The sequence below is a fragment of the Pseudorhodobacter sp. W20_MBD10_FR17 genome (assembly GCF_052119765.1).
Lineage (GTDB): Bacteria > Pseudomonadota > Alphaproteobacteria > Rhodobacterales > Rhodobacteraceae > Pseudorhodobacter.
The window spans coordinates 57672-167276 of record NZ_JBGQOQ010000006.1 but is presented as its reverse complement, the minus strand read 5'-3'; the positions used below and the strand labels follow the sequence as shown (position 1 = coordinate 167276).

Below are 109605 nucleotides of genomic sequence, written 5' to 3'. Positions count from 1 at the left end.
CACAATAGGGTTTTCTGGAGCAAGACCAAATCTTGTGGGTGAATCAATTTGCCACACGACTTGTGGGTAACTTCAAGCCCATGCGCACCGCCACCTTGCAGCGCTAGGTTCACCCGAACCGTCGCCGCCCTGTTCAGCTGGTTCACAAGGCTGTCCAGCCACCATCAACTGAAATCGTCGTGCCAGTAATCTGATCGGCGGCGGGCGAACATAGGAACGCAACCGTCCCACCGATCTGTGCTGTCGTTGCAAACTGGCGGCTTGGCTGGCGCTCCAGCATCACCTCTTTTATGACCGTGTCCCGGTCCATTCCGTGCTTTTTCATTTGGTCGGGAATCTGTGCTTCGACCAATGGGGTCAGCACATAACCGGGGCAAACCGCGTTGCAGGTGATGCCTTCTCCCGCTGTTTCCAAGGCAGTGACTTTGGAAAAGCCAACGACCCCGTGTTTGGCCGCAACATAGGCCGACTTATAGGGGCTTGCCGTCAATCCATGCGCCGAGGCCACATTGACCACCCGGCCCCAGCCTTTGGCCCGCATCATGGGCAACGCGACCGCAGTCGTGTGAAATGCCGACGACAGGTTAATCGCCAAAATGGCATTCCACTTATCAATCGGAAATTCTTCAATCGCGGCGACATGTTGGATGCCCGCGTTATTTACCAAAATATCACAGGCGCCCGCCGCCGCAATCAGCGCCCGGCAAGCCGCAGCATCCGACATATCGGCCTGAATATAACGCACCTTAACCCCATGCTCTGCCGCAATCTCGGCTGCCAAAGCATGATCTTCGGGCCGGTCGGTGAATGAGTTGATCACTACATCCGCCCCCGCACGCGCCAGTTCATGGGCAACGCCCAACCCAATCCCCGAGTTCGACCCTGTAACAACGGCTGTTTTTCCGGCAAGTGACATTGGCTGTTCTCCATATATGCACCTGCAGCATTAGCGCAAACCAATCGCAAAATCGAGCCTTCTTCGCCTAGCACAAGGTAAAGTGACCCCACAAAAACCCGATCTTGGCCACCAAGGGCTGCGCGGCTTCATGTTGGGTGCGCCAACATATGGGCCCTTTGGCTAACGGCTGCTTTGTTAGCCATGGCCATTGAGGTTCCGGATATAAAACCGGGCAAGTCCGTCGCGCCAAACCAAAAAAAACGCCAGCGCGAAGCTGGCGTTAAGTTATTGAGGCAGGTTTCATACAGGCAAGAAACCTATCGAGCAGTGAATACTTTATACGCGTTAACTTGCTGGGGGCCAAGTAAAAAGTTTGAAAGTTAACAAAACCAGACGTAGTGTCGGCCGCAAGAAACATTGGGTCATTGGGAATAGCAACGGTATGAAACATCAAATTTTCGCGACATTTCGCACAGCAACAGCCGTGTTTTTACTGTGTGCAACAGCGATTCCCGCCTTTGCCAGCCCAAAACATGCCATAGCTATGTATGGTGAACCTGCACTTCCACCTGATTTTGTGTCGCTCCCTTACGCGAACCCCGATGCGCCTGCTGGCGGGCGCATTGTCTTTGGCGAATCGGGCAGCTTCGATTCGCTGAACCCTTTCATCTTGAAAGGGCGCGCGCCTTGGGGCCAAACCGGCCTGACCACCGAAACGCTTTTGGGCCGTTCTTATGACGAACCCTTCACACTTTACGGGCTGTTAGCCGAATCGGTTGATACCGATGAGGCCCGCACCTACGTCGAATTCACCCTGCGCGAGGAGGCCAAGTTTTCCGATGGCAGCCCCGTGACAGCCGAAGATGTGCTGTGGTCGTTTCAAACCCTCGGCACCAAAGGCCACCCGCGCTACCTGAATTCATGGACCAAGATCGCCAGCGCCGAAATTACCGGCCCGCGGTCGGTTAAGTTCACCTTTAACACACCAGACCGCGAACTGCCCCTGATCATGGGCCTGCGCCCCGTTTTGCAAAAGGCACAATGGGAGGGCAAGGATTTCACGGAATCGACTCTCGAGGCCCCCATCGGCAGCGGCCCCTATACCATCGGCAAATATGAAACCGGTCGTTTCATTTCCTTTGTCAAAAATCCGAACTGGTGGGGCCGCGATTTGCCCTTTAACAAAGGCCGCCAAAACCTTGATGAGGTGCGCTACGATTACTTTGGCGATGACGGCGTGGTGTTTGAGGCGTTCAAAGCCGGCGAGATCACCAGCTACCGCGAAACCAACGCCGCCAAATGGGATGCGCAATATGCTTTCCCCGCAGTTCTGTCGGGCGATATTGTGAAATCCGAAATCCCGCATTCCCGCCCTTCGGGCATCGACGGTTTTGTGATGAACACGCGGCGGGCGCAATTTGCCGATTGGCGGGTGCGTGAGGCGCTGATCCTTGCTTTCAACTTTGAACAGATCAACACCACCGTCACCGGCGGCACGGCCCCGCGTATTCAATCATATTTCTCAAACTCGGTTCTGGGTATGGCACCGGGCGTGCCTGCCACAGGACGCGAGCTTGAGCTGCTGCAACCCTTTGTTGCCGATCTGATCCCCGGCGTGATAGAGGGGTACGCCCTGCCCGTCGCAGATGGTGCCACCAACCGCAAAAACATCCGCGCCGCCAAAAAACTGCTAGAGGACGCGGGCTGGACTGCCGATGCCACCGGCACCTTGAAAAACGCCGACGGCAAAGCCTTTACCTTTGACATCCTGCTGACCAATGGCGCCGCCGAGGTTGTCACCATTGCCAATATGTATATCGAGGCGCTCAAACCCCTTGGCATCACCGCCACCCTAACCACCATCGACAGCGCCCAGATGACCGAGCGCACCAATGCCTATGATTTTGACATGACCCATATGATCCGCAACATGTCGCTATCACCCGGGAATGAGCAAACTTTCTATTGGGGCGCTGCAGGTGTGACCGAGCCGGGCAGCCGCAACCTGATGGGCATGAACGTGCCCGCCGCCGAAGCGATGATCGACACTCTGTTGAACGCCAAATCCCAAGAGGATTTTATCGCCGCCACCCATGCGCTGGACCGTATTTTAACCGCAGGCCGCTATGTCGTGCCGTTCTGGTATTCTAAATTCTCGCGGCTGGCCCATGTAAAAGGTTTGAAATACCCTTCAAATCTGCCAATTTACGGCGATTGGCCCGGCTTTCAACCTGATGTATGGTGGTTCGAACAGTAATGCTTTTGCCCCGCAGCTTACCCTGCGGGGCCAATTTAAGAAACACGGACAGGCACATGACAAAACGCTTTCCCTTGCGCACCTTGATAGCTCTAACTCTGTTGGCTGGCCTGACGGCTTGCGGCACGATTGATGGCATCGGGCGCGATATCTCTTCGGCCTCGAACCGCGCATCACAATTGTTTTAATAAAAGCGCGACTTTTTAAGCTAGGTGCGACTAAAGTGCGCTTGAGCAATCAGAGCGAACGCCATATGCCTCGCGTCTAATGGTACAAGCCCTGCTGAAAGGTCATATCCCGTGCTAAATTTCCTGCAAAAATTTCAGTCTTGGCGCCCCACACTGTCGCCCACAGTTCTAAACGTGCTGGTCGCCGCGTTTATCATGGCAGTGCATAATGATACGTTCTGGCAGCGCAGCATTTCAATATTTGAGATCCCGCTGACCGTGGCAGTCTTTGGCGGCGCGGTTTTTGCGCTGACGTTGCTTATAATTACGCTTTTTGCGGTGCGTTGGCTGCAAAAGCCGGTGCTGGCGTTTTTGCTGATACTCGGGGCGATCACATCCTATTACCAAGACGTGTTGGGCGCGACCATTGACCGTGAGATGATCCAGAACGCGATCACCACCACAGTGACGGAATCCAAACACCTGATCACTCCTGCCTTTATCATCCATGTGCTTTGGGCTGGCGTTTTACCTGCGATCTTGGTGTTTTGGGTCAAACTCCGTCGTGCCGCACCGCTGCGGGCTGCTATCAACTGGGGCGTCATGGCCGCCCTGTCTGTCGTTTTGTGCGTTGGCCTGCTGCTCTCGCATTTTGCCACGTTCTCGGTGGTTATTCGCGCCAAGAAAGAGCTGATGGCAAGCTATCAGCCCGGCGCGCCGCTGGCCGGCACCCTGCGCTATGCCCGTATGTTGCAAAAGGCCCAAGCGCTGCCACTGCAAGCTTTTGGCACCGACGCAAAACCCTCGGCAACGCTGGCCGCCCAAACCAAGCCGGTGCTGATTGTTGTCGTCCCTGGTGAAACGTCGCGCGCACAGAACTGGAGCTTGGGCGGCTATGAAAGGCTGACCAACCCCGAGCTGGCCAAGCGTGACATTACCTATTTCCCCAATGTCTCGTCTTGCGGCACGGCCACGGCCGTCTCCTTGCCGTGCATGTTTTCCACATATGGCCGCGCCGATTATAGCTATGACAAAGGTGTCAGCACCGAAAACATGCTCGATGTTTTGGCCCGCGCTGGGTATCATGTCGAATGGTGGGACAATAACACCGGCGACAAAGGCATCGCCAAGCGTCAAACCATGGAAAGCATCATCACCTCGACCGACCCACGCTATTGCGCTGATGGCGAGTGCAATGACGGGATTTTCCTTGATAAGCTGAAAGACTATGCCGACAGCATCACGCAAAATACTGTGTTGGTCCTGCATATGATCGGCAGCCACGGCCCGTCTTATTACCTGCGTTATCCCAAAGAGTATGAGCATTTCACCCCGACCTGCCAAACAGGCGAGCTGAAATCCTGCTCGATTGAGGAAATCACCAACGCCTATGATAACACGGTGGTTTATACCGACCATATTCTGGCCAGCTTTATCGATATTCTGGCAGCTCAGGATAAGGCCACAGCTGCGCTGTTCTATGTTTCGGATCACGGCGAGTCGCTGGGGGAAAATGGCCTCTATCTGCATGGCGCGCCCTATTTCATCGCACCCGAGTTTCAAACCCGCGTGCCGATGCTGACATGGATCCCGCAAAACTTTGCCGATGCTTTCCGCCTTCAGCGCGACTGCGTGGCGAACGAGGCGGATAAAGAGATCAGCCATGACAATATGTTCAGCAGCGTGCTAAGCCTTGCAGGCGTAGAGACCAGCGTGATCGACCCGAACCTTGACTTGATCGGACCTTGCCTCAATGCCAACTGAGCCCAAACCAAAACCGGACCGCATCACTGGCATTCGCCACCTTTTTGCCGCCGCCGGCTATTCTGTCGCAGGCATTCGCCGCCTGTGGGGCGAAACCGCTTTTCGGCATGAGGCACTGGGCCTGCCCGTGATAGCAGTGCTGTTTTGGGCCAGTGCGGCCCCGCTTTGGGCCTATGGCGTGTTCTTGATCTTGTGGTTTGTCCTGATCGCGGTTGAGGCGCTGAACACGGCGATTGAGGTGATGGTCGATCACATATCACCCCATTGGTCCGAGGCCGCGCGGGATGCCAAAGACCTCGGCTCGCTTGCGGTTATGGCGCTGCTTTGGGCCAATGGTGTGTTTGTGGCCTATGTTTTACTGTGTGCTTTTTACGGGTAACGCCGATGGTGCAGGCCCCGAATGCGGGCCTGCACATTTCCCGTGATCGCCAAGGGCGGCCAGCACCGAACAGGCACCCACCGCACCATCATCAGCATTGCATTCTGTCACAATCCGGCTCAACTCGGCCTCTAGTCGCTGCAACTGTGCAATCCGCGCCCGTGTAGCATTCAACTGGTCGCGCGCAATCTGGTTCATTGCATCACAAGGCTGCTCGGGATGCGCGCTCATCGCGATCAACGCGCGAATATCATCCAATGAGAACCCCAGCGCGCGCGCATGGTGGATAAACGCCAACCGCTCCAACGCCGCCGCGCCATAGCGCCGCTGGTTGCCCGCATTGCGTCCCGGTTCGTCCAACAGCCCGATACTTTCGTAATAGCGGATTGTTGGCACTTTAACGCCGGTTTGTTCGGCAAGTTTTCCGATCGAAAGCATGAAATACCCCTTGAACCTCTAGTGACTGGAGCAATTAGAAAGAGGACTAGGACGATTCTATAAGAAAGAAAAGAGGATACAATGTCGGGCTGCTGTGACCATGACGCCAAATTCGACGGGCTTTCACCCGATTACAAACGCCGCCTCTGGGCGGTCATCGCAATTAACGGGGGCATGTTCGGGGTCGAAATGATTGCGGGCCGGTTGGCCGCTTCCCAAGCACTGCAAGCCGACGCGCTGGATTTCTTTGCCGATGCTTTGACTTATGGTCTATCCCTTGCCGTGATTGGCGCGCCACTGGCCACGCGCAGCAAGGTGGCGATGCTAAAGGGGCTGTCACTGTTGGCGATGGGGCTTTGGGTGTTTGGCAGCACGGTTTATGCGGCGTTTGCAATGGGCCTGCCCGAGGCGCCGGTGATGGGGGCAATTGGGTTTATGGCATTGCTGGCGAACCTTGCGTCGGTAGCGCTGCTGATGGCCTATAAGGATGGCGATGCCAATGTGAGATCAGTCTGGCTGTGTTCACGCAATGATGCGATTGGCAATATCGCCGTAATGATTGCTGCGATGGCGGTTTGGGGCAGCAACACCGGTTGGCCGGATGTGATTGTGGCGGGAATTATGGCGGGGCTGTTCCTGACATCTGCCGCGCAAATCTTGCGGCAGGCCTGGGCTGAGCGTGGGGCCGAGGATCTGTGTGAAACAGATCTCGGCCATAATCATACGCATTGACGGGAAAATGGTTTGCGGGGGAACGGACGCGGGGGCGTTGCCCCCCTGGCCTGAAGGCCATTCCCCCCAGGATATTTGTGAACAGATGATGGAGGGCAAGCATTTCATATTGCCCTTGATGCGAGACGCCTCAGGTAAGGGAGGTTACCCAAAGCACGGTTGCGTCGTCTTCGGACAGGCTGACAAGATTGTGGCCCATGGATGCATCGTAATAGGCACTGTCGCCACGGCGCAGATCGACGGCCTCGTAGAATTCGGTAAACAGGCGCACGACGCCGGTGAGGACATAGAGGAACTCTTCGCCGTCATGGCGCACCCAGCCGTCAAAGTCATCAAAGCTGCGCGCACGGATCGTGGCGCGGTAGGGTAACATGGTCTTTTGCACCAGCCCTGCAGCGAGCAGTTCGTGCTCATAGGTGGTCGTGGGGTGCGCTTGGCCTTGGCCTTGCTTGGTCACGGCCATGCGGCCCATCACCTGATGGCGACTTGGCGGCGTAAAGAGCTGCGGCACCGAAATCGCCAAACCGCCTGCCAGCTTTTTCAGTGCCTCATAGGTGGGCGACATTTGCCCGTTTTCGATTTTGGAGAGGGTCGAGCGTGCAAGCCCCGCCTCTGTCGCCGCCTGTTCCAATGTCCAGCCACGCGCTTTGCGCAGCTCGCGGACCCGCGCGCCAAGGTCAAGCTGCGTAACAGGGGTGGCGTCGCGCTGGCCATCGCGGGCAATGCGGATCAGTTTTTCACCTTCGCTCATCTTTTTGTCCCTAAGACCTGATAAGTTTGCAATACGCGGGCAGGCCCGACCTTGCAACGCCGCCGGACGCGGTTTAGCAAGATCCTATGCTTTCGGAAACCATAGCCCCATCCTTTCCTGCCTTGCCCGCCAGTTTTAACATGGCGGCGCATGTCTTGGCGCAAGCCTCTGACCAACCGGACAAGCCCGCGTTAGAGCTGCTGCACGCAGATGATACCGAAGTTTGGACCTATGCCCAAATTGCCCGTGCAGTACGAGGCGTGGCAAGTGGGCTGCTGGCCCAAGGGTTGCACCCCGGCGACCGTGTCTTGATGCGGCTGGGCAATAGCGTCGAATTTCCAGTGCTGTTCTTGGCGTCCATAGCGGCGGGGCTGATCCCTGTGCCGACTTCGGCCATGCTGACAGGCCCAGAGGTGGCAAAGCTGTGCCAGTTGGTTACACCTGCGCTGATTGTGGCGGATGCAGATGTCCCTATCCCCACAGCGCCGCCCTGCCCTGTTTTGCCAGCCTCAAGGCTGGCCGATATGCACAGCCTGCCGCCAAAGCCCTTTGCGCTGGGCGATCCGAACCGGCTTGCCTATATCATCTTTACCTCAGGCACGGGCGGCCAGCCGCAGGCCGTGGCCCATGCCCACCGCGCCATTCTGGGCCGCGCGATGATGCTGCAAGGCTGGTACGGGCTGGTGCCCGATGACCGGCTGCTGCATGCGGGGGCGTTCAACTGGACCTATACTTTGGGCACTGGCCTGATGGACCCTTGGACCGTCGGCGCCACAGCCCTTATCCCTGCGCCCAACACTCAGGCCGCAGAATTGCCCGCCCTGCTGGCGCGCGCAAAGGCCACGATTTTTGCTGCGGCCCCCGGTGTCTACCGCCAAATGCTGCGCCAGTCTTTGCCCGCAATGCCCCACCTGCGCCACGGGCTTTCGGCGGGTGAGGCGCTGCCGAAAACCACCCGCGACAGATGGACTGCTGCCACCGGCACCCCGATATTTGAGGCGTTCGGCATGTCCGAAATCTCAACCTTCATTTCCGGCAGCCCCAGCCGCCCTGCGCCCACAGGCAGCACCGGCTATGCGCAACCGGGCCGCCACATCGCGCTGCTGGATGACATCGGCCAACCCACCCCCATCGGTACCCCCGGTATTTTGGCCGTAGACCGCCGAGACCCCGGCCTATTCTTGGGCTATTATGGCGACGAGGCCGCCACAAACGCGCGCTTTGCCGGTGATTGGTATCTGACCGGCGATACCGGACAGATGGCTGCGGATGGTGCGATTACCTATCTTGGCCGCAAGGATGATATGATGAACGCGGGCGGCTTTCGCGTGTCGCCCCTAGAGGTCGAGGCCGCAATGGCCAGCTTTCCCGGCATCACTGACTGTGCCGCGATTGAACTTGAGGTAAAGCAAGGCGCCACCATAATCGCGCTGGTCTATGCTGCGCCCACTGCTTTGTCCGACGCGGCGCTCGCCGCCCATGCCGCAACCAGTCTTGCCCGCTATAAACAACCCCGCGCGTTTTATCATCGCGCAACTTTGCCTCGCAATGCGAATGGCAAACTCAATCGCCGCGCTTTGCGCCTTCTCCTTTCCCAAACCTTGGATGTCCAATGATCCGCCTTGATATCTTTTCCGACCCGATCTGCCCGTGGTGCTATATCGGCAAAACCCTGCTTGACCGCGCGCTGGAAAGCCGCCCCGACCACCCGTTCAGCGTGGAATGGCACCCCTTTCAGCTGAACCCCGAGATGCCCGCACAAGGCATGGATCGCCGCGCCTATCTTGAGGGCAAATTCGGCGGCAAAAAGCAAGCGGTTGAGGTGTATGGCCGCATCGCCGAGGCCGCAATCGCCGCTGGCATTGATATCGACTTTGCCGCCATTCAGCGCACCCCCAACACCTTGAACGCACACCGCCTGATCCATTGGGCGGGGCTTGAAGGGCAGCAAAACGCTGTGATCGCCGCACTCTTTCGCGCCTATTTCAAAGATGGCCGCGATATTGGCAGCACGGATACGCTGGTCGATATAGCCCAAGCCTGCGGCATGGACGCCGGGGCCACCGAGCGTTTGCTTGCCACCGATGCCGACCGCGCCGAAATTATAGCCCGCGACAGTGATGCCCGCCAAAAAGGTGTTACCGGCGTGCCCGCCTTTCTGATTGCACAGCAATACATGATGGCCGGCGCGCAGCCGGTGAAAACATGGCAACAGGTCATCGACGAATTGCTGGAAACCATCGCGTCCGAGGCATGATCCTTGCCCATGTCCACTCGGGCTATTTGCTAGGCCAAGGGGACATGGCTGTGGCCTGTTGGGGGTTTTGTGGCTGCGGTGTTTTTGCACCTTGTCCTTGCTACCGTTGCGGGTGATATTCTGTGGGCGTGGCCTTGGCCTGACAGGTTCTTTCACCTGATCACCGTTCCGCCCGCGCACTCCCGCTGGGTTCTGACCTTTTTGCTGCACCCCGTGGCATGTCTTGAAATCGCGATTATCGCTGCCGCCGCCGTGCTCTGGCGCAAAAAAAAACAAAGGCTTACCCCCTCGTGAATACCCACCCCACCCAACGCATCGGCCAAGTCGAATTTATCGCAATGATCGCGATGCTCTTTGCCACCATCGCGTTTTCCATCGACAGCATGTTGCCCGCCTTGCCCGCAATCGCGGCCGAGTTAACACCAGATGTGCCGAACAATGCCCAACTTATCCTGACCAGCTTTGTGCTTGGCATGGGGGTTGGTACGCTGGTCGCGGGCCCGCTCTCCGACAGTTTTGGCCGCCGCCGCATCATCTTTCTGGGGGTTATGCTGTATTGTGTCGCCGCCGTAGCCGCCTATTTTGCGCCGACATTGGAAACCATGCTGCTGGCCCGCGTGGTCCAAGGGTTGGGTGTTGCCGCCCCGCGCGTCGTGTCGCTGGCGCTGGTGCGCGACCTTTATAAGGGGCGCGAAATGGCCCGCGTGGTCAGCTTTGCGATGATGATTTTCACCCTTGTCCCCGCTGTGGCCCCCTTGGCGGCCAGCGGTATTATCGCGGCCTTTGGCTGGCGTGCGATTTTTATCACCTTCATCTTGTTCGCAAGCCTCTCGTTGGCATGGCTGATGGTTCGCCAACCCGAAACCTTGACGCCCGAAAGCCGCCGTCCGTTCCGAGCCACCCCCTTAATTGCGGCCCTGCGCGAGGTGCTGTCGCACCGTACCATTGTCACCACAATCTTGGTGCAAACCCTTGTTCTGGGCGCACTTTTTGCTATGCTGTCCTCGGCACAACCCGTCATCGACGTGCAGTTCGGTCGCGCTGAAACCTTCCCGCTCTGGTTCGCGCTGGTCGCACTCTGTGCAGGGCTGGCAAGCCCCACCAATGCAGCCCTCGTCGGCAGGCTGGGGATGCGCTACCTTATCACCGCCACGCTGATTGGGCAGCTCGTCGTCTCAACGGCCATGCTGGCCCTTACGGTCACTGACCTGCTGCCACAGGCGCTTGCTTTTGCAGCGTTCATCATTTGGATGATCAGCGTTTTTGCAATGGCAGGCCTGACCTTGGGCAACCTGAACGCGCTGGCGCTTGAGCCGGTCGGCCATATCGCGGGCATGGCGGCATCGGTTGCGGGCTCTATTTCTACCGTGTTGGCAGTGTTGATCGCGGCACCGCTGGGCCTTGCCTTCAACGGCAGCTATGTGCCGCTGGTGTCTGGTATCGCGGTGATGGCGGTGCTTGCATTGGCGCTAATGCTATCCATCCCGCGTGACAAATCGTAATGAAAACGCGCCCATCCGAGGGCGCGTTATTTCTTTAGTTCCAACAGCTTCTCGGCCAAAGCTTTAGCAATCGCGAAGGCACCCTTGATCCGTTCGCCCTCGGTTTTCCAATCCTGCACAAGCACGATTTTATTGCCTGAAACCCGCGCCCCCGCCTGCGTTTTGATGAAATCCACCAGCCCCGCAGGGTTGGCGAATTTATCGTTGTGAAACTGCACCGTAGCGCCCTTTGGCCCTGCATCAAGCTTGGCAATACCTGCGCGTTTGCACATCGCCTTGATACGCACGACCAGCATCAACGTGTTCACTTCTTTGGGCAGCGGGCCAAACCGGTCGATCAGCTCGGCAGCAAAACCTTCCAGTTCGACCTTGGTCGCAAGGCCAGAAAGCCTCCGATACAGCCCCAAACGCAGGTCGAGGTCTGGCACGTAAACCTCTGGAATCAATACTGGAACGCCCAAATTGATATTCGGTGCCCATTGGTCATCAACCTCGGCCAGCCCCGAAATTTCACCAGATCGCAGCTTGGAAATCGTCTCTTCCAGCATGCTTTGGTACAGCTCATAGCCGACCTCTTTGATATGGCCGGATTGCTCCTCACCCAACAGGTTACCTGCGCCGCGTAAGTCCAAGTCATGGCTGGCTAAATTGAAGCCGGCACCCAGACTGTCCAAGCTGCCCAGCAACCGCAACCGTTTCATCGCCTGCGGCGTCAACGGCACGCGCGGCTTGGTGGTCAAATAGCAATAGGCCCGCGTTTTCGCGCGCCCAACACGGCCGCGGATTTGGTAGAGCTGGCTAAGCCCGAACATATCAGCACGGTGCACGATCATCGTGTTGGCCGTCGGAATATCCAAACCTGACTCTACGATTGAGGTAGCGACCAGAACATCTTGTTTTCCATCATAAAAATTGTTCATCCTCTGATCAAGATCACCAGCCGCCAACTGCCCGTGACCCACTATATAGGTCACCTCCGGTACATGGGTTTTCAGGAAATCTTCGACAAATGGCAGGTCAGAAATACGCGGCACGACAAAGAAAGACTGTCCCCCACGATAGCGTTCGCGCAGCAACGCTTCGCGGATCGTTACCGTATCAAATTCAGACACATAGGTCCGAATGGCCAAACGGTCCACCGGCGGCGTGGCGATGATCGACAGGTCGCGCACACCCGTCAGCGACAGCTGCAATGTGCGTGGAATAGGCGTCGCTGTTAACGTCAGCACATGCACATCTGACCGCATTTCCTTAAGCCGCTCTTTGTGTCCAACGCCGAAATGTTGTTCTTCATCAATGACTAACAAGCCGACGTTCTTAAACTTGATTGCTTTGGCAAGCACAGCATGTGTGCCCACGACGATATCCACTGTACCATCAGACAACCCTGCCCGCGTACCTGCTGCATCCTTTGCACTAACAAACCGCGACAATGGCTTGATGTTAATTGGAAATCCGCGAAACCGTTCCACAAAGCTGCGATAGTGTTGCCGTGCCAACAATGTTGTCGGTGCAATCACCGCAACCTGCATCCCCGACAGGGCCGCGACAAAGGCCGCCCGCATTGCAACTTCGGTTTTACCAAACCCGACATCTCCCACGACCAACCGGTCCATCGGACGGCCTGCCTCTAAATCCGCAATCACATCGCCAATCGCGGTCAGCTGATCCTCGGTTTCGGTATAGGGGAACCGCGCGGCAAAGGCCTCCCACATCGAATGTGGGGCATCTAGCACCGGCGCTTTGCGCAAATGCCGCTCTGCTGCGATCCGCATCAGGCGTTCCGCAATCTCACGGATACGCGCCTTCAGCTTTGCCTTCTTGGCCTGCCATGCGCCGCCGCCAAGCCGGTCGAGCAGCCCTTCTTCATGGCCATAGCGACTTAGAAGTTCAATGTTTTCAACAGGTAGGTAAAGCTTGGCATTCTCGGCATATTCAATGCTCAGGCATTCGTGCGGCGCGCCAAGGGCCGTGATCATTTCCAGCCCGTGATAGCGCCCGACGCCATGTTCAACATGCACAACCAAATCGCCGGGGCTAAGGGTGTCGGCGTTGCGCAGGAAGTTATCGGCTTTGCGCTTGTGTTTTGGCTTGGACACAAGGCGGTCGCCCAGCACGTCTTGCTCGGAAATCACCGCCAGATCTGGGGCCGTAAAGCCCGCCTCTAACGGCCAGATCATCAAGAACAAGCCGCCCTTGCCCTTTACCTCACGTATATCCGAAACCTCAACCGCGCCTTCGATGCCTTGATCGGTGATCAGCCCCCGCAACCGTTCGCGCGCCCCTTCGGACCATGACGCAATGACCACATTGCCCGCTATGCGCAACACTTTAACATGATCCGCCAAGGCATTAAAAAGACTGATATTTTCCTGCTGACGTTCTGGCGCAAAGCTGCGCCCCATCCGCCCGCCGGCATCCAAAACTCCCGGCCCCGGTGATTGCGCAAGGGGCGACAGTTGGACGACGCGCACCTCGGCCAAAGCAGCACCCCATGCCGCATCGTCCAGATAGAGCAACCCCGGCGCTGCTGGTTTGTAAACCGTATCCATCCTGCCCTTGGCGCGCATCGACTCGGCCCGTGCATCATATTGGTCGTCGATGCTTTCCCACCGCGCCAGCCGCATCGGCGTGACCTGATCGTCCAGCATCACGGCGGCATTGGGGATATAGTCAAACACCGTTTCCATCGCGGCATGGAAAAACGGCAGCCAATGCTCCATCCCTTGATGCTTGCGGCCTGCGCTTACCGCCTCATACAGCGGATCCTCGGACCCGCCTGCGCCAAATTCTACGCGGTAGTTCTGGCGAAACCGCGCAATCGCCGCCTCGTCCAAGATCACCTCGGACACGGGCGCAAATTCGACCGCTTTCAGTTTTTCCGTGGTGCGCTGGGTTTCAGGGTCAAACCGCCGCGCGCCGTCCAGCACATCGCCAAACAGATCAAGCCGCACAGGCCCCCCCAGACCCGGTGGATAAATATCAATAATCCCGCCGCGAATGGCATAGTCGCCCGGCTCGGCCACGGTTGGGCTGGGCGTGAACCCCATGCGCGTCAGGAAATTGCGCAGCGCCTCTTCGTTCATCCGGTGGCCGACGGTCGCCGAAAACGACGCATCGCGCAACACTTGGGCCGCGGGCATCCGCTGGGTCGCGGCATTCAGCGTGGTCAGCAGCACAAACGGCCCCGGCACCCCATGCGCCAGTGCGGCCAAAGTCGCCATCCGCCGCGAGATGATATCAGGGTTGGGCGATACCCGATCATAGGGCAAGCAATCCCACGCAGGCAGTTCCAACACTACAACGCCGGGTGCCATCACGGCCAGCGCCTCGCGCATCGCCTCTAGGCGTTTGTCATCTCGTGCGACATGGATTACCGGCACACCGCGCGCCAATTCCCGCGCCAGCAACTGTGCGTCAAAACCCTCGGGCGCGCCGCCCAGTATGATCGGTGGGTTTGCCATCAGATCACTGCGGCCAAATCGCGAAAACCTGCATGTTTTGCCACATGCCCCAAAGCGAGGTGATAAAGATTGATACCATCCCGATTGCCTGCACCTTCATCCGGTGCCGCGACAGCTTGCGGTACAAAGCATCGCCTTCCATCTGCTGCACCGAAACCTGCTGCGCTGTAGACAGGCTAAGCGCCCCGACAATCGCCATCGGCAACAGCAGTAAAAATAACGCTTGCGCAAACTCTATCCAATAGACAAAGCCCAGAACCACCAGCACCGTAAATACAAACGCGCCGATCGCAATAAGCCACAGCCCCGAAACGCGCGCGATATACAGCATGCGCCGGGTGTTGATTCCCACCAAATCGTGCAAGTCTTGTTCCGCCTGACCGCCGTTGCTGCGCGCCTTGGTCACCAAATCAAACGGCACCCCTAAAATCCAATGGCTGGTCGTCGACCATAAAACCGCCAACGCAATCCAATACCAAAGATTCGAAAACGACCTAATGTCGATCAGATCGAAAATCGTTTTATACCAATCCACTAGGTCAACCTTTTTCGTAATTTTCCGCGCAGCACAGGTATTGGCTTTGGCGTGATTGCGACATTCCTACTCTTGAGACGCGGGCTTTTCCATGGCAGGCAGAAGAAAACATGCGCCGCCTTGCAATCAGACCACAGCAAAAGGAAACCGATGATGCGTCCTACCACAGGCCAATACCCCGCCACACGCTTTCGCCGCTTGCGTAAATCTGATGGTTTGCGGCGGCTCGCGCAGGAAAATACACTCTCGGTGAATGATCTGATCTGGCCATTATTCGTCCGCGACGGCGTGAATATGCGCGAGCCTGTGGCCTCTATGTCCGGGGTCGAGCGGCTTTCGGTGGATCTGATTGTGCAAGCTGCAGAACAGGCCGCCGCCCTCGGCATTCCGGCCATTTGCCTCTTTCCCTATACCGACCCTGCCAAACGGACTGAGGATTGTGCCGAGGCGTGGAGCGCGGACAACCTTGCCAACACCGCCATTCGCGCCATTAAGGCCGCCGTGCCCGACATGATGGTGATGACCGATGTGGCCCTCGACCCTTATAATATCAACGGCCATGACGGGCTTGTGCGCGATGGCATCATCCTGAATGATGAAACGATTGAAGCGCTCGTGAAAATGAGCCTCGCGCAGGCCGAGGCTGGGGCCGATATTCTGGGGCCGTCGGATATGATGGATGGCCGTATCGGGGCCATGCGCCAAGCGCTTGAAATGTCAGGCTATAAGGATGTGGCAATTCTGTCTTATGCTGCCAAATACGCCAGCGCGTTTTACGGCCCGTTCCGCGATGCTGTGGGCGCAGGCAGCCGACTGGTGGGCGACAAAAAAACCTATCAGATGAACCCTGCCAACTCGGATGAGGCGATGCGCCTGATTGAGCGCGACCTGACCGAGGGGGCCGATATGGTCATGGTCAAACCAGGCATGCCGTATCTTGATATTTGTCGCCGCGCCAAGGAAACCTTTGGCGCGCCGACCTATGCCTACCAAGTGTCGGGCGAATACGCGATGATTATGGCCGCCGCGCAAAACGGCTGGATCGACGGGGACGCGGCGATGCTGGAAAGCTTGATGGCGTTTCGCCGTGCCGGATGTGACGGGGTGCTGACCTATTTTGCCCCGCGCGTGGCCGCTATGTTGCAAAACCAACCCTAGTGCGCATGGGGGCACATGGCGGGCCACACGGCAAAAATGCGCCCAACACATGCAAATTCCGGCCCAAACAGATGACAGCCGGTTTAAACCACGCTATCCTTTTGCCAGGCGGTCCAGTGCGGCCCAAGGATGATAAGCAATCAGCGACCAGAGAAAACTCTGGCGCGGAATATGAGGCGGCAGAAAATGACTCTTTTGAATAGACGCAGCTTTTTGGGAACCTCGGCGGCAGGTCTGGCACTTGGTGGTTGTTCCAATGGCATTGGCAATGACGGCGGCGCACGGCTCGACGGCCGGGTAGACGCCACCCGCGATTATTTGTTTGGCAGTTTTCCCGGCACGCGTGATCTGGCGCAACGGGCTTATGGCATCCTCTACATGCCTTTGATGACCGAGGCGGGGTTCGGTTTTGGCGCGGCTTACGGCCAAGGTGCCTTGCGCATCAATGACGTGACGGTTGATTTCTATTCCGCCACCCGCGCGACCTTTGGCCTGCAAATCGGCGCACAGCAATATGCCCATGCCCTGTTCTTTATGACCGAGGCATCTTTGGGCGATTTCCGGCGGTCGAACGGTTGGGCTGCAAGCGCCGATATCCGCTATGCCGTGCCGAATGAAGGGGCCAGCATTGGCAAGGAAACCACCGAGTATAACCCGGTGATCGCCTTTGTCTTTGGCCAATCCGGCCTGATTTTGGGTGCCACTCTGGCAGGCTCCAAATACAACCGCATCATTCCTTAAACGATTATTTTCCATCATTGGGTGCAAGGCGCGTCCTTGCACCCAATGGAAATATTCTGAATGTCGCTTGCCCCCCTTATCGCCTGTTATGTAAGGGATAAGGAGGGCAAAGCGGCGTTAGCCCCTATTTCAGGCGTTTGATAAGGCTAGAGGTATCCCAGCGTCCGCCGCCCATGTTTTGCACGTCTTTGTAAAACTGATCGACCAACGCGGTCACAGGCAGGCTTGCGCCAATCTCATTCGCGGTGGCCAAGCAAATTCCCAAATCCTTGCGCATCCAATCCACGGCAAAGCCATGCGTGAAATGTTCGTCTAGCATGGTCTGGTGCCGCGCGTTCATCTGCCAAGAGCCAGCAGCCCCGCCTGAAATTACCTCAACCACCGCACGCCCGTCCATGCCCGCCTTTTCTCCAAAGGCCAACGCCTCGGCCAAGCCCTGCACAAGGCCAGCAATGCAAATCTGGTTCATCATCTTTGCGATCTGCCCTGCGCCACTGTCACCCAGCCGTTTGCAAATCTTGGCATAGGCTTCGATCACCGGTTCGGCCTCGACATAATGGCTAACGTCGCCGCCACACATCACCGACAACACCCCGTTTTCCGCCCCAGCCTGCCCGCCAGACACCGGCGCATCGACAAAGCCTAAACCCAGCCCGCGTGCTAAAGCTTCCATCTCGCGCGTGACCTGCGCCGAAACGGTGGTATGATCGACAAATATCGCCCCCGGTTTCATCCCCGCGAATGCCCCGTCTTCGCCCGTGCAAACCCCTCGCAAATCGGCATCATTACCAACACAGGCAATCACAAAATCTTGCCCCACCGCCGCCTCACGCGGGGTTGCCGCCGCCTGCCCGCCGTGTTTGGCTACCCAAGCCTCGGCCTTGGCGGCCGTGCGGTTATACACTGTCACCTCATGCCCGTTGGCGGCCAAATGCCCCGCCATCGGAAATCCCATTACGCCCAAACCCAAAAATGCCACTTTTGCCATTGCCCAAACCCTTCCAATTGCCTCGCGCTACAGTTTCGCATAGGTAACCACCAAACCTCTGACGTCAAGAAAAGACCCAACATGCTCCTCGCGTTTCGCTGGCTTACCCGGATTTTTATCGCTCTGCTGGCCCTTGGCGCGGTGGGGCTGCTGATCGCCTATTTCTTTTTGTCGCGCTCGCTGCCCGATTATTCCGCCAGCTATCAGCTTGAGGGCGTGACAGGCGATGTCGAGATCGTGCGCAACAATGCCAACGTGCCGCATATCTTTGGCCCCACCGATGCAGATGTGTATTTCGCGCTTGGCTTTGCGCATGCCCAAGACCGGCTGTGGCAAATGACGATGCTGCGCCGCACCGCCCAAGGCCGGCTGTCCGAGGTGTTTGGCGAACGCACCCTGAAAATTGACGAGCTGTTGCGCCGCTATGACCTCTATACGCTCGCCAGCCAATCGGTTGCCGCCCAAGATGACGCAACCAAACAAGCGCTTGAGGCCTATTCGCGCGGTGTAAATGCTTGGATTACCGAGATCAACCTGAACGCCTTGGGCCGTGGCGCACCTGAATTCTTCTTTTTCACCAATGAAATCGCCACATGGCAACCTGCGGATTCTATCGCCATTCTAAAGCTTATGGCCTTGCAACTGTCGGGCCAGTTGGATGCCGAAGTTCTGCGCGCCCGCACCTCGATGCTGCTGCCCGATAACCGGTTGCGTGATATTCTGCCCGATGCCCCCGGCACAGCACTTGCCGCCCTGCCCGATTACGCCAGCCTGATGCCCGAGCCGCCCCCCGGTGGCTTTCCTCAGCGTGAGGCGTTTGACCCGTTGTCGCCGTTCAAACCTGCCCCTTTTGCGGGTGCGTCCAACGCTTGGGCCGCAGCGCCTGAACGCTCGGCGGCAGGTGGGTCGCTCTTGGCCAATGACCCGCATCTCGACTTTACGGCGCCCACCATTTGGTATTTGGCCCGTCTCCAATTTGCCAGCGGTGGCGTGATCGGGGCCACCATTCCGGGCGTGCCGGCTGTGCTATTGGGCCGCTCGGATGCTTTGGGCTGGGGCCTGACCTCATCTTATCTGGATGACCAAGACGTTGTTATGGAACGGGTGAACCCCGATAACACCGAGCAATATGACAGTGGCGCTGGCTGGAAAGACTTCACTTCGCGCCGCTCTATCATCACCGTCAAAGACCATGACCCTGTGACCATCACCCTGCGCTGGTCCGAGGCTGGGCCGATTTTGCCCGGCTCTCACTACAACCTTGCCACCGTCACCCCGCCTGGCCATGTGGCCGCGCTGGAATGGACGGCGCTTTCGGCCAATGATACCTCGATGACAGCAGCGATCCGCCTGATGAAATCGCATAACGTAGACGAAGCCATTGAGGCTGGTCGCCTGTTCATAGCCCCGTCGCAAAACCTGATGCTGGCCGATAAAGCCGGCATCGCGTTTCAGCTGATCGGCGCTGTGCCAAACCGTAACCCCGCGCATGAAACCCAAGGCCGGATGCCAAGCCTTGGCGAACACCTGCAAAACCGCTGGGACGGCGTAATGGATTACGACACAAACCTGCGTATCCTGAAACCGACCTCGGGGCTGCTGGGCAACACCAACAACAAAACCACCGACACGGCGTTTCCTAATAATATCAGCTTTGTCTGGGGTGATACCCACCGCATCCAACGCTGGCTAACCCTGATGAAAACGCGTGAGGTCCATACACGCGAAAGCTTTATCGAGGCGCAACTGGATACCGTTTCCCCTGTGGCCCGCGCCATTCTGCCATTGATTGGAGCCGATCTGTGGTTTACCGGCACGCCATCCCCCGCAGGCACGCCCACACGGCTGCGCGAGCAGGCGCTTGACCTGTTGGCCGCATGGAATGGTGAGATGAACGAGCATTTGCCCGAGCCGCTTATCTATGCCGCATGGCTGCGCGCGCTGCAAACACGACTGATCCATGATGAGCTCGGCCCCTTGGCCGACAGCTTTATCCACCCTGATCCGGTGTTCATCGAACGGGTTTACCGCAATACCGACGGCGCCGGAAAATGGTGCGATATTATCCAATCGGCCACGATTGAAACCTGCACCGATATTGCCCGCATCGCATTGGATGATGCGCTGCTGGAACTATCGGAACGCTATGGCCCGAGTATCGAGACATGGCGTTGGGGCGATGCGCATGAGGCCACGCATGACCACCCTGTTTTGGGCAACGTGCCCTTGCTGCGTTATTTCGTAAACATGCGCCAAAGCACTTCGGGCGGTGACAGCACGCTGATGCGAGGCCTGACCAAAGGCACCGGCCCCGACCCGTATGAAAACGTCCATGGTGCGGGCTATCGCGGTGTGTATGATTTCGCCGATCCTGACAGTTCGGTTTTCATCCTGTCCACCGGTCAATCTGGCCACCCGCTGTCACGCCATTACGATGATCTTGGCGTGTTGTGGCGGCGCGGTGAATATATCCCGATGTCACTCGACCCCGAGTTGGCGCGGGCTGCCGCTGTGGGCGTTACGCATCTGTCCCCTGTGCCGAAATAGCCATTGCCTATGAAAAAGCCTGTGAATCGCTTAATTCACAGGCTTTTCTGTTAATATATGTGGTGGCTCAGAGCGCGGCAAAGGCCTTTTCTTGGCGTTCCGTCCAGCTTACCGTCAGGTCCCAGCCGCTCTCGGTCAGCGTCTCATCCACAATCACGCCTTCCGAATGCAGCCACGCATGTTTGCGCCCTTCGGCAAAGCCAAGGCTAAACTTTGCCTCGGATTTCTTGGCCTCAAAGACGTGTGATACCGCCAAAAGCAGTCCGTCAATCCCGTATCCCGTCACCGCTGACAGTGCGAAAATCCGGTCCGATTTATCGGCTTGCTGTTCAAGCTGCGCCCTTACCGACTCTGACACCAGATCCAGTTTGTTCCAAACCTCAAACTGCGGCGTGTCAGATTTCACCCCAAGCGAGGTTAAAATATCGGCAACATCCGCGGCCTGTTCCGCCGATTCAGGGTGGCTGATATCGCGGACGTGCAAGATCAGGTCGGCCTCCAACACTTCCTCTAGCGTCGCGCGAAACGCGGCCACCAACTGGGTGGGAAGGTCGGAAATAAAGCCCACCGTATCGGATAGGATCACCTTGCTGCCATCGGGCAGCTCCATCCCGCGCATCGTTGGGTCTAGGGTGGCAAACAGCATATCCTTGGCCAGAACTTCGGCGCCGGTGATCTGATTGAACAGCGTCGATTTGCCCGCGTTGGTATAGCCGACCAAGGCCACCACCGGAAACGGCACTTTGCGCCGCGAGGCACGGTGCAATTCGCGGGTTTTGACAACCTTATCCAACTGCCGCTTGATCCGCACCACTTGGTCGTCAATCGCGCGGCGATCCGATTCGATCTGCGTCTCACCCGGACCGCCCACAAACCCCAGCCCGCCGCGTTGGCGTTCAAGGTGGGTCCAAGCCCGCACAAGCCGGGTGCGCTGATACGACAGCGCAGCCAGTTCAACCTGCAAAACACCTTCGCGGGTGCGTGCCCGATCGGCAAAAATTTCCAAAATCAATCCGGTCCGGTCCAGCAGCTTGACGCCCCATTCCTTTTCCAAATTGCGTTGCTGAACAGGCGTGACCGGTCCATCAACCAGCACCAACTCGGTGCCCAAGTCATGCATCCGCGCCTTCAGCTCGGCCACTTTTCCTGTGCCAAACAACGTGCCAGGCAGCAGCTTGGACAGGCGCACGACCTCGCCACCCACAACATCCAAACCCGGCAAAGCACTGGCAAGCGATGTCGCCTCGGCCAGCCCGTGTTCGGGCAAGCGCCGCGCGCGTGCGGTTTTCAAATCGGGGTGCAAAACATATGCGGGTGTTTGCTGGGCACGGGTATCATGCCCAGCCAAACGCCGCTCAACCGAGAAGCCTTCGTTCTCGTCGTGATCGTCGATTTCCAAGCTTATTCTTCGCCTTCATATAGGCTGATCGGTGCGCCAGGCATGATCGTCGAAATCGCGTGTTTGTAAACCAATTGCGACTGACCATCGCGGCGCAACAGCACACAAAAGTTATCAAACCAAGTGATGACGCCTTGCAATTTAACGCCGTTGATCAAAAAAATCGTCACAGGCACCTTGGCCTTGCGAACGTGATTCAAAAATGCGTCTTGAAGATTTTGTTTATCCGAAGCCATTATTCTTGCCTTTTTTTCTTATTTGTTACTGACTTTGCCTTCGATCCCTCTGCCGAGGCGCAAAAAACACTATGAAACGGCTTTTCCAGAGTTTCCAGCCCAAAAACAGCATTAGCCCCCCAGCAAAGGGGTAACCGTCTTACCTGCGCCACACTCCGGGCGAAAACAGTGCCAAAATAGCCAAAATTTCGACGCGCCCGACAATCATCGCGCCGCCAAGGATGAATTTTTCTGAAAACGTCAGCTCGATGATGCGAATGGGCACCTCGGTCGCCAAAGAGGCCAATGGGCCTGTCGTGGTCACGGCCGCAACCGTCAGCACCAAGCTATTTTCAAATTCAAGACCGCGCAATGACAAGGCCGCAACCACAATCGCGAATGTCATTGCGTAAAGCATAAAGAAGATCCACGCGACATAGGCCCCGCCTTGCCGCAACTGGCGCTCGGCCTGCCCGCCGCCGCCGATGGAGTTGGGGTAAACCAGCCGGTCCATCTCGCGCTCGCCGTGCCGCGCCAACGCATAAACCCGCAGCAGCTTTAGCCCGCCAGCCGTGGTCGCAATGCCGCCGCCCATCATCGCAAGGCCCAGCAACACAAGCCCCGGACTGTTCAGCCCCGACCAAAGCTGCGCCTCTTGCCAGTCCGAGCTTTCAAAACCCGTGGTGGTTAGGAAAGACATTGTCGTAAACAACCCGCCCCACAACGCATCAAATGCCGCTGGAAAGTTCAAAACATCATCGGCGGCCAAAGCCCCTAACCAATGGCGCAGAAACAATAGCCCCGGCACAATGATCAGGAAAAACGTCGCCAGCTGCACCTCATGGTCGTCAAAGATCGAGCGGTTACGGTCGGTCAATACCGCGCCGGGCATACTGCGGCGGGTGATGGCCAGTGCCATAAACGCAAAGACCAGCATTTCCGAAATCAAACCACCCCCAGCACTTACCATGGGTTGGCCATTGGTAATACCGCTGGTCGAAAGCGTTGAAAGGGCATAACAAAATGCCGTTGTACCGGACTCGCCAGCCATTAACAGCAAAATCCAAAGCAGCAGCGTTAGCCCGACATAGGCCGGAAACAGCGTAACCGAATGACGTATCAGGCGGTCAGCAGGGCCCGCCGATTGCGTGACCTGCCCTGCCCCTTGGGCACTGCGCCCCGGCACACGGCCTGACAGCACCTCAACCCCGCCAAGGTTAAGCGGTGCCAACACGGCAACCGCCGACATCAGCACAAAGAACCCGCCCATCCAGCCAACAAGCGCCCGCCATAAATGCAGCGTGGGCGCCAAACGGCCCGCGTCATCATATTGGGTAAAGCCGGTGGTGGTAAACGAAGACACCATCTCAAACCACGCATTGGCAAAGGTGGTATCTTTCACCGCCTCGGCAAAGGGCACGGCGAACAGGATCGGCAGCCAGCAATATGCCCCCAGTAGCGCCGCCAACTGGCTGCGCGCCACCGAGCGCGGCCGGTAGTTGGCCGTGGCAATGCCGACCAAAACTGAAAGTATGAAAAACACAACTGCGCCATAGAAAAACGGCCGCGCAACGGCAAAATCGGAAAACACTGCCGCATGGGCCGCAGGCAGCAGCATCGCCAAAGACCCTATCCCCGAAAGGATAACCAGCAGCGGGAGCTCTAAAATGCGCCGTATCATATCCGACTAGAAGAAATCGACCGAGACTTGCAGCAGGCGCTCAACCTCTGGCACGTCTTTGGTCATGGCAAACAGCGCGATCACATCGCCCTCTTCGACGCGCAAATCGCCGTTTGGCTTCATCACTTTGTCACCCTTCATCACCGCGCCAACCAACACACCTTCGGGGAAGGCAATGTCGCGGATCAATTTGCCAGAGAGCGGCGAGGTCGACAGAACTTGCGCCTCAATCAACTCGGCCTCGGCATCGCCTATTGAATAGATCGCCTTGACCCGCCCATGGCGGATATGGCGTAAAATAGAGGAAACGGTGGTCGCCCGCGGGTTGATAAAGGCGTCAATATCCAACGCGCCCATCAACGGCACCAAAGTCGGGTCGTTCACCAGCGCGATCGCCATCGGGCAGCCCGCCTGTTTGGCCCGCACAGCGACCAAAAGATTGGTTTTATCATCATCTGTAACGGCCAGAACCGCATCGGCGCGGTCGATACCTGCCTCTAGCAGAATATCCATATCCATGCCGTCACCGTTCAAAACGATGGTGCGTTCCAACCCGTCAGCAGCTTTTTCGGCGCGGGCACGGTCTTTTTCAATAATCTTGGCACGCATCCGGTCGGTCCGCGCCTCTAGCGCGCGGGCCACGCCAAGGCCCACGTTGCCGCCGCCAACGATCACAATACGCTCTTGCTTGCGGGTGGTTTTGCCAAAGATTTCAAGCGTGCGGTTCAGGTCTTCGGTATGGGCGAATACATAAATCCGGTCCCCCCCGAACAGCTGGTCATTCGGGTCTGGCGCAAACAGGCGTTCGTCACGGCGCACCCCCACCACGATGGCGCGCAGGGTTGAAAACAGCTCGGACAATTGCCGCAGAGGGGTGTTCAGGACGGGGCAATCCTCATCCAGCACAATCCCCAGAAGCTGGGCCTTGCCGCCCATAAAGCTTTCCGTATCAAAGGTTGCAGGGGCGGCCAGCCGTTGCAACGCGGCCTCGGCCACCTCGCGTTCGGGACTGATCACCACATCAATCGGCAAGTGATCGCGGCGGTACAAATCGGCATAAATCGCGTCAAGATAGCTTTGCGACCGCAACCGTGCAATTTTGCGCGGGATCGAAAACACCGAATGCGCGACCTGACAGGTGACCATATTCACCTCATCCGAATGGGTCGCGGCGATGATCATATCCGCATCACGGGCACCTGCGCGGGCCAGAACATCGGGATAACTGGCAAAGCCAACGATGCCTTGCACATCCAAGGTATCCGTCGCACGCCGCACCAGATCGGCGTTGAAATCAACAACCGTTACGTCATTGTTTTCACCCGACAAGTGGCGGGCGATTTGCCACCCCACCTGCCCCGCACCGCAGATGATTACTTTCATGGGCCTGTTCTCCGTGGTCGCGGCATTTCCGGATCTGTTTGCCAGAACCGAGAGGAATGGTCAATCAACGCGAATGCAGCAAAGGGGAACACGGCCCTAGGAGTCGTCCTCATCATCATCATCTTCCAGTCGGGCCATACGCGCCCCTGATTTACTGGTGGTGACCACGCCCAGTGATTTTAGTTTGCGGTGCAAAGCGCTGCGTTCCATGCCGACAAAGCTGGCAGTTCGGCTGATATTGCCGCCAAAGCGGTTGATCTGGGTCAGCAGATACTCTTTCTCAAACAATTCGCGCGCCTCACGCAACGGCAATGTCGCCAGCGCGCCACTTAGCACCAAACGCCCTTCATCACGCCCCGCCGCTGGCTCATGCCCTGGCAACTCTTTTACATCGACTTCGCCCGTGCCATCACCAAGGATCAAAACCCGCTCAATCACGTTGCGCAACTGGCGCACGTTGCCCGGCCACTGCATGGTTTGCAGCATCGCCTCGGCATCAGACGTCAGCTTGCGCATCGGCAGGCCTTGGGTTTTATGAAACATATCAATAAAATACGTGGTGAGTTCCGGAATGTCCTCGCGCCGGTCCTCAAGGCTTGGCACCTCAATCGGGACGACGTTCAGACGGTCATATAACTCTTGGCGAAAGCGTCCGGCGGCAATTTCGGTCTGCAAATTGCGTGTGGTTGACGATATGACGCGCAAATCGACCCGTACTTTATCAACCCCGCCTACCCGCGTGAATTGCTGTTCAACCAACACGCGCAAAATCTTGGTTTGGGTGCCCAGCGGCATTTCAGCCACCTCATCAAAATAGACCACACCGCCATGCGCTTGTTCCAGCAACCCTTGCTCGACCCCGCGATCGGCGGTTTCGCGGCCAAATAACACCTCTTCCATGCGTTCGGGTTCAATCGTGGCCGAGGTCACAGTGACAAACGGGGCCGAGGCGCGGTTGGAATTGCTGTGAATAAACCGCGCCGCAAGCTCTTTGCCAGCCCCCGCAGGGCCCGTCAACATAACCCGCCCGTTTGACTTCGTTACTTTTTCAAGCTGCGATTTCAAACCCTTGAACGAGGCGCTTGACCCAAGCATATCCGAAGACGTGACATCGCGTCGCCGCAAATCCGTATTTTCGCGCCGCAGACGGCTTGTTTCCATCGCGCGGCTCACGACGACCATTAACTGATCGATATTAAACGGTTTTTCGATAAAGTCATAGGCACCCTGCTTGATCGCAGCGACGGCAATCTCAATATTCCCGTGGCCCGAGATGATAACCACCGGCACATCAGGATTATCGCGTTTCACGGTTTTCAGAATGTCGATACCGTCCATTTGGCTGTCTTTCAGCCAAATATCCAAGATCATCAAAGCAGGCGCTTCCGCCGCGATTTGGGCCATGCAATCATCCGAATTGCCCGCCAAACGCACGACAAAACCTTCGTCTTTCAGAATGTCACCGATCAACTCGCGGATATCACGTTCATCGTCTACAATCAGGATACTGCTCATATTTCCCCCTCGGCCTTACGGCCAGCGTTTCTTGCCCTTAGCCGCGGCAGGCTAATCTCAGCCATCGCCCCGACATGGGTGTTTCCGTCAAATTCGATCGCATCCAACAACGCCAGCGTGCCGCCGTGCTCTTCGATGATTTTCTTTACAATCGGCAGGCCAAGCCCCGTACCATTGGCGCGCGTGGTGACATAAGGCTCAAATAATCTAGCGCGGTCGGGCGGCAAGCCAATGCCATTATCGGCTATGCGGATCACTATGTGGTCAGGCGCCGCCGAAAGGCTTACTCTGATCTCGGGCACGAAGCCTTCAACCTTTTGCTTTTCTACAAAGGTTTCAATGGCTTCGCCACCGTTTTTTATCAGGTTTGTTAAGGCCTGCGAAATCATGGTGGAATCCAAATCCATCAAGACCGGCCCCTCTGCCACGTCGCGCACAAAACGAACGTTTGGCTGGCCCGCTTCTTGCAACAGCAGCGCATCTTGCAAAATCTTTACGATATCTTCCTCACGCCGAACCGGTTCGGGCATACGGGCGAATTTAGAAAACTCATCAACAATGCGCCGCAAGTCATTGGTTTGGCGGATAATTACATCTGCATATTGATCCAAATCTGCGGCACTATCACCCACAAGCGGCCGAAACTTGCGCTTAATGCGTTCAGCAGAAAGCTGAATCGGGGTCAAAGGATTCTTGATCTCATGCGCGATACGGCGGGCCACATCGCCCCACGCGGCCATGCGCTGCGCCGAAACAAGATCGGTTACATCATCAAAGGCCACCACATAGCCTTCCAACTCTCCGGTATCCGACCGCCTGACGCTCATCCGAACCAGCAGGCTTTCCATGCGCCCCTTGCGGGTAAGCCGGATTTCTTCTTGAACCGATGCACCAAGACCATCGCGCAGACGTTTGAAAAGGTTGTCAAATTCAGGAACAAGCGTCATTAGCCCATGCCCATGGCCACCGCCTTGCACATCCAGCAAACGCTCGGCTGCGCGGTTGACAAAATCAACCCGCCCATCCGCGTCAAGCCCGATAACCCCCGCCGTGACCGAGGATAAAACGCTATCAAACAGCCGCCGCCGCCCTTCGGTTTTGACGTTGCTTTCCACCAAAGCATCGCGCTGGCCCTTTAGTTGCCGCGTCATCTGGTTGAACAAACGCCCCATCATCGCGATTTCGTCGTCGCCCTCTTCCTCGGGGATCTGTACATCCAAATCGCCACTGCCGACCTTTTGCGCCGCCCCCGCCAAACGGCCAATCGGGCGCGACAGGCGTTCGGCCAGCCAAAGGCCCAGCCAAATCGCCGCCAAAATCAGAATGACGGCAAAGCCAAGGTACAAAAGCCCGAATTCAAACAGCAATCGCCCGCGCTCGGCCTCAAGCTGTTGGTAGAGCGTCACCGTTTCGCGGGTCTCATCCAACAGGCTCAGGATATTGCCGTCCACACTGCGCGAAATATACAAGAACCGGTCGACATAGGCGGTTAGAAAGACCAAAGCGCGCAGCTCATTGTTGGGCCAATCTTCGATCAACACGGTCTCGCCAGCCCGCGCGCGGGCAATATCATCCGCCGTTAACGCTTCAAAATCAAAAAGATATGACCGTTCACCACGGGTTTTCAGGGTGCCTGATCCGTCAATCAAATAGGCCTCTTTCAGCCCGCGCTGAACAGCGGCCTGCCCCTGCGTCAGCACCGGGCGCAACTGGTCGTCAGCCAGAAAAAAGGTGCTTTGCTTGGCCAGATTAAGATAGGCGGCAAGGCTGTTCACATCCTCGGTCAAATCCTGGCGATGCTCGCCGTCATAGGCCTGCGCCGCAGCAAGCGAGTTGCCAACGACCGCGCGCACCCGTTCCGAAAACCAGCCCTCAAGGCCCACGTTAAAGGTGATCGTGGCAAAAACAGCGACCAGAACCGTTGGCGTCAGCGCAAGCAGCGCAAAAATCCCAGACATGCGCAGGTGTAGCCGCGAGCCCGCAGATTGGCTGCGCCGATCCGCGATCATCCGCGACACCCGCGCCAAAACCAAAGAGGCCACAACCAGCACATAAACCAAATCGGCCAGCAAAATGAGCCGCAAAAACAAAGACGTGGCACCTTGGTCAAACGGCCCAAGCGCCATAAGCGTGGCAAAGGCCAATGCCGGGCCCAGCGTAACCAACGTAAAAGTCATTATGGTCTGAAAACGCCGCTGCCTTCGCAACCGCGACAGCCGCAGCCAAGTACTACTCTGCATCACTGCCGAAACATCCGAAAACCCCCAAAACTGGCCAATCATTAAGGTGGCCATACATTGCGGCGTGACCGTTCGGGGTATCCCAAAAATGTCACGCCGCCTGTGGCAGTTTTACATCAACTTGCGGCGCCGTGTCACGCGAATTTCCAAGTCTGTGATCTTCTTGCGCAAAGTATTGCGATTGATCCCAAGAAGATCGGCACATTTAGCCTGATTTCCGGCAGTAGCATCCAAGGCGATTTCCAGCAAAGGCGCCTCAAATTCCCGCAAAATCCGCGCATAGACGCCCGGAGGAGGTAGCGTACCGCCATGCAAATCGAAATAGCGGCGCAAGTGCCGTGCCACGGAAGCCGAGAGTTTGTCGCCCTCCCCACCACCGCGCAAAGGCTCGGTTGCGGGTTGATTGCTGAGCATCCCCTCAATTTCGGAACGCGCTATTTCTGGCTCGGTCGAGGTGACCAACAAGCGGCGTACCGCGTTTTCCAACTGACGCACATTGCCCGGCCAGCTGTAATTGCGCACCAACTCGCGCGCATCCGACGACAGTTTGCGCACAATGCCAGAATCGCGCTCGCCACGGGCTAGGAAATGCTCGGCCAACAGCTCGATATCTTCGACCCGTTCGCGCAAGGATGGCACCTGAATGCTGACCCCGCCCAAACGGTAAAACAGGTCTTGGCGAAAGTTGCCCGCCTCCATCCGCTGCGCCAGATCGGTTTGTGACGTGGCCATAACACGCGGGGCATTGTCACCGAAAATATCCAGCATCCGCACGATGCGCGCCTGTGTTTCATCGTCATAATCGCCGATTTCATCAAACACCAAACTGCCGCCCTTGGCACGCGCAAGCAACGATGACGGCCCGTCAATCCCTGCCAGATCAGAGGCATGCACAACCACAAAGGGCTGGCTGCGACGGTCGGAAAAATCATGGATCGCGCGGGCAATCAGCGATTTGCCAGTGCCCGATTCGCCGGTGATAAGCACGGCCAAATCGGTGTTCATCACCCGCGCCACCAACCGGTAGAGCGCCTGCATCACCGCCGTCCGCCCGACCAGCGGCAGATCATCGCCCATTTCACGCGGGGCGGTTGGTGGCCGCACCGGCGCACGGCGCTTTAAATCAAGCGCACGGGCCGAACGTTTCATCAGATCGGGCAAATCAAACGGCTTGGGCAGGTAATCATAGGCCTCGGCCTCGGCAGCCTGAATCGCCGTCATGATGGTGTTTTGCGCCGAAATAACGATGACAGGCAGGCCTGGCCGCAGTTTAGAAATCTGCGGCAGCGCCTCAAGCCCGTTACCATCGGGCATCATCACATCGGAAATGACCAGATCGCCTTTGCCCTCTTCAACCCAGCGCATCAGCGTGGTCAGGCTGGACGTGGCATGAACTTTGCACCCTGCGCGGGTCAGTGCCTGCGTCAGAACTGTGCGGATTGTGCGATCATCATCTGCGACAAGAACAGTACCATCCATCGCTTATACTCCTGTAGGTTTTATTTTGGGCGCCAAGGGCAAAGACACACGAAACACCGTGCGGCCAGGAACGGAGTCGACCGCGATCCAGCCGTCATGGTCCGAGATAATCTTGGACACCAAGGCAAGGCCCAGCCCCGTGCCGTTTTCACGACCCGAGACAAAGGGCTCAAAAACATTATCGGCAATGCCGAGCGGCAGGCCGGGACCATCATCGATGATTTCAACCTGCAAGGCCAAAGGGTTACCCGACCCGTCCTTTTGCCGCATCCGCAGCGACAGATCATAGAAGGTGTGTAGCCGAATGGTACCGCCATCGGGTCCAGAGGCCTCGGCCGCATTTTTTATCAGGTTCAAAAACACCTGCATCAGCTGATCGGGGTCGGCAAAAGTGTTGGGCAAGGACGGGTCGTAATCCTCGACAATCACCATATTGCGGGCAAACCCGACCATTGCAGAACGCCGCGCACGGTCCAGCGCATCATGCAGGTTGACCGATTGGCGGTCTGGCGGGCGCAGGTTGCCGAACTGTTCAACCTGTTCCAGCAGCTTCACAATCCGCCGCGTTTCCTCAACAATCAGGTCTGAAAGCTCGCGATCCTCAACCGACAGGTTCATCGCCAGCAATTGTGCCGCGCCCGAAATGCCTGCCAGCGGGTTCTTAATCTCATGCGCCAGCATTTCCGCCATGCCAATCGCTGATTTTGCAGCGGTTTTCACGGCAGAAGAGCGCCCCAAACGGTCGGCAATATCACGCGGGCTGATCAAGACCATCAAAACATCGCGGTGGTCTTGCATCGGCGCAATTTGGATCCGGCAATGCACCGGCGCGCGCTCGCCCGTTGTGATCTCGACATCGTTGATAACAATCGCAGATTGGTTCACCCGTACCCGCGCCATTGCCTCTTCCATCGGGGCGTCGATATGCAGGCGTTCCAGCAAGGCATGGCCCTTTAGGCTGCGCATCGACAGGTTCAAAAACAGCTCGGCGGCGGGGTTGATTTCCATCACCGTGCCATCGGCATCCACCAACAAGGCAGGCACCGGAAGCGAGGCCCAAAAGGCGCCCGGAATAGGGAAACTGTTAAGGTCGGTCATGCGGCCACTCCTTTTGCGTCGGCAAAGATGGCGCGTAGCTCGGTCACCACGCGGCTTGGATCGGTCAGCGTCAGCAACAGCCCTCGCGCCTCGGTTTGGCCTGCGGTTTCCAAGTACCAGCCCAAATGCTTGCGTGCGGTTTTCACGCCCAGCTCGGGGCCGTAAAACGCAAGCATGTCCTCGTAATGTTCGACAACCAGATCGCCCAAGGCAGCCCCTTGCGGCACAATTGGCGCAGGTGTGCCATAAAGCGTGGCCATGATTTGCGCCAAAACCCAAGGCCGCCCCTGCGCGCCACGCCCCACCATCACGCCATCGGCGCCCGAGGCAGCAAGCGCTTCCAGCGCCGCATCCGGCCCAACAATATCGCCATTGGCTATGACGGGAATCGATACGGCCTCTTTGACACGCCGAATGGCGGCCCAATCGGCAGAACCTTTGTAAAACTGACAGCGCGTGCGGCCATGAATGGTGATCATCGCGATCCCCGCCGCCTCGGCCCGCCGCGCAATGTCGGGGGCGTTCAGCATATCATCATCCCATCCCAGCCGCGTTTTCAGCGTGACAGGCACCTTAACCGCGCCCACCACTGCCTCGATCAACGACAGCGCGTGATCGGGAATTTTCATCAACGCCGATCCGGAATAGCCCGTCGTCACCTTTTTGGCGGGGCAACCCATATTAATATCAATGATTTTCGCGCCTTGGCCTTCGACATAGCGTGCAGCCTCGGCCATCCAATAGGCCTCACGCCCTGCCAGTTGAACCGACGTTGCTTGCTGGTCAAACCCCAGCTCGGCGCGCGCACGGGCCAAGGGACCAGCCTGCACAACCTCTTGGCTCGCGACCATTTCCGACACCACAAGCCCCGCGCCAAACCGCGCCACCAGCCGCCGAAACGGCAAGTCGGTGATGCCCGCCAGCGGTGCCAGCAAAACAGGTGGGGTAATGGATAAAGCGCCGATTTGCACGAATATGCCTTAAGTTTAGACTTTACCTACCCCAACTAAGCCCGCAATTGGCGAAAGACAAACCTTTGCGCTAAAAAAATGACCGAAAAATCAAAAACGACTAATTTTTAATCGCAAAGCTTTTGCCCGCACCCATTGCAGGCCCAGATTGCACGCCTGATTGCTCTGGGCGTGCAGATCCCGTACAACACACCAACTCAACCTGGACACCACAGAATGACCCGTGCCGTTATCATTACCGCCGCAGGCCGAGGCACCCGCGCGGGTGGCGATGTGCCAAAGCAATGGCAGATGCTCATGGGCAAACCGGTGTTGCAGCATACCATCGACGCCTTCCGCGCCATGCAAATGTTTTCGCAAATCGTGGTGACGCTGCATCCTGATGACGACGCATTTGCCGCAACGCTGGGCGATGGCATTCTGCGCGTTCTTGGCGCAGACACCCGCGCCAAATCGGTTAAGAACGCACTGGAAGCTATTGAGAACCAAGGTTTAACGTCGGTATTTATTCATGACGGCGCGCGCCCTTTTCCAAGCCGCGCGATGATCGATCGCCTCTGCGATGCGCTTAGCCGCTATAAAGCCGCAGCCCCAGCCTTGGCCGTCACCGATGCGCTGTGGCGCGGCGAAGGTGACCATGTGACTGGAGTTCAAGACCGCACGGGCCTGTTTCGTGCACAAACCCCGCAAGCCTTTCATTTTGCTGAGATTTTGGCGGCACACCGCGCCCATACCATGGATGCCGCCGATGATGTCGAGGTGGCCCGCGCGATGGGGCTTGAAGTGGCCATTGTTGCGGGCGATGAAGAAAACATCAAAATCACCCTTCCTGGTGATTTTTTACGCGCTGAACGTATTTTGGCGCAGCGGATAAAGGAGACGTGAATGGATATCAGGCTTGGCAACGGTTTCGACGTGCATGCCTTTTGCGAGGGCGATCACGTCTGGCTTTGCGGCGTTAAAGTCGCGCATACGGCCGGGCTTTTGGGTCATTCTGACGCCGATGTTGGCATGCACGCGTTGACAGATGCGCTATATGGTGCCTTGGCTTTGGGCGATATTGGCCAGCATTTCCCGCCGTCCGATCCGCAATGGAAGGGTGCCGCAAGCCATATTTTCCTAGCCCATGCGATGGAAATGGCCCGTGCGCGCGGCTTTGCGCTTGGAAATGCCGATGTGACCCTGATCTGCGAGCGCCCAAAAATTGGCCCCCATGCCCTTGCGATGCGCAGCGCTTTGGCCGAGATTATGCAGGTCGATATCGACCGCGTGTCTGTCAAAGCCACGACCAGCGAAAAGCTGGGCTTTACCGGCCGCGAAGAAGGCATCGCTGCCTTGGCCACAGCAACATTGGTGAAACCATGACCCTTAGCCGTATCGTTTCCATCTTTTTTGGCGCAGGGCTTTTGCGCCCCGCGCCCGGCACGTGGGGGTCAGCTGCGGCCCTTGCTGTGGGGCTGTTGCTGCACCGGATCGGGCATTTTCCGCTGCTGGCGGTAGCCACGGTGCTGGTCACGCTGATCGGTTTTTGGGCTTGCCGCACAGAGCTTGCCGGAAAACCGGGTGAGGACCCGTCCGAGATTGTGATTGATGAGGTGGCGGGCATGTGGATTGCCCTACTGTTCCCGTCCTTCGCGTTTTGGTACGCGGGCCTTGCGGCTGACAGCTTTCCTTACCCCGGCTGGGTCGCGGCCTTCCTGCTGTTCCGGCTGTTTGACGTTTGGAAACCGTGGCTTGTGGGCCGTGCCGATGCGCGCGGCGATGCCGATGGCGTGATGATTGATGACCTATGGGCCGGGCTTTTTGCGGGCATTGGCACCATGGTGCTGGCGGCAATCGCCCACGGCATTATGCGGGTACTGTGATGGAACCCGCTGCGATTCTTGCGGCCGCCCGTGCGCGCGGCATCACTATTGCCACCGCCGAAAGCTGCACGGGCGGCATGGTTGCCGCCGCCCTGACAGATATTGCCGGGTCTTCTGATGTTTTTGACCGCGGCTTCATCACCTATTCGAACGCGGCCAAGGTCGACATGCTTGGGGTGTCGCCGCAAACCCTTGCCACTGACGGCGCGGTATCCGAGGCCGTCGCGGTTGAGATGGCTGCGGGCGCTTTGCACAACGCAGGTGTCGCGCTTGCCGTATCCATCACCGGAATTGCAGGCCCCGGCGGGTCCGCGCACAAACCCGAGGGCCGCGTGTGCTTTGGCCTTGCGCAACGTGGCCAGCCCACCCGCGCCGAAACTATAGAATTTGGCGCTTTGGGGCGCGCGGTGGTCCGGCGCAAAGCCACCGAACACGCGCTTGGCCTGTTGGCATTGGCCATATCTTAAGTTTGCAAAACGCCCTTTAATCCACCCAGTTTGAAATATTTCGCCTAATTATTAGGATATTTTTAAATTGCTGCGCCATTAGGCGCCCAAGCACTGCCTTGATGCTTTTATTTGCAAGCAAATGACGTTTTTTTCCGCGCAATTGAAAAAACCAGCAGGAGCGCCCATGAACGCCGCAGATACCGCTTGGATAATGACCGCCACGGCCCTTGTCCTTTTCATGACATTACCGGGGCTCGCCCTGTTTTACGGCGGGCTTGTCCGCGCCCGCAACGTGCTTAGCGTTTTCATGCATTGCGCCGCGATTGCCGCATTGATGAGCTTGATTTGGCTTGCGGCGGGTTATTCCATCGCGTTCGGCAATGATGGTCCGTATTGGGGCGGGCTTGGTAAGCTGTTTCTGAACGGCGTCACCACTGACAGCCTAACCGGCACCCTGCCCGAGATTGCGTTTTTCACTTTTCAGATGACATTTGCAATCATCACGCCCGCGCTAATCGTCGGCGCTTATGTAGAACGCGTGAATTTTGCCTTTGTGCTGGCGTTCTCGGCGCTGTGGATGTTGATCTGCTATGCCCCCGTCGCACATTGGATTTGGGGCGGTGGCATGATGGCTGACGGCGGTATTTTCGGCGCGATTGGCACCAAAGATTTCGCGGGCGGCATTGTCGTGCATGAAACTGCAGGCCTTGCCGCGTTGTTGCTGGCCATTATGATTGGCCCACGCCGCCATAAATCGACCCCGCCACACAGCCCCGGCATGGTGCTGATTGGCGCAGGAATGCTGTGGGTCGGTTGGTTCGGCTTTAACGGCGGCTCGGCACTGGCTGCCGATGGTACCGCTGCAATGGCGATCACCGTGACCCATATTTCTGCCGCTGCCGCCTCGATGTCTTGGGCATTGTGGGAGCGGATCAAGTTCGGCAAATCCTCGCTTGTGGGCCTTGTTACCGGTACCATCGCAGGGCTGGCCTCGATCACACCCGCCTCGGGTTTTGTTGGCCCGATTGAGGCGCTGGTCATAGGCCTAATCGCAGGTGTGCTGTGCCAAGAGGCTGTTTTGCTTATTAAAAACCGCTTGGCGATTGATGACACGCTGGATGTGTTCGCAGTTCACGGTGTTGGCGGAATTTTCGGCACCATTATGATTGCCGCCTTTGGCGCAGGCACCTGGACAGCCCAGCTTGGCGCTTTGGCCATCGTTGGCGCGTGGACGCTTGGCACCACTTATATCATCGCAAAACTCGTCGGCATGCTCACCCCTATGCGCGTGGATATGGAGTCCGAACACACCGGCCTCGACCTCGCCTCGCATGGCGAACGCGCTTACGATATGAACAGCTAAACTATTAAGGGGGCAGCAAATGCCCCCTTATTTTGGCCCGTAAAGCTCATCTGCGCGGCGTTCAAACGCCCGCACCACGCGCAGCATAGCTTCATTGAACACAACCCCAATGATCCCCTGCAAAATCGCGTTTTTAAACTCAAAATCCACCATAAACTCTACCTCGCAGCCGCCCGCCACATCGCGAAACGCCCAAGTAGAGCGCAGGTATCTGAACGGCCCGTCAAGATATTCGGTGTCAATCTTGCTCGCTTCGGGCCACAGCGTCACGCGGCTGCCAAAGCGTTCGCGAAACACCTTAAAGCTGATGACAAGATCGGCCTCCAGCACTTCGCCTCCCTCCACCGCTTTGCGCGACCGTATCCGTGCGGCCGAATTCCACGGCAGAAATTTGGGGTAACTTTCCACATCAGCCACCAGCGCAAACATCTGGTCGGCGGTATACGGCAGGTGCTTGGTCTCGGAGTGGCGTGGCATAAAGCGATTTAATCCGTCTTGGGCGTGACTTGCGCTTTGGTTTTGGATAAACAGACAAGGAAAATCAAGGGGCCGCCATGCCAACGAGACCATATGTGATAGATCAGTTGATTTCGGCCAAGGCGATTGCCGCCCGAATCGAGGCACTTGCCGACGAAATCCGCACCCATTTCAGCGGTACGGACAAGCTGGTCGTCGTGGGGCTGCTGCGCGGTTCGTTCGTTTTTATCGCCGATCTGGTGCGCGAATTGGACCTGCCGGTTGAGGTCGATTTTCTTGAGGCGTCAAGCTATGGCGACAGCACCGTCAGCAGCAAGGAAGTTCGCATTCTCAAGGACTTGCGCGGCGAAATTGCGGGGCGTGACGTGCTGGTTGTTGAAGATATCGTCGACACCGGTTTCACCCTGCACCATGTGCTGCACCTGCTGCAATCGCGCAACCCCGCCCGGATCGAGGTATGCGCCCTGCTGGATAAACCCACCCGCCGCGAGGTTGATATAAAGGCCACATGGACGGGCTTTGTGATTCCCGATGAATTTGTTGTGGGTTACGGCATTGATTTCGCGCAGCGTAACCGTAACCTGCCCTATATCGGCAAGGTGCGCTTTACCGATACCGACTGATGCTGCCCGATCTTCTGGCACCCGACCTGAAACTGATCTTTTGCGGTACCGCAGCCAGCCATAAATCGGCCGCACGGGGCCATTATTACGCAGGCCCCGGCAACCGTTTTTGGCCCTTGCTGTTTGAGACCGGCCTAACCCCGCGCCGCTTTTTCCCAACCGATGATGGACTTTTGCTGACACTTGGCATCGGCCTTACCGATCTGGCCAAAGGTGTTTCGGGCATGGACCGTGACATTCCCGCCCAAGCCTATGCGCCTGCGCGGCTGAAGACGTTGATCGCTGAATTGCGCCCGCAGCGGCTCGCCTTTACCAGCCTCACTGCCGCCAAAATAGCCCTTGGCAGCCGCTATGGGGCTGGGCGTATTCTGTCCCCTGCCTTCGCGGGTTTGCCGATTTGGGTTTTGCCATCCCCTTCGGGCGCTGCACGCGGGACTTTTTCCAGCCAGCCATGGCATGATCTGGCCAATGATTTTAGGGGCGATACATGAATTACATTTGGCTTTTGCGCGCTGCCCGCTGGGCCCGAAACCCGCCATCATCGGCGCGGGTAAAGCTGGTCTTGGGGGTCATTCTGGCATGCCTTATCCTTGTCGGGGTCGAGCATTTCTGGGGCTGGCCAGACTTTCTGACGGTCAATAGAACACCCCATCGGGGCATGTTACGCTAGGCAATCACGTTTCCGTGAGGGGCCGTTTCATACACAGTTGTATAGTACGCGCGGCACGCAATCCGCTACTAAAGGGTGAAACACCCAGAACCAACAGGATCCTTCCATGAAAAAACTCGTCTTGCTCGCGCTTGCCGCGGCACTCCCCGCAATGGCGTCATTTGCCCAAGAGGCAGAATCGCCATTTGCCGACACAGTTGAAATTCGTCATGGTTTGATGCTGCAAATGGCCGCCGATCTGGGCAAACTGGGCGCAATTGCCAAGAATGAGACCCCTTATGACGCCGCCACAGCCAGCAAAGCCGCCGCCAATATTGCAGCGATTGCTTCGGTGATCAGCATGGATCAATTCCCAGCTGGGTCCGAAGTGGACGCCGCCCCAGACAGTTTCGCTTTGCCCGCAATCTGGACCAACCCTGACGATTTCGCCCTGAAAATCACCGGCCTGAATGACGCCGCCTCGTTTATGGTTGCGGCTGCCGGCAAAGATGCTTCCTCAATCAAGGGTGTTATGGCAAACTTGGGTGGTGCTTGTGGCAGCTGCCATAAGGCTTACCGCCAACCAGAAGAATAAACAGAAAAGGGGCCAGCGTATGAAGCGGTTTTTGTTAACAGGCTCAGCACTGGCCCTTATCGGGCTTGGTGGTTTTTTGGTCATCACGCGCCCCGCCCATGTTGATGCCACAGCAGTTGCGGCCCTAACAGGCGATGCGATGGCTGGGGAAAAGCTGTTCTGGCTGGGCGGTTGCGCCTCATGCCATGCGGCCGAGAATGCCGAAGGTGATGCCCTGAAACTGCTGTCCGGCGGCAAGTCTTTTGTGACCGATTTTGGCACATTCCACGCGCCAAATATTTCAAACGATCCCGACCATGGTATCGGCGCTTGGACAAATGCCCAATTCGCCGATGCGTTGCTACACGGCACATCGCCCGAAAACCAGCATTTCTACCCTGCCTTTCCCTACGCGTCCTACACCCGCGCCACATTGCAAGAGGCGGTTGATCTGCGCGCCTATATGGCCACTCTGCCGTCGTCAGCAGAACCGAACAAACCGCATGACGTCGGCTTTCCCTTCAATCAACGCTGGCTTTTGGGCGGCTGGAAACTGCTCTTCTTGTCGGACAAACCTGTTGTCATAGGCGATCTGACGGACCAAGAAAATCAGGGCCGCCACTTGGTCGAAGGTTTGGGCCACTGCGGCGAGTGCCACACACCGCGCAATGCCTTGGGCGGGCTTGATAAATCAGCTTGGCTGTCTGGCGCAGCCAATCCCGATGGCAAAGGCCGTATTCCCAACATCACCCCCGCAAAGCTCGATTGGTCCGAAACCGACATTGCCGAATATTTGAATTCAGGGTTCACCCCCGAGTATGACAGTGCCGGCGGCTCGATGGCCGAAGTCGTCGTCAACCTATCTCATCTCTCGGATGAAGAACGCGCCGCCATCGCGGCCTACTTAAAACGCGTGCCGCCTATCTCAAATTAAAGAAGGCCGCCTGCATCATCTGTTCAAAAATATCCTCGGGGGGTCGCTTTGCGCCGCAAAGCGTTTGGGGGGCAGACAGCCCCCCTCGGCCCTAAATTACCGCGCGCCCAGTTTCGCCAACCGCGCCGCCCGCATCCGGGCAAAATCATCGCCCGCGTGATAGCTCGACCGCGTCAATGGCGTCGAAGACACCATCAAAAACCCTTTGCCATAGGCCGCCGTTTCATAGGCCTTAAACTCTTCGGGTGTGACAAAGCGGTCAACGCGGTGATGCTTGGGGGTGGGCTGCAAATACTGGCCGATGGTCAGAAAATCGACATCGGCTGCGCGCATATCATCCATGACCTGACGCACGCCCATCGCCTCTTCGCCCAAACCGACCATGATGCCCGATTTGGTAAACATCGTCGGGTCCAACTCTTTTACCCGCTGGAGCAAGCGCAAGGAATGGAAATACCGCGCGCCGGGCCGTACCTCGGGATAGAGTCCCGGCACGGTTTCAAGGTTGTGGTTAAATACATCCGGCCGCGCCTCGACCACTTTTTCCAAAACCGAAGGGTCACATTTCAGAAAATCCGGCGTCAAAATTTCGATCGTCGTGTCGGGGCTGCGGTGGCGCACGGCGCGGATGGTCTGGGCAAAGTGATCGGCCCCGCCATCCTCCAGATCATCACGGTCCACGGATGTAATCACCACATGGTTCAGCCCAAGTTGCTGCACCGCATGTGCCACGCGCCCCGGCTCAAACGCGTCCAAGGTTTGCGGTTTGCCTGTGGCGACGTTGCAAAACGTACAGCCACGGGTACAAATTTCGCCCATAATCATCATGGTGGCATGGCCCTGCCCCCAGCATTCGCCGACATTCGGGCAACCGGCCTCTTCGCAGACCGTGACCAGCTTTTGCTCTTTCAAAATGTCGCGGGTTTTTTTGTAGCCTTCCGAGGTGGGTGCCTTCACCCTGATCCAAGCAGGCTTTTTCGGCTGCTCATTATCGGCGCGATGCGCTTTTTCAGGGTGACGTTGGTCCGGCAATTTAAGGTCGCGCACAGTGTTTTCCCCCTGACGACATGCTATCCCCCGAAATTACGCGTTTTTTTCCGCCGATACAACCTCTGCGCCGCCTTTGCAGGCCACACCGCTTGCATTGTGTGCATAGCTTAGAAACATGCAAAAGGGGCCCACTGGCCCCCTTTTTCACCCAACCCCTTTTTTTCAGCCAATCATCGGCCCATGCTTGCCATAGGTCGCATCATAATGCAGCCGCAGTCGTTGCAATGCGATCCGCAGCACGATTTTGCCCGACCGCGCCGACCAGCCCATCCGCTTTTCGGCGACCTCCAAACCTTCCAGAAAACAACAGCACCGCAGCACCATATCGCCCAAGCCCGGACCCAAATCGCGCAAAGCCCCTGAAACGCGGTCGCGCGCGCTTCCACCGCTTTTGCTGTCGGGGGCAAAGCTGCCCCTATCGCCGCCAGTCAAGAACCGCTCCCAGTTTTGGGTGACGCGTGGCCCCATCTGGGCCAGCTCAAAATCCATCCGCAACTGTTCGGCTGCGGCCACCAGTTCGGGTGGCAAAAATGGTTTGCCATCGCGATCACGCCGCCGCGCCAACACCTGCACTGGGCTTTCCGCCGCATTATAGCGTACGCGGCGCTCTTCGCCCTCGTCTTCGACAACGCGCGCGTCCCATGTGCGGTGCTGATCGCCAAAACTGGCGGCGGCCTCGGCCATGCCATGCCCATCCTCTTGCACCGCCATCCGCTTTAACGCGGCACGGCCCGCTTGCGTGATCAGATAGGTCGAAACCCGCCCCGGTTTCGGGCATGTAATCCAGTCTTGCAGCGCAAACGCCTGCGCCACGGCCCGATCCGTCACCGCCAAACGCAGCGTGCGCCCATCGGGAAAGCTGCGCAACACGGCTGCTTTTTCAAGATCTGCGGCGATTGCCAGCACGGTATCCGCCTCGGCCAAGCGCCGCAAAATGCGCCTGCCTTCGCGTATCATCGTGGTCTCATCAATCGTTAAACTATCCTTCCTGATCGGGGCTGTCATGTTTTGGGCGTCCTTCCGGCTGTGGGTGTCTTTGGTTTCTTGTGCGCGACCCAGCGCTGACAGCGCCTCATCCACCAAAGGATCATCGCGGCGGCACTCATAACGGCGCACTTGGCGCATCACCGTTGACGCATGGCAACCCTCGCGCCGCGCCAACTGTCGCAAGGAAACGCCTTGCTCGGTGTGATCAAGATACAGACGTACCGCATCGGGCAGCCAATCCGGTAATGTGAGTTTTGTACCGAGGTTAGAGCTCATGTCATTATTCCGCACCGCCCGCTCCGAGTTTTTGGTCCAGCCTTGGACTTTTTCAACTCTGAGTAGCATTGATTACCTGTCCGTTAATATATTCGTTGTTGGCCATAATTGTTTCCAAATCATAAACAATTGCGAAGGCAGCGTTCGCTGGAAACAATTAACGCGCAACGCAAGGTTGCACTGATGCAACATCACCCGGCAAACACCTGGAGGATAAAATGTCAGATATCAGCACCATTCTTGCCAACCTGCGCCGCCCCCGTCTGTTGATCCGCGCCGCGCGCCACGGCATCCAAGACTATCGTCGCGAGCGCGATCTGCGCCGCCTGATAGATGCGGTCTCGCCGCCCAGCCCCGAGGCCGCATTGGCCCGCCTGTTCGATGCCGAAGAGCGCGCCGAAGAAACCCGCCGTGCAGGCGATGCGGGCTATTCCATCGCTCGTCATGTTGAATTGTTGATCGCGATGATGGCCGAGGCGCGTTTGCTGCGCCCGCAGGCCGGTACCTGATTTGCGAACTTAACACCCTTGCCACAACGAAAAAGGCCCCTCCGATACGGAAGGGCCTTAATTCATTTTCTACAAGTCTTAAATAAATGCGTCGGGCATCGAGGCTTTCTTGCGCGCAACATAGTCATCAATCGAGTCCCGAATGCCCTCATCCAAGGCAGGCGCTTGATAGTCGCCGATCATCTTGGCCACACGGTTGGCCGCCAGCGTTTCGGTATCGCGCGCGCCTTCCTCATACCACGTCTCAAACGGTTTATAATCAAACAGCTCTGACCGCCAAAACGCCGATTTAAAGTTCTTTTGCGTGTGTTCGCAGCCCAAGAAATGCCCACCCGGCCCGACTTCGCGCAGCGCATCCATCGCTTGGCCGTTGTCATCCATTGACACGCCTTTGGCCAAATGGTGCAGCGTGCCCAGCTGATCGGCATCCATCACAAACTTTTCAAAGCTGGAAACAAGGCCGCCTTCCAGCCAACCGCAAGCGTGCAACATAAAGTTCACCCCCGACAGCAGCGCCATATTCAGGCTGTTCGCGGTCTCGTACGCCGCCTGCGCATCCGGAAGTTTCGATCCACAGAATGACCCGCCCGACCGGTACGGCAGGTTCAGCCGCCGCGCCAGTTGCCCCGCGCCATAGGTGATATGCGAGGCCTCTGGCGTCCCAAACGTCGGCGCGCCCGAGTTCATATCGATCGAGGTCACAAACGCCCCGAAAATCACCGGAGCACCGGCGCGCACGAGTTGGCTATAGGCAACACCGGCCAAAACCTCGGCCAACACTTGCGTCAAGGTCCCAGCAACCGTTACCGGTGCCATAGCCCCCCCCACGATAAACGGCGAAATAATCGCCGCTTGGCCTGCCTTGGCATAGACTTCCAACGCGCCCATCATGGTGGAATCAAACGTCAACGGGCTGTTGATGTTGATCAGGCTGGTCATCACCACGTTTTGGTCAACGAAATCCGCACCGAACAGCAGTTTTGACATTTCAACCGAATCTGCTGCGCGTTCAGGCTCGGTGACCGACCCCATGTAGGGCTTATCCGACAGCACCATATGCGCGCGCAGCATGTCCAAATGCCGCTTGTTCACCGGAATATCAGTCGGCTCACACACCGTTCCGCCAGAATGGTGGACCCATTTCGACATATAGCCCAGCTTCACGAACTTCTCAAAATCCATCATCGTGGCATAGCGCCGCCCGCCTTCACGGTCGCGCACAAAAGGAGGGCCATAAACCGGTGCCAGCACCAAATTCCGTCCACCAATTTCAACGTTGCGGTCGGAATTGCGGGCATGTTGGGTAAATGTGCTAGGGGCCGTTGCGCACAACTGGCGCGCCAACCCGCGCGGAATATGAACCCGCTCGCCTTTCACATCGGCCCCCGCCGCGCGCCAACGGTCAAGCGCCGCCGGATTGTCGACGAAATTAACGCCGATCTCTTCCAACACGGTTTCCGCGTTGTACTCGATAATCTGCAAGGCTTCTTCATTCAGAATCTCAAAATTCGGAATGTTGCGCTGAATGTATTTCGCCACGTCAAAGCTAACAGCCGTCCGCTCTGCCCGCCGCGCCGATCCACCACCACCGCGCGCCCGCCGTCCTGCCACTTCATTCATCGCGAAACCTCCCGCATTATCCGCAAACTTGCGGCCCATTCGCGCCCTTATGCCGCCAAACGCCGCGCGCCCACTTCTCATTTCCGTCACTTACTGCCCAAAACCGACATTCCAAAGTGTCGCGCCGCGCCATTTCATCTTGGAAAAAATACCTTTGGGGGGAAGGTCTGATGAAATCAGGCCTGTGGGGGGCAAACAGCCCCCCATTTCAGACACATTCCGCGCGTTTGCCCACTTGCGATTCTGCAAATCCTTGCTTATTCCCCGCATATGACACATCATGAACGCCTCCTCATCATCGACTTCGGCTCTCAGGTCACGCAGCTTATCGCGCGCCGCCTGCGGGAATTGAACGTCTATTGCGAAATCCATCCCTTTAACAAAGTGGATAATACGTTTCTGGCCGAGTTTCAGCCCAAAGCGGTGATCCTCTCGGGTGGCCCTGCGTCGGTCTTTGCCGATGGCGCGCCGATGCCGCCGGCCTCGGTCTTTACGCTTGGCGTGCCGGTTCTGGGCATTTGCTACGGCCAACAAGTGATGATGCATTGCTTGGGTGGCCATGTAGAGCGCGGCCACGGCACAGCCGAATTTGGCCGTGCCTTTGTGACGCCAACGGCTGAAAAGCTTTCCATCCTTAAGGGCTGGTTTGAAAATGACCGCGAACAGGTTTGGATGTCGCACGGCGACCACGTCTCCAAGCTGGCCCCCGGCTTTTCGGTCTATGGCACCTCGCCCAACGCGCCTTATGCCATCACTGCCGATGTGTCGCGCGATTTCTATGCCGTGCAATTCCACCCCGAGGTGCACCATACCCCGAACGGCGCGAAACTCTATGAAAACTTTATCCGTCTTGCTGGCTTTACCGGCGATTGGACGATGGGCGCCTACCGCGAACAAGCCATCGCTGCGATCCGCGAACAAGTTGGCGACAAACAGGTAATCTGCGCTTTGTCCGGCGGTGTCGACAGTTCTGTCACCGCGTTGCTGATCCACGAAGCCATCGGTGACCAGCTCACTTGCGTGTTCGTTGACCACGGTTTGCTGCGGATGAATGAGGCCGAGGAAGTTGTCGCGATGTTCCGCGATAACTATAACCTTAACCTGATCGCCGCCGACGAATCCGAGTTGTTCCTTGGCAAGCTTGACGGGGTGTCCGACCCCGAAACCAAGCGCAAGATCATCGGCGGATTGTTCATCGACGTATTCCAGAAATACGCCAATGACATTGAGGGCGCGGAATTCCTCGCCCAAGGTACGCTTTACCCTGACGTCATCGAATCTGTCTCCTTCTCGGGCGGCCCCTCGGTTACGATCAAATCGCACCACAACGTGGGCGGTTTGCCGGAAAAAATGGGCCTGAAACTGGTCGAACCCTTGCGCGAGCTGTTCAAGGATGAGGTCCGCGCTTTGGGCCGCGAGCTTGGCCTGCCTGCGTCGTTCATCGGCCGCCACCCTTTCCCCGGCCCCGGTTTGGCCATTCGCTGCCCCGGCGAAATCACCCGTGAAAAGCTGGCGATTTTGAAAAAGGCCGATGCGGTTTATATCGACCAAATCCGCAAACACGGGCTGTATGATGAGATTTGGCAAGCCTTTGTCGCCATTCTTCCCGTTCGTACAGTGGGCGTGATGGGCGACGGACGCACCTATGATTTCGCCTGCGCCCTGCGCGCGGTGACATCCGTTGACGGCATGACCGCCGATTACTACCCCTTCACCCATGACTTCCTTGGCGAAACCGCAACGCGGATTATCAATGAAGTTCAAGGGATTAACCGCGTTACTTATGACATTACATCAAAGCCGCCGGGCACGATTGAATGGGAATAACCACCCTTACCGGCACGCTGACCTGCCAAACGCAGGGCGAGGTAGAGATGGTTCAGGCCTACTTGCCTGAACACATCCGCCTTAGCCGTGCCGAGGTGGGGTGTTTGAAGTTCAACGTCACCCAAACTGAGGACCCTATGGTTTGGCATCTTGATGAGGCGTTTGTCGATGCGCAGGCGTTTGCCGCCCATCAAACTCGCAGCAAGGCCACGATCTGGGCCGAGAAAACTGCCCATTTGGCCCGTGACTTCAGGCGTGTAGACAGCTAAATTAGCGCGCCCCGCCAAAGGGGCGCGCAGATGGGCTTAACGGCTCTTGAACAAAGACCCCAAAATACCGCGCACAATCGCTTGGCCGCTTTTCGTGCCCAACTGCCGCGCGAATGATTTTGCAAACGCCTCACCCACGCTATCGGACGAAGATTTCCGCGCCTTGGGGGCTGCCCGCCCGCCATCATAGCGCCGCGCAGACTTAAACTCACGCGTGTCGATCTGGTTTTCTTTGGCATCCTGTGCGGCTTTGGCCTCGGCAGCCTCGGCATCTGCTGCCTCTTTTGCCGCCGCATCAGCCCGCACCTTCAGTCGTTCAAACGCCGAATCGCGGTCAATTACCGCCTCATATTTGCCCGCAACCGGCGATCCTGCCATCAGCATCGCCCGCGTGCCCATATCAATCGGCCCCAGCTGGCTGCTTGGCGGCCGCACCAGCGTGCGTTCCACCACGCCCGGAATTCCTTTATCCTGCAAAAACGAGGTCACAGCCTCACCGGTACCGACCTCTTTAATCGCATCCTCAGTCGAAAAACGCGGATTTTCGCGGTAGGTCTGCGCCGCCAGCCGCAAATCTTTCTGGTCGCGCGGCGTGAACACCCGTAGCGCGTGTTGCACGCGGTTGCCCAATTGCGCCAAAACATCATCCGGCACATCGGCAGGCTTTTGCGTGATAAAATAAATCCCCACGCCTTTCGACCGGATAAGACGCACGACCTGCTCCACCTTATCGACCAGCGCTTTCGGCGCGCCGTCAAACAGCAAATGCGCCTCGTCAAAGAAAAACACCAGTTTCGGCTTATCGGGGTTGCCCACCTCGGGCAGCTCTTCAAACAGTTCGGATAACAACCACAGCAGGAACGTCGCATAGAGCCGTGGCGCGCCCATCAACTGATCGGCGGCCAGAATATTGATCCGCCCGCGCCCGTCTTTGTCGACCGTCATCATATCGGCCAAATCCAGCGCAGGCTCGCCAAACAAATTATCGCCGCCTTGATTTTCCAACACCAGCAAGCGCCGCTGAATGGCCCCGATCGAGCTGGTCGAAACAAGCCCGTATTTGGCGCTGATATCGGTCGCATTCTCGGCAATAAACGTCAGCATCGCACGCAGATCTTTCATATCATACATCGGCAAACCTTCGTCATCGGCAATCCGAAACGCCACGTTCATTACGCCTTCTTGTGGCTCGGTCAGCTCTAGCAACCGCGACAGCAGCAGCGGCCCCATCTCGGCCACGGTGGTGCGCACAGGGTGGCCCTGCTTGCCATACAGATCCCAAAACGTCACGGGAAACGCGCTGTATTTCAAATCTAGCCCGATCGTCGCGGCTCGCTTCATAAACGCCGCATGCAGCTTTTGGCTTTCTGTGCCGGGTAGCGCGATCCCCGAAAGATCACCCTTCACATCCGACATAAACACCGGCACGCCTGCCGCTGAAAACCCCTCGGCCAAGATCTGTAAAGTCACGGTTTTGCCGGTGCCTGTCGCCCCTGCAATCAGCCCGTGGCGGTTGCCATAGCCCAACAGCAGGCCTTGCGGGTCCGCATATGCAGCCCCCCCACCTCCCACGAAAATACTGTCTTCAGCCATCGCAAACACCCTCTTCAACCTATGGCTGCAAACCGTGCAGCCGTCATCTCTTGCAACCAAAATACATTGTTAACGTTTCTATGCCAGAGTCCTTCTGACCAAAGGCTTGGAAACAGGTGTTTGGTGCAACTTCCTCCCTGTTGAACTGGCCGCGCCCTTGAAAAGGCGCGGTTTTTTTATTCTGACATCACATAAAAATCATCACGATTCCCTGTTGACGCCCTTTAAATTTGGCCTTAGCGTCCCAACCCATGACGTCGGCCAGTCCGACAGGGAGCAAAAATAATTAAAAAAACAGGGTCGGTTCGCCGGCCCTAGTTTATTTTAAACCTACATACCCGCTCTACTTATATCTTGCGCGGCAATCCGCCTTGTGACCGCCCGATACCAATCATTTCGGCCTGACACTTTGCAAAGGCCATGGTAAACAAACGACAAATCACTGAAGGACTGATCCGAATGTACGCCACCAAAACTGCACAGCTTTTCGCGACGACCCTTTGCCTGCTGGTTGGCACCGCAGCGTTGGCGCAAACGACGGCCCCAGAAACCACAACGGCGCCAGCCGAAACCACCGCGCCAGCCGAAACTGCTGAAACATCTGCCGCCAATGGCCTATCGATGGGCAAAACCGAAGGCGCAGCGAATGGCGTAGGCACGACCTACACCGCCGCATCCTTTGGCGACTGGGAACAGCGCTGCGTCAAAACCGAAGACGGCGCAGATCCTTGCCAGCTGTATCAATTGCTGAAAGACGACCAAGGCAATGCCGTGGCAGAGATTTCGATTTTCGGCTTGCCCGCCGGCCAAAAAGCCGCTGCTGGCGCGACCATCATCGCCCCGCTTGAAACGCTGCTCACCGAAGATGTCACAATGTCGGTTGATAATGGCCAAGCTCGGAAATATCCGTTCTCTTGGTGCTCCAATATTGGCTGTATCTCTCGTGTCGGCTTTACCCAAGCCGAAATTGACAGCTTTAAAAAGGGGAATGGGGCTGTTTTGAGCATCGTTCCCGTCGTAGCTCCTGACCAAAAGGTAGAGCTCAAGGTATCCCTGTCCGGCTTCACCGCAGGCTATGACGCCGTGAACAAAACAAACGGCAACTAATCCATCAAGACGTCGCAATACCCAAAACGCCGCGCCCAATCTGCGCGGCGTTTTCATATCTGGGGCCCGTTTTCCTATGACCCACCATTCTGTGGCCCACTTTCTGTTCGGTAAAAATATCCTGGGGGGAATGCGCCTTCAGGCGCAGGGGGGCAACGCCCCCGCCTGCCTACTCAAATCGGCGACTCAAACCCGCCGCAATGCCAAAACCGCATTCAACCCGCCAAAGGCAAAAGCATTAGAGATTGCCGCCTCTACCCGTGCCTCGCGCGCCTCATTTGGCACCACGTCCAGCGCACATTCCGGGTCCGGCTCCTCATAGCCAATCGTTGGCGCAATAATGCCATCGCGCAACGCCATGATGCAGGCCAGCAACTCGACCGCGCCCGTCCCACCAATCAAATGCCCATGCATCGACTTGGTAGACGAAATCATCACATGATCCGCCTGCGGCCCAAACACATCGGCCACAGCCGCACATTCGGTTTTGTCATTCGCCGCCGTGCCCGTGCCATGCGCGTTGATATAGCCCACATCGGCAGGGTTCAGCCGGGCATCGCGCAGCGCCCCGGCAATCGCGCGCGCGGCCCCTTGGCGTGACGGCATCACAATATCGGCCGCGTCCGAGGTCATGGCAAACCCTACCACCTCGGCCAAAATCTCGGCTTTGCGTTTTCGGGCATGCTCAAGCTCCTCAAACACAAACACCGCAGCACCTTCGCCCTGCACCATGCCATTGCGCGTCAGGCTAAACGGACGGCACGCCTCTTTTGACATCACGCGCAGGCCTTCCCACGCTTTGATTCCGCCAAAACACAGCATGGATTCCGACCCACCCGTCACCATCGCGCGGCTCATGCCAGAGCGGATCATATGAAAGGCCTGCCCCATAGCGTGGTTAGAACTGGCACAAGCTGTGGCCACCGAAAAGCTGGGCCCGCGCAGGTTAAACTCCATTGACACATGGCTGGCGGCGGCGTTGTTCATCAGCTTTGGCACCACAAACGGATGCACGCGGTTTTTGCGTTCCTCATACACCGCGCGGTAGTTTTCATCCCACGTGTTCACGCCCCCGCCCGCCGTGCCCAGCACAACGCCCGCCTCATTGCCCAAACGGCCATCAAAATTCAGCCCCGATTGCGCAACGGCCTGCCGTGCGGCGACCAGTGTGAACTGGGTAAATTTATCAAACAAAACGATCTGTTGGCGGTTAAAATGCGCCTCAGGGTCCCAGCCGTGCACTTGGCCCCCGATCTTAATCGACAGCCGGTCAATATCGGGAATATCCAGCGCTGTAATCCCGCAGCGCCCCTGCGCAAACGCCTTAAGCGTGCCCGCCACATCTTGGGCAAGCGCGTTTACCGTCCCCGCGCCCGTGATGACAACCCGTTTCATGCGGCCTGAAGGTCGATCAACCCTTGTACCGCCGCCGATATGGTGCGCACCGAGGTCAGGTCAAACCCGCTGTCCTGCGGCGCATTGGCATTGAACGGCACTGAAATATCAAAGGTTTCCTCAATCGCAAAGATCGCCTCTACCAGCCCAAGGCTATCGACCCCGAGGCTTTCCAAACTGCTGTCTGGCGACACATCCGCCAGATCAAGCCCGGCTTGTTCGGCAATGATACTGCGCACTTTATCTTCGACGGTCATCATCTCTCAGCCCTCCGTTTTATCTGCTTTATCAGGCGTTTGTGACAGTTTCTTAAACAAACGTGGCAAGCGACGCAGCGCTTTTTGCATTTCCAGATGGGTTTCCATTTTCACCGCAGGATAGCCCAGCAAGACCCGCCCTGCGGGCGCATTTGTGAAAATTTTAGTGGCCCCACCCGCAATCACATCATCGCCGACAAAGATGTTGTCATTCACCCCGCATTGCCCTGCCAGCACGACACGGTTGCCAATCCGGCTTGATCCCGCAACCCCAACCTGCCCGCAAAGCAAGCAATCATCGCCCACCTGTACGTTATGCCCAATATGCACAAGGTTATCCAACTTGGTGCCATTGCCAATAGAGGTGTTGCGAATGGTGCCGCGATCGATACAGACGTTCGCGCCAATTTCCACATCATTCCCAATACTTACAGCACCTAATGAATGTATTCTGGTCCAGCTTTGTGCGGCAATTGCATCGCGCTGGCCAAGGGTCTGACGAATTTCCTCAACCCCCGATTTTTCGGGCGTCACAAAAGAAAATCCGTCGGCCCCAATCACCGCACCGGGCTGGCAAATAAAGCGGTCGCCAATCACCACGCGTGCGCCAATCCGCGCCCCTTGGCAGATCAACGCATCCGCGCCGATCTGCGCCCCTTCGGCAATAGACACATGGCTGGCAATCCGCGCATTCGGCCCAATCCAAACCCCTGCGCCAATCACCACAAACGGCGCAATCGCGGCGCCCTCGCCGATCATCGCCGATGGATCAACCACCGCCATTGCATGCACGCCGGCCGCAATCATCGGCCCCGCATCCAACATCCGCGACAAGCCAGCCATTGCCAACCGCCCACGCGGCGCAAAAATAGCAGCCTTCAGCCCCAGCGCTTGCCAATCGGCCCCCTGCCACAGCAACGCGGCAACGGCGGCCCCTTTGGAAATGCCATCGCCGTAGCGTGGGTCCATCGCCAAAGCCAAATCATTTGGCCCCGCCGAGGCAGGCTCGGCTGCACGCTCGATCACCACCGATGTGTCACCAACAGCCTCGGCCCCAAGCGCCAAAGCGATCTCTGCAATAGTATGGCCCATGCTCGGCTCCTTCAGTGCGTGGCCACCCAAGGCCGTTACGAAGGATTTAGCCCTGATATTGCCCCAGTGCTACCCCGGCTTCGGTCAAGGCGCGAAAAATCGCCGCGTCTCGGCCATAAACATCACGGCGATACTCAATCCGGCCTGTATTTGAAGGATATGCAGTGAAATAAACCAAATGCACCGGCAGCGGCACATCCAGAACAACACGGCTTTCCTTACCCGTTGCCAGATGCGATTTGAACACGCCCACCGGATCATCTGTTTGCGCCGCTAACAAGGCATAGGCAAAATCAAAGGGGTCGCTAAGCCGAATGCACCCATGGCTAAATGCCCGAACCTCACGCGCGAACAGCGATTTAGACGGTGTGTCGTGCAGGTAAATATTGTACTGGTTTGGGAAAATGAACTTCACCAAGCCCAAGGCATTTCCGTCCGAGGGCGGCTGCTGCATCGAATACGGAAAGCTCCGCGCCGAATAGGCCGCAAAATTGATCGCACTGCGCGGCACAACCCGGCCACGGCTATCGACAATTTTTAAATGGCTGGCCGCGTTCGGATTGCGCTGCATCATCGGCAGGTATTCTTTGGTGGTGATCGAGCGTGGTACATTCCACGACGGGTTAATCACCATGTACTCCATCTCATCCGAAAATTCGGGCGTTTGCCGATCATCGGAATTGGCCCCAATAACCGAGCGCGTGGTAAAGGTGACGCGGCCATGATCGACGATCTTGGCGGTAAAATCGGTCAGGTTCACCCAGATGTGGCGCGGCCCACGCTCAATATTCATCCAGCGCTCGCGTTCCATCGCTACGACAACGGATTCAAGCCGCTCTTGCGGGCCGATGTTTATCTGCTCAATCGTGCCCGCGCCGGCCACGCCATCCGCTTCCAGTCCCATATCAGTCTGAAAGGCCTGCACCGCCTTTTGGATCGACGCATCATAGGTCGCAGTCACGCTGCGCGGCAAATAGTGCAAGGCGACCAAGCGGTCACGCAACTGCAAAACCGCTTTGCCACTATCCCCCGGCTTCAGCGCCCCTACCGAGACCTTTTCGCCCCAACCGCCCAAAGCCACACGTTGCTCCAGCTCAAACTTGGTCCGCATCAGCTGCGCATAGGCAGGCGTGCGCGGTGGCAGTGATTTCAAAAAGGCCACCGGCTCGGACGCCAAGAATGCCTCAAGGTTCTTGCGCCGGTCACGCAGCGGCACCTCGCGCTTGATCAGCGGAATAACCTTGCCCGGTGTCAACGCGCCCGTCTGCACATCATGCGCATAATCCAACAGCGCCCGCGTCATCATCACATCCAGCCGCCCGCGGTCACCTTCGGTGCGCGCATCCCGTGCGGCCGCAATCAAACGCGCAGGATCATAGCGGTTTACCGGCAATCCATGCGCGCCAGCCCCCGCCAGCGCAGTCAACAGCGCCGAGCGTCGGGCCTCTTGCCCTTCGCCCGTCCAGATCGGTGCAAAGCCAGAATCATGATAAAACGCGGCAATCTCTTTGTCATCTGATGCAGCCGCAGCGACCGATTGACGAAAGGCCCCAAGCTCTTTGGCAACCGAAAATGAGATTTTGGTCTGCGCACCTGCCGACAAAACCGCCGCGCCGGACAGCAATGTCGCAAGCAAAACCACCTTGGCCCCGCGACCCAATCCAGGCCGGAGCAAGCATAAATCAATCATAATATTTCCTAGCAGCAGTGTAACCCATTCTAGCTTCACCAATATACTGTAGCTGTCCACACACAAACCCGTGGGAAGGGCGCAAACTGTCGCATTGCGGGCGTATGGCTTTTATTTGCCACAGTTTTAACGACCTTAAACCGTTTTAAGCAAATTTTTGCCTATTGAGCTGCACCCTGGGAAACGTGGCGACTCTTCACTTGGGTTGCGATTCCACCTGTGCAATAAGACAAGGGCACTTGGGGAAAGTAGCACAAAAAGACCGCTTTAAAGTGGTAGAATACCAGCGACGGGACAGGCGCTCAGAATGACAAATGATACATCAACGATGATCTCACGGCGTGGGCTACTTGGTGCCTTTGCGGCAACGGCTTTGATCGCAACACCAACCTACAGTAACGCTTTTGGGTTCCTGCGTGGTGCAGGTGATATTCGACGCATCAAAATGTACTCGGGCCGCACTGGCGAAAGCATAGACACGATCTATTGGGTTGATGGCGACTACATCAGCGAAGCGCTGACAGAAGTGAACCACTTTATGCGCGACTGGCGAACAGGGACATCCACAAACATCGATGCCCGCACGGTTGATATTATGGCCGCGTCGCACAACCTGATGAATATCTCTGAGCCTTATATGCTGCTCTCGGGCTATCGCAGCCCGAAAACAAACGCAATGTTGCGGTCTAAATCAAGCGGCGTTGCCAAAAATTCGCTGCACATGCGCGGACAGGCTGCTGATTTGCGCCTGAAATCGCGCAGCATTGCCCAGATGACCAAGGCCGCCTCGGCCTGTGCATCTGGTGGCGTGGGCACCTATAGCCGTTCAAACTTTGTCCATATGGATTGCGGCCCTGTCCGCAGCTGGCGCGGATAATTTTTGTCCATTCTGGATATGAAAAAAGGCACCCTCGGGTGCCTTTTCTTTTGCGTCCATGTAAAAGGCGTCATTCAGATTTATCTGCCGCCATCGCTTCGCGCCCGCGAAACCCCATCGCCACGACGAATTTCTCAGAACTGTCCTGTCGGCTTGCATTCGGCTTTACGTTCGCCACCTTTTTAAAATTCTTCTTCAACAGGTTTTGCATACCGAGTTCGGCGCCACCGGCCAATACCTTAGCGACAAATGTGCCGCCCTCATCCAATGTGTCAAAGGCAAAGGCTAAAGCCGCCTCGACCAATCCGATAATCCGCAAGTGGTCTGTGCCCTTATGCCCCGAGGCCGAAGCCGCCATATCCGACATCACGACATCGGCATTACCGCCCAGCCAGCCTTTGACCAACGCATCGGCTTCCTCAGATAAAAAATCCAGCTGGTGGATCTGCGCGCCGGAAATCGGCTCGATCTCTTGCAAATCTACGCCCAAAACCGTGCCGACCGGCTTTTTCGGGTTCTGCCCCAGCGCATTCACCCGCTCTACTGCGATCTGGCACCAGCCACCGGGCGCACAGCCAAGGTCGACCACGCGCGCGCCGGGCACCAAAAACCCGTATTTTTCATCCAACTCGGCAATCTTATAGGCCGCCCGGCCCCGAAAGCCCTCTTTCTTGGCGCGGATCACATAAGGGTCGTTCAACTGGCGTTCCAGCCAAAGCGTCGACGACAGTTTGCGCCCCTTTGCCGTTTTTACGCGCACGCGCAAATCACGCTGGCCGCGGCCTGATGTATTTTTCTCGGTCATCGTCTCACACCGTCATTCATAAGGCCCATCCGTCAGCACGCCATCCGCGCTCATCTGGGCATAAAGTAAGCCTTCGCGCAGGCCCCGATCCGCAACCGACAAGCGGTCCGTCGGCCAAACCCGCATCAAAGCCTGCAAAATTGCCGCCCCCGACATAATCAAACTATGCCTGTCACGCCCGATTCTCGGGTCTGTCCGCCGCCCTTCCGGCCCAAGGGCCAAATATTCGCGGATAACCGTATCTATCTGATCCGACGACATGCGCAACCCATCGACCTTGGCCCGATCGTAACGTTTCAGGCCCAAGAAGGACGCCGCCACCGTCGTCACCGTGCCGCTGGTGCCGATAATCTGAAATCCTTCGCGCGCGTTGTCATAGTTGTACGGCGAAAAGCTCGACAGGTTTTCTTCAAAAAACCAGCTCATCAAGGCAAAGCGCGCCGCGTCATCCTCAACATCCGCGAACTGGTCTTTCAGCGTCGCCACCCCCAAAGGCACCGAGATCCAATCGACCACCCGCGCCTGCCCCGGACCTTGCGGTTTAAACCCCGCATGCAGCCGCATAATCGCGCGGGGGCGGTCGGCAGGGTCAACGCCCGTCAGATCGATCCACACCAACTCGGTTGAGCCACCGCCAATATCGACCACCAGCAACTGCTCGGTCTGCACATTTACCAAAGGCGCGCAGGAAATAACCGCCAGCCGAGCTTCGTCTTCGGGCGCTATAATTTCCAACTGCAAACCGGCCTCTCGCCGCACTTGCCGAATAAAGTCGCGCCCGTTTCGCGCTTGCCGACAGGCCTCGGTCGAGACGAGGCGCATCCGCTTAACCCGATGCTTTTCCAGCTTTTTCTGACAAATCCGCAGCGCTTGTATCGTCCGCGTCATCGACGCACGCGAAAGCCTGCCCGAGGCTTCAAGCCCCGCGCCAAGCTGAACAGTTTTGGAAAAACTGTCGATCACCTGAAACTGGCTACCCCGTGGTCGGGCAATCAGCATCCGGCAACTATTTGTACCCAAATCAAGCGCAGCATATAGCTGCTCCGACCCAGGCAGGGGGGAGTCAGACGGTTCGACCCGAGCCTCAGCGGAATCAAAAAGCTCAGGGATCGCGTCCTCCTCCCGGGGACGCTCGGGCGTCATGTCACGCCCTCCATACAGTGTTATCCCCATGCTAACCGCGCAAGGCTTCATAAACAAGATGAAGATTATGACCCTTTCCGCCTATCGCACCCCGCAGCGCGCCCTGCTATCACCGGCCTTAGGTCGCTGATAGCAGTTTTGGTGTCGAAAAACGGCTTTGACCGCGCCGATCTAGCGTTAAAACAGGCCAATAGAATAAAGGGGAATCGCAAGATGCCAGAGGTTACAATCGTGTATTGGCGGGATATTCCGGCGCAGGTTATCGTCGGCAAAGGTCGCTCGGGCACCAAAGTTCAGCTGCCTGAACGCTTCGAACAGGCGATTGACCGTTGCGCTATGAAAATCGGTGCCAAAGATGCCGATCTTTACCTCGCCGAATGGCGCAAGGCCGCACCCTACCCGCTTGATGGCGACCCGGCCGAGATTGCAAAATCCGAAGCTGCACGGCTTGAGGCCGAGTTTGATACTGCCCGCATCAAGCAATTGATCGACAATTCCGGCTGGGCCTAACCCTTTGGAAAACGTACCCTTAACTAACAAACTGTGGGAGAACGTAGTGGCTCTTTTCAATTTCAAACGCGCCTCGGCGCCGGCCAACCCTGCGACGGCAACCGCCCCCCAGCTTGCGTCGTTTTTGCAAGATTACTCGATTGAGGTGATGCCGCGCACCGCCGAAAAGGTCGAAAACTTCCGCGATCTCTTGCCACAGCGCACCCGCGTTTATGTTGCCCATATTGAAGGCACTCCGATCGAGGAAATGGTCGCCACCGCCAAGCGCCTAAACGGCGAAGGCTTTGATGTTATGCCACATTTCCCGGCCCGCATCATCAAAGACCGCGCCACCCTTGCCGATTGGATCGCCCAATACCAAGGTGAGGCGGATGTTAAACAAGCGCTCTTGCTTGGCGGTGGCGTGGCCACCCCGCACGGTGACTTTGACAACTCGATGCAGCTGATGGAAACGGGCCTTTTCGACGGGTTTGACCGCCTACACATCGCAGGGCACCCCGAAGGCAACCGTGATATTGACCGTGATGGCGGCGATAAGCTGGTGATGGAGGCGCTAAAGTGGAAACAAGCGTTTTCCGAGCGCTCGGATGCCAAAATGGCGCTCGCCACCCAGTTTTGCTTTGAATCCGGGCCAGTGATTAAATGGGCTGACCGCCTTGCATCTGAAGGCATCAATATCCCGATCCATATCGGTGTAGCTGGCCCCGCCAAGCTGCAAACTCTGATTAAATTCGCCATTGCTTGCGGTGTTGGCCCGTCGTTGCGCGTGCTGCAAAAACGCGCGATGGATGTGACAAAGCTGTTGTTACCCTATGAGCCGACGGATTTTGTAACCGAACTTGCCGCCCACAAAGCCAAGCACCCAGATTTCGGCATTCAGTCCGTGCATTTCTTCCCGCTTGGCGGTATCAAAACCAATGCCAACTGGGCTATTGAAAACGGCGGAAACGCTGCCATCCCTGCCTCTCAATCTTAAGGAATTAGTTTAACTATGACCCGTACTGTCATTGAATCTAAAACAAAAACGGTAATCATCGGTTTTGACGAACCCTTTTGTGTTATCGGCGAACGCATCAACCCCACAGGCCGTAAAAAGCTGGCGGCCGAGCTTGAGGCTGGCAATTTTGAGACCGTTCTGCGTGACGCATTGGAGCAGGTGGCCTGCGGTGCTTCGATCCTAGACGTCAACTCTGGCGCGGTTTTCACCAATAAAATGGCCGAAGATCCGCGCTATGCCGACAATAACTTTGTCGAGCCACCGCTGATGCATGAATTGATCATGCGCATCCAAGCCATCACCGACACGCCTTTGTGCATCGACAGCTCGGTTCCCGGCGCGCTTGAAGCGGGCCTGAAAGCCGCCGAGGGTCGCCCACTCCTGAACTCGGTCACAGGTGAGGAAGATCGCATGGAGCTGGTGCTGCCGCTGGTTAAAAAATACAACGTGCCGGTGGTGGCGATTTCCAACGACGATACCGGCATTTCCGAAGACCCCGATGTCCGCTTTGCTGTTGCCAAAAAGATTGTCGAGCGCGCCGCCGATTTTGGCATTCCCGCCTGTGACATCGTGGTTGATCCGCTGGTTATGCCCGTGGGTGCGATGGGGTCTGCTGGCCAACAAGTCTTTACCCTCGTGCGCCGTTTGCGTGAAGAATTGGGCGTAAACACCACGTGCGGTGCGTCGAACATCTCGTTCGGGCTGCCCCAGCGCCACGGTATCAATGGCGCATTCCTGCCCATGGCCATTGGCGCCGGCATGACCTCTGCCATCATGAACCCCGTGCGTTTGCAAGAAATGGAGGCCATTCGCGCCGCCAACTTCTTGATGAACCACGATGCCAATGGCGGAGAGTGGATCCGCTTTGCCAAGGTGATTGAGGCGGTTGAAGGCGGGATGAGCTTTGCCGAAGCCTCTGCCTCTATCGGGGCTGCCGGTGGTCGTGGCGGGCGTCGCGGCGGGCGTCGCGGCTAAGGCTTATTAGGCATTATTTAACCATGGGCCAGCAATATTTGGCCCATGGAAACTGTACAATAATCATATGCAGATCACTGGCTGGCCCAGCTTTTCGCCGCCTCTACTAAGCGTCACCACGTTTTCGCGCTTGCCATTTTTCGACGAAAAATCAGAATTTTCGCCAAAAATTCGTAAGCTCTGGACAAATACAACCGCCCCAGCCATCAACAGCGCATGACGGAACGTAACCACCCCCTCGCCGCCGCATTTTGGATGATCGGCTCTATCGCAGCTTTCTCGGTCATGGCCGTTGCAGGGCGCGAAGTCTCTGGCCTGCATGACACTTTTGAAATCATGACATGGCGGTCTCTCATAGGCTTTGTCATTGTTGTGACGGTGACCGTCACCACCGGCCGCCTGCATGAGGTGAAAACCAGCCGTCTGCACCGACACGCCCTGCGCAACGCGGCGCATTTCACTGGGCAAAACCTATGGTTCTGGGCCCTAACCATGATCCCCCTTGGTCAGGTTTTCGCGTTAGAGTTCACCTCGCCGATCTGGGTCATCCTCCTCGCCCCGATCTTTCTGGGCGAGACCCTGACCCGCCCCAAGCTTATCGCCGCAGGTTTCGGCTTTGCTGGCACCCTCTTTGTCGCAAAGCCCGATTTTTCAGCCTACGACCCCGGAATAGCCGCCGCTGCCCTTGCAGCCGTCTGTTTTGCCGCGACCAATCTTGCGACAAAATCGCTGACCCGCCACGAATCCACGGTCTCCATCATGTTCTGGTTAACAGGCATGCAGCTGATCATGGGCCTGATCATGGCGGGCTATGATGGTGACATTGCCTTGCCGACAGCGCAATCTCTGCCTTGGCTGGTGCTCATCGGGCTTTGCGGCCTCACCGCTCATTTCTGCCTGACCACTGCACTGTCACTTGCCCCGGCCAGTGTTGTTGTGCCCGTCGACTTCCTTCGTCTGCCCGTGGCATTCACTCTGGGTTGGGTTCTGTATGATGAAGGCCTTGACCCTGCCCTTATTATCGGTGCGGCAATGATCCTGATCGGCATCAGCGTTAACCTTTGGGCCAGCAAGGTCGCTGCAAATCGGGCATAGATGCAACAGCATCGCCCGCCAAAATTAGTAACGCGGCGTAACAAATTGACCGCTTGGGAGGACCTCACTAACGCTGATCTTGGGACATAAGTATTTAGACGCTCAAGGACAAGTTAGGAGGGGACTACGATGAAAAAAATTCTGACAACTCTGGGGGCAGTTGCACTTGGCGCAGGTGCAGCCCACGCGGGTGGCATTGATCGTTCGGGGCAATCCACCAGCATTCTATTCGAAAAAGGCAATTACTTCGAATTTTCCTTTAGCCGTGTATCGCCAAGCGTTTCCGGTGTTGGTGCAGGCACCGCGGTTTCCTTGGCAACGCCGACACCGCTGCAAGCTTCGGGTGATATGGCGGGCAATTACAACCAAATCAGTGGTGGCCTAAAATATCAATTCAACGACCGTATTTCGGCTGCTCTGATCGTCGACCAGCCGTTCGGCGCGGATGTCAACTACCCTGCGGGGACCACCTATTTTGCGCGCGGCTCTACCGCCTCGATCAGCACGATGGCCATGACAGGCCTGCTGAAATACAGGACAGCAACCAACCTTTCCGTCTATGGCGGCATGAAATACCAGACTATGTCTGCTAAAGCTAAGGTTCCATTCCTCGGTGGCACATCGGGCATTCCGTATAAAGGCGAGGCCAGCCGAGACGCGGGCGTCGGCTACGTGATTGGTGCTGCGTATGAAAAGCCTGAAATCGCGCTGCGGGTCGCGCTAATTTACAGCTCCAAAGTAAAGCATAAGTTCTCGGTTACTGAAAGCTCGGTACTTTCGGTCGGAGCCGACGCCTCTAGCACAACCGAAGTTGACACACCTCAATCTCTAAACTTGGAATTCCAATCAGGCGTTGCCAAAGACACGCTGCTTTTCGGCTCGATCCGCTGGGTTGATTGGTCCAATTTCAAGATCGCACCTGCGGTTTACGGAAATTCCCTACTAGCAGGTGCTCCTCTCGTATCTTACCCTAATGATACCATCACCTATTCCTTGGGCGTTGGCCGCAAGTTGAACGACAATTGGGCGGTCTCGGCGTCTGCAGGCTATGAAAAAGCGGATGGGGGCTTTTCGGCAAACCTTGGCCCGACCGATGGCAAGAAAAGCCTAACTCTGGCCGCCGTTTACACTCGTGACAACATGAAAATCACGGGCGGCGTTTCCTACATCAAAATCGGCGATGCTCTGACTACGCTGACGAAAGACACGGAGCCGACTGCAGCAAACACCGCCTCCAGCTTCACCAAAAACCACGCCGTCGGCGTCGGTGTTAAGATTGGCTACAGCTTCTAAGCTGCACGGATTAAAAACCCAAAGCCCCGCAAAACCTGCGGGGCTTTTTCATATCAATGACCCAAATCCAACCACAGCTTGCCGCTCTGATACCCGCCTTGTACCAAATGCCCGCGGTTTGACACCTCGGGGTATTCACTGGCCCAATCGCGAAAGCGGTCATTTGTCACAATCCGTGCCCCCAAATCCCGCGCTGATTTCAGAATGTACCCATCGGCCTGTACCCCTTTGTGCATCACCAAAACCCGGCTTGTCGGCATCCCCAGACCGCGCGCAAACGCTGCATCATCGCGATGCCGCCCTTCCAGCAAATACCCTGCATTCGCGTCAAACATCACTCCGGGTGCAAAGCCCAAGGCCCTGAGCCGATCCAACACCGTGATAACCGTTTCCAGCTTTGGCACGCCGCCGTTCCAATACATGACATTAGACCCGTCAACGACGATCCAGTTCGCAGGCTTTTCGCGTGCCCGCCACGCCCGCAGCAACACAATCGCGCTGGCAACCGCACACAGCACTGCCAGCAAAAACACATCCGGCATGGCCCATGTCGCAGCCATCGCCAGAACTGAAGACACAAACAAAACGACAGGTAAAATCATACCGAAAATCTAGCCGCCAAAAAGCGCCTTGCCAAGCACAGTTGCACGCCACGCCGCAGTTTTCGCGTGAACTTGGCGCACAGCCGCGCTATCACATGGCACCAACACCCAGCGGAGGCCCAGATGCTCTATACTTCATCCAAAGACTGGCTGGCAGAACCGGCCAAAAAAACCTTGCTCTTTGGCATGTCTGGCCTTGGAAAAACTTATCTTTCCAATATGTTGCGTGATGATGCTGGGTGGTTTCATTATTCGGTCGATTACCGCATTGGCACCCGCTATATGGGCGAATATATTGCAGATAATTTCAAACGTGAGGCGATGAAAATCCCGCTTTTGCGTGAGCTGTTGTTAACAGACAGCGTTTATATCGCGTCGAATATCACCTTTGAAAACCTCGCGCCCTTGTCCACCTACCTTGGCAAACCCGGCAACCCCGACCTTGGCGGCGTGGCCTTTGCCGAATATTGTGCCCGCCAAACCCAGCATGAGGCTGCCGAAAAAGCCGCGTTAATGGATACCGAGCGTTTCATAACCCGCGCCGCCAGCCTGTATGGCTATGACAATTTCGTGTGCGACAGCGGCGGCTCTATCTGCGAGGTGGTCAATGCCGATGACCCCGCCGACCCGATTTTGACCGCCCTGTCGCGCAACCTGCTGCTGGTCTGGATCCAAGGCTCGGACGCGCATCGCGATGCCCTGATCCGCCGCTTTGATCGCGCACCTAAGCCTATGTATTATCAGCCGGAATTCCTGCTTCAAGTCTGGAATGACTATCTGACGGAACAATCCCTGACCGAGGCGGAAGTGAACCCTGACGCCTTTTTGCGCTATGGTTATGCCCGCCTGCTTGACCATCGCCGCCCGCGCTATGCCGCCATGGCAAAATGGGGCGTCACCGTCACCGCCGATGAGGTGGCGCAGGTGAAATCGCCCGACGATTACATAACGTTGATCGCCACCGCCCTTGATCGCCGCCAAGCGACCGCCTAAATCTCATCCGAATACCGGAGCCTAAATTATGCCCATCACCTTGCCCGAAGATCTGCCCGCTTTTGACGTTTTGTCAAAGGAAGGCGTGATGGTGATTTCACCCGACCGCGCCAGCCACCAAGACATCCGCCCGCTGAAAATCGCGCTCTTGAACCTGATGCCCAAGAAAATACAGACCGAGAACCAGTTTGCCCGCCTGATCGGTGCGACGCCATTGCAGATTGACTTGTCGTTAATCCGCATGTCGGAACACCAAACCAAAAACACCGCAGCCGAGCATATGGAGGCCTTTTACCGCCCCTTCCAAGAGGTACGCGATGAAAAATTTGACGGCCTCATCATCACCGGCGCACCGATTGAACATTTGCCGTTTCAAGACGTCACCTATTGGGATGAGCTGGTTGAAGTGATGAACTGGACGCAAACCAACGTCCAATCTACCTTTGGCGTATGCTGGGGTGGGATGGCGATGATTAACCATTTTCACGGTGTGAAAAAGCACATCTTGCCCGCCAAAGCCTTCGGCTGTTTCCGCCACACCAACCTTGCGCCCGCATCGCCCTATTTGCGTGGGTTTTCAGATGATTGCGTGATCCCCGTGTCGCGTTGGACCGAAATGAAACAGGCCGAGATTGACGCAGCCCCCGGCCTACGCACCCTGCTCGGCTCGGACCAATCTGGCCCGTGCTTGGTTGAAGATGCCGCCCACCGAGCGCTCTATATCTTTAACCATTTCGAATATGACAGTGACACGCTCAAGCAGGAATATGACCGCGATATCGCGGCAGGCACCCCGATCAACGTGCCGCAAAACTACTACCCAGATGACAATCCCGCGATGAAACCGTTGAACAGGTGGAGAAGCCACGCGCACCTTCTATATGGTAACTGGATAAATGAAATTTACCAGTCAACCCCATATGATATTGAACAAATTGGTCGCTAGCCTCATCCTTTCCACCTTCGCCCTCGGCGGTTGCGCTGTCTTGGTCGACAAGCGGGCCGTCGCGCGTGAAGAGCAGGCCGAGGCCGCATATCCCGCGACAGGCCAGTTCCTAACGGTCAACGGCGCGCGCATTCATGCAGATGTTCAAGGTGAGGGCCCAGACCTTGTGCTGATCCACGGTGCCTCGGGCAATACCCGCGATTTCACCTTTGATCTGGTCGATCGCCTGAAATCCGACTACCGCGTTATCACCTTTGACCGCCCCGGCATGGGCTGGTCCGACGGCCTGCCCGGCACCGACCTTAGCCCTTTGGCCCAAGCTGATGCGCTGATTGCTGCGGCAAACCAGCTTGGCGCACCCCATCCTATCGTTTTGGGCCATTCCTATGGCGGCGCGGTTGCGATGGCGTGGGGCTTACGGGCACAGCCAAAGGCGCTTGTCATCGTCTCGGGGGCTACGATGCCCTTTCCCGGCGATCTTGGCCTATGGTATAATGTCACCTCTTCGCCCATTGGCGGCGCTACAATTGTGCCACTGATCACCGCTTTTGCCCCGCAAAGCCAAATCAACAGCGCGCTGGACAATATTTTCACCCCGCAGACCGCACCAACGGGCTACGCAGATTATGTCGGCGCGGGCCTTACGTTGCGCCGCCGTGCGCTTATGGTGAACGGCCGGCAGGTGAATAACCTAAAGCCGCACCTGCAACTGATGGCGCCGAACTATTCCAATCTGATCCTGCCGGTTGAAATTATCCACGGCGACGCCGATACCACCGTGCCGATCGACATTCATGCGATACCGCTGTCCGAGCGTCTGCCCAACGCCCATTTGACTACGCTGGCAGGCATCGGCCATATGCCGCATCACACCAACCCCGACGCCATTGTCGCCGCGATCCACCGCGCGGCAAACCGCTGATTGCACGCAGGCGCACAACCCGCCATACTGCGACAAACCCATCTACAGGAGCCCGCTATGGACCTGCCTTTTGACGGCGCAATCAGCAAATTCCTAGCCGAAGGCGCGCCCAAGACGATCCGTAAGACCTTGGAAAAGGCAGATAAAGACGACATTCTGTCAAAATCATACCCTTACAAGCGTGAACTGAAGCGCAAAGATTATGACGCCGCGATGGAAGGCCTGCAACGCCAGCTCGTACGCCTGCAAGCCGACATCAAGGAAACCGGTAAACGTGTGGTCGTGGTCTATGAAGGCCGCGATGCCGCCGGAAAAGGCGGCACAATCGCGGCTACCCGCGAAAACCTGAATCCGCGTGTGGCATCTGTCGTCGCCCTATCCAAACCCTCGGATCGTGAGGCGACACAATGGTATTTCCAACGCTACATTGATTGGCTGCCCGCCGCCGGTGAAATGGTGATGTTTGACAGGTCTTGGTACAATCGCGGCGTGGTTGAGCATGTTTTTGGCTTTTGTACCCCCGAACAACGCGCGCATTTCTTTACCCAGCTTCCCAGCTTTGAACAAATGCTGGTGGATGAGGGCATTGTACTGGTCAAGCTTTGGCTTAATGTCGGCCAAGCCGAACAATTGCGCCGCTTTATCGCGCGTGAGGAAGACCCGCTAAAGCAATGGAAACTGTCTTGGATTGACGTTGAAGGCCTGAAGAAATGGGATGAATACTCGGCCGCCATTTCAGAAACTCTGGCGCATAGCCACACAGACCACGCCCCGTGGACGGTTATCCGGTCGGATGATAAAAAACGCGCCCGCATTGCTGCCATTCAAACCGTCCTGCATGCCGTTGATTACGCAGGCAAAGATGAAAACCTAATCGGCACGCCCGACCCCGCCATTTGTGGCGCACCCGACATTTTGCACGCGTCACAGGATGAGTAAACGCGGCTACCATCACGGCAACCTTCGCCAAGCCTTGGTTGAGGCGGCGCTGGACTTGATTACCGAAAAAGGCCCGCAAGGCTTTACCCTGTCTGAGGCGGCGAAAGAGGCTGGCGTCACCCCTGCCGCAGTCTATCGCCATTTTGCCGGCCGCGATGAGCTGATCGCAGAAGGCGCGCGCCAAGGCTATGAGATTTTCGCGGCGCTGATGGAATTTGCCTATAATGAGGGCAAACCCAGCGCCTTGCAGGCGTTTGAAGCGACAGGCCGCGCCTACCTTGCCTTTGCCCGCAAGTATCCGGGGCATTATCAGGCGATGTTTGAAAGTGGTCTGTCAATGGCCGCCCACCCCGAGCTTGCCACCGTTGCCGCCAAAGCCCGCAGTGTGATGGAGCGCGCCGCTGTTCAGCTATCAAAGCAACTGCCGCCGGATAAACGCCCACCCGCCTCGATGTTTTCGGCGCATATCTGGGCGCTTAACCACGGCGTGGTTGAACTTTTTGCCCGTGGGTCCCCCGGCGCCAAAAGCCCTTATCCACCCGAAGATTTGCTGGAAACCGGCATCGGAATTTATCTGCGCGGGCTGGGGTTGCTGCCTCCGGATCGGTAGGTCCGAGGCTATTCACCGGTCTGGGGCAACGCGGCAAATCCTGTCCGTTACGCCCCAACCGCCACTGGACCCCATCCACATTTCGCTTTGCAGATCAGCACTATCATTTGTTTTAAAACGAAAAATGCCCCGCGCGCGACAGACCTAGCGGAACAGAACCAAAGCCCCCGGCGACCAAGCAACCCGCGTTTTATCACCGATTTCCAGCACAGGACGGCCAAAGACGTTTCGCATGGAAATGCGGATTGCCGCATCTGTGCCGTCCAGTTTCACATCATAATAGGTCATGTCGCCGTAATAGACGACCTCTTCGATCACAGCCATACTCTCGCGGTCGCTCGCCGTTTGGCCGTCAAACAGGATGGTCAGTGTTTCGGGCCGGAACCCCACATTTGCGCCCTCGCCCGAGGCGGCACCGGGCGCCTGCTCGGCATCCAAAACCAGCTTGCCAAAGCCTTGCGCCTCGACCTCGATCTTGCCGCCAGACTCAGCGGTAATCTGGGCCGGCAGAAAGTTCATCGTCCCGATAAAATCTGCCACTTTCCGGCTATTTGGCCGGCGGTACAGGGTTTCCGGATCGGCCAATTGCGCGATCTCACCTTCAAACATCACAGCGATCCGGTCTGACATGACCAGCGCCTCTTCTTGGTCATGGGTGACCAGAATAAACGTAATGCCCACCTGACGTTGCAGACGGATCAATTCCACCTGCATCTGCTCGCGCATTTTTTTATCCAAGGCCGAAAGTGGTTCATCCAGCAGCAAAACCTTGGGCTTTAAAATCAGCGCACGGGCCAAAGCCACCCGCTGCCGCTGCCCACCCGAAAGCGCATGCGCCGCGCGGTCGCCATAGCCTTTCAGGCCCACCATTTCCAACGCTTCACCAACACGCGCGGCCAGATCAGCCTTGGAAAGCCCTGCCTTGCGCAGGCCAAAGCCTACGTTTTCAGCAACCGTCAAATGCGGGAAAATTGCGTAAGATTGGAACACCATATTCGTCGGGCGCTGGTTGGCCGGAACGCCCGCCATATTGCGCCCATCGATCATGACGGCACCAGAGGAAATGCCCTCAAACCCCGCAATCGTGCGCAACAGCGTGGTTTTGCCACAGCCCGATGGCCCCAGCAGCGAGAAGAACTCACCCGCGCGAATTTCGGCGGTGATCCCGCGCAAAGCGTGGTAATCGCCGTAATATTTATGCACGTCCTGAAACGCGATCATGGTGGGTTTTTCGGTCACAGGAAGCCTCCGGTATCTTTTCCGCCCGCTTTCGCGATGCCGCGGCGACGGAAAAATTCAGCAATGGTTAGCAAGACAATCGACAGACACACAAGCACCGTTCCCAGCGCCATAATCACGGGCACAGCCTGCGGAAAACGGAACTGCGAGAAGATGAACACCGGCAAAGTCGGCTCAGTTCCGGCAAGGAAAAACGCGATGATAAACTCATCCAGACTGATGGTGAAAGAGATCAGCAAGCTGGAAATAATCCCCGGCATGACAAGCGGCAAAATAATCAGCCTAAATGTCGATGCGGCGCTTTCGCCTAAATCATAGGCGGCTTCTTCTAAACTTTGATCAAGTGATTGAAACGCCGAGGAGAGAATCGCGATGGTAAACGGCGTGCAAATCAGCACATGCCCCAAGATCACCGTCCACAGCGACAGGTTCATGCCCATCCCCAGCAGCACCACCAGCAACGATACCGCGACAATAATTTCCGGCAGCACCAGCGGCAGCATGATCAAACCCATGATCCCGGCCTTCATCGGAAAGCGGTAACGGGTCGAGGCGCGGGCCGCAAAAATGCCCAAGGTGGTGGCCAAAATCGATGACGTAATCGCGATGAACAAAGAGTTTTTAACCGCAATCCCCAGGGTTGGCTGTTCAAGCATCGCTGCAAACCAACGGGTTGAAAAGCCGGTCAGCGGAAAGGCAATAACCGTGGCATCGTTGAACGCAAACATCGGCAGAATGATGATTGGCGCATAGAGGAACAGCAAATAGCCAATGGCGTAGACTTTAAACCAACCACCCTTCATTATTTCGGCCCTTTCAGATAACGACGATTAAGCCCAACAAACACAAGGCTGACGATGGTCACAATCCCCATCGCAGACACCGCAATAGCCGAGCCAAGCGGGTAGTTATCAAGCTTGAGGTATTGCAGCTGGATCAGGTTCGCGACCATCCGGCCTTCGGGGCCGCCCACCAGTTGCGGGGTCACATAATCGCCGATGGTCGGGATAAACACGATCAAAACCGATGCAATCACACCCGGCATCGCCAAAGGCAGTGTGACGCGCAGAAAGGTCATGAACTTGCTTTCGCCCAAATCTTGGCCCGCCTCTAGTAGGCTGCGGTCGATTTTTTCGAGTGCTACGAAAATCGGCAAAATGGCAAAGGGCGCGTAGGCATGGGCCAGCGTAATGACGACCGAGTTTACATTATACAAAATGAAATCAAGCGGTTGATCGATGATCCCAAGCCCTAACAGCCCCGAGTTCACCACGCCGTTATAGCCTAAGATCACCTTCCACAAAAACACGCGGATCAGGTAGCTGGTCCAAAACGGAATGGTAATCAGGAACAGCCAAAGCGATTTTTTCGACGTCTCCACGTGGAAACTAACGAAATACGCCACAGGAAAGGCCAAAATGACGGTCACAAATGTCACCGTCATTGCCACGCCCAAAGACCGGATCATAACCGAGCGGTACAGCTCATTCGTCCATGCCTCGACATAGTTGGCGACTGTAAACTGCCGGATAATTTCCAAATAGCCATCGGTTAGAAAGCTATACAGAAGAATGGTGCCAAGCGGCGCTGCCAGCATTAAAATCGCATAAATCGCCGTCGGGCTGACCATCAGCAGACCGTTCGCGCCCTCCGTCTGGCGCCATTTGCTCCATCGCGATTCCGCGCTCATCTTGCCGCCCACCCATTTCATATTGCTTAACTCAATGTCTTACACAGGAATTGGCGTCTGAAAAGAGCGTATTTTTGACGGGCTAAGCGCCAACAGGCCCGTTAAGCGCCGACGCGTTCCAACGCAATCGCCCGTTTCGCCACCTCTGAAATCAATGCCGGCACGACCTTTATCGCCAAAACCGCACTGCGCAGCGCGTCTGACAAATGCGCCTCATTTACCTGCGGGTTGGCCACGCGCCAAATAATGCGGCGGCTTACGCCATCGTCAAACACGACCTCGGTACTGCCATTGCGTGCCTTGCGGAATCCAAGAAAATGCGCGCCCCCATTAGGGGCGTGAAAACCTGATTGATATCCCATTTTGGGTCTCTTTTTTATAACTGCTCTGACACCGCTCATGGCGCATTCTACGCCGCTTGGTCAAGCAATTTGATTGCAGGTCACGCAGAAGCGATTGAAATGCAAGCGTTACACAGAAAGCTCGGACGGCGGACTTTCCAAAAGTCGGGCCAACCGGCGGCAGGCATCTTCGATCTGCCCCCTGCTATGGTTGCCTGGCAGGGCAAGACGCACAGCATTTGGTGCCCGCCCATGGATCAGCGCAAATTCGTCAGCCGACCGCAGCAAAACACCTTCGGTTTCGGCCATGCGCGCAAAAACCGACGCGCGCCACCCCGAGGGCAGCCGCAACCAGACAAAGGGCAAGCCTTGCTGCCAAGACAGATCATACGCGCCCAAAACATTGACCACGCCTTCGAGTCGGTCTGAAAAACCAGCCTGCACCGCCAAGCGCAACTGTTGCGCGACGCCACTGTCTAACAGCGATGAACACAAATCAGACACAGGCCGCGCCAGCCCGAAAAAGCTGTGCTGTGCGGTCAGGCGGCCAGCCTGCCCCATACCACTGGGGCACACCACATATCCAAGCCGCAGCGCTGCCGAAATGCTTTTGGAAAAACTGCCAACATACCATGTACGATCAGGTGCCAAGGCCCGCAAAGACGGCACATTGCTTTGCGCGATAGAATAGCAATCGTCCTCAATGATTTGAATTTCATAGGTTTTTGCAATTTGCGCGATCTCGATACGTCGATGTTCGGGCATCCGAACGGTTGTCGGGTTTTGCGCTTCGGTGGTGACGCACAGCACTTGGGGGCTGTGCTTTCGGCACGCCGCCTCAAGCGCATCCGGGCGCATCCCTTCGTCATCCACCTCAATCGCCAACAGTTCCGCACGCGACAGGCGGGCCGCGTGGCGAAACCCCGCATAGGCAAGATCTTCGATCAGAACCATCGGCCTGTCACCGCGCAGGCAGCATTGTAGCACAAGGTTAATGGCGCTTTGCCCGCCGTAACTGAGCGCGATATCATCGGCTGATACAGGCCCAAGCACCCGCCCTTGCAACCAATCAACGATGCCTTCGCGCAAAGTTTCCTCATCACGCTGGCTGGGGTAATCCAGCCAGTCCGTTGCGATTGTCCCATTTAAATCTGCCAAAGCCGCATTGAACGCAGCCCCTTGCCCCACATCCGGCATGCGCGGGGATCGCATATCGATACGCCCCGTCAAAGAGGCAGGCTCGCGCTCGGCGTAAAAGCTTTGCGTGGGGCCAAAGCGCGGCGTGGATGAGGCGACAAAGGTGCCGCGCCCGACAGTCGCCGCCAAAAGCCCCTCTTGCGTGGCCAGTTGGTAAGCGCGCGACACTGTGCCGGGGGTGACCTTTATTTGCCACGCCAATTCGCGCACCGTTGGCAATTGGCTATCGGGCGGCAAAACCCCCAACCGGATCGCTTCGCGCAGTGCGCGGACCAGCGCCAAATATTTGGGGCCGGGGTATTGTGTCAAGTCTGGCAGCCAATTTGTATTGGTCACAAAGTACCTCTGGCGTTGTTTTGGTAAGTTTGCAATATTGTACGCATACAGTCAATCCAGATTGTATGCGTACAAAAGAGGTTCCTCATGGCTTATCAGAATATCGAGACGTTGATCGCACATCGCCCGCTGCCCCCTGTGGCAACCGTCGTGTTTGCGCTGGCTGTCACCGTTCTGAAATGGGAGCAGCGCCGCCAAACCCGACGCGCGCTAAGCCATCTGGACACGCATATCCTAAAAGACATTGGCCTAACGCCAGACGCGGCGCAGATCGAATATAGTAAGGCGTTTTGGAAAAGCTAAAACCGCCTAACCCGCCGTTAAACTGCCCAAAGGCCCACGCAACTCGTGGGCCTTTTTCGTTTGTCAGGACGGACCGTCAAATCGGCGCAATTAAGCTTGCATTCGCATGGGCAAGGCGCTGTAACTTTGAGTATCGCAACCTCTGGGGATCAAAATGGCAAACATCGCACAGCAAGAAGCGCCGCTGCGCATGTCTTATGATGTTGTCATCGTGGGCGGTGCGATCATGGGGTCATCTGCCGCGTGGTTTTTAACCAACACCCCCGATTTTGATGGCACGGTTTTGGTGATCGAGCGCGACCCGACCTATGCCCATGCCGCGACCTCGCACACCAATTCCTGCATTCGGCAGCAGTTTTCAACGGCCCTGAATGTTGAAATCTCGCAATTCGGGGCGGCGTTCGTGCAAGATTTGCCGCGGTTTATGGGGGCCGAGGCACCAAAGCTGAAAATCCAGAATTTTGGCTATATGTATCTGGCCGATACACCCCGCTTTGCCGATGTGCTGCGCGCCAGCCACCGTGTGCAAGTGGCGGCAGGTGCGGGGACGCAGCTGCTCTCGCCCGAAGACATCAAAGCCGCCTACCCGTTTTACGCGGTGGATGATTTGGTGCTGGGCAGCCTGAACACCGTCGATGAGGGCTATTTCGACGGCATCACGCTGTTTGATATGTTCCGACGCCAAGCGCGGCGGAATGGGGCAGAATATATCGCAAATGAGGTGGTGGCGATCAACAGGTCTGCCAATGGCGCGCGGGTCGACAGCGTGACGCTCGCCTCGGGGCAGGTGATTTCTTGTGGCCATTTGGTGAATGCGTCCGGCACGCGCGGAGCCAAAACAGCGGCGATGGCGGGGATAGACATTCCGATCGAGCCGCGCAAACGCCATACTTGGGTTTTCACCGCCGTGCAGCCGCTGGACCGCCCTTTGCCCCTGACCATTGATCCGTCCGGCGTGCATTTCCGCCAAGATGGCAAAGCCAGCTACATGGCCGGCGGGCACAGCGACTTTGACCCCGCCGTAGATTTTAACGATTTCGAATTGGACCATGGCTTATGGGAAAACCACATTTGGCCGGTGATTGCCGCGCGCATTCCGCAGTTTGAAGCGATCAAGGTGATGCGCGAATGGGTTGGCCAGTATGATCTGAACACGCTTGACCAAAACGCGATCATCGGGCCGCATGATCATCTGTCGAACTTTTTGTTCCTAAACGGATTTTCAGGCCATGGCTTGCAGCAATCGCCTGCGATGGGGCGGGGCCTGGCCGAGTGGGTGACCTATGGCGCCTACCGTAGCCTTGATCTGTCACCACTTGGGTTTGATCGTATCGCGCGGGGTGCCGCCTATGTGGAAAATGCAATCATCTGAACTGTCTGAAAATTAAGCAAAATCGCGCTTTACCCAAAGTAACCTGCCAGTTTTTTTACCATTAGGTCATAAAAATGCGCAGTTGGGTCTGGCGTAAGCGAAAAAAAGCGATAGCCTGTCGTCAATTGTCACGGAGGGCATGATTTGTCGCAACAGCTGCACCCACTGATTTTTGACGGCCATAATGACGTCTTGCTGAAACTCTACCGCGCGGGCGGGGTGTCTGCGGCGAAAAGTTTTCTGACGGGCTGCCCTGGTGCAGTTGATGTTCCCTCGGCCAAGGCAGGCGGGTTTGCAGGCGGGTTTTTCGCGGTCTATGTGCCCTCGCCCACAGATCTGACCCTGAAGTTTGAGGAAATGACCAAGCCGGAATACCAACTGGTGTTGCCCGATGCGATCGATTGGGCCGATGCGGCGCCGGTCGTCATGGCACAAACGGCGATTCTGTTTGAGATGGAGCGCATCGGCGCGTTGAAAATTTGCCGCACAGTTGCCGATATTCGCGCGGCGATGGCAGCGGGCGTCATGGCCGCGATCTATCACATTGAGGGTGCCGAGGGCATTGACGCCGACCTGCACACACTTGATGTGCTGCACCAAGCGGGCCTGCGGTCTATTGGCCCCGTGTGGAGCCGCCCGACTATTTTCGGCGAGGGCGTGCCGTTTCGCTACCCGAGCGGCCCCGATATTGGTGGCGGCTTGACCGAGGCCGGTGTGCGGCTGGTCAAACGCTGTAACGAGCTGAAAATCATGCTTGATCTGTCGCATTTGAATGAGGCTGGTTTCTGGGATGTCGCGCAGCTTTCGGATGCGCCTTTGGTGGCCACCCACTCCAACGCCCATGTCATTTGCCCCCATTCGCGCAACCTGACCGACAAACAATTGGCGGCAATTCGCGAAAGTGACGGCATGGTCGGCCTAAACTTTGCTGTGGCTTTCTTGCGAGATGATGGCAAGATGCTGGCAGATGTGCCGCTAACGCAGATGTTGCGGCATCTGGACCATCTGATCGAACAGGTCGGTGAGGATCGTGTCGGTCTTGGGTCGGATTACGACGGCGCCGTTGTACCCGAGGATGTAACGAGTTGTGCGGGCCTGCCTGCTTTGCGCGCGGCGATGGTCGAACACGGATATGGTGAAAGCTTGGTTGCCAAGCTTTGCCATGAGAACTGGCTTCGGGTGCTGGAGAAAACCTGGGGGGCCTGAACCCCTGCCCTGCCCCGAAGAAATGCTAATCAACAGAGAGGTCTATATTATGACGATTTGGAAAAACACACTTGCGGGTGCCACGATGGCTGTGGCGCTTAGCTTTACGTCCGTGGCCACCTATGCCGAAACACCGGCGAATATGCTGGTTGTTGCCAACCGGATTGACGACATCACCACGATGGACCCTGCGCAAAGCTTTGAATTTGCAGGCTCGGACGTGAACCAAAACATCTATAGCAAGCTGGTCAACTTTGACCCGCTTGCTTATGACAAAGGCTATGTGCCTGACTTGGCCGAAAGTTGGGCCGTGTCCGAGGATGGTAAATCCATCACCTTTACAATGCGTGAAGGTGTGACATTCCAATCCGGCAACCCGGTGACCGCCGAAGATGCCGCTTGGTCGCTGCAGCGCGCCGTTTTGCTGAACAAAACCCCTGCGTTCATTTTGACCCAGTTTGGTTTCACGCCTGAAAACGTCAAAGAGATGATCAAGGCCGAAGGCAACACGCTGACCATCACCACAGACAAGCGCTATGCGACCTCGTTCGTGTTGAACTGCCTGACCGCGACAATCGGCTCGGTTGTTGATATGAAAACCGCGATGGAGCACGAGGCCGATGGTGACATGGGCAATGCTTGGCTTGCGACCAACTCGGCAGGCTCTGGCCCCTATTCGCTGGTCAGCTGGAAGCCAAACGAGTCGGTCACCCTGCAAGCCTATGACGGCTATTATGGCGGCAAGCCTGCGATGGAGCGCGTTATCGTGCGCCACGTCCAAGAAAGCGCCAGCCAGCGCTTACTGCTTGAGGCCGGCGATATTGACGTGGCCCGCAACCTTAACCCCGAAGATGTGGCCGGTGTGCGGTCTGCCGAAGGCGTCGTTATTCAAGAAGAGCTGAAAGGCCGCTTGATGTATCTGGGCCTGAACCAGACGCACCCCGTTCTATCCAAGCCAAAGGTGCGTGAGGCGTTCAAGTATCTGGTTGATTATGAAGGCATGCAAAACAGCTTCCTGAATGGTCAGTACACCACACACCAGAACTTCTTGCCTGCAACATACTTGGGCGCGTCAAATGAAAACCCTTACAGCCTGAACATCGAAAAGGCCAAGGAGCTGCTGAAAGAAGCCGGCGTTGAAAACCTTGAAATCGAGGTTGGCGTGCGTGAGGCGCAAGAACGGATCGAGATTGCGCAATCGTTCCAAAACACCGCCGCACAGGCAGGCGTTAAGGTGAACATCACTGTCGGCACCGGCAAGCAGATCCTTGACCGCTACCGCGCGCGTGAATTGGATATGTCGCTGGAAGCTTGGGGCCCGGATTACCCAGATCCACAAACCAACGCGGGCACCTTTGCCTATAACCCAGACAACAGCCTTGAGGCCAAAGCAACCGGCCTGCTCGCATGGCGTTTGGGCTGGGATACCGATGGCTTGACACCATTGACCGACGCCGCCGTGACCGAAGGCGACACCGAAAAGCGGATTGCGCTGTATCAAGAGATTCAGGCGAAATTCCGCGAAACCTCGCCGTTTGTGATCATGTTCCAACAGATCGAACAGGATGGCGTGCGCGACAACGTGAAAAACTTTACCACGGGTGAAGCGATCAGTTCGGCTGACTACAAAAAAGTCACTAAATAATGGCTTTGACGAATGATGACGGGGGGGCGCGCAATCGTGCGCCTCTTCCCCTTTGGCTGACCGGCACGTTGAAAACTGTCGGGTCTATTGCCGTCACTATGCTGGGCTTGGTGTTCATCACCTTTGTCATTGGGCGGGTTATGCCGATTGACCCGGTGCTTGCGATTGTGGGCGAACGCGCCTCTCAATCCACCTATAATGAAGTATACTTGCAACTTGGGTTGGACAAACCCGTGGTCGTACAGTTTGCCTATTACCTTTGGGATGTGATGCACGGCGATTTCGGCATGTCTTTGCTGAACGCGCGGCCCGTTTCCGAAGATATCAAACGCGTGTTTCCGGCGACGCTGGAACTGGCCACGTTGGGCGTGTTTTTTGGAATTTTCCTTGGCGTGCCTTTGGGCGTTGGTGCCGCTGTACGCAAAGGATCGTGGATAGACCAAGTGGCCCGCGTTGTGGCACTTGTGGGCTATTCGATGCCGATTTTCTGGCTGGGTCTGATGGGCTTGTTGGTGTTTTACGGCATGCTCGGCTGGGTTGGCGGGCCGGGGCGTGTGGGTATTTTCTATGAAGATGTCGTGCCATCCGTCACAGGCATGATCCTCGTCGATAGTATCCTTGACCGGAACTGGACAGTGCTGAAAGACGCGTTCAGCCACATCGTTTTGCCCGCATCCTTACTGGGGTATTACAGCCTGGCCTATATCAGCCGGATGACCCGCAGTTTCATGCTGGAACAGATGAGCGCGGAATACATCACCACCGCCCGCGTCAAAGGCATGTCGGAATGGGATGTGGTCTGGAAACACGCATTTCGCAACATTCGGGTGCAGTTGATCACCGTCATTGCGCTGTCCTATGCAGGGCTGCTCGAAGGATCGGTTCTGACCGAGATTATCTTTAGCTGGCCGGGGATTGGCAGCTATATCACCACGGCGCTGCTGTCGGCTGATATGAATGCGGTTTTGGGCGGTACGGTTGTGGTTGGCCTTGTGTTCATCTTGCTGAACATATTTTCCGACCTGCTGTACAAGTTTTTTGACCCCCGTGCCAAATAGAACCGTGCGAAATAAGAAGAGAGCTAAGTAATGGCCGAGCAAACTTTGCGGCAATGGCTGCTGACCGACACCCCAACATCGCGCAGACATGCGAAATTTTCTGCGCTGTATCATGGCTGGCTGTCGTTCAAAGGCAACACGATGGCGATGATTGGCTTATGGATTCTGCTGGCCTTGGTGGGGATTGCGCTATTCGCGCCGCTATTGGCCCCGCACGACCCGTTTGTACAAGATTTGGGCAACCGTTTGGCGCCTTTGGGCACCGATGGCCATATCTTTGGCACCGACAGTTTGGGGCGTGATATCCTGTCACGTCTGATCTATGGCAGCCGGATTACGCTGTATATCGTAGCACTGGTGGCGCTGATTGCGCCTGTCGTCGGGCTGCTGGTCGGCACGGTTTCGGGCTATGCTGGCGGCTGGGTTGATGTTGTGTTGATGCGCATCACCGATATCTTTCTGGCCTTTCCACGGCTGGTTCTGGCGCTGGCCTTTGTGGCGGCGATGGGGGCTGGCATTGAAAACGCTGTGCTGGCGATTTCCTTGACCGCATGGCCCCCCTATGCGCGGATTGCGCGGGCCGAAACGCTGACCATTCGCGCCGCTGATTATATCTCGGCCATCCAGTTGCAAGGCGCAGGTGCGATGCGGATTATCACGCGCCACATTTGGCCCTTGTGTATCTCATCGCTGATTGTCCGCGTCACGCTCGATATGGCTGGCATTATTCTGGCAGCGGCTGGCCTTGGCTTCCTTGGCCTTGGCGCGCAGCCCCCCAGCCCGGAATGGGGCGCTATGATTTCCGAAGGGCGGCGCTTTATTTTGGACCATTGGTGGGTTGCCACCATGCCCGGACTGGCGATTTTTACCGTGTCTTTGGCTTTCAACCTGCTGGGTGACGGGTTGCGCGATGTGCTTGACCCGAAAGGCGGTGAATGATGGAAACCTTACTTGATGTAGAGGACCTTTGGGTCAAGTTTCCATCGCGCCACGGGGTGTTTGATGCCGTGCGCGGCGTGTCGTTCACGCTGGGCCGCGAACGGCTGGGGATTGTGGGCGAATCCGGGTCGGGCAAGTCGATGACCGGCCGCGCGATATTGCGCCTGATCCGCCCGCCGGGGATTGTTGAGGCCAAGCAGATCAGCCTTCACGGTGATGATTTGATGAAAAAGTCGGAAAAGGAAATGCGGGCCGTGCGCGGCAAGCGCATCTCAATGGTCATGCAAGACCCCAAGTTTTCACTGAACCCTGTGATGAGCATCGGCAACCAGATCATTGAGGCGTATCGTCAGCACAACAAGGTAAGCCATGCCGATGCCTATGCCAAATCATTGGAAATGCTTGAGGCGGTGTCGATCCGCGACCCCGAGCGCGTGATGCGCGCCTACCCGCATGAGATGTCGGGTGGGATGGGCCAGCGGATTATGATCGCGATGATGCTGATCCCGAACCCCGAAATTCTGATCGCGGATGAGCCGACAAGCGCGCTGGATGTGTCGGTGCAGCGGCAGGTTTTGGACATCATGGATAAGCTGGTCAAAACCCGCGGCATGGGGCTGATCTTTATCAGCCATGATTTGAACTTGGTCGCCGATTTCTGTGATCGCGTGCTGATTATGTATGCAGGCCGGATTGTTGAAATTTGTGAGGCGGATAAATTGCACGAGGCCAAACACCCTTATACGCGAGGCTTGTTAAACTCTTTGCCCCGACTGGACGCGCCGCGTGACCACTTGGAAGTGTTAAAGCGTGACCCCGCGTGGTCAGAAGCGCCAAGCGTGAGTGGCCGGATATGAGCATGTTAGAGATTGAAAAGCTGAACGTCTGGTTTGGTCATGGCCGCGACCGTGTTGATGCTGTCAAAGGTGCCAGTTTCACCGTGGCGCGGGGCGAAAGCTTTGGCCTTGTGGGCGAAAGTGGGTCGGGCAAATCGACCATTCTGCGCGCGATTTCGGGGCTGGCCCCAAAGTGGTCGGGGCGGATGGTTGTGGATGGATTAGAGCTGGGCAAGGTCCGGCCAAAGGCGTTCTACAAAACCGTGCAGATGGTATTCCAAGACCCCTATGCCTCACTCCATCCGCGCCATTCGGTGGATCAGGTCTTGGGCGAAACCCTGCATTTGCATGGGTTTAGCGATATCGACGCGCGGGTGGTCAAGCTGCTGGATGATGTGGGCCTTGGGCAAAAGTTCCGGTTTCGCTATCCGCATCAGTTGTCAGGCGGGCAGCGCCAACGGGTGGCGATCGCACGGGCTTTGGCACCCGAACCGGAGTTGCTGTTGCTGGACGAGCCGACCAGTGCCTTGGATGTTTCCGTGCAAGCCGAGATTTTGAATCTGCTGGTCGACCTGCGCCGTGATCGCGGCCTGACCTATGTGATGGTGTCGCATGACCTGTCGGTCGTTGGCCACATGTGCGAACGGCTTGCCGTGATGAAGGGCGGCGAGATTGTCGAGGTGATGGGCGTGGGCACCCTGCGCCGGATGGAGGCCACGCACCCCTATTCGCAAAGCCTTCTGGCAGCGTCCGTTTAGCGCCCCCGCATCGCGTCTTGCAGCAGGGTCAGTACCGCATCTGACGGCACATCGGCGGCAACAAAGCTGCTGCCGATGCCGCGCGACAGGATAAAGCGCAACTGACCATCGACAACTTTTTTATCCTGCCCCATCAGGGCCAGCAGTCCCTCGGCTGACGGCAAGTCGCCCTCAATATCGGCGATATCCACCTTCATCCCCATTGTGCGCAAATGCGCCCGCACACGGCTTGGCGCCTCTTGGCTGCACAGGCCTAAACGCATGCTTAACTCAAACGCCAGCGCACAGCCTACTGCCACGCCTTCGCCGTGCAGCAAACGGTCACCAAAGCCGGTGGCGTGTTCCAGCGCGTGGCAAAAGGTGTGGCCAAGGTTCAGCAACGCGCGGTCGCCTTCTTCGGTCTCATCGCGGGCGACAATTTCGGCCTTCATTTCAACCGAGCGTTTCACGGCATATTGGCGCGCAGTCACATCACCTGCGGCCAGCGCGGGGCCGTTGGTTTCCAGCCAAGTGAAAAACGCCTCGTCACCCAGCAGCCCGTATTTAGCCACCTCGCCGTAACCCGATAGAAAATCGCGCGGGGTCAGCGTGCCCAAAAGGCCGATATCGGCCAGCACCAACGTCGGTTGATGAAACGCACCGATCAGGTTTTTGCCTTGCGGGGCGTTGATACCGGTTTTGCCCCCGACCGAGCTGTCGACTTGGGCCAGCAGCGATGTCGGGATTTGCACAAACCCCACACCGCGCCGCAACACCGCCGCCGCAAACCCGACCAAATCACCAATCACCCCGCCACCAAAGGCGATCACCAAATCCTTGCGTTCGACCTTTTGGTCCAGCAGCCATTCGACACAGCGCGAAAACTGCGGCCAGGCCTTGGTGCCCTCACCCGGCGGCAAGGCAAGCGCTGTGCTTTCAATCCCATGGGCAAGAAGCGCGGCCTGAAGCCGTGCCAAATGCAACGCGCCCACGGTTTCATCGGTAACAATCGCAGCACGACGGCGGCGTAAAAATGGCGCAATCTCTGCCCCGGCCCGATCAATCAGACCATCGGCGATGCGGACATCATAGCTGCGCGACCCAAGTTCGACCCTGACGATATCGGTTTGCATCTTTTATACCTCTAAAACATCGGGCCGTGTCAGCAACGCCTCACGGACCCTGTGTGCCATATCGTCGATAGACAGTTCGGGCGCTGAATCGACCTTTAGATCGGCCAGCGCGTAAACCGGCACACGCTGATCATAAATCTCTTTCAGCGTGGCGCGCGGGTTAGGGGTGCGCAACAATGGACGGGTGGTTTTGTGCCGCACACGTTGCCACAGCAAATCTAGATCGGCGCAAAGCCAAACCGAAACACCTTGGGCTGCGATCATCTGCCGGTTGTGCTGTGACATAAACGCGCCCCCGCCGGTAGACAGCACACAAGGCGGGCCTTCCAGCAGCCGACCGATCACCTGCGTTTCTTTTTGGCGAAAGAACGGCTCGCCGTCGCGCTCAAAAATCTCGGCAATACTGCGATTGGCGGCGGCGACAATGGCATCATCTGAATCAATGAAAGGCACAGACAAAACCCGCGCAAGTTGCGTGCCGACGGCGGTTTTACCCGCCCCCATCATGCCAACCAAAACGACGGATTTCTGCAGCCTCATCCCAAACGCCACCTTTACGCGAATTGCCTCTCTACCCAATAACGGTCCAAGTTGCCGAGTGTCCAGCCCGTGTGCGGTGCTTGTGAGGGGAAATTCAGCAATGGCTTGCCTTTCTCGCGCAAAACTTTGCGCGGGGGCGTGAAGTCGGCTATAAATGCGTGTATAGTCGAGTATGAAAGACCGGAACGCCGTTGATTTTGGGGGACAAGTGCCCAAATCAAAGGGAGAATCTGGCATTAATGGCTTGGGCAAGAAGGCGATGGCATGACATTTATTTTCAAAAGCTTGGCATTATTAGTGATTTTGGGGTTTATCGCCTTGGCTGGCTTTGCCTATTTTGGGGATTTGTCACCACAACAACAAATTGTGACCAAACCGGTGGTCTTGGATGGCCAGTGACGCCAATATAACATCGGGCAGCCCAATTTGGCGCCTGTGTGCATTGGTTACGGGGCTGGGCCTGACACCTGTTTCAGCGGCGGCCGAGGCCCCCATGTCGGCGATCGACTGGCTGTCCAGCTCTGTCTCGACGCCTGCACAACCGCTTGCGCCTACGGAACCCAAGGTGACAGGCGCGGGCGGGGCCATTCCCAAAAACGTCATCGTGTCGGTTTTGGGCGGGCCGTCACCCGATGCTGCCGGAATTTTGCCGCCCCGCGTGACAGGCCTGCCAAACGATATTTGGGGCCTTGGCGAAACCGAGAAGATCGCCGCCCTCATTTCGCAAAAGCGCGATGATTCCCTACCGTCTTTGCAGCGGGTGTTGATGACCCTGATGCTGGCACAATCGGCAGCCCCTGCCGATGCCGGTGGGCGCGGCATTTTGCTGCGCGCGCGGATTGATAAGCTGCTGGAAATGGGCGCGTTGAATGAGGCGGACGCGCTGGTCAAATCCTCGGGCAAGATGCCGCCTGACATTTTTCGCCGCTATTTTGATATTGCCATGCTGACGGGCCAAGAGGATGAGGCCTGCACCTATTTGCGTGAGACGCCGGATTTGGCACCAACCTACCCCGCGCGGATCTTTTGCCTTGCACGGGCGGGCGATTGGGCAGGCGGTGCGTTAACGCTGCGGATGGCACAGGCCTTGGGCTATGTTGACGCGTCAGATGATGCGTTGTTATCGCGGTTTTTGGACCCCGATTTATATGAGGGCGAGCCGCCGTTAGAGCCGCCCTCGCCTGTGACGCCCTTGGCGTGGCGGATGCTTGAGGCGATTGGCGAGGGACTGCCCACCGCACCGCTACCGCTTGCGTTTTCCCATGCTGAATTGCGGGAAACCGCCGGTTGGAAGGCACAGCTAGAAGCCGCAGAGCGACTGGGGCGCGCCTCGGTGCTGGACCCGAATGCCTTGCTTGGCATTTATACACAACGGTTGCCTGCGGCATCCGGCGGCGTCTGGGACCGTGTAGAGGCGTTTCAGCGGTTTGACACGGCCCTTCAGGCCGCAGATCCGGGCGCTGTTGCCGAAAGTCTGCCCAATGCGTGGCTGATGATGGAACAGGCGGGCCTTGAAGTGCCCTTTGCCGAGCTATTTTCAGAACGCCTGATGCGCTTGCCACTGACCGACGCGGCCGGTGCCTTGGCGTTCAAGATCGAGCTGTTGTCATCGCGCTATGAGCAAGCGGCCAATAGCCGGACCGCCGCAGATACCACAGAGGCGTTCTTGATCGGTTTGGCCAAAGGCAACTTGCAAGGGGTGACGCCGCCCAACAGCCTGGCCCGCGCGATTGCGCCTGCGTTTGTGCGCCCTGCCCCGCCTGCCGATTTGTTGGCGCTGTTGGCAGAAAATCGGTTGGGCGAGGCGATTTTGCATGCGGTGGATTCAATCCAACGGGGCGTAAACGGCGATTTGCGCGGTGTGACGGAAGGCTTGGCCCTGTTTCGCCAAGTCGGGCTGGAAGACCTTGCACGGCGCACCTCGCTCGAGCTGATGCTGTTGGAGCGGCGCGGATGAACGCCGAACATGCACGTTGGGTTTCGGTATTCCTTGAGGCGATGGCCGCCGAACTGGACGCCGCCCGCAATACAAGGCTGGCCTATGGCCGCGATCTGGTTGATTTTGGCGCGTGGTTAGAGGCGCGATCCGGCACTTTCAAAACCGCAGATCGCGGTGACATAGAGGCCTATTTGATTTTTTGCGATGCACAGGGCCTGTCCAAAGCAACCCGCGCGCGCAGGCTTTCAGCCATTCGCCAGATGTTTCGCTTTGCCTTTGAAGAAGGCTGGCGCGAGGATAACCCCGGCCTGCGCATCAAAGGCCCCGGAAAAGCGGCAACCCTGCCCAAAACGCTCGATCTGGCGCAGGTCGAGGCGCTGCTTGCCGCCGCCCCAAGCACTGGCCGCACCCAAGATGAGGCCACGCGCAACCGCTGTTTGGTCGAACTGATCTATGCGACGGGCATGCGGGTATCCGAACTGGTTGAACTGCCTGTTGCGGCGGCGCGTGGTGGGCCTGCGATGATTTTGGTACGCGGTAAGGGTGGTAAGGAACGCATGGTGCCGCTGTCACCCCCCGCCAAGGCCGTATTGGCCGAATGGTTGCGGCTACGCGACGCGGCCGAGGCGGCTGGGTTGGCCAAAGGCGCAAAGCCGTCAAAGTTTTTGTTTCCAGGGCGCGGGGCGGCGGGGCATTTGACGCGGCAACAGTTTTTCGTGCTGCTGAAGGCAATCGCCCTAAAGGCAAGGCTGGACCCTACCTTTGTCACCCCCCACACCTTGCGCCATGCGTTTGCCACGCATTTGCTGGCAGGTGGTGCCGATTTGCGGGTTATCCAAACGCTTTTGGGACACGCCGATTTGTCTTCAACCGAAATCTATACACATGTGCTGGATGACCATCTAAAAGCACTGGTGCTGAACCATCACCCCTTGGCGCGCAAAGGCTGAGTTGCCGCGCTTGGGGACCTAAACGATAAAGCCGAGAAGATGAGGAATGAGACGTGAGCGAGAGTATTTTTGACACAGGGTTTTGGCTGACAGCGTGCGGAATTCTGGGCCTGTTGGTGCTGTCTGCGTTCTTTTCAGGGTCAGAAACCGCGCTTACGGCGGCGTCACGCGGAAAACTGCGGTCGCAGGCCGATCGCGGGTCATCTGGTGCTGCCGCCGCGTTAAAGGTGACGGATGATAGCGAAAAGCTGATCGGCGCGTTGCTGCTGGGCAATAACGTGGTGAATATTTTGTCGGCCTCCTTGGCGACGGCGTTGATGACACGGATGTTTGGCGAAAACGGTGTCGCACTCGCCACGCTTGTGATGACAGCCCTTGTGCTGATCTTTGCAGAGGTGCTGCCCAAGACCTATGCCATTACCAATGCAGAATCGGCCGCAGCGCGGGTGGCCCCTGTGATCGGCCTGATCATCCCGATCTTTTCTCCTGTGGTGAATTTGGTGCGCGTCTTGGTGCGTGGGATTTTGTACATGTTCGGCGTGCGCACCGACCCCAACAGTAATATTTTGGCAATGCGAGAAGAGATTGCTGGCGCCATCGCATTAGGCCATTCCGAAGGCTCGGTGGAAAAAGAAGACCGTGACCGCCTGCTGGGCGCGCTCGACCTTAACGACCGCACGGTTGAGGAAATCATGCGTCACCGGCGCGAGATTGAGATGATCGACGCCGAAAAATCGCCCGGTGATATTCTGAGCCAAGTTCTTGCCTCGCCGCATACGCGCCTGCCGGTTTACCGCGGAGATGACGAAAACATTTTGGGCGTGGTTCATGCCAAAGACCTGCTGCGCGAGGTGGATAAGCTGCTACGCACAGGGGCGGGCCGGATTGCCAAGCTGACCGATCTCGACATTCTTAAGGTCGCGATGAAGCCCTATTTCGTTCCCGATACCACGCCGCTTGATGAACAAATGCGGCAGTTTCTGAAACGCCGCACGCATTTTGCACTGGTGGTTGATGAATACGGCGCGTTGCGCGGGTTGATCACGCTTGAGGATATTCTAGAGGAAATCGTCGGCGAAATCCGTGACGAGTTTGACGTGGTGGAAAAAGACCACGCGCTGGCGCGCACCGATGCGGGCGATTACATCGTCGAAGGCGCAATGACGATCCGCGATTTGAACCGGATCACCGATTGGGGCCTTGCCGATGATGAGGCCAATACGGTGGCGGGTTTTGTGATCCACGAGGCGCAGTTGATCCCGAATGAGGGCCAAGTGTTCAGCTTTCACGGCTTCCGGTTTGAGGTGGTGTCGCGCAAGGAAAACCGCATCACCATGCTGAAAATCCGCCCGCTTTAGCCCAATTTCATACGTCTGATGTGCCCGCCGGATGATTGCGGCGAAACTAGCATGTGAATTGCCGCTTTATGGCATTGAAACGGCCACGCCACAGCCTAGAACGATGTGGGACAAAGTAAGGATAAGCTATGACCACCCAAGACGCATTGGTAATTTTCACCCCCTCGGGCAAGCGCGGACGTTTCGCGCTGGGAACGCCGGTTTTAACCGCTGCGCGGCAGTTAGGGGTTGATCTGGACTCTGTGTGCGGTGGCCGCGGTATTTGTTCCAAATGCCAAATCAGCCCCGGCTATGGCGAATTTGCCAAACACGGCGTGACAGTCTCCGAAGGTGCGCTGTCGGAATGGAACGCGGTTGAAGAGCGTTACAAATCCAAACGCGGTTTGATTGACGGACGGCGGTTGGGCTGTCAGGCCAAGGTGCAAGGCGATGTTGTTATTGACGTGCCGCCCGAAAGCCAAGTGCATAAGCAAGTCATTCGCAAACGGGCCGAGGCGCGGCAAATCAACCTCGACCCATCCGTTACGCTGCATTATGTCGAGGTCACTGAACCCGATATGCACGACCCTTCGGGCGATTTTGAACGTCTGTCGATGGCACTGCGTGACCAGTGGCAGGTTGAGGCCGTGCGCGCCGACCTGTCGGTTCTAACGCGGTTGCAAACCACCCTGCGCAAGGGCGAATGGAAAGTCACAGTCGCCCTGCACCGTGAGCGTGACGACGAAACTCCGCGCATTATGCACCTGTGGCCCGGCCTGTATGAAGGCACGATTTACGGCGTTGCGGTTGATCTGGGGTCGACCACCATCGCGGGGCATTTGTGCGATCTGCGTTCGGGCGAGGTCTTGGCCTCATCCGGCCTGATGAACCCCCAAATCCGCTTTGGTGAGGATTTGATGAGCCGCGTCAGCTATTCAATGATGAATGAAACGGGGGCAGCAGAAATGACCGCCGCCGTGCGTGCGGGCATGAACACGCTGTTTACCAATATCGCCGATGAGGCAGGCATCGATAAAGGCCTGATCATGGATGCGGTGTTCGTCTGCAACCCTGTGATGCACCATTTGTTTTTGGGGATTGACCCGTATGAGCTGGGCCAAGCGCCGTTTGCGCTGGCCACCTCGGGCAGTCTGCACCTGACCGCGCGCGATCTGGATTTGCAGCTGCACCCCTCGGCGCGGGTCTATATTCTGCCCTGCATTGCAGGCCATGTCGGCGCGGATGCAGCTGCGGTCGCGCTGTCTGAAGCACCCGAAAAGTCCAAAGATTTGGTGTTGGTCGTTGATGTTGGCACCAATGCGGAAATCCTTTTGGGCAATACGACCAAGGTTTTGGCCTGTTCCTCGCCCACCGGCCCCGCCTTTGAAGGGGCGCAGATCAGCTCTGGCCAGCGGGCCGCACCCGGCGCGATTGAGCGGGTCGAGATTGACCCCGTGACCAAAGATCCGCGCTTTAAAGTGATCGGGTCGGACCTGTGGTCAGATGAGGCGGGCTTTGACGCAGCGATTGCCACCACGGGCATCACCGGCATTTGCGGCTCGGGCATCATTGAGATGGTGGCCGAAATGCGCATGGCGGGGATCGTCGATGGGCCGGGGCTGATCGGCTCTCCCGAACAGGTTGGGTCTGACCGCGTGTTCAAAGACGGGCGCACGCATTCGTATTTGGTCTGGGATGGCAGTGCCGATGGCGGGCCGCGTATCACCGTAACCAACCGCGATATTCGCGAAATTCAGATGGCCAAAGCGGCGCTCTATTCGGGTGCGCGATTGCTGATGGATAAGTTTGGTGTGGATACGGTAGACCGCATTGTGCTGGCAGGCGCCTTCGGGGCGCATATCAGCCCGAAACATGCGATGGTTTTGGGAATGATCCCCGATGTGCCGCTGAATAAAGTATCCTCGGCGGGGAACGCGGCAGGTACGGGGGCGCGGATTGCGCTGCTGAACCGCAAAGCGCGGGCCGAGGTGGAATATACCGTCAGCCAAATCCACAAGATTGAGACCGCAATCGAGCCGCGCTTTCAGGAACATTTCGTCAATGCGTCGAACATCCCGAACGCGGTTGAGGGCTTTCCCAACCTGTTTTCTATCCTTACCCTGCCCGATGTTAACTTTAACACCGGCGGCGATAGCGAGGGTGGCGGACGTCGGCGCAGGCGCGGCTAACAGATTGACGGGCAGCGAGAAAATGCTAAGTTCACAGCATGTCAGATGACCCGATAGCACAGCTTTTATTCCGTATCGCCGCGCAAGACCGCGCGGCGTTTAGGGCTATTTATTCGGCATCCTCTTCGAAACTTATGGGCGTTTTGCTGCGTATCTTGGGAAACAGGTCCGAGGCGGAGGATGCTTTGCAAGAGGTTTACACCAGAGTTTGGCTGCGCGCTGAACGGTTTGACGCAGACAAAGGCCGCGGTATGACGTGGCTGATTACGATTGCTCGCAATCATGCGATTGACCGCTTACGCAGCCGGTCCGTGCAATCGAACAATGATGACGGCGAGTCGGTGGCGCAGGTGGCCGACAAAAGCCGCGGCGTGTTGCAATCGCTGATGGCCGAGGGCGAGGCCCGCCGCGCTGTCAAATGCTTTAGCGAGCTTGCCCCCGATCGTTCCGCCGCTGTGCAAGGTGCCTATCTTGAGGGGCTGTCCTATGAGGACCTCGCCGCGCAGTTTGACGTGCCACTGAACACCATGCGCACATGGCTGCGCCGCAGTTTGCTGGCTTTAAGGGAGTGTTTGGACAGATGACCGAACGTGATATCCCCGAACAAGAAGACGCCGAGCTGCTGGCCGCCGAATATGTGCTGGGCACACTGCCATTGGATGAACGCGAGGCGGCAAGCACACGCATTCGCCGCGATGCGCATTTCGCGCTGGCGGTTGAGCGTTGGCAAAATCGATTGTCGCCGCTCAATGCCGCCTATGCAGAGGTACCCGCCCCGAACCTGATGCCAAAGATTGAGGCGCAGTTGTTTGGCGTGCCCGCGCCTGCCGTGAAAAAATCTGCGTTTTGGAAAAGCTGGTTTGGTGGTGCGGCCATTGCGGCGGCATTGGGTGTGGCAGTTCTGGTCTATTTACCAACCGCGCCCCTGCCCTTTGCCACCCTGACCACACTCACGGCTGAAAACAGCGATCTGCGCTATGAAGTGGGCTTGCGCGGCAATGAGCTGCGTATTGCCCGCATTGGTGGCCCTGCGGCCGAGGCAGGCCGTGTGCATGAGCTGTGGCTGATTGTCGGCAATGCAGCACCCGTATCGTTGGGCCTGATTACCGGCGCTGATAAAACCTTGGCCACAACTGGCCTTGCGCCGGGCATGGTGCTGGCGGTTAGCCTAGAACCTACGGGCGGTTCGCCGACAGGTGCGCCAACGGGTCCGGTACTGGTAACGGGCGTTATCGAAAAAATTTAAAAGTTTTTTCGACGGGCTGAAACTTTCCCCCGTTTGCGTCCGTAACTCCGAGCATACCAAAGGGATTGGCCCTTGGATGAAACGGAGAAACACCATGATGACCAAACGTATCGCTTCCCTCACCGCTGCTTTCGCTCTGATGTCGGGAATGGCTTTGGCCGAAAACCCAATGGTTGGCGGTGCCGCCATGTTTGAGACCAAGAACATCGTTGAAAACGCTGTAAACTCGGCCGATCACACCACGCTTGTGGCCGCCGTAACGGCAGCAGGCCTTGTTGATACGCTGCAAACTGAGGGCCCATTCACCGTGTTTGCCCCCACCAACGAGGCATTCGCCAAACTGCCAGCAGGCACCGTTGAAACCCTGATCCTGCCAGAAAACAAAGAGCAGCTGACCAAGATTTTGACCTGCCATGTGGTTGGTAAGGCCGTGATGTTGGACGCGCTGAACAAGATGATTGCAGATGATGGCGGCAAGCACCCTGTTCCAACGCTGGGCGGCTGCATATTGCAGGCCAGCTATGAAGGCGACATGGTGAAATTGACCGACGAGAACGGCAATGTCGCCACCGTCACCATCGCGGATGTGAAGCAATCCAACGGTGTGATCCATGTGATCGACACAGTTATGCTGCCAAAAATGTAATCGGTTTGGGGCGGGGTCCCCGTTTCCCTACCCGCCCCGATTGGTGCAGCCTGTAACGAGTATTGGACGGCATTGCGGCTGCCCCAAAACGCCCCTCGGACCTATGTCTGGGGGGCGTTTGTTTGTACCGATTGCACAAAATACGCGCCTCTGCGCAGGGCAGGCTAAAATCAGATACGCAACCTGCTTGACGGCGGCGTGCGGCTGGCCTAATTGGGCGCGAGATGCGGGTGTAGCTCAATGGTAGAGCAGCAGCTTCCCAAGCTGAATACGAGGGTTCGATTCCCTTCACCCGCTCCAATCACCCCCTTTTAATGTCGCACCACCCGCGCTAGTCAGTGGCATTGCATGCAAAAAGGAGCATCCCATGGCAGAGATTACCCGTATCGGCGTTGGCGCACGTATGAGCGAAGCAGTTGTTCACAATGGCACCGTCTATTTGGCTGGCCAAGTTGGTACGCCCGGCGCATCCGTCACCCAGCAAACCCAAGATTGTCTGGCCGAGGTTGACCGTATTCTGGCGGCCGCTGGCACCGATAAAACCCGCATGCTGATGGTGCAGATCTGGCTGGCTGATATGGCCGATTTTGCTGAGATGAACGCTGTTTGGGATGCTTGGGTCCCTGCGGGCCACACACCGGGCCGTGCCACGGGCGAATCAAAGCTGGCGGCACCGGCCTATAAGGTTGAAGTGATCGTAACGGCGGCTTTGCCGTAATCTGAAACCGGCTTTTGCCCCATTTCAGGGCATAGATATGAAAAGGGCGGGTCGTTAGGACCCGCCCTTTTTTCATTTCGCGGCTGGCGCCATCAGATACTCAACCAGCATCTGCGTGGATACATCCTTATTTGCCGCTGTTTCCTTGCCTTCAAGGATCGGCTGCAAGGCCACGGCCAGCTCTTTACCCAGCTCAACACCCCATTGGTCAAATGAGTTCAGGCCCAAAATCACGCCCTCTACAAATACCCGATGTTCATACAAGGCCACGATCTGGCCAAGGGTGAACGGTGTCAACTGTGGAATTGCCAACGTGGTCGAAGGCCGGTTGCCGGGGAACACGCGGTGGCGGGCTTGGCGGTCAAGCTCGGCCCCCGTCAGGCCCTTTTTCGCCATGATCTCTGTCGCCTCGGCCAAAGAGCGGCCACGCATCAGCGCCTCGGATTGGGCAAGGCAGTTCGCGACCAGCAGCAGGTGCTGATGGGCTAAATCGGGCTCATGCCCATGGCGAGTCACGATAAATTCGCAGGGCACGACGCGCGTTCCTTGGTGGATCAACTGGTAAAATGCGTGCTGGCCATTTGTACCCGGCTCACCCCAAACCACAGGGCCGGACTGTTCAACCAGATCGGCGCCATCCATCGACACGCGCTTGCCGTTACTTTCCATTTCCAACTGCTGCAAATACGCGGGCAGACGCGTCAGGCGCTGGTCATATGGCAGCACGGCGCGGGTGGTATAGCCGCAAATCTGGTTGTGCCAAATTCCAACCAATGCCAGCAAAATCGGCAGGTTCTGCGCAGGCGCTGCATGGCGGAAATGCGCGTCCATATCGGCGGCACCGGCCAGAAAATCATCAAAACCCGCAGGTCCGATTGCCAACATCAGTGACAGACCAATAGGGCCCCACATCGAATACCGCCCGCCGACCCAATCGTCAAACCCGAACACCCGCGCAGCATCAATGCCAAAGGCGGCAGTTTTCTCGGCCGAGGTGGACACAGCTGCAAACTGCGCTGCAGGATCGGTAACCTTGCCCGCCATCCACACCCGCGCGGTTTCGGCGTTGGTCATGGTTTCAATGGTGGTAAAGGTTTTTGACGCCACAATCACAAGCGTGGTTTCAGGGTTAAGCCCCCGCAACGTATCATGAATATGTGCGCCATCGACGTTGCTGACAAAATGGCAGCGCGGCCCATCGGCAAAGGGTGCCAGCGCCAGATACGCCATTGCAGGCCCCAAATCCGACCCACCGATCCCGATATTCACCACATCGGTATAGGCGCCGCCTTGGCCCTTGATCTTTCCTTCGCGGATGTCGCGGGCAAAGGCTATCATACGGGCATAGGTGGCACGCACTGGCGGCATGACATTTTCGCCGTCAACCATCACGGCAGCATTCAGATTGCGCAAGGCCGTGTGCAGAACGGCGCGGCCTTCGGTCTCATTGATCTTGGCGCCTGTGAACATCGCTTCGCGCTTTTGCGCCACGCCTGCCGTTTCAGCCAAGGCCAACAGCTGCGCCATGGCTTTGGCGTCGATGGTGGTTTTCGAAAAATCAAACAGCATATCGCCGTGACGCACCGAGAAATCGGCAGCGCGCGATGTACCTTTCAGCGTGGCTGCGATGCTTGTGCCGGAAAGATCGGCGTTATGCGCCCGAAGCGCCTGCCATTGCTGTTTCATAGCTTACTCCGCCCAGTGAATTGTTGCATCAGCAAGCACGCAGCGCACTGGTGCTTGGGTAACGGGCAGCTGGGCTGCACGCTCAAGGGCGGCACGTTTGTCGGCCCCTGTAATCAGAATATGGATGTGTTGCGCGCCTTTCAACACTGGCGCGGTCAGGGTGATCCGCGGCTCGCCCGCGCCATCGGCACGCAGCGGCAGCAGGTTTGGCGCATCATCGGCCAAGGCCTCCTCCAGCCGGTCCGCGCCGGGGAAAAGCGAGGCGGTGTGCATATCGGCCCCCATCCCCAACAGCAAAACCGAAATCGGCAAATGCGCGGTAAGGCCCGCCGACAGAGCGTCCATCGACTCTTCGGGGGTATCGGTCGGCGCATACAGCGGCACCAATTGCGCTGTTGCCGCGTTGTTTTGCAGCAAACGCTGGCGCAACAGCCGTGTATTCGACCGTGGGCTGTCTTCATCGACCCAGCGTTCATCGTTCAAAAACACGGCAACATTGGCCCAATCAAGCGACGTGGCCGAGAGCATATCAAACACAGGCCCCGGCGTGGTACCCCCCGGAACACAGAGGCTTGCCTGCCCTTTTTGCCGCAAGACATCGCCCAACTGGCCAGCGATTTTATTGGCCAGCGACATCATCAGCATTTCGCGATCAGCGTATTCGATAAAGTTCATTCGCGTATCTCCCGCCAGCGCCGCCCGTCGCGGTGCATCAACATCAACGCATCTTCGGGGCCAGAAGATCCCGCGTCATAACCTTTTGGCTTATCACCGCGTTTTTCCCAGCCTTGGATGATCGGATCGGTCCAAGCCCAAGCGGCCTCAACCTCATCGCCGCGCATGAACAGGGTTTGGTTGCCACGGATCACATCCATGATAAGCCGTTCATAAGCATCCGGAATATCTGCACCCTCTTCGCCCAACGCCTCGGCAAAGCTCATATCAAGCGGCACTTGGGTCAGACGCATACCGCCCGGCCCCGGCTCTTTGATCATCACCATCAGGTTCATACCTTCATTCGGCTGAAGCCTGATGACAAGCACGTTTTCGCGCCAACCCTCGGCATCGTCAAAGATCGAATGCGGCGGTTCGCGAAAGGTGATCGCAATTTCAGACGCCCGCGCGCGAAGGCGTTTACCGGTGCGCAGATAGAACGGGGTCCCCTTCCAGCGCCAGTTGGAAACGTTTACCTTCAGCGCGATATAGCTTTCGGTTTTGCTGGCAGGGTCTTCGGAATGTTCAACATATCCGCCCTGCCCGTTGCCGGCCAAATACTGGCCACGCACGATATCATCGGGTGCCACTGGGTCCAAGGCACGGATAACCTTTAGCTTTTCATCGCGCACGGCATCGGGGTCAAAGTGATAGGGCGGCTCCATCGCGATCAGGCACAACAGCTGCATCATATGGTTTTGCACCATATCACGCATCGCACCCGATTTATCGTAATAGGCGCCGCGCCCGTCTACCGACACGGTTTCGGCCACAGTGATTTGCACATGGTCGATATATTCAGATTTCCACAGCGGCTCAAACAGAATATTGGCAAATCGTACGGCCATCAGGTTTTGGACGGTTTCTTTGCCAAGGTAATGGTCAATCCGGTAAATCTGCGTTTCGTCAAAATGTTTGGCCAGCACGGTGTTCAACGCCTTTGCGCTTTCAAGATCACGGCCAAAGGGCTTTTCAACGACAACGCGGCTGTCTTTGCCTGCGATCTTGTGGTCATGCAGACGTTCGGCCAAATCGCCAAACAGCGAGGGTGCTACTGAAAAGTAAAACGCCTGAATCACATTCGGGCGCATCCGCTTTTTCAGCGCAGCCCAACCGTCTTTGCCCTTGGCATCAATGGTCACATAGCCCAATCGCGCGATGAAAGCGTCGATCATCTCGGGGTCGCATTTATCCTTGGCCACAAACTCGGCAATGGCCGCGCGGGCCATATCTTGAAAGCCCTTATCATCAAGATCAGAACGGGCCGCCCCGATGATATTGCTATCGGCAGGAATTTGTCCCGCCCAGAACCGCCGGTACAGGCCCGGAATGATTTTGCGTTGAGCCAAATCTCCGGTGCCGCCAAACACGACAAGATCAAAGGTATCCACTGGAATGACGCGCGAGACCATGAGCTTCCTCTCTGGGTATTCTAGAATTGTTAGCGCTAACGAAACTGTGTTTACCCCGCAACGCGCCCCCTGTCTAGCACCCAGATGTTAAAGACAGAACTGTTCATTTAAAAAAATGCCTAAGCCAACACCACAATTTTTTATGAATTGTATAACGCTGGGGAAAGCTTGCCCCCCACAGCAAGAAGGCCGCCCAGATAAGGGGCGGCCTTCATAATCGTTCTTGAGGGGGGGTTAACCAGCCAACAGGTTTGGCACGATCGTCACCACCCAAGGGAAGAGGTACAGCAACAGCAATGCCCCCACTTGGATCAGCACGAACGGGATTACACCGCGGTAGATATGACCGGTTGTTACCTCTTTTGGCGCCACGCCGCGCAGATAGAACAGCGCGAAGCCAAAGGGTGGCGTCAGGAACGAGGTTTGCAGGTTGACCGTAATCATGATCGTTACCCAGCTTGGGTCGAACGTGCCGCCATAGATAACGGGGCCGACGATGGGCACAACGATGTAAATGATTTCAAGGAAATCAAGTACAAAGCCCAGAACGAACAGCACCAGCATCACGATCAGGAACACCGTAAGTTCATTGTCAAAGCTGCGCAGGAAGCTTTGGATGTAATGCTCACCGCCAAACGAGATCAGCACGAGGTTCAAGATCTGGCTACCGATCAGGATTGCGAACACCATCGACGTCACTTTGGTAGTTTCGCGCACAACCGGCGAAAGCACCTTATTGCGCCACAACACCCAGCAGGCATAGAGCAAACCGAACATCGCAAAGGAATAGGTGGCTTGTGCCACGCCCCATGCGATCCATTGCTCGGTCGTGGTAACACCAAGACCGACACGCAGGTCAAAGTTCACGCCGACAAGAATCATAATGACAATCGCAAAAGCGCTCATCACGATAATGCTGCCGGATTTGTTCAGATCACCCAGCTTGCGATAGGCCGCCAACAAGATCGCCCCGCCTGCCCCAAGCCCTGCTGCGGGTGTTGGGTTGGTGATGCCGCCAAGGATGGACCCCAGCACCGCAATAATCAGGATCAGCGGTGGGAACACCACGCGGATCAGCTCATTGCGTGCCAGCATCGCGGCGGCATAGTAGCAGCCGTAGAATGCCATCAATAGAGGGATCGCAAGAATGACAACGGTCATGCCCGGTGTTGCATCCGGTGCGATAAAGGCTGCATCGGCAAGCAAACCAAGGGCTGCACCGCCAAGGCCGATCCAAATCGGGCGGTGATCGGCCGAAGGGGCCACACCGCGCGCAGTGGTCAGCGTCAATGCCAACAGCAAGAAGATGACCGCGACACCCGTACCAATCGGCGCGCGCGATGCGAGCTTATCAGCATGGGCCGTCACCAGTTCTGCATCAGTCAGCGCAACCGATTTTGCAACGCCACCTGCCGCATCAATATCGGCCTGCTGTGCCACTGCGGCATCCCACTTTTCCTGACCGTGCAGCTCGATCATCGAGGCTTTACACTGATCCGACACGCGGGTCCGCAAGGACGCAGTTTGGCCAGCATCGGAATAGCTGTCAACCGTCAGGTCTTGGTTGCCGATCAGGTTAACCTGCATCGACAGGAACAGACCTGCGATCAGCGCAACTGGCAGCCCGAGGAACCACAAGGTCGCCTCATTGCGGGTGATAATCTCACCCCGGCCAGTGCTTTCAACGTGAACGGCTGGCGCTTTGGACGGGTTCAGCAAAGCATAGCCAAAAGCATAGGCGGCATAAAGCACAGCCAACAAAACACCCGGCAAAATCGCCGCTTGGAACAATGTGCCGACCGAGACAACCGCAGCCGACCCAAGATAGGTGAGCGCGTCCGAGCAGCCCGCAGTCTGGGCGCGGATTTCCTGACCCGCAGCATACAGATCGCCCGCCATGGTGCCCAAAAGCACGATCACGATCGACGGCGGAATGATCTGACCCAATGTCCCCGAGGCCGCAATAACACCCGTTGCCAGTTGCGGCGAATAGCCGGCGCGCAGCATCGTGGGCAAAGACAGCAGACCCATGGTCACAACGGTCGCGCCCACAATACCGGTTGAGGCTGCCAAAAACGCGCCCACAACGACAACCGCCACGGCCAAACCACCGGGCAGCGGGCCAAACACCCGTGCCATAGTGGTCAGCAAATCATTGGCGATTTTCGAGCGTTCCAGCACGATGCCCATCATCACGAACATCAACACCGCCAACAGCGTCTCAATCGAGGCACCCGCAATGACCCGCTCGTTCATCCGGTTCACGATGAACGACAGATTGCGGTCCATCGCCACTTCCCAACCTTGCGGGAACAGCGCTTCCTGAACCTGCGGCAAGTCCGGATACCGGAAATGCGAAATATCGATCTGGTTGACGCCCGAGGCGACAAGCGCACGGTAGGCATCCGACGAGGTATCAATCGCGTTGTGGATCAACAGGCCAGAGCTGTCGAGCATGGCGATGATGCCGAAAGCGATAATCCCCGCGCCACCGATGGCAAAGGCCACCGGAAAGCCCGAGATAATGCCCGAAAACAGGCACAGAAATACGATGATGAGGCCGACCTCGATCCCGTCAAGTCCGAATAACATAGGGTGTCCGTCCTTTAAGTTTTGCCCGTTTTAGTGGGTGCCCGTGGCCGCGCTATCTGTCGCAACATCGAGATCAAGATATTTGCCATCTGCTTCTTCGCCCTCGCGCCATTCCAGCATCGAGCGGTAAAAGAACGCGATCGCGTGGATAAAGACCAAGGCTGTGAACGTCAGCATCAGGATTTTGAACAGGTAATAGGCGTCAAAGCCGTTGGGTGAAAAACCGATCGTTTCGACGTTCCAACGCAGCATATTTGCCTTGCGCATTATTTGTTCAAAGCTGTCCGAGGCCGAGATTTTTGGCGTCAGCAAGTGGCGCCACATGAAAAACCACGCGAACAGCCACGTCATAATCGCGCCGGGCATCATGAAAATCAGGCAGCCCGCCATATCGACCACACGTTTTGCGCGGTAGCTCAACTTGGCATAGACAAGGTCAACCCGCACATGGCCGCCCTGCACAAAGGTGTAGCTGATGCACAGACAAACGATCAAGGCGTTATAGAGTTTCAGTTCTTCTGACCACCAGCTCAGGTCGTGGGATACGAAAGAGTAGCCATCCCACAGCTTATAGCCAAAGGGTGCAAAGGGGCCAAAATCAATCGTCGCCACGCGGAAAATGCGCTGCAAAAAGATGATGACGATCTGTTGCAACACCATCAAAAGCCCGATCCAAGCAAATGCCCGGCCAAGCCCGTTGGCAAACCATTCAAGCCCGCGCACCACGCCCCACATAACCGATTTTCGCCAGATGCCAACGGCTGTCAGGATCAGGAAAGCGGTAAAGACAACGTAGAAAAAATCTGCGCTGGCGCCATAAAAAATGAAACGGCCAAGCGAAGCTTTTGCCTCGGGCGTCTCAAACTTGGTCATTTCGGTTAGCCATAACAGCCATTCCCCCGGATGCGTAATCGCATAGAAGAAATGAACGATGGACATGGCGATATTTGTGAAAACTGTAGAAATGCTGCTGAGCATTTCGTCCCTCCCCCATGAGGTAGTCCCGGCGTAAAGATGCGCAAAACGCCCCCCCGGCGCAAAGCCGAAGGGGCACTGTATCGAGTGTTCTCGATTACATAGTCTGCGTGCGCGTGCGCTGACGCGTATAGGCACCGTCCGACTTGTCGATCCAGGCAGCCGACGACTTCAAGGATGCTTCATAGCTGTCGTAAACGCGCTTATACAGATCGTCGCCCATGTTTTCATCGTGCACTTCTTGGCTCGCTTTAGCAAAGGCATCCCAAACGCTATCTGGGAACTCCAGCGTTTTCACGCCAGCAGCTTGCAAACGGGTCAATGCTGCCGAGTTGTTCGACAAGAACTGCGACAGGTTGAACTGGTGGTTTTCAGCGGCACAAGTTGCAACAATCGCCTGCTGCGCTGGTGTGAACGAGTCGTAGACTTCGCGGTTGAACGCAAGCGAAAGACCTGCACCTGGCTCATGGAAGCCGGCGGTGTAATAGAACTTGGTGATTTCTTGGAAACCAGCCTTTTCATCTGCCCAAGGACCGATCCATTCGGTGCCGTCGATAGCACCCGAAGCCAAGGCTTGATACACTTCGCCGCCTGGAAGGTTTTGTACGGATGCGCCCAGTTTACCCAGTGCTTTACCGCCAAGGCCCGGCATACGGAACTTCAAACCGTTGAAATCTTCGGCCGACGTAATTTCCTTACGGAACCAGCCACCAGCTTGCGCACCGGTGTTGCCGCCGAGGAAGGATTTCAGACCAAAGGTCTGGCCCAGCTCATCGTGGAATGCAGCGCCGCCATCTTGGTAGTACCAGTTCACCAGTTCTTGCGCCGTCATCCCCATTGGGACGCAGGTAAAGAACGCATAGGCTGGGTGCTGACCAACGAAATAATAGTCTGCGCCGTGGTACATATCAGCCTGGCCCGAGGTCACAGCGTCAAACACTTCGAACGCGCCGACGAGTTCGCCAGCAGCCTTCAGATCAACCGTCAGCTGGCCGTCGGTCATTGCTGTAATCATGTCGGCGTTGCGCTGTGCGGCGTCATGCACACCGGCAAGGCCACGGCCCCAAGTGGTAACCATAGTCAACGTGCGGTTGCCTTGGGCATACATTGGCGCGGCAAGCGTCGAGGCCGCAGCGGCAGTTGCACCACCGATGGTGGCTTTCGTCAAAAAGGAACGACGGTCCATATAGATTCTCCTCCCATGAGAATTCCCGCAATTTGAAGGCGGGCATACTTTTAGCGAACCCCGACCATAGCGGCGGATTTCTGCGCAAGGAATACCTAGTACTGGGTAGATCGCGCTAAGTTGGCTAATTAATCAGACCAGTTTGGCCTGTTTGTTGAAAAATTCAACGCAGCGGCGCGCGGCTTTGTGGCATTGACGCCACGCCCGCATCAGGGCCATCCTGCGATTCGAACACATAGACGCGCGTGTAACGGCCAACGGCCCAAAGGAGCAGAATTTGCGGCAGTGGCTGGCAAAAATTTTCAGCGTTAAGTTAAGCTATGGGCAGAAGGTTTTCCTTCTCGCCACTGTGCCGCTTGTACTGGCCATGCTGACGGTGGGCTTGCTGGTTCTGCGCGAATCGCGCGATATGGCCGACCGAGAGATCGCAGGGCTTGAAGCGCAGTTGATTGCCGCCAAGAAGGCCGAGTTGAAAAACTATCTGTCTATTGCCCGCACCGCCTTTGGCCCGATTTACGGCAATGCCTTGCCCGATGACGCAGCCGCCAAGCGGCGTGTTTTGCAGATTTTGGCGGCAATGACCTATGGCACCGAAGGCTTCTTTTTCGTCTATGATTATAACGGCAAAAATCTGGTTAGCCCGCGACAGACGTGGCTGATTGAAAAAAATTGGGCCGGACTGCGCGATACCGCAGGAACACCTGTGGTGGATGAGCTTATTCGCCTTGCGCGCCAAGGCGTGGGCTATCACACTTATGTTTGGCCAAAACCCAGCTCAGGGCAGCCCGCGACGATGGTGTCCTATGTCATTGGGTTGCAAGATTGGCGTTGGGCGATTGGCACGGGCATCTTCATCGACGATGTTCTTGCCTCGGTCGCCGCAGCGCGGGCCGACACCGAGGCGCGGGTACAGCGGACATTCCGCAATATTGCCTTCATTACGCTGGCGTCGGTGCTTGCCGTGTTTTTATCGGGCCTGTTTTTAAACCTGCGTGAACGAAGGCTGGCCGAAGACAAGCTGAAGGCATTGACGCAGCGGGTGTTTGACACCCAAGAAGAAGAGCGCGGCCGCGTCGCACGCGAATTGCATGACAGTATCAGCCAGATCTTGGTCGGCGTTCGCTACACGTTTGAGCTGGCGCGCCGCAGGCAGGCGACGGGTGACGCCCGCGCAAGTGATAGCCTAAGCGCCGGAATTGAGCATTTGAACGGTGCCATCCAAGAGGTCCGCAGGATCAGCCGCGACCTGCGCCCCGGCGTGCTGGATGATTTGGGTCTTGGGCCAGCGCTGAAATCTATGGCCGAAGAGTTTGGCACGCGCACGGGTATCAAAGTGAATTATGAAACGAACCCCTTCCGCAACCGCTTGGACCAAGACAGCAAAATCGCGCTGTTCCGCATCGCACAAGAGGCCCTGACCAATATTGAGCGGCACTCGGGGGCGACCGAAGTCAATATGCTGGTGCGTGGCACCAAGACAGGGGCCATTTTGCGGGTGCAAGACAATGGCCGCGGTATGAATGCCGGCAAAGCAGAATCGCCCGGGTTGGGGCTGCGCAATATGGCCGAACGGATGGAACGATTGGACGGAACGCTGCGTATTCTTTCCACCAAGACAGGGATGATGATTGAAGCTCAGGTGCCACTAAGCCATATGTTGCCACCGGCAAGCAAAACACCTGCCCCAAAAAATCCGGCCCCCAAAACAAAGGCTAGCGTATGACACCCCCAATCCGCGTTTTGATTGTTGATGATCACCCGATGGTCGCCCAAGGCATCAGTGCGATTTTAGAAACCTATGATGATATTCAAGTGGTGGGAACGCTGTGCAACGGGAACGAGGCAATCGAACAGATTGCGCGGCTCGACCCCGACGTCTTGCTGCTCGATTTGAATATGCCATTGATGAATGGTCTGAACGCGACCGAGATTATCTTGGAACAACGCCCCGACACCCGCATCCTCATTCTGTCGATGCATGACAGCCCTGAATATATCAGCACGGCCCTTAGCCACGGCGCGATGGGCTATTTGCTAAAGGACGTGCCAACCGAAGAAATCAAACTGGCGATCGACGCCGTGATGGGCGGCGTACGTTACCTCTGCTCTGGGGCGGAAAGTGCGATAAAACCGGTCGGCGGCGGCACGCGAGAGGCTTTGACCAGCCGCGAACAAACCATCCTATTGGAACTCGCCGTTGGAAAGTCGAACAAAGAGGTCGCCTGCGCCTTAGACATCTCAGTTCGCACTGTCGAAACCCACCGCAAAAACATCAAACGTAAACTGGGCATCGCCTCCACCGCAGGCCTGACCCGCTACGCGATGGAACACGGCGTGCTGCAAGGCACCGGAAACTGACCCCCACAATTGACCATTGCGCACAGACCTCGCATTTCATCTTGGCCTAAATACCTAAAACCCCAAAGGGGCCACAGCATCTATCTTTCGTCATGCAAGCATCGGCACCAATGATTTGGCGCGCCGTCGCAGTATAGGCCAAATTTCTATGCCACCAATCTGCGCGCCCCTGACGGCAATAATTTCAATGCGGTCTGCGATCACCCCGCGGCGCTGCCGGTCATATAAACGGCTCGTTTCGCTAAATTGGCCCCTGCGCCCCATGAAGGCGCAAGAATATGCCATAAACTTCGCGCTTCTTACGTCCACGGCAGGGGTTTTGTAATTTTCGATAAGTTTTTTTCACTGAAACGACACTTTATTCCAGCTTTTCGGTGTTGACGCGCCTTTTGCCCCGCCATATGGTCGCCCCAGCACTCAAAGGGTAATCAAATGAACAATCTTGTGGTGGTCATTTTAATAAGGCGTATGGGCCGGTAGCGGAAAACCCTTTCCAAACCCCATGCGCCCCCGATTTACCCTCGGGGGCTTTTTGTTGCGATAAGGCCGCGAATTGCGGCGACAGAGGAATGATACGATGGCACAGGCGAATACTGGCCCAGAGATGTCTGGAGCGGAAATGGTGGTTCAAGCCATGAAGGATCAGGGTGTTGAGGTGGTCTTTGGCTATCCCGGCGGCGCGGTCCTGCCCATTTATGACGCGATTTTTCAGCAAAACGACATTCGCCATGTCATCGTGCGCCATGAACAAGGGGCCGTGCATATGGCCGAAGGCTATGCCCGCTCAACCGGTAAACCCGGCGTTGTTCTGGTAACCTCGGGCCCTGGCGCGACCAATGCGGTAACAGGTTTGACCGATGCGTTGATGGACAGCATTCCGCTTGTGGTTTTCACCGGTCAGGTGCCTACATTCATGATCGGCACAGACGGGTTCCAAGAGGCCGATACCGTTGGCATTACCCGCCCCTGCACCAAGCATAACTGGCTGGTAAAAGACACCGACAAGCTGGCCGAAACCATCCATCAGGCGTTTCATGTTGCCACCCAAGGCCGCCCCGGCCCTGTGCTGATTGACATCCCCAAGGATGTACAATTTGCGACCGGCACCTATATGGCGCCGCAAAAGGCCAAAGTCAGCCACTATCAGCCCCAAATGAAGGGCGATATCGAGGCCATCACCCGGATGGTTGAGATGATGGAAACCGCCGAGCGCCCTGTATTTTACACCGGCGGCGGCGTTATCAACTCGGGCCCAGCCGCCAGCCAATTGCTGCGCGAATTTGTTGAGGCGACAGGCTTTCCGATTACCTCAACCTTAATGGGCTTGGGAAGCTATCCGGCCTCGGGCGATAAATGGTTGGGCATGCTGGGGATGCACGGCACCTATGAGGCCAATCTTTGCATGCATGGCTGCGATCTGATGCTGAACATCGGCGCGCGGTTTGATGACCGGATTACAGGCCGCATCGCCGATTTTAGCCCGAACAGCCGCAAGGTGCATGTCGATATTGATGCATCCAGCCTGAACAAGGTGATCCGCGTTGATGTGCCGATTTTGGGTGATGTTGGCCATGTGCTGGAGGATGCTTTGCGCCTGTGGAAAGCCCGCGGTCGCAAGGTGAACAAGCCTGCGCTGGACAAATGGTGGAAACAAATCGCCGAATGGCGGGCGGTGAATTGCCTTGATTATCAAGGCTCGGATACCATCATCAAACCGCAATATGCCTTGCAGCGTTTGGAAGCGCTGACCAAAGGCATGGACCGCTATATCACGACCGAGGTCGGCCAGCACCAAATGTGGGCGGCGCAGTTCCTTGGCTTTGAAGACCCGAACCGCTGGATGACATCGGGTGGCTTGGGGACGATGGGTTACGGCCTACCTGCATCGATCGGCGTGCAGATTGCGCACCCAGAAGCGCTGGTGATCAACGTCGCCGGTGAGGCTTCGTGGTTGATGAACATGCAAGAAATGGGCACTGCGATGCAGTTTCGCGCGCCTGCCAAGCAGTTCATTTTGAACAACGAGCGTTTGGGCATGGTGCGCCAGTGGCAGCAATTGCTGCACGGCGAGCGCTATTCGCAAAGCTGGTCGGAAAGCTTGCCTGATTTTGTAAAGCTGGCCGAGGCGTTTGGGTGCAAGGGCATTCGGTGTTCGGACCCCAAAGACCTTGATGATGCGATCATGGAGATGATCAAATATGACGGGCCGGTGATTTTTGATTGCCTTGTTGCAAAGCATGAAAACTGCTTCCCAATGATCCCGTCGGGCAAGCCGCATAATGAGATGTTGTTGGGCGATGCAGATACGGCTGGGGCTATTGGAAGCAAGGGCGCTGTGTTGGTCTGATAGATCGGTTGAGTTAAAAGGGTCCGGGGTTTCACACCCCCGGACCCGAACCAAAAGCCGGGGGTTTCACACCCCCGGACCCCCGTGGGATATTTTTACCGAAAAGAAAGGGCGCAAAGCATGTCGCCGTTGAAAATTAAGCAAGGGTCTACAAGTCATTCGGCCTATGATCTGCGCGATCCGAATGGAGACGTGATCGAACAGCACACGTTGGCTGTTTTGGTCGATAACGAAAGTGGTGTTCTGGCGCGGGTTATTGGTCTGTTTTCGGGGCGCGGCTATAACATCGACAGTTTGACCGTGGCCGAGGTGGACCATGAGGGCAAGCGGTCGCGGATTACGATTGTCACGCGCGGCACGCCGCAGGTGATCGTGCAGATCAAGGCGCAGCTTGGGCGGATTGTGCCAGTGCATGAGGTGCATGATCTTACGGTCGAGGGGCCTTCGGTGCAACGTGAGTTGGCGTTGTTCAAGGTTGCAGGCAAAGGTGACGCGCGGATTGAAGCCTTACGTTTGGCCGAGATTTTCCGAGCCAATGTGGTGGATAGCACGCTGGAAAGCTTTGTCTTTGAGATGACTGGCACGCCAGAAAAGATTGATGCTTTTGCAGACTTGATGAGGCCTTTGGGCCTGCGCGAGATTGCGCGGACGGGTGTTGCGGCACTGTCGCGCGGGGCGTGATTTCAGACTTGGACCAATAACGGAAGGGCGCCCGAATGGGCGCCCTTTTTGTATGTTGGATCGGAGTTATTTACGCGCAAGAAGCATTTGCGCTTGGCCGGTCATTTCGGGTTCGTCCCAACCTGCCGAGCCATCAGTGTCAACCATGTTAAACTCAGCTTGGCTGACAGTCGGGGATACGGCCAGCACCTCGCCAATATCAGCCGAACCGTCACCATTGCTGTCAAGCGTGCCGAGGGAAACCACGCCGTCACCCTCTGTCATCAGCTGACCTTTGGCCAGTAGCATCATCGCGGTTCCGGTCATCTCAATCTCATCCCAGCCGCCAGAGCCGTCTGCATCAACCATGTTGAACTCGGCTTCGGTGACTGTTGGCGAGACTGCCAGAACCTCGCCCATGTCAGCCGAGCCATCGGCATTGGTATCAACGCTGCCAAGGTCAAGCTTAATCGCAGGGCCACTGGATTCTGGCAAATGCTTGAGGAGCATTTCGGCGGCCATCCCGAATTCGGTGTCATCCCAACCGTTGGAACCATCCGTGTCGATCGAGTTATACTCTTCTTGCGAAATTGTCGGTGCAACAGCGCGCACCTCACCAAAATCTGCGGACCCATCGGCGTTTGTATCAAGGTCGGTCAAGGTCACAGCCGAGGCTGCAGCAACAGTAAGAGCAAGGATCGACGCGGTTGTGAATGCAAGCTTTTTCATGGTGTTCTTCCTTTACAATTTGGGCGACCAGGCGGCAGTTGCTTCCTGTATCGCTATGCAAGGACAACACCGCGAGCGGCCCGTTCGTTCCAAGTTGCGCCATGACTTTAACGTGACCACCGCGCCGCAGATTTATGGGAACCATTTAGCGCCCTTCGAACTGGGCTTTGCGTTTTTCGAGAAAGGCAATCACGCCTTCCTTAAAGTCTTGGGTCTGGCCACAGTGGCCTTGCAGCCGCGCCTCGAGCGCCAATTGCTCATCCAGCGTGTTGGAATGGCTGCTACGGATGGCCGTTTTAACAGCCGCATAGGCCGCCGTCGGGCCTGTGGCCAAATGCAGCGCACGGGCCTGCCAATGGGCGGAAAAACTATCATCGGGGATGGATTCGTAGATCATGCCCCAGCTTGCGGCCTGATCGGCGTTGATCTTATCAGCAAAAAGTGCGGCCCCCATCGCCCGTGCGGCGCCGATTTGGCGTGGCAGCCAATAGGTGCCACCAGCATCAGGGATAAGGCCAATGCGGGTGAAGGCCTGAATAAAGCTGGCCGATTGCGCCGCGATCACCACATCGGCGGCCAGCGCAAGATTGGCCCCCGCACCCGCCGCCGCACCGTTCACCGCCGAAATTGTCGGGATCGGGCAATCATAAATGGCGCGCAGCAGGGGCTCGTATTCATCACGCAAAGTGCGTTCAAGGTCGATATTGGCGATCTTGGCACGGTCGCCCAAATCCTGCCCCGAACAAAAGGCGCGCCCTGCTCCGGTTAGCACCAAGACACGGGCTGATTGGGCAGCGGCCTTGACAGCATGGGTCAACTCGGCCCGCATTTGCGACGATAACGCATTCATCACCTCGGGTCGGTTTAGGGTAATCAGGCCCAGACCGTCGGTTTCAGAATAGGTGATGGTTTCATAATGCATGGCGCTGTTCCTTTGCTTTGATCGCAGCATAGCGGGCGGCGGGCCAAGGAACAGCAGAACGATACGTCACTTTTTCAAAATCTCGGCCAACCGTTTTTCTTCGTCTTCGGACAGGTCGGTCGAAGCAGTATCCCCCACGCCGCGCCGTTTGCGGATATAGGCCGCAGCCACCCCACCGCCCATCAGCAGCATCGCAGGCCCCGCGATCCACAAAATCAGATTGGCACCTTTGGACGTTGGGTTCAGCAGCACATATTCGCCGTAGCGATCGACGATATACTCCATCGCGGCCGCGTCAGTATCACCCGCAACAAGGCGTTCGCGCACCAACAGCCGGATGTCGCGGGCCAAATCGGCGTTGCTGTCATCAATGTTTTCATTGCGGCAAACAAGGCAACGCAGGTCTTTGGACAAGGTTCTCGCGCGGGCCTCCAGTGCCGGATCAGACAAAACCTCATTCGGTTGCACGGCAAGCAATGGCGTGGCGATCAGGGCGAGCGCCAAGGTGAGCGCGGGAATACGACTTTTCATTCTGCGGGCACCGTCTTGATGGCACGCGCACGCGCCCCCGCTGCCACACGGTAACGGCGATCGGCCAAACTGAACATCCCACCAATCGCCATCAGCAGCGCCCCGCCCCAAATCCAATTGGCAAAGGGTTTGTAATAGCTGCGCACCGCCCAAGACCCATCATCCTGCGGATCACCGATCACCAGATACACATCGCGGGTAAAGCCATAATCAATGCCCGCCTCGGTCGTTGGCATGCCCGCCACAGGGTACACGCGTTTTTCGGGGTGAACCGCGGCCACAACCTTGCCGCCTTTGGCCACCGTCATCGTGGCCATGGTGGTAAAGTAGTTCGGGCCGGTTCCCTTTTCGACATCGGCAAGGGTTATGGTATAGCTGTGCAGATCAAAGCTGTCGCCAACATTCATCGTGCGGATGTCTTCAACCTGCCACGCATGCATCGCGGCGACGGCAAAGACCGTGACACCAAGGCCAGTATGGGCGATAGATTTGCCCCAATCAGCGCGCGGCAACCGCAGGATGCGGACGAACCGCTGACCAATAGACCCACGCCCTGCCCGCAGCCACAGATCGACGGCGGCGCCAAACACGACCCAAGCGCCGAGTGCAAGGCCGACAGGCCCCAGCGCGGAACGCCCGGTTTGCATCGCATAGGCCAACAGCCCCAGTGCAACAGCCAAAGCCGCAGCAGGGATCAGCGCACGCAAAGGCCGGCCCAAAACCGCACGTTTCCACGACAAAATGGCACCCAAAGGCATCAGCAACGCGATGACCACCATGAACGGCGTGAAGGCTGCGTTAAAGAACGGCTCGCCAACGCTCAGTTTACGGTCCCACAACAACTCGGCCACTAAAGGCCAGATCGTCCCAACGAACACCACAAAGCAAGCCACAGCCAGCAGCAAGTTATTCGCCACCAACGCGCTTTCGCGGCTGACGGGGGCAAACAGGCCCTTGGCCTCCATCGCTCCGGCACGGGCGGCAAACAAAATCAACGCGCCGCCCATAAAGAACGCAAGAATGAAAAGGATAAACACGCCACGCTCGGGGTCATTGGCAAAGGCATGGACCGAGGTGATGACGCCGGAACGCACGATAAACGTACCGATCAGCGAGAAGCCAAAAGCAAGGATGGCCAGAAGAATCGTCCACGCCTTTAACGCCTCACGCTTTTCCACAACGATGGCCGAGTGCAGCAGCGCCGCACCAATCAGCCACGGCATAAAGCTGGCGTTTTCAACCGGATCCCAGAACCAAAAACCGCCCCAGCCAAGCTCATAATAGGCCCACCAAGACCCCAAAGCGATGCCGATGGTCAGGCAAATCCACGCGGCCAGCGTCCAAGGACGGACCCAACGGCCCCAAGCGGCATCAACCCGGCCTTCAATAAGTGCCGCCACGGCGAATGAAAATGCCACCGACATGCCAACATAGCCAAGGTAGAGGAACGGCGGGTGAAAAGCCAAACCCGGATCTTGCAGCAAAGGGTTCAGGTCATGGCCGTTAAACGGCGGCACAGCCATACGCAAAAACGGGTTAGAGGTGAACAGCATAAACATCAGGAATGCCACGCCGATACTGCCCTGAACCGCCAGCACCCGCGCACGCAATGTTGGCGGCAGGTTGGTGCCGAAAAACGCCACCGACGCGCCAAACAGCGCCAAAATCAGCGACCACAGCAGCAGCGACCCTTCATGGTTGCCCCACACGCCCGATACTTTATACAGCATCGGCTTTAGCGTATGCGAGTTGTTGACAACCAAGGCGACCGAAAAGTCCGAGGTCACAAACGCATAGGTCAGCGCGGCAAAACTAAAGGCAAGCAGCAGCAGTTGCACACCTGCCGCCGCCCCCCCGACTGCCATCCAGCCGGTCCAGCGTTTATGCGCACCGATCAGCGGCATGACGGTTTGAATTATCGCCACGGCAAGGGCGAGAATAAGGGCGAAATGGCCAAGCTCGACGATCATAAGTGGCTTCCTGTTCACAAGATTAATCGCACCGTAGCCTGAAACATCCGCGGGGCCAATGGGGATGCGTTAAGCCGTCGCAGGGGGCCGCATAAACTTGCAGTGAATAACCCTATTTTCGTGCCCCCGCACGGCGGGTTGACAGCAATAGATTGGTTTCCGAGGTGACCACCCCGTCAATGTCGCGCACGCGAAACATCACCTCATCCAGTTCGGGCAAGGTTGCGGTGCCGATCTCGGCAATCAAATCCCAGCGGCCATTGGTCGAATGCACCGCCTGCACTGCCGGAATCCCCGCCAGCCGCGCCATGGTTTTCTCGGCACCGCGCCCTTCGATCGCGATCATCATCAGCGCGCGCACAGGCAAGGCCGAGACATCACCGCGCGTCAGCACAGTAAAGCCCATCACTTCTCCCGCCGCTTGCAAGCGCTCTAACCGCGCCCGAACCGTGGCCCGCGCAAGGCCCAAACTGCCTGCCAGATCCGAGAGTGAGGCGCGGCCATCACGACGCAGTGCCGCGATTAGAGATTGGTCAGTATCATCCATTTTGGTAACCTATATTTTCAAAATGCGCGTATCATCGCGCGAATTGGTAAAAATGTAGCTTTTTTCTGCCAGTTCAGTAAAGCAAAACAGTACAAACCCAAAACGGAGTATCCCATGGCCAAGACTTGTATTCTGATCGGCGCCCCTATTGATGCGGGCCAACAGCGGGCGGGGTGTCTGATGGGGCCTGCGGCCTACCGTGTGGCGGGGCTTGCGCAAACCCTGCGCGATCTGGGGCATTCCGTGCAGGATCTGGGTGATATGACCATGGTGCCACAAACCGATGCGCAATGCGAAAACCTTGCTGTGCATTCCCTGGCCGAGGTGGTGGGCTGGTCAAAAACCTTGCGCAGCGTCACCGATACCGCGCTGAACACGGGCTTTCCAATCATTATGGGCGGCGATCACTCATTGGCGTTGGGGTCGGTTGCGGGGGCCGCAAAACACGCGGCGGCCAAAGGCAAACCGCTGTTTTTGCTATGGCTTGATGCGCATTCCGATTTTCACACCCCCTTGACCACAACCAGCGGCAACCTGCACGGCACACCGGTTGCCTATATTGCAGGGCGTGACGGGTTTGATGCCTTTGGACCCTTCCCCGCCGTTATCCCACCCGAAAACATTTGTCTGTTCGGCATCCGCTCGGTTGACCCTGCCGAGCATGCCGCGCTGCTGAATCATGATCTTGAGATCAACGATATGCGCGTGCTGGATGAGCATGGCATCGTCAAACCCTTGCGCGAGTTTTTGGATAAGGTCGTGGCGGCGGATGGGATGCTGCATGTGTCGCTAGACGTCGATTTTCTTGACCCGTCGATCGCGCCGGCTGTTGGCACCACGGTTCCGGGCGGCACCACAATCCGCGAGGCCCATCTGGTGATGGAACTGCTGCATGAAAGCGGCCTTGTCACCTCGCTTGATCTGGTCGAGTTGAACCCGTTTTTGGATGAGCGCGGGCGTACTGCACGGCTGATGGTCGATTTGGTGGCCTCGCTGATGGGGCGCAAAGTGTTTGACCGGCCAACACGCAGCTTTGGTGGATAATAGGGGATTGAAATGCCTACGCCATCCAAGCAAGCCTATGTGCCTTTTGTGAGCGTTGCCAATATGATGAAGCTGGTTCTTCATATTGGAATTGAACAGGTATTGGTCGATTTGGCCGCCGAAATAGAGGCGGATTTTCGCCGTTGGGAGGCGTTTGAAAAAACGCCGCGTGTGGCCAGCCATTCGGACGTGGGCGTGATTGAGTTGATGCCAACGTCGGATGGGGAAATCTACGGGTTTAAATATGTGAACGGGCACCCAGCCAACATGAAGAAAGGCTTGCAAACCGTTACAGCCTTTGGACTTTTGGCAGATGTTCAGACGGGCTATCCGATTTTGCTATCCGAGATGACCATCCTGACTGCGCTGCGCACAGCCGCGACATCAGCGATGGCAGCCAAGTGGTTGGCCCCGAAAGAGGCGCGTGTGATGGCGCTGATTGGCAACGGCGCGCAGGCGGAAT

General features: G+C 57.0%; 103 protein-coding genes, 1 tRNA gene and 1 pseudogene (1 of these 105 cut by a window edge). 60 read left to right on the top strand and 45 right to left on the bottom strand.

The window, feature by feature from the left end:
- Positions 1-142 precede the first annotated feature (142 nt).
- A complete protein-coding gene (locus tag ACEN2J_RS06230) occupies positions 143-916 on the bottom strand; it encodes a 3-hydroxybutyrate dehydrogenase (protein WP_442104154.1) in 774 nt (257 codons plus the stop codon).
- Between the two features lie 424 nt (positions 917-1340).
- Between ACEN2J_RS06230 and ACEN2J_RS06225 the strand changes: the two genes are divergently transcribed.
- From ACEN2J_RS06225 to ACEN2J_RS06210, 4 genes are all read left to right on the top strand, one after another.
- Positions 1341-3155 carry an extracellular solute-binding protein gene (locus ACEN2J_RS06225; protein WP_442104152.1) on the top strand — a complete coding sequence of 605 codons (1815 nt, stop codon included), beginning with the start codon at positions 1341-1343 and terminating at the stop codon, positions 3153-3155.
- A 56-nt stretch (positions 3156-3211) separates the two neighbouring features.
- The gene (locus tag ACEN2J_RS06220; protein ID WP_442104150.1) at positions 3212-3343 is read left to right on the top strand and encodes an entericidin A/B family lipoprotein; all 132 of its coding nucleotides are present in this window, start codon (positions 3212-3214) and stop codon (positions 3341-3343) included.
- A gap of 111 nt (positions 3344-3454) precedes the next feature.
- Positions 3455-5086, top strand: coding sequence for a phosphoethanolamine transferase (locus ACEN2J_RS06215; RefSeq protein WP_442104149.1), 1632 nt, complete (start codon positions 3455-3457; stop codon positions 5084-5086).
- Positions 5076-5465, top strand: a complete 390-nt coding sequence (locus tag ACEN2J_RS06210) for a diacylglycerol kinase (RefSeq protein ID WP_442104148.1) — start codon at positions 5076-5078, stop codon at positions 5463-5465. The genes ACEN2J_RS06215 and ACEN2J_RS06210 overlap by 11 nt, the downstream gene beginning before the upstream one ends.
- Here the strand turns inward: ACEN2J_RS06210 and ACEN2J_RS06205 are convergent.
- The gene (locus ACEN2J_RS06205) at positions 5442-5903 is read right to left on the bottom strand and encodes a MerR family transcriptional regulator (RefSeq protein ID WP_442104146.1); all 462 of its coding nucleotides are present in this window, start codon (positions 5901-5903) and stop codon (positions 5442-5444) included. The two genes, ACEN2J_RS06210 and ACEN2J_RS06205, sit on opposite strands and share 24 nt — an antisense overlap.
- Before the next feature lie 81 nt (positions 5904-5984).
- Between ACEN2J_RS06205 and ACEN2J_RS06200 the strand changes: the two genes are divergently transcribed.
- Positions 5985-6635 carry a cation transporter gene (locus ACEN2J_RS06200; RefSeq protein ID WP_442104144.1) on the top strand — a complete coding sequence of 217 codons (651 nt, stop codon included), beginning with the start codon at positions 5985-5987 and terminating at the stop codon, positions 6633-6635.
- A 130-nt stretch (positions 6636-6765) separates the two neighbouring features.
- Here the strand turns inward: ACEN2J_RS06200 and ACEN2J_RS06195 are convergent, their stop codons facing one another.
- The gene (locus ACEN2J_RS06195) at positions 6766-7386 is read right to left on the bottom strand and encodes a helix-turn-helix domain-containing protein (protein ID WP_442104142.1); all 621 of its coding nucleotides are present in this window, start codon (positions 7384-7386) and stop codon (positions 6766-6768) included.
- A gap of 86 nt (positions 7387-7472) precedes the next feature.
- On the opposite strand from ACEN2J_RS06195, the gene ACEN2J_RS06190 reads away from it, so the two are divergent.
- From ACEN2J_RS06190 to ACEN2J_RS06180, 3 genes and pseudogenes are all read left to right on the top strand, one after another.
- Positions 7473-9002, top strand: a complete 1530-nt coding sequence (locus tag ACEN2J_RS06190; protein WP_442104141.1) for a class I adenylate-forming enzyme family protein — start codon at positions 7473-7475, stop codon at positions 9000-9002.
- A complete protein-coding gene (locus tag ACEN2J_RS06185; protein WP_442104140.1) occupies positions 8999-9643 on the top strand; it encodes a DsbA family oxidoreductase in 645 nt (214 codons plus the stop codon). Before ACEN2J_RS06190 ends, ACEN2J_RS06185 begins: the two co-directional genes overlap by 4 nt.
- A gap of 248 nt (positions 9644-9891) precedes the next feature.
- A pseudogene (locus ACEN2J_RS06180) lies at positions 9892-11145 on the top strand (multidrug effflux MFS transporter); the annotation flags it as partial.
- A 26-nt stretch (positions 11146-11171) separates the two neighbouring features.
- Here the strand turns inward: ACEN2J_RS06180 and mfd are convergent.
- Both mfd and ACEN2J_RS06170 read right to left on the bottom strand, forming a co-directional pair.
- A complete protein-coding gene (gene mfd, locus ACEN2J_RS06175) occupies positions 11172-14609 on the bottom strand; it encodes a transcription-repair coupling factor (RefSeq protein ID WP_442104138.1) in 3438 nt (1145 codons plus the stop codon).
- Positions 14610-14613: 4 nt separating this feature from the next.
- Positions 14614-15144: a component of SufBCD complex gene (locus tag ACEN2J_RS06170; RefSeq protein ID WP_442104136.1), complete on the bottom strand. Its 531-nt coding sequence runs from the start codon at positions 15142-15144 to the stop codon at positions 14614-14616.
- A 153-nt stretch (positions 15145-15297) separates the two neighbouring features.
- Between ACEN2J_RS06170 and hemB the strand changes: the two genes are divergently transcribed.
- Complete coding sequence (gene hemB, locus ACEN2J_RS06165) at positions 15298-16302, top strand: porphobilinogen synthase (RefSeq protein WP_442104134.1); 1005 nt, start codon at positions 15298-15300, stop codon at positions 16300-16302.
- A gap of 186 nt (positions 16303-16488) precedes the next feature.
- On the top strand, positions 16489-17043 hold the full coding sequence (locus ACEN2J_RS06160) for a twin-arginine translocation signal domain-containing protein (protein ID WP_442104132.1): 555 nt from the start codon (positions 16489-16491) through the stop codon (positions 17041-17043).
- A gap of 124 nt (positions 17044-17167) precedes the next feature.
- Here ACEN2J_RS06160 and ACEN2J_RS06155 read toward each other — a convergent pair whose 3' ends face one another.
- Positions 17168-18031, bottom strand: coding sequence for an NAD(P)-dependent oxidoreductase (locus ACEN2J_RS06155; protein WP_442104131.1), 864 nt, complete (start codon positions 18029-18031; stop codon positions 17168-17170).
- 81 nt (positions 18032-18112) lie between these two features.
- On the opposite strand from ACEN2J_RS06155, the gene ACEN2J_RS06150 reads away from it, so the two are divergent.
- The gene (locus ACEN2J_RS06150) at positions 18113-20578 is read left to right on the top strand and encodes a penicillin acylase family protein (RefSeq protein ID WP_442104129.1); all 2466 of its coding nucleotides are present in this window, start codon (positions 18113-18115) and stop codon (positions 20576-20578) included.
- 67 nt (positions 20579-20645) lie between these two features.
- Here ACEN2J_RS06150 and hflX read toward each other — a convergent pair whose 3' ends face one another.
- The 9 genes from hflX to dusB all read right to left on the bottom strand — a co-directional run bounded on the left by hflX (position 20646) and on the right by dusB (position 32565).
- Positions 20646-21926, bottom strand: a complete 1281-nt coding sequence (hflX, locus tag ACEN2J_RS06145) for a GTPase HflX (RefSeq protein ID WP_442104171.1) — start codon at positions 21924-21926, stop codon at positions 20646-20648.
- A 53-nt stretch (positions 21927-21979) separates the two neighbouring features.
- On the bottom strand, positions 21980-22213 hold the full coding sequence (gene hfq, locus ACEN2J_RS06140) for an RNA chaperone Hfq (RefSeq protein WP_022704857.1): 234 nt from the start codon (positions 22211-22213) through the stop codon (positions 21980-21982).
- Between the two features lie 139 nt (positions 22214-22352).
- Positions 22353-23873 carry a potassium transporter TrkG gene (locus ACEN2J_RS06135; protein ID WP_442104127.1) on the bottom strand — a complete coding sequence of 507 codons (1521 nt, stop codon included), beginning with the start codon at positions 23871-23873 and terminating at the stop codon, positions 22353-22355.
- A 6-nt stretch (positions 23874-23879) separates the two neighbouring features.
- Positions 23880-25256, bottom strand: coding sequence for a Trk system potassium transporter TrkA (trkA, locus tag ACEN2J_RS06130; protein ID WP_442104125.1), 1377 nt, complete (start codon positions 25254-25256; stop codon positions 23880-23882).
- 96 nt (positions 25257-25352) lie between these two features.
- Positions 25353-26771: a nitrogen assimilation response regulator NtrX gene (gene ntrX / locus ACEN2J_RS06125; protein WP_442104123.1), complete on the bottom strand. Its 1419-nt coding sequence runs from the start codon at positions 26769-26771 to the stop codon at positions 25353-25355.
- Complete coding sequence (locus ACEN2J_RS06120) at positions 26768-29011, bottom strand: ATP-binding protein (protein WP_442104170.1); 2244 nt, start codon at positions 29009-29011, stop codon at positions 26768-26770. The genes ntrX and ACEN2J_RS06120 overlap by 4 nt, the downstream gene beginning before the upstream one ends.
- A gap of 111 nt (positions 29012-29122) precedes the next feature.
- Positions 29123-30490 carry a response regulator gene (locus ACEN2J_RS06115; protein WP_442104121.1) on the bottom strand — a complete coding sequence of 456 codons (1368 nt, stop codon included), beginning with the start codon at positions 30488-30490 and terminating at the stop codon, positions 29123-29125.
- Between the two features lie 3 nt (positions 30491-30493).
- Entirely contained in the window at positions 30494-31588 is a 1095-nt protein-coding gene (locus ACEN2J_RS06110) for a two-component system sensor histidine kinase NtrB (protein WP_442104120.1), read from the bottom strand.
- Entirely contained in the window at positions 31585-32565 is a 981-nt protein-coding gene (gene dusB / locus ACEN2J_RS06105) for a tRNA dihydrouridine synthase DusB (protein ID WP_442104169.1), read from the bottom strand. The genes ACEN2J_RS06110 and dusB overlap by 4 nt, the downstream gene beginning before the upstream one ends.
- A 210-nt stretch (positions 32566-32775) precedes the next feature.
- On the opposite strand from dusB, the gene ispD reads away from it, so the two are divergent.
- From ispD to ACEN2J_RS06080, 5 genes are all read left to right on the top strand, one after another.
- A complete protein-coding gene (gene ispD, locus ACEN2J_RS06100; protein WP_442104119.1) occupies positions 32776-33444 on the top strand; it encodes a 2-C-methyl-D-erythritol 4-phosphate cytidylyltransferase in 669 nt (222 codons plus the stop codon).
- Positions 33445-33924, top strand: coding sequence for a 2-C-methyl-D-erythritol 2,4-cyclodiphosphate synthase (gene ispF, locus ACEN2J_RS06095; RefSeq protein WP_442104117.1), 480 nt, complete (start codon positions 33445-33447; stop codon positions 33922-33924). It abuts the gene before it with no gap.
- Positions 33921-34424, top strand: a complete 504-nt coding sequence (locus tag ACEN2J_RS06090; RefSeq protein WP_442104115.1) for a phosphatidylglycerophosphatase A family protein — start codon at positions 33921-33923, stop codon at positions 34422-34424. The genes ispF and ACEN2J_RS06090 overlap by 4 nt, the downstream gene beginning before the upstream one ends.
- The gene (locus ACEN2J_RS06085) at positions 34424-34891 is read left to right on the top strand and encodes a CinA family protein (RefSeq protein WP_442104113.1); all 468 of its coding nucleotides are present in this window, start codon (positions 34424-34426) and stop codon (positions 34889-34891) included. Before ACEN2J_RS06090 ends, ACEN2J_RS06085 begins: the two co-directional genes overlap by 1 nt.
- A 166-nt stretch (positions 34892-35057) precedes the next feature.
- The gene (locus ACEN2J_RS06080) at positions 35058-36236 is read left to right on the top strand and encodes an ammonium transporter (protein WP_442104111.1); all 1179 of its coding nucleotides are present in this window, start codon (positions 35058-35060) and stop codon (positions 36234-36236) included.
- Positions 36237-36263: 27 nt separating this feature from the next.
- Here ACEN2J_RS06080 and ACEN2J_RS06075 read toward each other — a convergent pair whose 3' ends face one another.
- Complete coding sequence (locus ACEN2J_RS06075) at positions 36264-36713, bottom strand: type II toxin-antitoxin system RatA family toxin (protein WP_442104109.1); 450 nt, start codon at positions 36711-36713, stop codon at positions 36264-36266.
- A 77-nt stretch (positions 36714-36790) separates the two neighbouring features.
- Here ACEN2J_RS06075 and hpt point away from each other — a divergent pair, with 77 nt between their 5' ends.
- From hpt to ACEN2J_RS06050, 5 genes are all read left to right on the top strand, one after another.
- Positions 36791-37336, top strand: coding sequence for a hypoxanthine phosphoribosyltransferase (hpt, locus tag ACEN2J_RS06070; RefSeq protein WP_442104108.1), 546 nt, complete (start codon positions 36791-36793; stop codon positions 37334-37336).
- Positions 37336-37827 (top strand): mismatch-specific DNA-glycosylase, encoded by a 492-nt coding sequence (locus ACEN2J_RS06065; RefSeq protein ID WP_442104107.1) that lies wholly within the window; start codon positions 37336-37338, stop codon positions 37825-37827. The genes hpt and ACEN2J_RS06065 overlap by 1 nt, the downstream gene beginning before the upstream one ends.
- A complete protein-coding gene (locus ACEN2J_RS06060) occupies positions 37824-38006 on the top strand; it encodes a hypothetical protein (RefSeq protein ID WP_442104106.1) in 183 nt (60 codons plus the stop codon). Before ACEN2J_RS06065 ends, ACEN2J_RS06060 begins: the two co-directional genes overlap by 4 nt.
- Before the next feature lie 106 nt (positions 38007-38112).
- Positions 38113-38580 (top strand): c-type cytochrome, encoded by a 468-nt coding sequence (locus tag ACEN2J_RS06055; protein WP_442104105.1) that lies wholly within the window; start codon positions 38113-38115, stop codon positions 38578-38580.
- A 19-nt stretch (positions 38581-38599) separates the two neighbouring features.
- Positions 38600-39493 (top strand): c-type cytochrome, encoded by an 894-nt coding sequence (locus ACEN2J_RS06050; protein ID WP_442104103.1) that lies wholly within the window; start codon positions 38600-38602, stop codon positions 39491-39493.
- A gap of 96 nt (positions 39494-39589) precedes the next feature.
- Here the strand turns inward: ACEN2J_RS06050 and lipA are convergent, their stop codons facing one another.
- Complete coding sequence (gene lipA / locus ACEN2J_RS06045; RefSeq protein WP_442104102.1) at positions 39590-40540, bottom strand: lipoyl synthase; 951 nt, start codon at positions 40538-40540, stop codon at positions 39590-39592.
- Positions 40541-40705: 165 nt separating this feature from the next.
- On the bottom strand, positions 40706-41806 hold the full coding sequence (locus ACEN2J_RS06040; protein WP_442104167.1) for a DUF6456 domain-containing protein: 1101 nt from the start codon (positions 41804-41806) through the stop codon (positions 40706-40708).
- A gap of 218 nt (positions 41807-42024) precedes the next feature.
- Here ACEN2J_RS06040 and ACEN2J_RS06035 point away from each other — a divergent pair, with 218 nt between their 5' ends.
- Positions 42025-42315 (top strand): DUF6477 family protein, encoded by a 291-nt coding sequence (locus ACEN2J_RS06035; protein WP_442104101.1) that lies wholly within the window; start codon positions 42025-42027, stop codon positions 42313-42315.
- A gap of 78 nt (positions 42316-42393) precedes the next feature.
- Here the strand turns inward: ACEN2J_RS06035 and ACEN2J_RS06030 are convergent, their stop codons facing one another.
- Positions 42394-43935, bottom strand: coding sequence for a trimethylamine methyltransferase family protein (locus ACEN2J_RS06030; RefSeq protein WP_442104166.1), 1542 nt, complete (start codon positions 43933-43935; stop codon positions 42394-42396).
- A 270-nt stretch (positions 43936-44205) separates the two neighbouring features.
- On the opposite strand from ACEN2J_RS06030, the gene guaA reads away from it, so the two are divergent.
- Together guaA and ACEN2J_RS06020 are read left to right on the top strand one after the other, a co-directional pair.
- Positions 44206-45762, top strand: coding sequence for a glutamine-hydrolyzing GMP synthase (guaA, locus tag ACEN2J_RS06025; protein ID WP_442104099.1), 1557 nt, complete (start codon positions 44206-44208; stop codon positions 45760-45762).
- A complete protein-coding gene (locus ACEN2J_RS06020) occupies positions 45753-46031 on the top strand; it encodes a putative quinol monooxygenase (protein ID WP_442104098.1) in 279 nt (92 codons plus the stop codon). The genes guaA and ACEN2J_RS06020 overlap by 10 nt, the downstream gene beginning before the upstream one ends.
- A gap of 36 nt (positions 46032-46067) precedes the next feature.
- Here ACEN2J_RS06020 and ACEN2J_RS06015 read toward each other — a convergent pair whose 3' ends face one another.
- A complete protein-coding gene (locus tag ACEN2J_RS06015) occupies positions 46068-47624 on the bottom strand; it encodes a helicase HerA-like domain-containing protein (protein ID WP_442104096.1) in 1557 nt (518 codons plus the stop codon).
- Between the two features lie 459 nt (positions 47625-48083).
- Between ACEN2J_RS06015 and ACEN2J_RS06010 the strand changes: the two genes are divergently transcribed.
- Positions 48084-48731, top strand: coding sequence for an invasion associated locus B family protein (locus ACEN2J_RS06010; RefSeq protein WP_442104094.1), 648 nt, complete (start codon positions 48084-48086; stop codon positions 48729-48731).
- A 186-nt stretch (positions 48732-48917) separates the two neighbouring features.
- Here ACEN2J_RS06010 and ACEN2J_RS06005 read toward each other — a convergent pair whose 3' ends face one another.
- The 4 genes from ACEN2J_RS06005 to ACEN2J_RS05990 are packed head-to-tail and all read right to left on the bottom strand — an operon-like array spanning position 48918 to position 53165.
- Positions 48918-50126: a beta-ketoacyl-[acyl-carrier-protein] synthase family protein gene (locus ACEN2J_RS06005; protein ID WP_442104093.1), complete on the bottom strand. Its 1209-nt coding sequence runs from the start codon at positions 50124-50126 to the stop codon at positions 48918-48920.
- Complete coding sequence (locus ACEN2J_RS06000; RefSeq protein WP_442104164.1) at positions 50123-50383, bottom strand: acyl carrier protein; 261 nt, start codon at positions 50381-50383, stop codon at positions 50123-50125. Before ACEN2J_RS06000 ends, ACEN2J_RS06005 begins: the two co-directional genes overlap by 4 nt.
- A 6-nt stretch (positions 50384-50389) precedes the next feature.
- Positions 50390-51475, bottom strand: coding sequence for a UDP-3-O-(3-hydroxymyristoyl)glucosamine N-acyltransferase (locus tag ACEN2J_RS05995; RefSeq protein ID WP_442104091.1), 1086 nt, complete (start codon positions 51473-51475; stop codon positions 50390-50392).
- 46 nt (positions 51476-51521) lie between these two features.
- Positions 51522-53165: a L,D-transpeptidase family protein gene (locus tag ACEN2J_RS05990; RefSeq protein WP_442104090.1), complete on the bottom strand. Its 1644-nt coding sequence runs from the start codon at positions 53163-53165 to the stop codon at positions 51522-51524.
- Between the two features lie 307 nt (positions 53166-53472).
- Here ACEN2J_RS05990 and ACEN2J_RS05985 point away from each other — a divergent pair, with 307 nt between their 5' ends.
- A complete protein-coding gene (locus tag ACEN2J_RS05985; protein ID WP_442104088.1) occupies positions 53473-54042 on the top strand; it encodes a YcbK family protein in 570 nt (189 codons plus the stop codon).
- A 70-nt stretch (positions 54043-54112) separates the two neighbouring features.
- Here ACEN2J_RS05985 and ACEN2J_RS05980 read toward each other — a convergent pair whose 3' ends face one another.
- Together ACEN2J_RS05980 and ACEN2J_RS05975 are read right to left on the bottom strand one after the other, a co-directional pair.
- Positions 54113-54847: an RlmE family RNA methyltransferase gene (locus ACEN2J_RS05980; protein WP_442104086.1), complete on the bottom strand. Its 735-nt coding sequence runs from the start codon at positions 54845-54847 to the stop codon at positions 54113-54115.
- Positions 54848-54859: 12 nt separating this feature from the next.
- Positions 54860-55990: a Ppx/GppA phosphatase family protein gene (locus tag ACEN2J_RS05975; protein ID WP_442104085.1), complete on the bottom strand. Its 1131-nt coding sequence runs from the start codon at positions 55988-55990 to the stop codon at positions 54860-54862.
- A gap of 213 nt (positions 55991-56203) precedes the next feature.
- Between ACEN2J_RS05975 and ACEN2J_RS05970 the strand changes: the two genes are divergently transcribed.
- The 5 genes from ACEN2J_RS05970 to ACEN2J_RS05950 all read left to right on the top strand — a co-directional run bounded on the left by ACEN2J_RS05970 (position 56204) and on the right by ACEN2J_RS05950 (position 60860).
- Complete coding sequence (locus tag ACEN2J_RS05970; protein WP_442104083.1) at positions 56204-56500, top strand: virulence factor; 297 nt, start codon at positions 56204-56206, stop codon at positions 56498-56500.
- Between the two features lie 46 nt (positions 56501-56546).
- On the top strand, positions 56547-57476 hold the full coding sequence (locus ACEN2J_RS05965; protein WP_442104081.1) for a methylenetetrahydrofolate reductase: 930 nt from the start codon (positions 56547-56549) through the stop codon (positions 57474-57476).
- A 15-nt stretch (positions 57477-57491) separates the two neighbouring features.
- A complete protein-coding gene (locus ACEN2J_RS05960; protein WP_442104080.1) occupies positions 57492-58472 on the top strand; it encodes a methyltetrahydrofolate cobalamin methyltransferase in 981 nt (326 codons plus the stop codon).
- A gap of 216 nt (positions 58473-58688) precedes the next feature.
- Entirely contained in the window at positions 58689-59567 is an 879-nt protein-coding gene (locus ACEN2J_RS05955; RefSeq protein WP_442104078.1) for a DMT family transporter, read from the top strand.
- A gap of 129 nt (positions 59568-59696) precedes the next feature.
- The gene (locus ACEN2J_RS05950; protein WP_442104077.1) at positions 59697-60860 is read left to right on the top strand and encodes an OmpP1/FadL family transporter; all 1164 of its coding nucleotides are present in this window, start codon (positions 59697-59699) and stop codon (positions 60858-60860) included.
- Positions 60861-60913: 53 nt separating this feature from the next.
- Here ACEN2J_RS05950 and ACEN2J_RS05945 read toward each other — a convergent pair whose 3' ends face one another.
- The gene (locus ACEN2J_RS05945; RefSeq protein WP_442104075.1) at positions 60914-61462 is read right to left on the bottom strand and encodes an NYN domain-containing protein; all 549 of its coding nucleotides are present in this window, start codon (positions 61460-61462) and stop codon (positions 60914-60916) included.
- Between the two features lie 123 nt (positions 61463-61585).
- Between ACEN2J_RS05945 and ACEN2J_RS05940 the strand changes: the two genes are divergently transcribed.
- From ACEN2J_RS05940 to ACEN2J_RS05920, 5 genes are read left to right on the top strand one after another with little or no spacing between them, the layout of a single operon-like run.
- Positions 61586-62455: an ATPase gene (locus ACEN2J_RS05940; RefSeq protein ID WP_442104074.1), complete on the top strand. Its 870-nt coding sequence runs from the start codon at positions 61586-61588 to the stop codon at positions 62453-62455.
- A 28-nt stretch (positions 62456-62483) separates the two neighbouring features.
- Positions 62484-63401, top strand: coding sequence for a homoserine O-acetyltransferase MetA (gene metA, locus ACEN2J_RS05935; protein WP_442104072.1), 918 nt, complete (start codon positions 62484-62486; stop codon positions 63399-63401).
- Positions 63352-64323 (top strand): alpha/beta fold hydrolase, encoded by a 972-nt coding sequence (locus ACEN2J_RS05930; protein WP_442104070.1) that lies wholly within the window; start codon positions 63352-63354, stop codon positions 64321-64323. Before metA ends, ACEN2J_RS05930 begins: the two co-directional genes overlap by 50 nt.
- A gap of 57 nt (positions 64324-64380) precedes the next feature.
- Positions 64381-65262 carry a polyphosphate kinase 2 gene (gene ppk2, locus ACEN2J_RS05925; RefSeq protein WP_442104068.1) on the top strand — a complete coding sequence of 294 codons (882 nt, stop codon included), beginning with the start codon at positions 64381-64383 and terminating at the stop codon, positions 65260-65262.
- Positions 65255-65872 carry a TetR/AcrR family transcriptional regulator gene (locus tag ACEN2J_RS05920; RefSeq protein WP_442104066.1) on the top strand — a complete coding sequence of 206 codons (618 nt, stop codon included), beginning with the start codon at positions 65255-65257 and terminating at the stop codon, positions 65870-65872. Before ppk2 ends, ACEN2J_RS05920 begins: the two co-directional genes overlap by 8 nt.
- Positions 65873-66016: 144 nt before the next feature.
- Here ACEN2J_RS05920 and ACEN2J_RS05915 read toward each other — a convergent pair whose 3' ends face one another.
- The 5 genes from ACEN2J_RS05915 to ACEN2J_RS05895 form a co-directional block, all read right to left on the bottom strand.
- Positions 66017-67093, bottom strand: a complete 1077-nt coding sequence (locus ACEN2J_RS05915) for an ABC transporter ATP-binding protein (RefSeq protein ID WP_442104163.1) — start codon at positions 67091-67093, stop codon at positions 66017-66019.
- Positions 67094-67107: 14 nt separating this feature from the next.
- On the bottom strand, positions 67108-67914 hold the full coding sequence (locus ACEN2J_RS05910; RefSeq protein ID WP_442104064.1) for an ABC transporter permease: 807 nt from the start codon (positions 67912-67914) through the stop codon (positions 67108-67110).
- A complete protein-coding gene (locus ACEN2J_RS05905) occupies positions 67914-68801 on the bottom strand; it encodes an ABC transporter permease (RefSeq protein ID WP_442104063.1) in 888 nt (295 codons plus the stop codon). Before ACEN2J_RS05905 ends, ACEN2J_RS05910 begins: the two co-directional genes overlap by 1 nt.
- Positions 68802-68902: 101 nt before the next feature.
- Positions 68903-69163 carry a hypothetical protein gene (locus ACEN2J_RS05900; protein ID WP_442104062.1) on the bottom strand — a complete coding sequence of 87 codons (261 nt, stop codon included), beginning with the start codon at positions 69161-69163 and terminating at the stop codon, positions 68903-68905.
- Between the two features lie 108 nt (positions 69164-69271).
- Positions 69272-70675 (bottom strand): aminotransferase-like domain-containing protein, encoded by a 1404-nt coding sequence (locus ACEN2J_RS05895; RefSeq protein WP_442104061.1) that lies wholly within the window; start codon positions 70673-70675, stop codon positions 69272-69274.
- A gap of 87 nt (positions 70676-70762) precedes the next feature.
- On the opposite strand from ACEN2J_RS05895, the gene ACEN2J_RS05890 reads away from it, so the two are divergent.
- The 8 genes from ACEN2J_RS05890 (at position 70763) to ACEN2J_RS05855 (ending at position 78792) form a co-directional block, all read left to right on the top strand.
- Positions 70763-70978 (top strand): DUF1127 domain-containing protein, encoded by a 216-nt coding sequence (locus ACEN2J_RS05890; protein WP_442104059.1) that lies wholly within the window; start codon positions 70763-70765, stop codon positions 70976-70978.
- Positions 70979-71132: 154 nt separating this feature from the next.
- Entirely contained in the window at positions 71133-72350 is a 1218-nt protein-coding gene (locus ACEN2J_RS05885; RefSeq protein ID WP_442104057.1) for an NAD(P)/FAD-dependent oxidoreductase, read from the top strand.
- A 144-nt stretch (positions 72351-72494) separates the two neighbouring features.
- Entirely contained in the window at positions 72495-73556 is a 1062-nt protein-coding gene (locus ACEN2J_RS05880) for a dipeptidase (protein WP_442104056.1), read from the top strand.
- 49 nt (positions 73557-73605) lie between these two features.
- A complete protein-coding gene (locus tag ACEN2J_RS05875) occupies positions 73606-75201 on the top strand; it encodes an ABC transporter substrate-binding protein (protein WP_442104054.1) in 1596 nt (531 codons plus the stop codon).
- On the top strand, positions 75201-76259 hold the full coding sequence (locus ACEN2J_RS05870) for an ABC transporter permease (RefSeq protein ID WP_442104053.1): 1059 nt from the start codon (positions 75201-75203) through the stop codon (positions 76257-76259). Before ACEN2J_RS05875 ends, ACEN2J_RS05870 begins: the two co-directional genes overlap by 1 nt.
- A gap of 30 nt (positions 76260-76289) precedes the next feature.
- Complete coding sequence (locus tag ACEN2J_RS05865; RefSeq protein WP_442104051.1) at positions 76290-77198, top strand: ABC transporter permease; 909 nt, start codon at positions 76290-76292, stop codon at positions 77196-77198.
- Positions 77198-78055 carry an ABC transporter ATP-binding protein gene (locus ACEN2J_RS05860; RefSeq protein ID WP_442104050.1) on the top strand — a complete coding sequence of 286 codons (858 nt, stop codon included), beginning with the start codon at positions 77198-77200 and terminating at the stop codon, positions 78053-78055. Before ACEN2J_RS05865 ends, ACEN2J_RS05860 begins: the two co-directional genes overlap by 1 nt.
- A complete protein-coding gene (locus ACEN2J_RS05855; protein WP_442104048.1) occupies positions 78052-78792 on the top strand; it encodes an ABC transporter ATP-binding protein in 741 nt (246 codons plus the stop codon). Before ACEN2J_RS05860 ends, ACEN2J_RS05855 begins: the two co-directional genes overlap by 4 nt.
- Here the strand turns inward: ACEN2J_RS05855 and aroB are convergent.
- Both aroB and ACEN2J_RS05845 read right to left on the bottom strand, forming a co-directional pair.
- Positions 78789-79904, bottom strand: coding sequence for a 3-dehydroquinate synthase (gene aroB / locus ACEN2J_RS05850; RefSeq protein ID WP_442104046.1), 1116 nt, complete (start codon positions 79902-79904; stop codon positions 78789-78791). The genes ACEN2J_RS05855 and aroB overlap by 4 nt on opposite strands.
- Positions 79905-79907: 3 nt before the next feature.
- Positions 79908-80444, bottom strand: coding sequence for a shikimate kinase (locus ACEN2J_RS05845; RefSeq protein ID WP_442104044.1), 537 nt, complete (start codon positions 80442-80444; stop codon positions 79908-79910).
- A gap of 264 nt (positions 80445-80708) precedes the next feature.
- Here ACEN2J_RS05845 and ACEN2J_RS05840 point away from each other — a divergent pair, with 264 nt between their 5' ends.
- The 10 genes from ACEN2J_RS05840 (at position 80709) to ACEN2J_RS05795 (ending at position 89469) form a co-directional block, all read left to right on the top strand.
- On the top strand, positions 80709-80843 hold the full coding sequence (locus ACEN2J_RS05840) for a hypothetical protein (protein WP_442104043.1): 135 nt from the start codon (positions 80709-80711) through the stop codon (positions 80841-80843).
- Positions 80833-82401: a hypothetical protein gene (locus ACEN2J_RS05835; RefSeq protein ID WP_442104041.1), complete on the top strand. Its 1569-nt coding sequence runs from the start codon at positions 80833-80835 to the stop codon at positions 82399-82401. The genes ACEN2J_RS05840 and ACEN2J_RS05835 overlap by 11 nt, the downstream gene beginning before the upstream one ends.
- Positions 82398-83333 carry a tyrosine recombinase gene (locus tag ACEN2J_RS05830; RefSeq protein ID WP_442104039.1) on the top strand — a complete coding sequence of 312 codons (936 nt, stop codon included), beginning with the start codon at positions 82398-82400 and terminating at the stop codon, positions 83331-83333. The genes ACEN2J_RS05835 and ACEN2J_RS05830 overlap by 4 nt, the downstream gene beginning before the upstream one ends.
- Positions 83334-83386: 53 nt before the next feature.
- The gene (locus ACEN2J_RS05825; protein ID WP_442104038.1) at positions 83387-84691 is read left to right on the top strand and encodes an HlyC/CorC family transporter; all 1305 of its coding nucleotides are present in this window, start codon (positions 83387-83389) and stop codon (positions 84689-84691) included.
- 128 nt (positions 84692-84819) lie between these two features.
- Complete coding sequence (locus ACEN2J_RS05820; protein ID WP_442104037.1) at positions 84820-86859, top strand: ASKHA domain-containing protein; 2040 nt, start codon at positions 84820-84822, stop codon at positions 86857-86859.
- Between the two features lie 38 nt (positions 86860-86897).
- Positions 86898-87443, top strand: coding sequence for a sigma-70 family RNA polymerase sigma factor (locus ACEN2J_RS05815; RefSeq protein ID WP_442104035.1), 546 nt, complete (start codon positions 86898-86900; stop codon positions 87441-87443).
- On the top strand, positions 87440-88105 hold the full coding sequence (locus ACEN2J_RS05810) for an anti-sigma factor (RefSeq protein ID WP_442104033.1): 666 nt from the start codon (positions 87440-87442) through the stop codon (positions 88103-88105). The genes ACEN2J_RS05815 and ACEN2J_RS05810 overlap by 4 nt, the downstream gene beginning before the upstream one ends.
- A 94-nt stretch (positions 88106-88199) precedes the next feature.
- Positions 88200-88751, top strand: coding sequence for a fasciclin domain-containing protein (locus tag ACEN2J_RS05805; protein WP_442104032.1), 552 nt, complete (start codon positions 88200-88202; stop codon positions 88749-88751).
- Between the two features lie 226 nt (positions 88752-88977).
- Positions 88978-89051: transfer RNA gene (locus ACEN2J_RS05800), tRNA-Gly, on the top strand.
- 67 nt (positions 89052-89118) lie between these two features.
- Positions 89119-89469 (top strand): RidA family protein, encoded by a 351-nt coding sequence (locus ACEN2J_RS05795; RefSeq protein WP_442104031.1) that lies wholly within the window; start codon positions 89119-89121, stop codon positions 89467-89469.
- A gap of 72 nt (positions 89470-89541) precedes the next feature.
- Here ACEN2J_RS05795 and pgi read toward each other — a convergent pair whose 3' ends face one another.
- From pgi to ACEN2J_RS05765, 6 genes are all read right to left on the bottom strand, one after another.
- A complete protein-coding gene (gene pgi, locus ACEN2J_RS05790) occupies positions 89542-91155 on the bottom strand; it encodes a glucose-6-phosphate isomerase (protein ID WP_442104029.1) in 1614 nt (537 codons plus the stop codon).
- Between the two features lie 3 nt (positions 91156-91158).
- The gene (pgl, locus tag ACEN2J_RS05785; protein ID WP_442104027.1) at positions 91159-91830 is read right to left on the bottom strand and encodes a 6-phosphogluconolactonase; all 672 of its coding nucleotides are present in this window, start codon (positions 91828-91830) and stop codon (positions 91159-91161) included.
- Entirely contained in the window at positions 91827-93281 is a 1455-nt protein-coding gene (gene zwf, locus ACEN2J_RS05780) for a glucose-6-phosphate dehydrogenase (protein ID WP_442104026.1), read from the bottom strand. Before zwf ends, pgl begins: the two co-directional genes overlap by 4 nt.
- A gap of 234 nt (positions 93282-93515) precedes the next feature.
- Positions 93516-95873, bottom strand: a complete 2358-nt coding sequence (locus ACEN2J_RS05775; protein WP_442104024.1) for a TRAP transporter large permease — start codon at positions 95871-95873, stop codon at positions 93516-93518.
- Positions 95874-95903: 30 nt separating this feature from the next.
- Positions 95904-96851 (bottom strand): TRAP transporter small permease subunit, encoded by a 948-nt coding sequence (locus ACEN2J_RS05770; RefSeq protein ID WP_442104022.1) that lies wholly within the window; start codon positions 96849-96851, stop codon positions 95904-95906.
- A gap of 94 nt (positions 96852-96945) precedes the next feature.
- On the bottom strand, positions 96946-98034 hold the full coding sequence (locus ACEN2J_RS05765) for a TRAP transporter substrate-binding protein (protein WP_442104021.1): 1089 nt from the start codon (positions 98032-98034) through the stop codon (positions 96946-96948).
- 277 nt (positions 98035-98311) lie between these two features.
- On the opposite strand from ACEN2J_RS05765, the gene ACEN2J_RS05760 reads away from it, so the two are divergent.
- The 4 genes from ACEN2J_RS05760 (at position 98312) to ilvN (ending at position 103420) form a co-directional block, all read left to right on the top strand.
- Positions 98312-99757 carry a cache domain-containing protein gene (locus ACEN2J_RS05760; RefSeq protein ID WP_442104020.1) on the top strand — a complete coding sequence of 482 codons (1446 nt, stop codon included), beginning with the start codon at positions 98312-98314 and terminating at the stop codon, positions 99755-99757.
- On the top strand, positions 99754-100392 hold the full coding sequence (locus tag ACEN2J_RS05755) for a response regulator transcription factor (RefSeq protein ID WP_442104019.1): 639 nt from the start codon (positions 99754-99756) through the stop codon (positions 100390-100392). Before ACEN2J_RS05760 ends, ACEN2J_RS05755 begins: the two co-directional genes overlap by 4 nt.
- Before the next feature lie 577 nt (positions 100393-100969).
- A complete protein-coding gene (locus ACEN2J_RS05750) occupies positions 100970-102739 on the top strand; it encodes an acetolactate synthase 3 large subunit (protein WP_442104018.1) in 1770 nt (589 codons plus the stop codon).
- A gap of 120 nt (positions 102740-102859) precedes the next feature.
- Positions 102860-103420, top strand: coding sequence for an acetolactate synthase small subunit (gene ilvN / locus ACEN2J_RS05745; RefSeq protein WP_442104017.1), 561 nt, complete (start codon positions 102860-102862; stop codon positions 103418-103420).
- Between the two features lie 66 nt (positions 103421-103486).
- Here the strand turns inward: ilvN and ACEN2J_RS05740 are convergent, their stop codons facing one another.
- The 5 genes from ACEN2J_RS05740 to ACEN2J_RS05720 form a co-directional block, all read right to left on the bottom strand.
- Positions 103487-104128 carry a hypothetical protein gene (locus tag ACEN2J_RS05740; RefSeq protein WP_442104015.1) on the bottom strand — a complete coding sequence of 214 codons (642 nt, stop codon included), beginning with the start codon at positions 104126-104128 and terminating at the stop codon, positions 103487-103489.
- A gap of 145 nt (positions 104129-104273) precedes the next feature.
- Positions 104274-105050: an enoyl-CoA hydratase-related protein gene (locus ACEN2J_RS05735; RefSeq protein WP_442104013.1), complete on the bottom strand. Its 777-nt coding sequence runs from the start codon at positions 105048-105050 to the stop codon at positions 104274-104276.
- Between the two features lie 66 nt (positions 105051-105116).
- Positions 105117-105581, bottom strand: a complete 465-nt coding sequence (locus tag ACEN2J_RS05730; protein ID WP_442104011.1) for a cytochrome c-type biogenesis protein — start codon at positions 105579-105581, stop codon at positions 105117-105119.
- Positions 105578-107551: a heme lyase CcmF/NrfE family subunit gene (locus ACEN2J_RS05725; protein WP_442104009.1), complete on the bottom strand. Its 1974-nt coding sequence runs from the start codon at positions 107549-107551 to the stop codon at positions 105578-105580. The genes ACEN2J_RS05730 and ACEN2J_RS05725 overlap by 4 nt, the downstream gene beginning before the upstream one ends.
- A 112-nt stretch (positions 107552-107663) precedes the next feature.
- Complete coding sequence (locus ACEN2J_RS05720; RefSeq protein ID WP_442104008.1) at positions 107664-108098, bottom strand: Lrp/AsnC family transcriptional regulator; 435 nt, start codon at positions 108096-108098, stop codon at positions 107664-107666.
- A 114-nt stretch (positions 108099-108212) separates the two neighbouring features.
- Between ACEN2J_RS05720 and rocF the strand changes: the two genes are divergently transcribed.
- Complete coding sequence (gene rocF, locus ACEN2J_RS05715) at positions 108213-109142, top strand: arginase (RefSeq protein WP_442104006.1); 930 nt, start codon at positions 108213-108215, stop codon at positions 109140-109142.
- A 12-nt stretch (positions 109143-109154) separates the two neighbouring features.
- Positions 109155-109605, top strand: partial view of an ornithine cyclodeaminase gene (locus ACEN2J_RS05710; protein WP_442104004.1) — the beginning only. It continues 593 nt past the right edge of the window; only the first 451 of its 1044 coding nucleotides appear in the window; it begins with the start codon at positions 109155-109157; the stop codon falls past the right edge of the window.

Bases quoted from the DNA above. Each gene is read 5' to 3' on its own strand.
- ACEN2J_RS06030 (WP_442104166.1), bottom strand. From the start codon at position 43,935: ATGAATGAAGTGGCAGGACGGCGGGCGCGCGGTGGTGGTGGATCGGCG.
- ACEN2J_RS06230 (WP_442104154.1), bottom strand. From the start codon at position 916: ATGTCACTTGCCGGAAAAACAGCCGTTGTTACAGGGTCGAACTCGGGG.
- ACEN2J_RS05915 (WP_442104163.1), bottom strand. From the start codon at position 67,093: ATGATCGCGTTTCAGGACGTGCATAAATATTACGGCGATTACCACGCT.
- ACEN2J_RS06005 (WP_442104093.1), bottom strand. From the start codon at position 50,126: ATGAAACGGGTTGTCATCACGGGCGCGGGGACGGTAAACGCGCTTGCC.
- ACEN2J_RS06055 (WP_442104105.1), top strand. From the start codon at position 38,113: ATGAAAAAACTCGTCTTGCTCGCGCTTGCCGCGGCACTCCCCGCAATG.
- ilvN (WP_442104017.1), top strand. From the start codon at position 102,860: ATGTCGCCGTTGAAAATTAAGCAAGGGTCTACAAGTCATTCGGCCTAT.
- ACEN2J_RS05795 (WP_442104031.1), top strand. From the start codon at position 89,119: ATGGCAGAGATTACCCGTATCGGCGTTGGCGCACGTATGAGCGAAGCA.
- ACEN2J_RS06160 (WP_442104132.1), top strand. From the start codon at position 16,489: ATGACTCTTTTGAATAGACGCAGCTTTTTGGGAACCTCGGCGGCAGGT.
- ACEN2J_RS05805 (WP_442104032.1), top strand. From the start codon at position 88,200: ATGATGACCAAACGTATCGCTTCCCTCACCGCTGCTTTCGCTCTGATG.
- ACEN2J_RS05755 (WP_442104019.1), top strand. From the start codon at position 99,754: ATGACACCCCCAATCCGCGTTTTGATTGTTGATGATCACCCGATGGTC.
- ACEN2J_RS05985 (WP_442104088.1), top strand. From the start codon at position 53,473: ATGACAAATGATACATCAACGATGATCTCACGGCGTGGGCTACTTGGT.
- ACEN2J_RS05855 (WP_442104048.1), top strand. From the start codon at position 78,052: ATGAGCATGTTAGAGATTGAAAAGCTGAACGTCTGGTTTGGTCATGGC.
- ACEN2J_RS05875 (WP_442104054.1), top strand. From the start codon at position 73,606: ATGACGATTTGGAAAAACACACTTGCGGGTGCCACGATGGCTGTGGCG.
- ACEN2J_RS05840 (WP_442104043.1), top strand. From the start codon at position 80,709: ATGACATTTATTTTCAAAAGCTTGGCATTATTAGTGATTTTGGGGTTT.
- ACEN2J_RS06220 (WP_442104150.1), top strand. From the start codon at position 3,212: ATGACAAAACGCTTTCCCTTGCGCACCTTGATAGCTCTAACTCTGTTG.
- ACEN2J_RS05865 (WP_442104051.1), top strand. From the start codon at position 76,290: ATGGCCGAGCAAACTTTGCGGCAATGGCTGCTGACCGACACCCCAACA.
- ACEN2J_RS05995 (WP_442104091.1), bottom strand. From the start codon at position 51,475: ATGGGCCATACTATTGCAGAGATCGCTTTGGCGCTTGGGGCCGAGGCT.
- zwf (WP_442104026.1), bottom strand. From the start codon at position 93,281: ATGGTCTCGCGCGTCATTCCAGTGGATACCTTTGATCTTGTCGTGTTT.
- ACEN2J_RS05940 (WP_442104074.1), top strand. From the start codon at position 61,586: ATGCTCTATACTTCATCCAAAGACTGGCTGGCAGAACCGGCCAAAAAA.
- ACEN2J_RS06010 (WP_442104094.1), top strand. From the start codon at position 48,084: ATGTACGCCACCAAAACTGCACAGCTTTTCGCGACGACCCTTTGCCTG.
- ispD (WP_442104119.1), top strand. From the start codon at position 32,776: ATGACCCGTGCCGTTATCATTACCGCCGCAGGCCGAGGCACCCGCGCG.
- mfd (WP_442104138.1), bottom strand. From the start codon at position 14,609: ATGGCAAACCCACCGATCATACTGGGCGGCGCGCCCGAGGGTTTTGAC.
- ACEN2J_RS05970 (WP_442104083.1), top strand. From the start codon at position 56,204: ATGCCAGAGGTTACAATCGTGTATTGGCGGGATATTCCGGCGCAGGTT.
- ACEN2J_RS06115 (WP_442104121.1), bottom strand. From the start codon at position 30,490: ATGGATGGTACTGTTCTTGTCGCAGATGATGATCGCACAATCCGCACA.
- hpt (WP_442104108.1), top strand. From the start codon at position 36,791: ATGCCAACGAGACCATATGTGATAGATCAGTTGATTTCGGCCAAGGCG.
- ACEN2J_RS06090 (WP_442104115.1), top strand. From the start codon at position 33,921: ATGACCCTTAGCCGTATCGTTTCCATCTTTTTTGGCGCAGGGCTTTTG.
- ppk2 (WP_442104068.1), top strand. From the start codon at position 64,381: ATGGACCTGCCTTTTGACGGCGCAATCAGCAAATTCCTAGCCGAAGGC.
- pgl (WP_442104027.1), bottom strand. From the start codon at position 91,830: ATGAACTTTATCGAATACGCTGATCGCGAAATGCTGATGATGTCGCTG.
- ACEN2J_RS05845 (WP_442104044.1), bottom strand. From the start codon at position 80,444: ATGAGGCTGCAGAAATCCGTCGTTTTGGTTGGCATGATGGGGGCGGGT.
- ACEN2J_RS05910 (WP_442104064.1), bottom strand. From the start codon at position 67,914: ATGAAGGGTGGTTGGTTTAAAGTCTACGCCATTGGCTATTTGCTGTTC.
- ACEN2J_RS05860 (WP_442104050.1), top strand. From the start codon at position 77,198: ATGGAAACCTTACTTGATGTAGAGGACCTTTGGGTCAAGTTTCCATCG.
- ACEN2J_RS05765 (WP_442104021.1), bottom strand. From the start codon at position 98,034: ATGGACCGTCGTTCCTTTTTGACGAAAGCCACCATCGGTGGTGCAACT.
- ACEN2J_RS06135 (WP_442104127.1), bottom strand. From the start codon at position 23,873: ATGATACGGCGCATTTTAGAGCTCCCGCTGCTGGTTATCCTTTCGGGG.
- ACEN2J_RS05885 (WP_442104057.1), top strand. From the start codon at position 71,133: ATGGCAAACATCGCACAGCAAGAAGCGCCGCTGCGCATGTCTTATGAT.
- ACEN2J_RS05975 (WP_442104085.1), bottom strand. From the start codon at position 55,990: ATGACGCCCGAGCGTCCCCGGGAGGAGGACGCGATCCCTGAGCTTTTT.
- ACEN2J_RS05730 (WP_442104011.1), bottom strand. From the start codon at position 105,581: ATGAAAAGTCGTATTCCCGCGCTCACCTTGGCGCTCGCCCTGATCGCC.
- ACEN2J_RS06185 (WP_442104140.1), top strand. From the start codon at position 8,999: ATGATCCGCCTTGATATCTTTTCCGACCCGATCTGCCCGTGGTGCTAT.
- ACEN2J_RS06060 (WP_442104106.1), top strand. From the start codon at position 37,824: ATGAATTACATTTGGCTTTTGCGCGCTGCCCGCTGGGCCCGAAACCCG.
- ACEN2J_RS06120 (WP_442104170.1), bottom strand. From the start codon at position 29,011: ATGCAGAGTAGTACTTGGCTGCGGCTGTCGCGGTTGCGAAGGCAGCGG.
- ACEN2J_RS05740 (WP_442104015.1), bottom strand. From the start codon at position 104,128: ATGAAAAAGCTTGCATTCACAACCGCGTCGATCCTTGCTCTTACTGTT.
- ACEN2J_RS06195 (WP_442104142.1), bottom strand. From the start codon at position 7,386: ATGAGCGAAGGTGAAAAACTGATCCGCATTGCCCGCGATGGCCAGCGC.
- ACEN2J_RS05980 (WP_442104086.1), bottom strand. From the start codon at position 54,847: ATGACCGAGAAAAATACATCAGGCCGCGGCCAGCGTGATTTGCGCGTG.
- ACEN2J_RS06080 (WP_442104111.1), top strand. From the start codon at position 35,058: ATGAACGCCGCAGATACCGCTTGGATAATGACCGCCACGGCCCTTGTC.
- aroB (WP_442104046.1), bottom strand. From the start codon at position 79,904: ATGCAAACCGATATCGTCAGGGTCGAACTTGGGTCGCGCAGCTATGAT.
- ACEN2J_RS06225 (WP_442104152.1), top strand. From the start codon at position 1,341: ATGAAACATCAAATTTTCGCGACATTTCGCACAGCAACAGCCGTGTTT.
- ACEN2J_RS05905 (WP_442104063.1), bottom strand. From the start codon at position 68,801: ATGAGCGCGGAATCGCGATGGAGCAAATGGCGCCAGACGGAGGGCGCG.
- ACEN2J_RS05835 (WP_442104041.1), top strand. From the start codon at position 80,833: ATGGCCAGTGACGCCAATATAACATCGGGCAGCCCAATTTGGCGCCTG.
- ispF (WP_442104117.1), top strand. From the start codon at position 33,445: ATGGATATCAGGCTTGGCAACGGTTTCGACGTGCATGCCTTTTGCGAG.
- ACEN2J_RS06085 (WP_442104113.1), top strand. From the start codon at position 34,424: ATGGAACCCGCTGCGATTCTTGCGGCCGCCCGTGCGCGCGGCATCACT.
- ACEN2J_RS05870 (WP_442104053.1), top strand. From the start codon at position 75,201: ATGGCTTTGACGAATGATGACGGGGGGGCGCGCAATCGTGCGCCTCTT.
- hemB (WP_442104134.1), top strand. From the start codon at position 15,298: ATGCGTCCTACCACAGGCCAATACCCCGCCACACGCTTTCGCCGCTTG.
- trkA (WP_442104125.1), bottom strand. From the start codon at position 25,256: ATGAAAGTAATCATCTGCGGTGCGGGGCAGGTGGGGTGGCAAATCGCC.
- ACEN2J_RS06110 (WP_442104120.1), bottom strand. From the start codon at position 31,588: ATGACCGACCTTAACAGTTTCCCTATTCCGGGCGCCTTTTGGGCCTCG.
- ACEN2J_RS05945 (WP_442104075.1), bottom strand. From the start codon at position 61,462: ATGATTTTACCTGTCGTTTTGTTTGTGTCTTCAGTTCTGGCGATGGCT.
- ACEN2J_RS05950 (WP_442104077.1), top strand. From the start codon at position 59,697: ATGAAAAAAATTCTGACAACTCTGGGGGCAGTTGCACTTGGCGCAGGT.
- ACEN2J_RS06000 (WP_442104164.1), bottom strand. From the start codon at position 50,383: ATGACCGTCGAAGATAAAGTGCGCAGTATCATTGCCGAACAAGCCGGG.
- ACEN2J_RS05750 (WP_442104018.1), top strand. From the start codon at position 100,970: ATGGCACAGGCGAATACTGGCCCAGAGATGTCTGGAGCGGAAATGGTG.
- ACEN2J_RS05820 (WP_442104037.1), top strand. From the start codon at position 84,820: ATGACCACCCAAGACGCATTGGTAATTTTCACCCCCTCGGGCAAGCGC.
- ACEN2J_RS06075 (WP_442104109.1), bottom strand. From the start codon at position 36,713: ATGCCACGCCACTCCGAGACCAAGCACCTGCCGTATACCGCCGACCAG.
- ACEN2J_RS05930 (WP_442104070.1), top strand. From the start codon at position 63,352: ATGAAATTTACCAGTCAACCCCATATGATATTGAACAAATTGGTCGCT.
- ACEN2J_RS05830 (WP_442104039.1), top strand. From the start codon at position 82,398: ATGAACGCCGAACATGCACGTTGGGTTTCGGTATTCCTTGAGGCGATG.
- ACEN2J_RS05960 (WP_442104080.1), top strand. From the start codon at position 57,492: ATGACCCGTACTGTCATTGAATCTAAAACAAAAACGGTAATCATCGGT.
- ACEN2J_RS06050 (WP_442104103.1), top strand. From the start codon at position 38,600: ATGAAGCGGTTTTTGTTAACAGGCTCAGCACTGGCCCTTATCGGGCTT.
- ACEN2J_RS06210 (WP_442104148.1), top strand. From the start codon at position 5,076: ATGCCAACTGAGCCCAAACCAAAACCGGACCGCATCACTGGCATTCGC.
- ACEN2J_RS06015 (WP_442104096.1), bottom strand. From the start codon at position 47,624: ATGGCTGAAGACAGTATTTTCGTGGGAGGTGGGGGGGCTGCATATGCG.
- ACEN2J_RS06200 (WP_442104144.1), top strand. From the start codon at position 5,985: ATGTCGGGCTGCTGTGACCATGACGCCAAATTCGACGGGCTTTCACCC.
- ACEN2J_RS06190 (WP_442104141.1), top strand. From the start codon at position 7,473: ATGCTTTCGGAAACCATAGCCCCATCCTTTCCTGCCTTGCCCGCCAGT.
- ACEN2J_RS05920 (WP_442104066.1), top strand. From the start codon at position 65,255: ATGAGTAAACGCGGCTACCATCACGGCAACCTTCGCCAAGCCTTGGTT.
- hfq (WP_022704857.1), bottom strand. From the start codon at position 22,213: ATGGCTTCGGATAAACAAAATCTTCAAGACGCATTTTTGAATCACGTT.
- ACEN2J_RS05815 (WP_442104035.1), top strand. From the start codon at position 86,898: ATGTCAGATGACCCGATAGCACAGCTTTTATTCCGTATCGCCGCGCAA.
- ACEN2J_RS05775 (WP_442104024.1), bottom strand. From the start codon at position 95,873: ATGTTATTCGGACTTGACGGGATCGAGGTCGGCCTCATCATCGTATTT.
- ACEN2J_RS05720 (WP_442104008.1), bottom strand. From the start codon at position 108,098: ATGGATGATACTGACCAATCTCTAATCGCGGCACTGCGTCGTGATGGC.
- ACEN2J_RS06020 (WP_442104098.1), top strand. From the start codon at position 45,753: ATGGGAATAACCACCCTTACCGGCACGCTGACCTGCCAAACGCAGGGC.
- pgi (WP_442104029.1), bottom strand. From the start codon at position 91,155: ATGAAACAGCAATGGCAGGCGCTTCGGGCGCATAACGCCGATCTTTCC.
- ACEN2J_RS05900 (WP_442104062.1), bottom strand. From the start codon at position 69,163: ATGGGATATCAATCAGGTTTTCACGCCCCTAATGGGGGCGCGCATTTT.
- ACEN2J_RS05990 (WP_442104090.1), bottom strand. From the start codon at position 53,165: ATGATTGATTTATGCTTGCTCCGGCCTGGATTGGGTCGCGGGGCCAAG.
- ACEN2J_RS05810 (WP_442104033.1), top strand. From the start codon at position 87,440: ATGACCGAACGTGATATCCCCGAACAAGAAGACGCCGAGCTGCTGGCC.
- ACEN2J_RS06040 (WP_442104167.1), bottom strand. From the start codon at position 41,806: ATGAGCTCTAACCTCGGTACAAAACTCACATTACCGGATTGGCTGCCC.
- ACEN2J_RS06150 (WP_442104129.1), top strand. From the start codon at position 18,113: ATGCTCCTCGCGTTTCGCTGGCTTACCCGGATTTTTATCGCTCTGCTG.
- ACEN2J_RS06155 (WP_442104131.1), bottom strand. From the start codon at position 18,031: ATGGCAAAAGTGGCATTTTTGGGTTTGGGCGTAATGGGATTTCCGATG.
- ACEN2J_RS06035 (WP_442104101.1), top strand. From the start codon at position 42,025: ATGTCAGATATCAGCACCATTCTTGCCAACCTGCGCCGCCCCCGTCTG.
- ACEN2J_RS05725 (WP_442104009.1), bottom strand. From the start codon at position 107,551: ATGATCGTCGAGCTTGGCCATTTCGCCCTTATTCTCGCCCTTGCCGTG.
- metA (WP_442104072.1), top strand. From the start codon at position 62,484: ATGCCCATCACCTTGCCCGAAGATCTGCCCGCTTTTGACGTTTTGTCA.
- rocF (WP_442104006.1), top strand. From the start codon at position 108,213: ATGGCCAAGACTTGTATTCTGATCGGCGCCCCTATTGATGCGGGCCAA.
- ACEN2J_RS05955 (WP_442104078.1), top strand. From the start codon at position 58,689: ATGACGGAACGTAACCACCCCCTCGCCGCCGCATTTTGGATGATCGGC.
- ntrX (WP_442104123.1), bottom strand. From the start codon at position 26,771: ATGAGCAGTATCCTGATTGTAGACGATGAACGTGATATCCGCGAGTTG.
- ACEN2J_RS05890 (WP_442104059.1), top strand. From the start codon at position 70,763: ATGGCTTATCAGAATATCGAGACGTTGATCGCACATCGCCCGCTGCCC.
- ACEN2J_RS06065 (WP_442104107.1), top strand. From the start codon at position 37,336: ATGCTGCCCGATCTTCTGGCACCCGACCTGAAACTGATCTTTTGCGGT.
- guaA (WP_442104099.1), top strand. From the start codon at position 44,206: ATGACACATCATGAACGCCTCCTCATCATCGACTTCGGCTCTCAGGTC.
- ACEN2J_RS05735 (WP_442104013.1), bottom strand. From the start codon at position 105,050: ATGCATTATGAAACCATCACCTATTCTGAAACCGACGGTCTGGGCCTG.
- ACEN2J_RS06205 (WP_442104146.1), bottom strand. From the start codon at position 5,903: ATGCTTTCGATCGGAAAACTTGCCGAACAAACCGGCGTTAAAGTGCCA.
- ACEN2J_RS05770 (WP_442104022.1), bottom strand. From the start codon at position 96,851: ATGCTCAGCAGCATTTCTACAGTTTTCACAAATATCGCCATGTCCATC.